This is a genomic window from Streptomyces uncialis (genome assembly GCF_001905345.1).
Lineage (GTDB): Bacteria > Actinomycetota > Actinomycetes > Streptomycetales > Streptomycetaceae > Streptomyces > Streptomyces uncialis.
This window is the reverse complement of sequence record NZ_LFBV01000003.1, coordinates 604,328-719,670: the sequence shown is the minus strand read 5'-3', so window position 1 is coordinate 719,670 and position 115,343 is coordinate 604,328. Positions and strand designations below refer to the sequence as shown.

91 protein-coding genes (2 of these 91 running past the window's edge) are annotated in these 115,343 nt (G+C 73.2%); 54 read left to right on the top strand and 37 right to left on the bottom strand.

Going from position 1 to position 115,343, the window contains the following annotated elements; genetic code table 11:
- Positions 1–1,235 carry the 5' portion of a helix-turn-helix transcriptional regulator gene (locus AB852_RS16970; RefSeq protein WP_073788967.1) on the bottom strand. Its footprint begins 1,711 nt before the window's first position, so 1,235 of the gene's 2,946 nt are visible here — the first part of the coding sequence; the start codon lies at positions 1,233–1,235; the stop codon falls past the left edge of the window.
- Positions 1,236–3,509: 2,274 nt separating this feature from the next.
- On the opposite strand from AB852_RS16970, the gene AB852_RS16965 reads away from it, so the two are divergent.
- The 3 genes from AB852_RS16965 to AB852_RS16955 are packed head-to-tail and all read left to right on the top strand — an operon-like array spanning position 3,510 to position 6,691.
- Entirely contained in the window at positions 3,510–5,417 is a 1,908-nt protein-coding gene (locus tag AB852_RS16965; protein WP_107499257.1) for a hypothetical protein, read from the top strand.
- A complete protein-coding gene (locus tag AB852_RS16960; RefSeq protein ID WP_073788965.1) occupies positions 5,398–5,784 on the top strand; it encodes a hypothetical protein in 387 nt (128 codons plus the stop codon). The genes AB852_RS16965 and AB852_RS16960 overlap by 20 nt, the downstream gene beginning before the upstream one ends.
- Before the next feature lies 1 nt (position 5,785).
- Positions 5,786–6,691: a hypothetical protein gene (locus AB852_RS16955; RefSeq protein ID WP_073788963.1), complete on the top strand. Its 906-nt coding sequence runs from the start codon at positions 5,786–5,788 to the stop codon at positions 6,689–6,691.
- 68 nt (positions 6,692–6,759) lie between these two features.
- On the opposite strand, the gene AB852_RS16950 is transcribed toward AB852_RS16955, so the two are convergent.
- Complete coding sequence (locus tag AB852_RS16950; RefSeq protein ID WP_073788962.1) at positions 6,760–7,521, bottom strand: helix-turn-helix domain-containing protein; 762 nt, start codon at positions 7,519–7,521, stop codon at positions 6,760–6,762.
- A gap of 252 nt (positions 7,522–7,773) precedes the next feature.
- On the opposite strand from AB852_RS16950, the gene AB852_RS16945 reads away from it, so the two are divergent.
- The 10 genes from AB852_RS16945 (at position 7,774) to AB852_RS16900 (ending at position 21,519) form a co-directional block, all read left to right on the top strand.
- Positions 7,774–9,354, top strand: a complete 1,581-nt coding sequence (locus AB852_RS16945) for an ABC transporter substrate-binding protein (RefSeq protein WP_073788960.1) — start codon at positions 7,774–7,776, stop codon at positions 9,352–9,354.
- 466 nt (positions 9,355–9,820) lie between these two features.
- The gene (locus AB852_RS16940; RefSeq protein ID WP_073788958.1) at positions 9,821–11,515 is read left to right on the top strand and encodes an amidohydrolase; all 1,695 of its coding nucleotides are present in this window, start codon (positions 9,821–9,823) and stop codon (positions 11,513–11,515) included.
- Positions 11,508–12,905, top strand: a complete 1,398-nt coding sequence (locus tag AB852_RS16935) for an amidohydrolase family protein (protein ID WP_073788956.1) — start codon at positions 11,508–11,510, stop codon at positions 12,903–12,905. The genes AB852_RS16940 and AB852_RS16935 overlap by 8 nt, the downstream gene beginning before the upstream one ends.
- Entirely contained in the window at positions 12,902–13,846 is a 945-nt protein-coding gene (locus AB852_RS16930) for an ABC transporter permease (RefSeq protein ID WP_073788954.1), read from the top strand. Before AB852_RS16935 ends, AB852_RS16930 begins: the two co-directional genes overlap by 4 nt.
- Positions 13,843–15,912, top strand: a complete 2,070-nt coding sequence (locus AB852_RS16925) for a dipeptide/oligopeptide/nickel ABC transporter permease/ATP-binding protein (RefSeq protein ID WP_073788952.1) — start codon at positions 13,843–13,845, stop codon at positions 15,910–15,912. The genes AB852_RS16930 and AB852_RS16925 overlap by 4 nt, the downstream gene beginning before the upstream one ends.
- Positions 15,909–16,976, top strand: a complete 1,068-nt coding sequence (locus AB852_RS16920) for an ABC transporter ATP-binding protein (protein ID WP_073788949.1) — start codon at positions 15,909–15,911, stop codon at positions 16,974–16,976. Before AB852_RS16925 ends, AB852_RS16920 begins: the two co-directional genes overlap by 4 nt.
- A gap of 154 nt (positions 16,977–17,130) precedes the next feature.
- Positions 17,131–18,399 (top strand): M24 family metallopeptidase, encoded by a 1,269-nt coding sequence (locus AB852_RS16915; protein ID WP_073788947.1) that lies wholly within the window; start codon positions 17,131–17,133, stop codon positions 18,397–18,399.
- A 69-nt stretch (positions 18,400–18,468) separates the two neighbouring features.
- Entirely contained in the window at positions 18,469–19,551 is a 1,083-nt protein-coding gene (locus tag AB852_RS16910) for a thiamine pyrophosphate-dependent dehydrogenase E1 component subunit alpha (RefSeq protein ID WP_073788945.1), read from the top strand.
- Complete coding sequence (locus AB852_RS16905) at positions 19,548–20,534, top strand: alpha-ketoacid dehydrogenase subunit beta (RefSeq protein WP_073788943.1); 987 nt, start codon at positions 19,548–19,550, stop codon at positions 20,532–20,534. The genes AB852_RS16910 and AB852_RS16905 overlap by 4 nt, the downstream gene beginning before the upstream one ends.
- 73 nt (positions 20,535–20,607) lie before the next feature.
- On the top strand, positions 20,608–21,519 hold the full coding sequence (locus AB852_RS16900; protein ID WP_073788941.1) for an NAD(P)-dependent oxidoreductase: 912 nt from the start codon (positions 20,608–20,610) through the stop codon (positions 21,517–21,519).
- Positions 21,520–21,891: 372 nt separating this feature from the next.
- Here the strand turns inward: AB852_RS16900 and AB852_RS16895 are convergent, their stop codons facing one another.
- Positions 21,892–23,346, bottom strand: a complete 1,455-nt coding sequence (locus tag AB852_RS16895; protein ID WP_073788939.1) for an NAD-dependent succinate-semialdehyde dehydrogenase — start codon at positions 23,344–23,346, stop codon at positions 21,892–21,894.
- Positions 23,347–24,163: 817 nt separating this feature from the next.
- Here AB852_RS16895 and AB852_RS39825 point away from each other — a divergent pair.
- Genes AB852_RS39825 through AB852_RS16885 form a run of 3 tightly spaced genes read left to right on the top strand, consistent with a single transcriptional unit; the run spans position 24,164 to position 25,720 of the window.
- A complete protein-coding gene (locus AB852_RS39825; protein WP_178391037.1) occupies positions 24,164–24,322 on the top strand; it encodes a hypothetical protein in 159 nt (52 codons plus the stop codon).
- Entirely contained in the window at positions 24,319–24,894 is a 576-nt protein-coding gene (locus AB852_RS16890; protein ID WP_241561863.1) for a sigma-70 family RNA polymerase sigma factor, read from the top strand. Before AB852_RS39825 ends, AB852_RS16890 begins: the two co-directional genes overlap by 4 nt.
- Positions 24,887–25,720 (top strand): hypothetical protein, encoded by an 834-nt coding sequence (locus AB852_RS16885; protein ID WP_073788937.1) that lies wholly within the window; start codon positions 24,887–24,889, stop codon positions 25,718–25,720. The genes AB852_RS16890 and AB852_RS16885 overlap by 8 nt, the downstream gene beginning before the upstream one ends.
- Before the next feature lie 199 nt (positions 25,721–25,919).
- Here the strand turns inward: AB852_RS16885 and AB852_RS16880 are convergent, their stop codons facing one another.
- Positions 25,920–26,912 carry a zinc-binding dehydrogenase gene (locus AB852_RS16880; RefSeq protein ID WP_245876804.1) on the bottom strand — a complete coding sequence of 331 codons (993 nt, stop codon included), beginning with the start codon at positions 26,910–26,912 and terminating at the stop codon, positions 25,920–25,922.
- 125 nt (positions 26,913–27,037) lie between these two features.
- A complete protein-coding gene (locus AB852_RS16875) occupies positions 27,038–27,622 on the bottom strand; it encodes a TetR/AcrR family transcriptional regulator (protein ID WP_073788932.1) in 585 nt (194 codons plus the stop codon).
- A 120-nt stretch (positions 27,623–27,742) separates the two neighbouring features.
- Between AB852_RS16875 and AB852_RS16870 the strand changes: the two genes are divergently transcribed.
- Positions 27,743–28,183, top strand: coding sequence for a VOC family protein (locus AB852_RS16870; RefSeq protein ID WP_073788929.1), 441 nt, complete (start codon positions 27,743–27,745; stop codon positions 28,181–28,183).
- Positions 28,184–28,325: 142 nt separating this feature from the next.
- On the opposite strand, the gene AB852_RS16865 is transcribed toward AB852_RS16870, so the two are convergent.
- Positions 28,326–30,251 carry an ABC transporter ATP-binding protein gene (locus AB852_RS16865; RefSeq protein WP_073788927.1) on the bottom strand — a complete coding sequence of 642 codons (1,926 nt, stop codon included), beginning with the start codon at positions 30,249–30,251 and terminating at the stop codon, positions 28,326–28,328.
- Positions 30,248–32,131 carry an ABC transporter ATP-binding protein gene (locus AB852_RS16860; protein WP_073788925.1) on the bottom strand — a complete coding sequence of 628 codons (1,884 nt, stop codon included), beginning with the start codon at positions 32,129–32,131 and terminating at the stop codon, positions 30,248–30,250. The genes AB852_RS16865 and AB852_RS16860 overlap by 4 nt, the downstream gene beginning before the upstream one ends.
- A 786-nt stretch (positions 32,132–32,917) precedes the next feature.
- Between AB852_RS16860 and AB852_RS16855 the strand changes: the two genes are divergently transcribed.
- The 13 genes from AB852_RS16855 to AB852_RS16795 all read left to right on the top strand — a co-directional run bounded on the left by AB852_RS16855 (position 32,918) and on the right by AB852_RS16795 (position 48,683).
- Positions 32,918–33,592, top strand: a complete 675-nt coding sequence (locus AB852_RS16855) for a helix-turn-helix transcriptional regulator (RefSeq protein WP_073788923.1) — start codon at positions 32,918–32,920, stop codon at positions 33,590–33,592.
- A 1,661-nt stretch (positions 33,593–35,253) separates the two neighbouring features.
- The gene (locus tag AB852_RS16850; protein ID WP_079184677.1) at positions 35,254–36,702 is read left to right on the top strand and encodes an aldehyde dehydrogenase family protein; all 1,449 of its coding nucleotides are present in this window, start codon (positions 35,254–35,256) and stop codon (positions 36,700–36,702) included.
- Entirely contained in the window at positions 36,699–37,244 is a 546-nt protein-coding gene (locus tag AB852_RS16845; RefSeq protein ID WP_073788921.1) for a nucleoside 2-deoxyribosyltransferase, read from the top strand. Before AB852_RS16850 ends, AB852_RS16845 begins: the two co-directional genes overlap by 4 nt.
- Positions 37,241–38,200 carry a tRNA-dihydrouridine synthase gene (locus AB852_RS16840; protein ID WP_073788919.1) on the top strand — a complete coding sequence of 320 codons (960 nt, stop codon included), beginning with the start codon at positions 37,241–37,243 and terminating at the stop codon, positions 38,198–38,200. Before AB852_RS16845 ends, AB852_RS16840 begins: the two co-directional genes overlap by 4 nt.
- Positions 38,163–38,945: a creatininase family protein gene (locus AB852_RS16835; RefSeq protein WP_073788917.1), complete on the top strand. Its 783-nt coding sequence runs from the start codon at positions 38,163–38,165 to the stop codon at positions 38,943–38,945. Before AB852_RS16840 ends, AB852_RS16835 begins: the two co-directional genes overlap by 38 nt.
- A gap of 55 nt (positions 38,946–39,000) precedes the next feature.
- Complete coding sequence (locus AB852_RS16830) at positions 39,001–40,305, top strand: nucleotide sugar dehydrogenase (RefSeq protein WP_073788915.1); 1,305 nt, start codon at positions 39,001–39,003, stop codon at positions 40,303–40,305.
- Positions 40,298–41,281: an NAD-dependent epimerase/dehydratase family protein gene (locus tag AB852_RS16825; protein ID WP_073788913.1), complete on the top strand. Its 984-nt coding sequence runs from the start codon at positions 40,298–40,300 to the stop codon at positions 41,279–41,281. The genes AB852_RS16830 and AB852_RS16825 overlap by 8 nt, the downstream gene beginning before the upstream one ends.
- Positions 41,278–42,360, top strand: a complete 1,083-nt coding sequence (locus tag AB852_RS16820; RefSeq protein ID WP_073788911.1) for a glycosyltransferase family 4 protein — start codon at positions 41,278–41,280, stop codon at positions 42,358–42,360. Before AB852_RS16825 ends, AB852_RS16820 begins: the two co-directional genes overlap by 4 nt.
- Complete coding sequence (locus AB852_RS16815; RefSeq protein ID WP_178391036.1) at positions 42,357–43,127, top strand: nucleotidyltransferase family protein; 771 nt, start codon at positions 42,357–42,359, stop codon at positions 43,125–43,127. The genes AB852_RS16820 and AB852_RS16815 overlap by 4 nt, the downstream gene beginning before the upstream one ends.
- Positions 43,124–44,275 carry a DegT/DnrJ/EryC1/StrS family aminotransferase gene (locus tag AB852_RS16810; RefSeq protein ID WP_073788907.1) on the top strand — a complete coding sequence of 384 codons (1,152 nt, stop codon included), beginning with the start codon at positions 43,124–43,126 and terminating at the stop codon, positions 44,273–44,275. Before AB852_RS16815 ends, AB852_RS16810 begins: the two co-directional genes overlap by 4 nt.
- Complete coding sequence (locus AB852_RS16805) at positions 44,257–46,161, top strand: beta-galactosidase trimerization domain-containing protein (RefSeq protein ID WP_073788905.1); 1,905 nt, start codon at positions 44,257–44,259, stop codon at positions 46,159–46,161. Before AB852_RS16810 ends, AB852_RS16805 begins: the two co-directional genes overlap by 19 nt.
- Positions 46,158–47,204: an alcohol dehydrogenase family protein gene (locus AB852_RS16800; protein WP_073788903.1), complete on the top strand. Its 1,047-nt coding sequence runs from the start codon at positions 46,158–46,160 to the stop codon at positions 47,202–47,204. The genes AB852_RS16805 and AB852_RS16800 overlap by 4 nt, the downstream gene beginning before the upstream one ends.
- A gap of 444 nt (positions 47,205–47,648) precedes the next feature.
- Positions 47,649–48,683: an ABC transporter substrate-binding protein gene (locus AB852_RS16795; protein WP_079184675.1), complete on the top strand. Its 1,035-nt coding sequence runs from the start codon at positions 47,649–47,651 to the stop codon at positions 48,681–48,683.
- Between the two features lie 187 nt (positions 48,684–48,870).
- On the opposite strand, the gene AB852_RS16790 is transcribed toward AB852_RS16795, so the two are convergent.
- The 4 genes from AB852_RS16790 to AB852_RS16775 all read right to left on the bottom strand — a co-directional run bounded on the left by AB852_RS16790 (position 48,871) and on the right by AB852_RS16775 (position 53,090).
- Positions 48,871–49,731, bottom strand: coding sequence for an ABC transporter ATP-binding protein (locus AB852_RS16790; RefSeq protein ID WP_073788901.1), 861 nt, complete (start codon positions 49,729–49,731; stop codon positions 48,871–48,873).
- 73 nt (positions 49,732–49,804) lie between these two features.
- Entirely contained in the window at positions 49,805–50,872 is a 1,068-nt protein-coding gene (locus AB852_RS16785) for a FecCD family ABC transporter permease (RefSeq protein ID WP_073788899.1), read from the bottom strand.
- On the bottom strand, positions 50,869–51,981 hold the full coding sequence (locus AB852_RS16780; RefSeq protein ID WP_245876803.1) for a FecCD family ABC transporter permease: 1,113 nt from the start codon (positions 51,979–51,981) through the stop codon (positions 50,869–50,871). The genes AB852_RS16785 and AB852_RS16780 overlap by 4 nt, the downstream gene beginning before the upstream one ends.
- Positions 51,982–52,343: 362 nt before the next feature.
- Positions 52,344–53,090: an IclR family transcriptional regulator gene (locus AB852_RS16775; protein WP_073788897.1), complete on the bottom strand. Its 747-nt coding sequence runs from the start codon at positions 53,088–53,090 to the stop codon at positions 52,344–52,346.
- 326 nt (positions 53,091–53,416) lie between these two features.
- On the opposite strand from AB852_RS16775, the gene AB852_RS41510 reads away from it, so the two are divergent.
- From AB852_RS41510 to AB852_RS16745, 7 genes are all read left to right on the top strand, one after another.
- On the top strand, positions 53,417–53,524 hold the full coding sequence (locus AB852_RS41510; RefSeq protein WP_323181455.1) for a putative leader peptide: 108 nt from the start codon (positions 53,417–53,419) through the stop codon (positions 53,522–53,524).
- Between the two features lie 378 nt (positions 53,525–53,902).
- On the top strand, positions 53,903–54,931 hold the full coding sequence (locus AB852_RS16770; RefSeq protein ID WP_073788895.1) for an ABC transporter substrate-binding protein: 1,029 nt from the start codon (positions 53,903–53,905) through the stop codon (positions 54,929–54,931).
- Complete coding sequence (locus AB852_RS16765; protein ID WP_073788893.1) at positions 54,916–55,947, top strand: ABC transporter substrate-binding protein; 1,032 nt, start codon at positions 54,916–54,918, stop codon at positions 55,945–55,947. Before AB852_RS16770 ends, AB852_RS16765 begins: the two co-directional genes overlap by 16 nt.
- A complete protein-coding gene (locus tag AB852_RS16760; protein ID WP_073788891.1) occupies positions 55,944–56,774 on the top strand; it encodes an ABC transporter permease in 831 nt (276 codons plus the stop codon). The genes AB852_RS16765 and AB852_RS16760 overlap by 4 nt, the downstream gene beginning before the upstream one ends.
- Positions 56,771–57,667, top strand: a complete 897-nt coding sequence (locus AB852_RS16755; RefSeq protein WP_079184672.1) for an ABC transporter ATP-binding protein — start codon at positions 56,771–56,773, stop codon at positions 57,665–57,667. Before AB852_RS16760 ends, AB852_RS16755 begins: the two co-directional genes overlap by 4 nt.
- Complete coding sequence (locus tag AB852_RS16750; protein ID WP_073788889.1) at positions 57,664–58,536, top strand: ABC transporter substrate-binding protein; 873 nt, start codon at positions 57,664–57,666, stop codon at positions 58,534–58,536. Before AB852_RS16755 ends, AB852_RS16750 begins: the two co-directional genes overlap by 4 nt.
- Positions 58,533–59,603 carry an LLM class flavin-dependent oxidoreductase gene (locus AB852_RS16745; RefSeq protein ID WP_073788886.1) on the top strand — a complete coding sequence of 357 codons (1,071 nt, stop codon included), beginning with the start codon at positions 58,533–58,535 and terminating at the stop codon, positions 59,601–59,603. The genes AB852_RS16750 and AB852_RS16745 overlap by 4 nt, the downstream gene beginning before the upstream one ends.
- A 97-nt stretch (positions 59,604–59,700) precedes the next feature.
- On the opposite strand, the gene AB852_RS16740 is transcribed toward AB852_RS16745, so the two are convergent.
- The 5 genes from AB852_RS16740 to AB852_RS16720 all read right to left on the bottom strand — a co-directional run bounded on the left by AB852_RS16740 (position 59,701) and on the right by AB852_RS16720 (position 65,518).
- Positions 59,701–60,648: a MerR family transcriptional regulator gene (locus tag AB852_RS16740; RefSeq protein ID WP_073788884.1), complete on the bottom strand. Its 948-nt coding sequence runs from the start codon at positions 60,646–60,648 to the stop codon at positions 59,701–59,703.
- Between the two features lie 125 nt (positions 60,649–60,773).
- Positions 60,774–61,286, bottom strand: coding sequence for an SMI1/KNR4 family protein (locus AB852_RS16735; protein WP_073788882.1), 513 nt, complete (start codon positions 61,284–61,286; stop codon positions 60,774–60,776).
- 257 nt (positions 61,287–61,543) lie between these two features.
- Positions 61,544–62,218 (bottom strand): formylglycine-generating enzyme family protein, encoded by a 675-nt coding sequence (locus tag AB852_RS16730; RefSeq protein WP_073788880.1) that lies wholly within the window; start codon positions 62,216–62,218, stop codon positions 61,544–61,546.
- A gap of 67 nt (positions 62,219–62,285) precedes the next feature.
- Entirely contained in the window at positions 62,286–63,776 is a 1,491-nt protein-coding gene (locus tag AB852_RS16725) for a S41 family peptidase (protein WP_245876802.1), read from the bottom strand.
- Positions 63,777–64,042: 266 nt separating this feature from the next.
- Positions 64,043–65,518 carry an MFS transporter gene (locus tag AB852_RS16720; protein WP_073788878.1) on the bottom strand — a complete coding sequence of 492 codons (1,476 nt, stop codon included), beginning with the start codon at positions 65,516–65,518 and terminating at the stop codon, positions 64,043–64,045.
- A gap of 222 nt (positions 65,519–65,740) precedes the next feature.
- On the opposite strand from AB852_RS16720, the gene AB852_RS16715 reads away from it, so the two are divergent.
- Together AB852_RS16715 and AB852_RS16710 are read left to right on the top strand one after the other, a co-directional pair.
- Positions 65,741–66,679: a hypothetical protein gene (locus AB852_RS16715; protein WP_143201244.1), complete on the top strand. Its 939-nt coding sequence runs from the start codon at positions 65,741–65,743 to the stop codon at positions 66,677–66,679.
- Complete coding sequence (locus tag AB852_RS16710) at positions 66,676–67,005, top strand: ArsR/SmtB family transcription factor (RefSeq protein ID WP_073788874.1); 330 nt, start codon at positions 66,676–66,678, stop codon at positions 67,003–67,005. The genes AB852_RS16715 and AB852_RS16710 overlap by 4 nt, the downstream gene beginning before the upstream one ends.
- Positions 67,006–67,550: 545 nt before the next feature.
- On the opposite strand, the gene AB852_RS16705 is transcribed toward AB852_RS16710, so the two are convergent.
- A complete protein-coding gene (locus AB852_RS16705; protein ID WP_073788871.1) occupies positions 67,551–68,348 on the bottom strand; it encodes a thioesterase II family protein in 798 nt (265 codons plus the stop codon).
- Positions 68,349–68,907: 559 nt separating this feature from the next.
- On the opposite strand from AB852_RS16705, the gene AB852_RS41360 reads away from it, so the two are divergent.
- The 3 genes from AB852_RS41360 to AB852_RS16690 are packed head-to-tail and all read left to right on the top strand — an operon-like array spanning position 68,908 to position 73,525.
- Entirely contained in the window at positions 68,908–70,680 is a 1,773-nt protein-coding gene (locus tag AB852_RS41360; RefSeq protein ID WP_079184670.1) for an ABC transporter ATP-binding protein, read from the top strand.
- Positions 70,677–72,419 carry an ABC transporter ATP-binding protein gene (locus AB852_RS16695; protein WP_073788867.1) on the top strand — a complete coding sequence of 581 codons (1,743 nt, stop codon included), beginning with the start codon at positions 70,677–70,679 and terminating at the stop codon, positions 72,417–72,419. The genes AB852_RS41360 and AB852_RS16695 overlap by 4 nt, the downstream gene beginning before the upstream one ends.
- Entirely contained in the window at positions 72,416–73,525 is a 1,110-nt protein-coding gene (locus AB852_RS16690; protein WP_073788864.1) for a TetR/AcrR family transcriptional regulator, read from the top strand. Before AB852_RS16695 ends, AB852_RS16690 begins: the two co-directional genes overlap by 4 nt.
- 187 nt (positions 73,526–73,712) lie before the next feature.
- Here AB852_RS16690 and AB852_RS16685 read toward each other — a convergent pair whose 3' ends face one another.
- From AB852_RS16685 to AB852_RS16620, 14 genes are all read right to left on the bottom strand, one after another.
- A complete protein-coding gene (locus AB852_RS16685; protein WP_073788862.1) occupies positions 73,713–75,344 on the bottom strand; it encodes a salicylate synthase in 1,632 nt (543 codons plus the stop codon).
- A complete protein-coding gene (locus AB852_RS16680; protein ID WP_079184669.1) occupies positions 75,341–77,032 on the bottom strand; it encodes a (2,3-dihydroxybenzoyl)adenylate synthase in 1,692 nt (563 codons plus the stop codon). The genes AB852_RS16685 and AB852_RS16680 overlap by 4 nt, the downstream gene beginning before the upstream one ends.
- A 59-nt stretch (positions 77,033–77,091) precedes the next feature.
- Positions 77,092–78,111 carry a methyltransferase gene (locus AB852_RS16675; protein ID WP_073788858.1) on the bottom strand — a complete coding sequence of 340 codons (1,020 nt, stop codon included), beginning with the start codon at positions 78,109–78,111 and terminating at the stop codon, positions 77,092–77,094.
- A complete protein-coding gene (locus AB852_RS16670; RefSeq protein WP_143201243.1) occupies positions 78,108–81,296 on the bottom strand; it encodes a type I polyketide synthase in 3,189 nt (1,062 codons plus the stop codon). Before AB852_RS16670 ends, AB852_RS16675 begins: the two co-directional genes overlap by 4 nt.
- On the bottom strand, positions 81,289–84,642 hold the full coding sequence (locus AB852_RS16665) for a non-ribosomal peptide synthetase (RefSeq protein ID WP_073788853.1): 3,354 nt from the start codon (positions 84,640–84,642) through the stop codon (positions 81,289–81,291). Before AB852_RS16665 ends, AB852_RS16670 begins: the two co-directional genes overlap by 8 nt.
- Before the next feature lie 56 nt (positions 84,643–84,698).
- A complete protein-coding gene (locus AB852_RS16660; protein WP_073788851.1) occupies positions 84,699–87,965 on the bottom strand; it encodes a non-ribosomal peptide synthetase in 3,267 nt (1,088 codons plus the stop codon).
- Positions 87,962–88,954 (bottom strand): YqcI/YcgG family protein, encoded by a 993-nt coding sequence (locus AB852_RS16655; RefSeq protein ID WP_073788848.1) that lies wholly within the window; start codon positions 88,952–88,954, stop codon positions 87,962–87,964. Before AB852_RS16655 ends, AB852_RS16660 begins: the two co-directional genes overlap by 4 nt.
- A gap of 95 nt (positions 88,955–89,049) precedes the next feature.
- Complete coding sequence (locus tag AB852_RS16650) at positions 89,050–90,489, bottom strand: cupin domain-containing protein (RefSeq protein ID WP_073788846.1); 1,440 nt, start codon at positions 90,487–90,489, stop codon at positions 89,050–89,052.
- A gap of 469 nt (positions 90,490–90,958) precedes the next feature.
- A complete protein-coding gene (locus tag AB852_RS16645; RefSeq protein ID WP_073788844.1) occupies positions 90,959–91,675 on the bottom strand; it encodes a TetR/AcrR family transcriptional regulator in 717 nt (238 codons plus the stop codon).
- A gap of 1,012 nt (positions 91,676–92,687) precedes the next feature.
- On the bottom strand, positions 92,688–93,716 hold the full coding sequence (locus AB852_RS16640) for an ABC transporter substrate-binding protein (protein WP_073788842.1): 1,029 nt from the start codon (positions 93,714–93,716) through the stop codon (positions 92,688–92,690).
- A 154-nt stretch (positions 93,717–93,870) separates the two neighbouring features.
- Complete coding sequence (locus AB852_RS16635) at positions 93,871–94,950, bottom strand: FecCD family ABC transporter permease (RefSeq protein ID WP_073788840.1); 1,080 nt, start codon at positions 94,948–94,950, stop codon at positions 93,871–93,873.
- Positions 94,947–96,008: an iron chelate uptake ABC transporter family permease subunit gene (locus AB852_RS16630; RefSeq protein ID WP_073788838.1), complete on the bottom strand. Its 1,062-nt coding sequence runs from the start codon at positions 96,006–96,008 to the stop codon at positions 94,947–94,949. The genes AB852_RS16635 and AB852_RS16630 overlap by 4 nt, the downstream gene beginning before the upstream one ends.
- A gap of 257 nt (positions 96,009–96,265) precedes the next feature.
- The gene (locus AB852_RS16625; RefSeq protein ID WP_073788836.1) at positions 96,266–96,700 is read right to left on the bottom strand and encodes a hypothetical protein; all 435 of its coding nucleotides are present in this window, start codon (positions 96,698–96,700) and stop codon (positions 96,266–96,268) included.
- Positions 96,701–96,989: 289 nt separating this feature from the next.
- A complete protein-coding gene (locus AB852_RS16620) occupies positions 96,990–98,834 on the bottom strand; it encodes an APC family permease (RefSeq protein WP_245876811.1) in 1,845 nt (614 codons plus the stop codon).
- 661 nt (positions 98,835–99,495) lie between these two features.
- Between AB852_RS16620 and AB852_RS16615 the strand changes: the two genes are divergently transcribed.
- Entirely contained in the window at positions 99,496–99,999 is a 504-nt protein-coding gene (locus AB852_RS16615; RefSeq protein ID WP_073788830.1) for an FBP domain-containing protein, read from the top strand.
- A gap of 43 nt (positions 100,000–100,042) precedes the next feature.
- Here AB852_RS16615 and AB852_RS16610 read toward each other — a convergent pair whose 3' ends face one another.
- The 5 genes from AB852_RS16610 to AB852_RS16590 all read right to left on the bottom strand — a co-directional run bounded on the left by AB852_RS16610 (position 100,043) and on the right by AB852_RS16590 (position 102,877).
- A complete protein-coding gene (locus tag AB852_RS16610) occupies positions 100,043–100,666 on the bottom strand; it encodes a flavodoxin family protein (RefSeq protein ID WP_073788828.1) in 624 nt (207 codons plus the stop codon).
- Between the two features lie 245 nt (positions 100,667–100,911).
- Positions 100,912–101,085 (bottom strand): 50S ribosomal protein L32, encoded by a 174-nt coding sequence (gene rpmF / locus AB852_RS16605; protein WP_073788826.1) that lies wholly within the window; start codon positions 101,083–101,085, stop codon positions 100,912–100,914.
- Between the two features lie 41 nt (positions 101,086–101,126).
- Entirely contained in the window at positions 101,127–101,363 is a 237-nt protein-coding gene (gene rpsR / locus AB852_RS16600; RefSeq protein WP_073788824.1) for a 30S ribosomal protein S18, read from the bottom strand.
- A gap of 102 nt (positions 101,364–101,465) precedes the next feature.
- Positions 101,466–102,620, bottom strand: coding sequence for a CobW family GTP-binding protein (locus AB852_RS16595; protein WP_073788822.1), 1,155 nt, complete (start codon positions 102,618–102,620; stop codon positions 101,466–101,468).
- Positions 102,620–102,877, bottom strand: a complete 258-nt coding sequence (locus tag AB852_RS16590) for a type B 50S ribosomal protein L31 (protein ID WP_073788820.1) — start codon at positions 102,875–102,877, stop codon at positions 102,620–102,622. The genes AB852_RS16595 and AB852_RS16590 overlap by 1 nt, the downstream gene beginning before the upstream one ends.
- Before the next feature lie 334 nt (positions 102,878–103,211).
- Here AB852_RS16590 and rpmB point away from each other — a divergent pair, with 334 nt between their 5' ends.
- Both rpmB and rpsN read left to right on the top strand, forming a co-directional pair.
- The gene (gene rpmB / locus AB852_RS16585) at positions 103,212–103,448 is read left to right on the top strand and encodes a 50S ribosomal protein L28 (RefSeq protein WP_073788818.1); all 237 of its coding nucleotides are present in this window, start codon (positions 103,212–103,214) and stop codon (positions 103,446–103,448) included.
- Complete coding sequence (gene rpsN / locus AB852_RS16580) at positions 103,448–103,753, top strand: 30S ribosomal protein S14 (RefSeq protein ID WP_073788816.1); 306 nt, start codon at positions 103,448–103,450, stop codon at positions 103,751–103,753. The genes rpmB and rpsN overlap by 1 nt, the downstream gene beginning before the upstream one ends.
- A 161-nt stretch (positions 103,754–103,914) precedes the next feature.
- Here the strand turns inward: rpsN and AB852_RS16575 are convergent, their stop codons facing one another.
- Entirely contained in the window at positions 103,915–104,622 is a 708-nt protein-coding gene (locus tag AB852_RS16575; RefSeq protein WP_073788814.1) for a TetR/AcrR family transcriptional regulator, read from the bottom strand.
- Positions 104,623–105,025: 403 nt separating this feature from the next.
- Between AB852_RS16575 and AB852_RS16570 the strand changes: the two genes are divergently transcribed.
- The 9 genes from AB852_RS16570 to AB852_RS16530 form a co-directional block, all read left to right on the top strand.
- Positions 105,026–106,849, top strand: coding sequence for an amidohydrolase (locus tag AB852_RS16570; protein WP_073788812.1), 1,824 nt, complete (start codon positions 105,026–105,028; stop codon positions 106,847–106,849).
- Complete coding sequence (locus AB852_RS16565) at positions 106,846–107,829, top strand: PDR/VanB family oxidoreductase (protein WP_079184664.1); 984 nt, start codon at positions 106,846–106,848, stop codon at positions 107,827–107,829. The genes AB852_RS16570 and AB852_RS16565 overlap by 4 nt, the downstream gene beginning before the upstream one ends.
- Positions 107,826–108,479 carry an MSMEG_1061 family FMN-dependent PPOX-type flavoprotein gene (locus AB852_RS16560; RefSeq protein WP_073788810.1) on the top strand — a complete coding sequence of 218 codons (654 nt, stop codon included), beginning with the start codon at positions 107,826–107,828 and terminating at the stop codon, positions 108,477–108,479. Before AB852_RS16565 ends, AB852_RS16560 begins: the two co-directional genes overlap by 4 nt.
- Before the next feature lie 31 nt (positions 108,480–108,510).
- Entirely contained in the window at positions 108,511–110,187 is a 1,677-nt protein-coding gene (locus AB852_RS16555) for a CocE/NonD family hydrolase (protein ID WP_073788808.1), read from the top strand.
- A gap of 89 nt (positions 110,188–110,276) precedes the next feature.
- The gene (locus AB852_RS16550) at positions 110,277–111,917 is read left to right on the top strand and encodes an ABC transporter substrate-binding protein (protein ID WP_178391034.1); all 1,641 of its coding nucleotides are present in this window, start codon (positions 110,277–110,279) and stop codon (positions 111,915–111,917) included.
- A 17-nt stretch (positions 111,918–111,934) separates the two neighbouring features.
- The gene (locus tag AB852_RS16545; protein WP_073788804.1) at positions 111,935–112,882 is read left to right on the top strand and encodes an ABC transporter permease; all 948 of its coding nucleotides are present in this window, start codon (positions 111,935–111,937) and stop codon (positions 112,880–112,882) included.
- A complete protein-coding gene (locus AB852_RS16540; protein WP_079184663.1) occupies positions 112,879–113,835 on the top strand; it encodes an ABC transporter permease in 957 nt (318 codons plus the stop codon). Before AB852_RS16545 ends, AB852_RS16540 begins: the two co-directional genes overlap by 4 nt.
- Positions 113,832–114,818, top strand: coding sequence for an ABC transporter ATP-binding protein (locus AB852_RS16535; protein WP_073788802.1), 987 nt, complete (start codon positions 113,832–113,834; stop codon positions 114,816–114,818). The genes AB852_RS16540 and AB852_RS16535 overlap by 4 nt, the downstream gene beginning before the upstream one ends.
- Positions 114,815–115,343, top strand: partial view of an ABC transporter ATP-binding protein gene (locus tag AB852_RS16530; RefSeq protein ID WP_073788800.1) — the 5' portion only. 287 nt of this gene lie beyond the right edge of the window; the window shows 529 of its 816 coding nt (coding positions 1–529); the start codon lies at positions 114,815–114,817; its stop codon lies off the right edge, out of view. Before AB852_RS16535 ends, AB852_RS16530 begins: the two co-directional genes overlap by 4 nt.

The following is a 115,343-nucleotide window of genomic DNA, read 5'->3' as shown; positions in this document are numbered from 1 at the left end:
AGCCGGTCCGCCGCCTCCCGGATGGTGGTGATGGCCTGGTCGTCGTCGGACTGGGCGCAGTGCACCAGATGCACCGCCGCGGCGGTGCCGTCCCCCAGCTGACCGAGGATCATGTTCGCCGCCTGCCGGTGCAGCAGGGACCGCATCAGCGGTGGAACGGTGCCCAGCACCGCGTACCAGATCGGTTCGCGGTGGAAGGAGAACTCCTCGGTGCCGCTGGTGAGGAGTCCCGCTGCCAGTGACTCCTGGAGCGGGCCGAGGAGTTGCACGGGTCGCTCGTCGGCCATCTCCGCCAGGTCGCGCGGCATGAAGGACGGACCGAGGACGGCCGCGACCTGGAGGAGCCGCTGGGTGCCGGGCGCGAGCCGGTCGAGCCGGTCGTGCATCAGCCGCAGGAACGCGCGCGGCAGATGCGCCCCGGGGTCGGGGGCGACGGCGGAGGTGAAGCCGGAGGCGAGCGGTTCCGCGACGAGCGACACGGTGCCCCCGGTGATCCGCAGGCACTGCTCGTCCAGCAGACCGCGCACCAGCTCCACGATCGCCTGCGGGCTGCCGCCCAGGCTCTCGCCGAGGGCCCGTACGTCGTCGCTGGGACGGGCGCCCAGGAGGTCGCCCATCAGTTCGGTGACCGCCCGGTCGTCGAGCGCGTCGAGCTGCGGGAGCCATTCCGCCCGGTGGATGGTCAGGTTGCGCAGCAGGAGGCTGTTCGCGGACCGCGCGTCCTCCGTACGCATCGTGAGCAGCCACCGCACGGGAGCGGCCAGCAGTTTGAGCGCCAGTCCGCACAGGGTCCGCAGCTGCACCGGGTCGGCCCACTGCGCGTCGTCCACGAGCACGAGCACCGGGCCGCGCCGCAGCCCCGCGTCGATCTGGGCCTGGACCTGCACGGGGCCCGCCGGACGTACCGGGCGCGGCACCCGCGGGGCGACGGCCCGGCCCGCGCCGACGGCGGGCGAAGCCGCCTCCTCGCCGCGCCAGGCGCCCCCGGCGGAGCAGTCGATCACGGTGAAGCCGAGTCCCTCGGCGAGGGCGCCCGTCTCCTGGAGGAGCCGTGTCCTGCCGCTTCCCGCGGGGGATTCCAGGAGGGTGATGCCGCCTTGGCGGCTCTCGGCGGTCGCCCGCAACGAGGCGCGTATCTGCTCCAGATGGCCGTCGCGGCCACGGAGCGGACGGCCCACGGCCGGCGGGAACTGGGGGACTGGGTCGTCAGGCTTTTCCAGGGTCTTCCCGTTCATGATCTCTCCTGCACGTGGGGGTGAGGGTTGAGTGCGTCGGGTGTTCCGTCGCCACGGGGCTCCGTCGGACGCTCCCGCCCGGCCGCCGGTACCGCGCACCACGGTCCGGGTACGGTGCCGCGCTGGTCCCGCCGGACCGGCTGCCCGGGCCGCGTCCCGGGGAGGTCGAACGCTCTGGCCGACCGCCCTCGGTGTTCGGGTGCCACGGACATCGGGCACAGGGCGGTGGGCGCCGGGGGATTCGAATCCGGCGGCGCGTTCGTTGACACGTCATTGCGGCGGGTGCTGTCGACCATGTGCGCTGGTTCTCCGTGACGTCCGGTGCTGTTACCGACAGCCGTAGCCGTAACAAGTACCGGCTGCGTGAATGCTTCCCGTGGGATTCGGTCCGGTGAACAGGTGTGGGTAAGTCGGTGCGCATTCCTTGCCGGTCGGTGCAGCTTCCTCAGCATACGCACCGGTCAGCGACTCCGGGAAGGGTGCGTCCTGCGGGGCGGCTGTCGCACAAGGCATTACGGGCGCGATCTTCCGGACGGGGTCACGACATTCCGAGCTGGCGCATTTCATGTCGTCGGCGCGCCCCCTGGTTTGGAAGTCGGTATGCGGCGATCTGGCGCCAATGAACGGCTATGTGATGTGCCGTGGGCAAGGGGGCCCGAGGGGCTGCCGGGGTGCCTGGGGGCGCGGCGTCGGCTGGGGGACGACGGGAGGAGCCGGTCGTGGGCGGCGGGCGCGGACGGCCGCAGTGGTGACCCTGGTCCGCGCGGGGGCCGGTCCGGTCCTGCCCCGCGGGCGTGGACGGGAGCCCGTGCGGCGCCCTTCGGTCCGTGGCGGATTCCCCCGGGACGTACCGGGCCGCGGTCACGGGTTCCGGATGTCACCGGGGTGCGGAAGGGGCGTGGTCGGAGGGGGTGCGGAGTGGTACGGCAGGGGGTGGCGGGAAGGTATGGGCCGCGCGGCCCGTGGTGGGCGGGATGACAGCGGGAGGGCGTCCGCCGCCGCGCCGGGCCGTCCGCCCGAGCGGTCAGAGAGGGGACACGACCGGACAGGAACGGGCGAACAGCCACCCGTAGCGGGCTTCGTGGGCGACATGTCCCCCTGCCCGGGGCGGCGTACGCCGGAGCGGCCGAGCGGGACGGAGCACGTTCCGGAGCGCCCGGCGTCACCTTCCTCCCCTCCGGTGCCGCGCACGCCCCGCCGTGGCGGTCCGGAACTCCCCGGTCGGGGCGCGATTCGCGGTTTCCGGTGCCCCGTCGCCGTGTCGCCGGGAGGGGGTGATCCGTCGGGGCGCCCGGACGGTCACGGTGGTGTCGGCGTGCGGCTCCGTCGGTCCGGTGGGCGTACCCCCGCGCGCAAGCGCCGGTGATTCGCTCTCCCCGCACATCAACGCTCCCCCGCCGGACGCCACGCGCCCCCCGTGGTGCCCCTGGCCGTCACGGCCGCGGACGCGTCTGCCCGCTGCCGCAGCCGGGACTCCGGGGGCGCAAAGGGAATGCGTCTCCATGGGGTGATGGCCGGGAATCCGTTCGTTCCGGCCATCGGGACAATCCCTCTGACCGTTTGTTCGCACGATCGTCCGGCGAAAGAAAGAACACCGTATTTCCGCTCGGTACGGAATCCCGGGAAGAACTGCTTCCCGGTCCGGGGGAGTGGGTTACGGCGCGAGCGCGGATATGGGGAACTCAAACCGCCGCGCGCGCCGGGAATTCACCCCGGGGAGCGCTGTGCCGTCCTGTCGATGTATCCGGATTGAACGAAGTTCAAGGCGTGGGCCGGTCGCCCCGAGTGAATCCTGGGGGATGAATCCGCACTCCGCAATACGGTGAGCGCGGCAGAGTACCGGAAGGCCCGGTACGCCGTGCCGCCCGGGGGGAATCAGCCTCATGTGCTTCCGATGGCGGCGCGTGGGGGCAAGGCCGAGCGCGCAGGGCGGGGAGTGTGGGGAGTGCGGGGCGGAGACGCGCCCACCCGCGACGCGCGCCCACCCGCGACGCGCCACCCGCCACGCGCGCCCACCGCGACCGCGACCCACCGCGACCGCGACCCGTCGAGCGCGGCCATCGACCGCGACCTGCCCAGCGCGACCCCGCTGACCGCGTCACCCCGACCGCGTCACCCCGACCGCGTCGCCGACGGCCGGGCACCCCCGTGGACGGCCCCGACCAGAACATCCGATCCCGGGGTTCAGTGGTACCCCACCGGGGAATGGCAGAGGAACTCCTGTGTCCCACCCGGCCGGAACGTACGGCGGCGCGTACGAGAGGAACGGGGACGATGAGCGAGAGCCCGGTACCCGGTCAGCGGGCCGACCCCGACCGCCCCGACCCGCCTGACCGCCCCGACCCGCCTGACCGGTCGGACGAGCCCGACCGCCCCGACGAGCCGGATGAGCGGTACGAGCTCGACCCGCCCGCCCCGCCCAACCGACCCGATGGGCCCGGCTGGTCCGACGAGCAGGACGAGCGGGACGAAGCAGACCGGCCCGACCGGGTCACGGTGCGGAGCCCCGTCCGGCCCGAGGCGAGCGAGGCGTGCCGCTATCTGTGCGCCGGGACCCATCTCGACAAACGGTTCCGCGACACGGTCATCAACGAGCTGTACGTACACGAAGAGCGCTTCGCCGCACCGTCGTTCGGGATCGACGCGGCCCGGGTCCTCGCCCACGCCCTGCTGGCCCGTCGGCTGGAACTGCGGTGGGCGCTCGCGATCCTGGCGGTATGGGTCGCCGCCCTGCCGCTCACCGGCGGGGAATTCCTCTGGATCATGCTGCCCTCGCTGCTGTTCACCGCCGTGTCGAGGACGCGGCGGAGACTGCGCCGGGCATCGCCCTTGCTGCGCGCCCTCGGCACCGTCCTGCGCTGGTACGTCACGCTGATGCTGGTGGCGGCGATGCTGACCATGTTCCCCTTCTGGGACGAGGCCCGGCAGCTCGGGTCCGGCCTCCTGGGGCTCCTCCTGCACCCGCCGGCGATGCTTTTCTCGTTCGTGCCGTGGAGAGAGCTCTCCGCCTGGATCGACTGGCCCGATCCTCTGGTGCCGTTGTACGTACCGTTCCTGGTGATCGCCGTTCTCGTGGGGCTCCGGCAGGGCGGCTTCGCCCGGCTGATGGACGGACCGCTGTCCGCCGCCCACTTCCCCGACCCCACCGTCGATCCGGCCGAGGCGGTACGGGACGGCCGTGCGCGTCGGCTGCTGGCGCTGGTGCGCCGGGAGCAGCACTCACCGCTCGCGATCTACGACTCGGCCGACCCCTTCCGGGGCGCGGGCGAGCCCTACGAGCCCTGGACGCTCACCGTGGAACTGCGCCCCCGCGCGGGGCATCAGCCGGAGCCCGTGGACAACCGCGCGGCGCTGGAGCGGGTCCGCCCGCTGGTGGAAGCCCTGCGCACACCCTCCCCGCACGGATCACCGCGGGCCGCCGAGGTGGTGCGGGACCGGCTGCGGGAGCTGGAGGTCGACGAGTGCGTGTTCCTGCCGCCCGACGGACTCCGGCGCCGCGAGGAGGCCCCGTACGACGCCGAGCGTTTCGCGGTGCAGCGCCGGGAGGCGATCGAGGAGGGCGGCGAGGCCCGCCGCCACTTCCTGCGGATCAGGGTCGGCGGCTGGGAGGGCGAGCTGATGGTCACCGTGTACGTCCGCGTCCACACCCAGGGCGGCATGCTGATGCTGGAGGTCGCGCCCTATGTGCTGCTGCCGGTGCTCCGCGAGTTCCGGGACGCCGACCGCACGGCACACCGCTACGTCCACAACAGCGCGTTCAGCAAGGCGGTTCGGGCGCTGACCCGCACCCCGTCGTCGCTGGCTGGGTCCGTCGCCCTGCTCGGCGGCTGGTCGGGCAGCGGCTGGAACGTGGCGGTCGAGGGCAACAGGGGCGCGCTGCCCGAGGGTCCGGCCCTCGCCGTCCGGGAACTGGGCGCGAGCGACGAGGCGTCCCTCTTCGAGTGGATGGACGTACGGCGCTATCTTCAGAGCATCCAGGAGCGGGTGGGGGAGGGCGTCAAGCACGCTCTGTACGACGCGGGCTGGCAGACGGCCGCCTTCGAGCAGAAGATCGTCAATGTCAGCGGCGGGGTCTACATCGAGTCGGCGCGCAACAGCGCCTTCGGCTTCGGCGAACGGTCCACCGCCGTCACGGACAACAACACGAACCGGGGGACGGGAAATGAGCAGCGACGGCAGTGAGCGGGACGGACCCGGCGCGGGCATACGGATCGGTTCCGTGTCCCACAGCGCACTGAACTTCGGCTCCCATGGCTCCGCGACCACCACCAACTCGCCTCCCGGGACGGCCGGTCCGGGACAGGACGAGCTGCTCGCGGCGGTCCGGGCGCTGCGTGCGGACCTGACGCGTCTTGAGGCCACCCGGGACGCCCAGATCCTCGACGCCGAACTGGTGGCCACCGAGGCGGAGATCACGGGTTCCGGCGGCGCGGGCCCCGGCAGGCTGGCGCTCCTGCGGGACTCCCTGGCCGACGCGGGGCAGGTCGCCGGCGCCCTCGTCTCCGGCGTGGCCCTCGCCGAACTGCTCGCCGCGCTGCTGGGCGGCTGACATGAGCGAGGGCGTACCCCGGTGGAATCCGGAGACCCAGCGCTGGGAGCGGGACCCGGGGCCGCAGGGGCCGCCGCCCGCCCCCGGCTGGGCGGGCGGCCCCGGGCAGGCGGGCGGCCCCGGGTGGGGCGGCGGATCGGGGTGGGGCGGCGGCCCCGCTCCCGGCGGCGGTCCCGGCTGGGGCAGGGGTCCGGTGATCGCCCTGGTGGCCGGCGGGGTCCTGGCCGTGGCGGGGGTGGTGCTGTGGCTGACCGCGGACCGGGACGGCGGCGGGGGCGACGAGTCCCGGCGGACGGACAGCACCGGCTACCACTGGTCACCGCCCGCGACGGGCGGTTCGCAGACCTCGCCGACGGGCGGCGGTGCGTCGCTGGACTCGCCGGACGGCACGGGCGGCACGAACGGTACCGATGGCACGACCCCGGGCGGGGAGGACACGGCGCCGGGTGGCGGGGAGTCCCCTTCACCGGGGTTCGTCCGGGTCACGGAGCCCACCAGAGGGTTCACGATCGCCGTCCCCGAGGGCTGGGAGCACTCGCTGGAGGACGGGTCGGTGTTCTACCGGTCGCCCGACCAGCGTGGTCTGGTGCAGGTGTTCGGGGCGTCGGGGGCGGACCCGCTGGAGGCGGTCGGCCTGGCGGAGCGGCCGCTCAAGTCCCGGGAGGACTACCGGCGGCTCGCCCTCGGCCGGGTGGACAGCGGCCCGGAGAACCCGTCCGGGGACGCGGCCGAGCTGCACTACTCGTACCGGAACGAGGATGTCGGCGAGGTCCGCGAGTGCGTGGACCGGGTCTTCACCGGGACCGACGGCAAGCAGCACGCCGTACTGGCCTGCTCACCGCCCGGGGCGGCCGGGCTCGCCGCCCGCCGGGTGCTGGACACGGCCCTGGCGGACTTCGCCCCCTGACCTGCCCCCTCCTGCCCTCCTGAGACCCACCCTGCGGGCAGCCGGCCGGACCGGCTGCCCCCAGGGCGTCACGCGGTGTGGTGGACCACCACGGAGATGACCCGGACCTCCTGGTCCGACATGTTGCGGTACTGATGCGGGGTCGCGGAGTCGAAGGCCAGTGAGTCGCCCGCCTCCAGGACGTAGGTCTCGAAGCCGACGTCCGCGTGCAGGGTGCCGTGCAGCACGAGCTGGTACTCGCGGCCGTCGTGGCGGATCGGGGCACGGCTGTCGGTCGACCGGCCGAAGGGCTGGTACACGACCTCCAGGAAGTCCACCCGCGCGTCCTGCTGGGGGGTGAGCCGCTCCCAGCGGACCCCGCTCGCCAGATCGATGGTGCGCCGCCGGCCCCGGCGCTGGACCACCGGTTCCTCGGGCAGCGCGAGGGACGGCGGGGGTACGGGATCGAGGTCCGGGAGGCCGTCGGGGTCCGGCAGACCGTCGGAGCCGGGGCCCGGACCGGACGCCGCCACCGCGCCGACCGCCATGGCCAGCCGGGGCGCGGTCCCGTTCGCCGCCATGGCCGACCGCGGCTCGTCGGCCCGGCGCGCGGAGGAGGGGGACGTACTGTCCTCGCCGACCCCGAAGAGATAGTCGAGGGAGATGCCGAGCGCGTTGGCGATCCCGTAGATCACGCCCGCGGACGGGGCGGTCTGGCCGCGTTCCACCTGTGAGATCAGGCTCGCCGAGCAGCCCGCGAGCCGGCCGAGTTCGCGAAGGGACAGGCCGCGTTCGGAACGGACCCTCCTCAGTCGCGCGCCGAGTCCGGGACTTCCCCCCGCTGGCTTCATGGCGGCTCCTGCTTCTCTTGGTGCGGTCGGTCCGGTCGCTCCCGTGTCTTCGTGCACATGCCGACTGTATAGGAGTGTGCACCGCTGTACAGCATGGCTGACATGGTGCACAGCTGTCACCCGATCGGGGGCGATATTTCAGATTGGGGTGGGGTTTGATTTAACCCTTGACAAGAATGCTGCACGGAGCGTGCACTATAGCGCACAAGCCCCTTCCAGGAGGGCGCACAACCTTGTGTGGAGGTTCTCGCTGTGACAGTCAATGAACGGTCCACTTCGCGCAGACGGGCCGGCTCGGCCCGGACAAGAACCCCCGGTGTCCGCTCCGGCGGCGCCCTGCTCGCCACCGCCCTCGCCGTCACCCTCACCGCGTGCGGCGGTACGAAGGACTCGGCAGGCGCCCCGAAGACCTCCGGGGACGGACCGAGCGGCACCCTGCGCGTCGGCACCAACCAGCAGTTCGACGACTGGGACACGGTCAACAAGCAGAACAGCACGTTCTCCTCGCTGGTCTACGAACCGCTGATGAGCGTGGCCCCCGACGGCTTCACCCTCAAGCCCCAGCTCGCCACCTCCTGGAAGGAGACGCCGGAGCGCATCGAACTCACCCTCCGCTCGGGCGTGGTCTTCCACGACGGCACCCCGTTCGACGCCGCGGCCGTGGTCAAGAACCTGGAACGCGTCAAGAGCAGCCCGAGCCAGTACCGCAGCCAGCTCGACGCCGTGAAGACGATCACCGCCGTGGACGCCACCCACGTCCGGATCGACCTCAAGCAGGCCGCGCCCAGCCTGATCAACAACCTCGCCCGGCTGGGGATGTTCATGGTCTCGCCCAAGGCGCTCGCCGACGGCACCTGGAAGACCAAGCCGGCCGGTACCGGCCCGTGGGCCTTCGACGCCGCGAAGACCACCAAGGGGCTGCGGACCGCGGTCAAGGCCTTCGACAAGTACTACGACAAGAAGTCCGTCGGACCCGCCAATGTCGAGATCACGCAGATCAACGACCCCGACAGCCTCTACAACGCGCTGCGGGCCGGACAGCTCGACGTCGTCTGGACCACACCCCCGCTCGCGTCCCGCGCGGACAAGGAAGGACTCAAGTCCACCTGGTTCCCGTCCGTGCTCTGGCACCTCCAGATGTACGACACGGAGGGCGTGTTCAAGGACAAGAAGTACCGTCAGGCCATCTGCCACGCGATGAACCCGCAGGACTACATCGACGCGGCGCTCGGCGGCAAGGGCAAGACCCACCTCCAGCGCATCCCGGAGGGCCAGCCCGGCTACGACGCGGCGCTCGGCGGATACCCCTTCGACCTCGCCAAGGCCAAGAAGCTGCTGTCCGAGGCCGGCAGCGCACCGAAGTCGTTCACCCTGATCAGCTATGACACCCAGCGCACCATCGCCGAGCTGTTCCGCAGCCAGATGGAGAAGATCGGGATCGAGGTCGAGCTCGAACTGCCGAACTTCCCGCAGTTCCTGAGCACCTACCAGAACGGCAAGTACCCGGCCTCCATCCTCTCGGACGGTTCCCGCTCGGGCGCCTACGACTACTACAACCGCAAGTTCGCGCCCACCGCACCCGGCAACCCGCTGAAGGCGCAGTACCCGGAGCTGACGGCCGCCGCCGAGGAGGGCCTTGCCGCCAAGACCCCCGACGCACGCGAGACGGCCTGGAAGAAGATGTCCAAGATAGTGAACGACGAAGCGCTGGACTGCGGTTACTTCGACTACTCCGGCTTCTGGGCGTACAACCCCAAGAAGGTCGACAACATCGTCTCCACGACGAACGACGTGGCGGTCTTCCGCTACAAGGACGCCAAGATCGTGGGCTGACCGGACGCCGCGTCCCCGGAGCGCGGGAACCTCCCCGCGCCACCCGCAGACCGCGGGCACGGACCGTGCGCCCGTACCCCGGTCCGCCCTCGCCGACCCGCCGCCCGGCCGGCTGCACCCGGCAACCCCGTACGCGGCCCTCGCCGACGCCACCCGTCGCGAGAACCAAGCGGTGACCAGGCAGTAACCAGGCGGCACAGCACCACACACGTGTCACCGGCACCACGCACCACGAACATCACCAGCACCACCAGCACCACGCATCACGTACCACCGGCACCACGCGTCACGAGAACCACACACCACAGCAGCCGATCCGCCGGGTGGACCCACCCCACCGAACCCCGGCCCGCCTCCCACGGCATCCGCAGGACGCCGCACGAGGCGCCGGAGCCCCACGCCGCCCCCCCCCGCTGTGCACCTCTCAGTACCCACCCTCCGTAAACCCCGGATGGAGAACCCACCCATGAGCAGCACACCGCCTTCCGCCGCGCACCCCGATCTGGTGCTCCTGAACGGGCGCGTGACCACCATGTCCACCGACGCCCGCAGCGCCGAGGTGGAAGCCGTCGCCGTCAGCGGCGAGCGGATCACTGCGATCGGCACCAGCCGGGAGATCGAGGACCTCGCAGGTCCCGGCACCACCGTGGTGGACCTCGCCGGGCGGCGCGTCGTCCCCGGGCTGATCGACTCGCACGTCCACATCGTCCGCGCCGGACGCACCTGGCGCGACGAGGTCCGCTGGGAGGACGAGCTCACCCTGGAGAGCGGACTCGCGGCCATCACCCGCCGCTCCGCCGAGCGCCCCGCCGGCAGCTGGATCAGGGTCATCGGCGGCTGGCACCCCGCCCAGTTCCCCGAGAACCGCGGCCCGAGCCGCGCGGAACTCGACGCCGCGGCCCCCGACAACCCGGTCTACGTACAGTTCCTCTACGACTGGGCCGTCCTCAACACCGCCGCGATGCGTGTCCTCGGCGTCGACCACGCACTGGTCCGCGAACTCGCCGAGGAGGGCTTCGACCCGGCCTCGTTCGAGACCGGCGCCGACGGCGAACTCACCGGCAAGGTCAACGGCACCCCGCTGATGGAGTGGTTCTACCGGCGGATGCCGAGCCCCACCTTCGAGGAGCAGGTCGCCTCCACCGCCGAGATGTCCCGCGAGCTCAACCGGCTCGGGATCACCGGCGCCATCGACGGCGGCGGCTTCAACAGCGGCCCCGACGCCTACCCCGCGATCCGTGAGACCTGGCGCCGCGGTCTGCTGACCGTCCGCAGCCGCCTCGCAGTCCACGCGTCCCGGGCCGGCACCGAGATGGACGAGCTCGCCGGCTACCTCCGCTTCACCCCGCTCGACGTCGGCGACAACATGCTGCGCGTCATCGGCTCCGGCGAGGTCGCCCTGTACCGCACCGTCGACAAGATCGCCCACCCCGTCGTCATCGACGACGAGGTCCGCGACCAGCTCCGGCAGATGTTCACCGACCTGGCCCGCAACCGCTGGACCGTGCACACCCACGCACACCACCACGAGACCATCGACGCGGTCCTCACCGCCTGGGAGCAGGTGCACGCCGAGCACGACATCAGCGATCTGCGCTGGTCCCTGGTGCACGCCGAGCCCCTGCGGCCCGTCGACGTCGACCGGATCGCCGCCCTCGGCGCCGGTGTCCTCGCCCAGGGCCTGTTCCGCTTCCAGGGCGACGAGGCCATCACCGCCTGGGGCGCCGAGACCGTCGCCGAGGCCCCGCCGCTGCGCACCCTCATCGAACGGGGGATCCCGCTCGGTCTCGGCTCCGACGCCATGCGGGTCGCCTCGTACAACCCCTTCGCGACCCTCGCCTGGTTCCTCAACGGCCGTACCGTCACCGGCAACGACACCCTGGACCCGCGGCATCTGCTCACCCGCGAGGAGGCGCTGCGCGGCTACACCGCCTCCGGTACGTGGTTCAGCTTCGAGGAGAACGAGCGGGGCCGCCTCGAACCCGGTCTGCTCGCCGACCTCGCCGTCCTCAGCGACGACTACCTCACCGTCGACGAAGAGGTCATCCCGCGCATCGAGTCCGTGCTGACCCTCGTGGGCGGCCGGATCGTCCACACCGCGAAGCCCTTCGCCGAGCTGCCCGTCGCCCACCCCGTCACCCAGGGAGTCAGCCGTGCCTGAGAACACCTCGACCGACGAGCGCCGCCTGCTGATCAAGGGCGCCACCGTCCTCACCATGGACCCCGGCTACGGCGACCTCACCACCGGTGACATCCTGATCACCGGGGACCGCATCACCGCCGTCGGACCGGACCTCGCGGACCAGGTGCCCGGCGACGCCGAGGTCATCGACGCCCGCGGCATGATCGCCATCCCCGGTCTCATCGACACCCATATGCACGCCTGGCAGACCCCCCTCAAGGGACTCCACGCCCGGGGCTGGACCGGCGACGACTACCAGCGCGAGGTCTTCTACCTCCGCGAGCACTTCGGCCCCGACGACATCCACGACGCCACGTTCTCCGGCTCCGTCCAGATGCTCGACGCCGGAGTCACCGGGGTCCTCGACTTCTGCCACAACGTCATGTCCCCCGAGGCCGCCGAGGCCGGACTGAGCGCCCACCGCCGTACCGGCCAGCGCGCCCTCTTCGCCTACGGCATGCTCGGCAGCTTCGGCGCCCCGCCCGAGGACCACGCCTGGCGCCTGGAGCACGTCCAGCGCCTGCACGAGGAGATCAACCTCGGCGGCGACGGACTGCTCAGGGTCGGCATGGCGCTCGGCTCCATCGAGTACGGGTCCATGGACCGCGTCACCAAGGAGATCCTGCTCGCCCGGGAACTCGGGATGCGGATGAGCGTCCACCAGAACCCGCCCGGCCAGATCCGCGCCCTGCACGAGGCCGGACTCCTCGGCTCCGACATCGTCCCCGCGCACGCCAACGCCGCCGACGACAGCGAGCTGGCGGCGCTCGCGGCCTGCGGCGGCGGTATCTCCTTCACCCCCGAGGGCGAGTTCGGCGGCGGCCGGTCCATGACCATCCTCAACCGCGCCCACCGCGCGGGCGCCCGCCCCAGCCTCGGCATCGACACCCACGCCCGGGTCTCCATCGACCTGTTCGCCGCGATGCGCCTCACCTTCCTGCTGATGCGCAACGTCGACGCCACCACCGAACGCGAGGCCGGCCGCTGGCCGCTGGAGCACAGCCCCGGCGTCCCCCTCGTCCAGCCCCGCGACATGCTGGAGTTCGCCACCGTCAACGCCGCCGCCCACCTCGGTCTCGGCGACGAACTCGGCCGCCTCACCCCCGGCCGGCTCGCGGACGTCGTCCTCGTCGACACCGAGCCCTACGGCGTCGCCCTCGGCGACCCCGCCGCGCACATCGTCCTCCAGACCACCCCGCGTGACGTCGACACCGTCATCGTCGGCGGCCGGATCCGCAAGCGGGGCAAGGTCCTCACCGACCTCGACCCCACCGCCGCGGGCGCCGCGACCCGCCGGGTCCGCGAGCGGGTCTTCGCCGACGCCGCCGCGCAGGGCGGACCGGTCCCGGACCTGGGACCGGTCCGGTGACCAAGTTCCTTGTGCGGCGGCTGCTGTCCGCACTTCCCACCCTGCTGCTGGTGTCGGTGTTCGTCTTCAGCCTGGTGCACATGACGCCCACCGACCCGGTGGCGCAGATCCTCGGCGAGGGCGCGCCGGCCGAGGACAAGGCGGCCATGACCGCCCAGCTCGGCCTCGACCGCTCGCTGTTCGAGCAGTACGTGGACTGGCTCGGCGGCGCCCTCGGCGGTGACCTCGGGGCCTCCCTCTACACCAGCGTCCCCGTCACCGAGTCCATCGGCACCGGCATCGGCATCACCCTGTCGCTCGCCATCGCCGGTATGGTCATCGCCCTGGCCGTCGGTGTCCCGCTCGGGGTGCTCGGGGCACTGCGCCCCGGCACCGTCGCCGACCGGCTGCTGACCACCGTCGTCGCCCTCGGACTCGCCGTACCGAGCTTCTGGCTCGCGATGCTGCTGGTCCTGGTCTTCGCGGTCAACCTCGGCTGGCTGCCCGTCGTCGGCTACACCCCGCTCACCGAGGACCCCGCCGCCTGGTTCCAGGGCATGATCCTGCCCGCCCTGGCCCTCGGCTCCCACACCGCGGCCGTCATCGCCCGGCAGACCCGCAGCGCGATGATCGACGCCCTGGAGTCGCCGTACGTCCAGACCCTGCTGGCCCGCGGCATCAAACGGCGGCGGATCGTCCTGCGGTACGCCACCAAGAACGCCATGGTCCCGGTCCTCGCGGTCATCGCCATCCAGATGTCCGTCCTGGTCGCCGCAAGCTTCGTCATCGAACGGATCTTCGCGGTCCCCGGCCTCGGCACCCTCCTCATCGACAGCGTCGTACGCGCCGACTACCCGGTGCTCCAGGGCTCCATCGTCCTCGTCGCCGTCATCGTCCTCCTGGTCAACCTGGGCGCCGACGTCCTGTACGGCGTGATCAACCCGAAGGTGAGGCCTCAATGAGCACCCACCAGGCACGGGCCGGCACCTTCAGCCGTCTGCTGCGGCAGCCCGTCACCGTGATCTGTCTGGCCTTCCTCGCCCTCCAGATCACCCTTGCCCTCGCGGCCCCGCTCATCGCGCCGTACGGCCCCACCGAGATCAGCGTCGCGGACAAGCTCCAGGGTCCCAGCGCCGACCACCTCCTCGGCACCGACGACCTCGGCCGCGACACCCTGACCCGGCTGATCTACGGCACCCGCACCGCGCTCCTCGCCTCCGGCGAGTCCGTCGCCATCGGACTCGTCCTCGGCGTCGGCCTCGGACTGTTCGTCGGCTACCGGGGCGGCTGGTGGGACCGGATCGGCATGCGGATCGCCGACGTCATGCAGTCCATCCCCGCCCTGCTGCTCGCCCTCGCCCTGGTCGCCGTCCTCGGCAACGGCCTCGGCAACGCGATGCTCGCCGTAGGACTCATCTTCGCCGTCAGCTTCATGCGCATCACCCGCGCCGTGGTCCTCGCCGAACGCGAGAAGCTGTACGTGGACGCCGCCCGGGTCCTCGGACTGCGCCCCCTGTCGATCATGTTCCGCCAGGTGCTGCCGAACGTGTCGCCGCCCCTCATCGTGCAGGCGTCCATCGCGCTCGGCACGGCCCTGCTCATCGAGGCGACCCTGAGCTTCCTCGGCGTCGGCGTCGACACCACCGCGGTGAGCTGGGGCGCCATGCTCGACGCGTCCCGCCAGCATGTCGCCGAGCACCCGCTGCTCGCGATCCTGCCCGGCGCCGCGATCACCCTGAGCGTCCTGGTCTTCAACCTGTTGGGGGACGGGTTGAGGGACGCCGGGTCGCCCCGGTCGGCGGGGGCGACCCGGCCCGGCAGGTCCAAGGCCCCCGCCGGGACGACCGTCCCGGCGGGGCCCGGGGACCCCACCGGCATCGGCCCGGCCGCCCTGACCGACCTCGCGCCGGCGAACACCCCGGCCGAACCGGCGGCGGACGGCCCGATGGACAGCACGGCGAAGGCCACGGCCACGGTCACCGACCGGCCCACGGCCGAAGCCGTCCCGGCCACCGCGACCGCCACGGCACTCACCACCGTCCGCGGCCCCGCACCGGCACCCGCCGACGCCCTGCTCCGCCTCGACGGGCTCACCGTCACCGACCCCGGCGGCGCCCAGCTCGTCTCCGGGGTGTCCTTCCACATCAACCGCGGCGAGACCTTCGGCCTCGTCGGCGAGTCCGGCTGCGGCAAGTCCATCACCGCCTCCGCGATCCTCGGACTGCTGCCCCGGGGCGTCACCGTCGCCTCCGGCTCCATCCGGCTCCAGGACACCGAACTCGCCGGACTGCGCGGCGAGAAACTCCGCAAGGTGCGCGGCGGACGCGTCGGCATGGTCTTCCAGGACCCGGGCTCCGCGCTCTCCCCGGTGCACACCGTGGGGCGCCAGCTCACCGACGCCATCCGCGCCCACAGCGACCTGAACCGCAACCAGGCCACCGAACGGGCCGCCGAACTCCTCAACCTCGTCGGCGTCCCCGCACCCCGGGAACGGCTCAAGGACTACCCGCACCAGTTCTCCGGAGGCATGGCCCAGCGGGTCGTCATCGCCGGCGCGCTGGCCTGCGACCCGGAGCTGCTCATCGCGGACGAGCCGACCACCGCGCTCGACGTCACCATCCAGGCCCAGGTCCTCGACCTGCTCGCCGGACTGCGGGAACGGCTGTCGATGTCGCTGCTGCTGATCACCCACGACCTCGGTGTGGTGGCCGACAGCTGCGACCGGATCGCCGTCATGTACGCCGGCCAGATCGCCGAACAGCGCACCGTACGGGACGCGTTCGCCACTCCCCGGCACCCGTACACCGAGGCCCTGCTGGCCGCGGTACCGCACCACGGGAACGGCGACGAGCCGCTCGCCACCATCCCCGGACGGGTCCCCCCGGCCTGGGACTGGCCCCAGGGCTGCCGCTTCCACCCGCGCTGCCCGTACGCCACCGACGCCTGCCGCACCACACCGGTGCCGGTCGACATCGACGGGGTGCGCTGTCTGCGGGCCTCCGAACTCGACCTGGCAGGTGCCCGATGAACGACAAGGCCACGGACCGCGCCCCGGACACCACCGGCCCCGCGCCGGACGGCACGGCCCCGCTGCTCTCCGTCGAGAACCTCTCCGTGCGCTACCAGCTCGGCCGGGGCATGACGGGCAAGCCCAAGCTGCTCACCGCCGTCCGGGACGTCAGCTTCACCATCGGCGCCGGACGCACCCTCGGCCTGGTCGGGGAGTCCGGCTCCGGCAAGAGCAGCATCGGACGGGCCATCCTGCGCCTCGCCCCGGTCTCCGAGGGACGGGTCCTCTTCGACGGCCAGGACATCGCCGCCTTCGGCCGGCGCACCCCGCCCTCGTTCAACCGGGACGTGCAGGTCGTCTTCCAGGACCCGCTGTCCTCGCTGAACCCGCGGCAGACCATCGGTGTCACCCTCGGGCAGGCCCTCACCCGGCACCGCCCGCTGTCCGGCGCCGAACGCCACCGCGAGATCGCCGACTCCCTGGACCGGGTGGGGCTCTCCGGCTTCCACGCCCAGCGCTACCCGCACGAACTGTCCGGCGGCCAGCGCCAGCGGGTGGCCATCGCCCGGGCCCTCGCCACCCGGCCCCGGCTCATCGTCTGCGACGAACCGGTCAGCGCCCTGGACGTGTCCACCCAGAGCCAGGTCATCAACCTGCTCAAGGAACTCCAGCGCGAACTCGGCGTCAGCTATCTGTTCATCGCGCACGACCTGGAGGTCGTCCGCCATATGAGCGACGACATCGGGGTCCTGTACCTGGGACAGCTCGCGGAGTCCGGACCGGCCGAACGGGTCTACCGGGAACCCGCCCATCCCTACACCCAGACCCTGCTGGCCTCGACCCTGGTCGCCGACCCGGCACTCCAGTCCGAGCGCTCGGCGCGGCGGCGGGAACTCGCCACCGACGCCGAACTGCCCAGCCCGCTCGCGCCGCCCCCGGGCTGCGCCTTCCACCCCCGATGCCCCCGGGCCGACGACCTGTGCCGCACCGAGGGACCGGTGCTGCTGCCGGTCACGGGCACGTCGTCCGGTTCGCTCGCGGCCTGCCACCACACCGGGCCCGTCCCGGTGGCGGCCCCCTGACCCGTCGCCCGGACCGCGGACGGCGCGGTCCGGGCGACGGACCCACCCCTCGTCCCTCCGCCCCCTCCGGTGCCCCCCGAGCCGCGCCCTCCGCGCGGCCGGCCCACCCCACCGCACCCGCCCACCTGTCCGCCCCCTCGTACACGGAGACCCCATGAGCCCCTCCGCTGTTCCCCCGACCCCTCCGCTGCCCGTCGCCCCCGCGCCCGGCCACGGCCTCGTCGACTTCGAGGAGCGGGTCAACTTCGACCGGCTGCGCTCCTACCGGCTGGCCCGTATCCAGCAGGCCCTGGAGGCGAGCGAGCTGGGCGCGGTGCTGGTGTTCGACAACAACAACATCCGCTACCTCACCGGTATATCCATCGGTGAGTGGACCCGCGAGAAGCTGTCGCGGTACGCGATCTACACCCGTACCGGCGAGCTGATCCTGTGGGACTTCGGCTCGGCCGCGGTGCACAACCGGATGTACGCGCCCTGGATGAAGCCCGAGAACTGTCTCTCCTCGTGGACCACCATGCGCGGCGCGGTCCCCCCGGACGCCGATCTGATGGGACGCGCCGTCACGGAGATCAAGGACCGGCTGGCCCAGGCCGGTGTCGGGGGGATGCCCGTCGGGGTCGATCTGCTCGACCTGCCGATGCACACCGAGCTGACCCGCCAGGGCCTCGACATCCGCGACGGCCAGCAGACCATGCTCGACGCCCGGCAGATCAAGAACCGCGACGAGATCACCCTGCTGTCGATGGCCGCCGCCATGGTCGACGGCGTCTACCACGACATCACCGAGGCACTGAAGCCCGGCGTCCGCGAGAACGAGATCGTGGCCCTCGCCAACAAGCGGCTCTACGAGATGGGTTCCGACGACGTCGAGTCCATCAACGCGGTGTCCGGCGAGCGCTGCAACCCGCATCCGCACAACTTCTCCGACCGCATCATCCGCCCGGGAGACCAGGCGTTCTTCGACATCATGCACTCCTACAACGGCTACCGGACGTGCTACTACCGCACGTTCAACGTCGGCCGTGCCACCACCGTCCAGCGGGACGCCTACACCCGCGCCCGGGAATGGATGGACGTCGCCATCGACGCCATCCGGCCCGGTGTGTCCACCGCCGACGTCGCACGGCTGTGGCCGACCGCCGAGGAGATCGGCGTCCAGGACGAGAAGACCGCGTTCGGGCTGCTCTTCGGGCACGGCCTCGGTCTCGCCCTGCACGAGCGGCCCATCATCAGCCGCCTCACCTCGCTGGAGAGCCCGATGCTCATCGAGGAGGGCATGGTCTTCGCCCTGGAGACCTACTGCCCCGCCACCGACGGCGTCTCCGCCGCCCGGATCGAGGAGGAGGTCGTCGTCACCGCCACCGGGGTCGAGATCCTCACCCGCTTCCCGGCCGACGAACTCTTCATCGCCAACCAGTACTGAGCCGACGCGACGGGCCGGCAGCCGCCACGAGCGGCACCGGTGACCCGCCGTCGAGAAAGGTGCGGACCCATGTCCGTCGACACCAGCGCCGCGTTTGCGCCGCTCACGGGACCCGTGAGCGGGGACGTGTCCGAGGAGACAGCGCTCTCCCTCTACCGGACCATGTCCACCGCCCGAAAGTTCGAGAAGCGGGCGTACGACCTGTTCCTCCAGAACCTGGTCAAGGGCACCACCCACCTCGGGATCGGCCAGGAGGCCGTCGCCGCCGGGGTCGCCGCCGCGATGCGGCCCGACGACTACTCCTTCATCACCTACCGGGGCCACAACCACCTCGTCGCCCGCGGCACCCCGCTCGCCCCCCTGATGGCCGAACTCCTCGGCCGGGACAACGGGCTGATGCACGGCAAGGGCGGCTCGATGCACCTCATCGACGCCGAACGCGGCATCCTCGGCTCGTACGCCATCATCGGCGCGCAGCTCGTCATCGCCAACGGCGCCGCCTGGTCGGCCCAGTACCGGGGCACCGAACAGGTCACCGTCTGCTTCTTCGGCGACGGCGCCACCAACATCGGCGCGTTCCACGAGGCGCTGAACTTCGCCGTCATCTGGAACCTGCCGGTCGTCTTCGTGTGCGAGAACAACCTGTACATGGAGTACACCCGCATCGACAGCGTCACCGCGGTCCAGAACCCGGCGGCCGACCGCGCGTCGGCCTACAACCTGGACTCCGTCGTCATCGACGGCAACGACCCGGACGAGGTGTACCTGACGGCGTCCGCGGCGATCGCCCGGGCCCGCGCGGGGGGCGGGCCCGCCCTGATCGAGGCCGTCACCTACCGGCACGGCGGCCACTCCCGGGCCGACCCGGCGAAGTACCGCGATCCCGGCGAGGTCCGCGCCTGGATGGAGAAGGACCCGATGATCACCTACCGGGAGCGGCTGATCGGCCGGGGCTTCGACCCGGCCGAGCTGGACGCGGTCGACGCCGAGATCGTGACCGAGATCGACGCGGCCACCGAGGAGGCGAAGGGCGGCGCCTGGCCGGATCTGTCCCGTCTCTACACCAATGTCTGGAGCGACGGCGGCCACGCCTGGCGCACCGAGCCGCGCGCCGACCAGGCCGCGCAGCAGAAGGAGGGGCTGGCCCCATGACCGTACTGACCTACCGCAAGGCCGTCGCGCACGGCATCGCGCAGGAGATGCGCCGCGACGAGCGGGTGGTGTTCCTCGGTGAGGATGTCGCCGCCGCCGGCGGGGTGTTCAAGACCACCGCGGGACTCCTGGAGGAGTTCGGCCCGCTGCGGGTGCGGGACACCCCCATCAGCGAGCAGGCCATCCTCGGCGCGGCGATGGGCGCGGCGATGACCGGGCTGCGGCCGATCGCCGAGATCATGTACAGCGACTTCTTCGCGGTCTGCTGGGACCTGGTCGCCAACGAGATCTCCAAGTCCCGCTACATGTCGGACGGCCAGGTGTCCTTCCCGCTGGTCATCCAGTGCGGCAACGGCGCCGGACTGCGGTTCGGGGCGCAGCACTCGCAGTCCATCGAGAACTGGGCCATGGCCATCCCCGGCCTGAAGGTGGTCGCCCCCGCCACGGCCCGTGACGTCGTCGGGCTGATGGCGGCCGCCGTCCGCGACAACGACCCGGTGATCTTCTTCAACCACAAGGCCCTGTACTCCAGCAAGGAGGAGATCCCCGACCTCGACGGGGAGATCGTCGAGGAGCTGGGCCGGGCCGTCGTCCGCCGGGAGGGCGAGGACGCCACGATCGTCGCGCTGGCCGCGATGGTCCCCAAGGCGCTGGAGGCAGCCGAGCGGCTGCACGCCGAGCGCGGGCTGGACTGCGCGGTGATCGACGTACGCAGCCTGGTCCCGCTGGACACGCCCACGATCCTCGGGCACGCCTCGCGCACCGGGCGGCTGTTCACGGTCGAGGAGAACCCCCGGCTGTGCGGCTGGGGCGCCGAGATCGTCTCACTGGCCACCGAGGAGTGCTGGGACGCGCTCACCGGCGCGCCCGTGCGCATCACCACCCCGCACATCCCGCTGCCGTCGGCGGACGCGCTGGAGGACCTCGCGATTCCCTCCGTGGAGCGGATCGTCACCACGATCGGCGCCGCCATGGGCGCCTGAGCCCCGGCGTCACCGAACATCCACCGCAGTACCTCACACCCTCGAAACACCCCCTCGAAAGGCGAGAACAACCATGAGTGCATCCCGTAACGAGCGGCTCGGCTGGCTCGGCACCGGCCGGATGGGCACGGTCATGTCGGAGAGCCTGCTCGCGGGCGGTGCCGACCTCACGGTGTGGAACCGCACCGCGGCCAAGACCAAGCCGCTGGTCGACAAGGGCGCCAAGGCGGTCCCCGCCATCACCGGACTCACGGACGCCGACATCGTGTTCGTGATGGTGTCCGCGAGCCAGGACCTCATCGACGTCGTCACCGGCGAGGGCGGGCTGCTGAGCGCCGACAGGACCCCGTCGGTCATCGTCGACTGCTCGACCGTCTCCGCGGAGGCGTCCAGCGAGGTCCGCGCGGCCTGCCGGGCGGCCGGGGTCGACTTCCTCGCCTCGCCGATCAGCGGCAACCCGCACATGGTCGCGGACGGGATGGGCGCCATCGTCGCCTCCGGCCCCCGTGAGACCTACGACCGGGTGCTGCCGTACCTCCAGCTGATCGCCCCTACCGTGGTGCACGCGGGCCCGGAGGAGCAGAGCCGGCTGGTGAAGATCTGTCACAACCTGATGCTGGGCATGATCACCCAGGCGCTGGTGGAGGTCACCACCCTCGCGGAGAAGGGCGGGGTGCCGCGCGGCGCGTTCATCGACTTCCTGAACGGCTCGGTGCTCGGCTCCACCTTCATCAAGCACAAGGGCCGCGCCCTGGTGGAGCGGGACTACACGCCCACCTTCAACAACAAGATGCTCCGCAAGGACTTCGACCTGGGTCTGGGCGCCGCCCGTCATCTGGAGGTGCCGATGCCGGTGAGCAGCATGGTCCACCAGCTGATCCAGACGGCGATCGGCCACGGCTTCGCCGAGGAGGACTACGCGGCGCTGTTCGAGGTCGAGGCGCGGGCGGCCGGGATGCGTTCCGGGGACGACTCCACCCGATGAGACGTCCGGGGGCCGCCGGACGAACCCCGGTGCGGCGGCCCCCGGCGCGGGGGTCCGGGCCGGGCCCCTGAGTCCACCCCGGTCCGGACCCCTGATTTCCGACCCCGCCGTGCGCGAGCCGACGCCCTGTCCTGCGAGGGCCCGCGCACGGCGGTTCCGTGCTGTCCGGACGCGGTCCGAAGGGCCGTACGTGTGGCGTGCCGCGGGCCGTACGCGTGTGCCTGCCGGGTGGCCGTACCCGTGTGTGCCGGGCGACCCGTGTGTGCCGGCCGACCCGTGCGTGTCGGCCGGGTCCCGGGAACGCCGAGGGCCCGTCGCCGGTGCGGCGACGGGCCCTCGGTACCGGTGGCGGACGGCTCACCGGTCAGCGGTTCACCAGTCGGTGGCGATGTACTTGGTCTCCGTGTACTCCAGGATGCCCTCGTGGCCGCCCTCCCGGCCGAGCCCGCTCTGCTTCACCCCGCCGAAGGGCGCCGCGGGGTCGGAGACGATGCCGCGGTTCAGTCCGACCATGCCGCTCTCCAGCGCGCCGCAGACGGCGAGTCCGCGCCGCAGATCGCGGGTGTAGACGTAGGAGACCAGCCCGTACTCGGTGTCGTTGGCCAGCCGGATCGCCTCGGCCTCGTCGCGGAACCGGACGATGGGGGCGACGGGGCCGAAGATCTCCTCCGTCAGCAGCGCCGACCCGGGGGCCACCTCGTCCAGCACGGTGGGCTCGTAGTAGTACCCGGTACGGTCCGGGGCGCGTCCGCCGGTGCGGACCCGGGCGCCGCGGGTGACGGCGTCCGCGACCAGTTCGGCGACCTTGTCCCTCGTCGCGGCGTTGACGAGCGGTCCGACCTCGGTGTCCTCCTCCAGGCCCGGCCCGACCCGCAGCGAGGCCATCGCGGCGGCGAAGCGGCTCGCGAACTCCTCGGCGACCGACTCATGGACGTAGAACCGGTTGGCGGCCGTGCACGCCTCGCCGCCGTTGCGCATCTTGGCGAGCATGGCGCCGCGTACCGCCGCGTCGAGGTCGGCGTCCGCGAGGACCAGGAAGGGCGCGTTGCCGCCGAGCTCCATGGAGGTGCTGAGCACCCGGTCCGCCGCGCTGTGCAGCAGCCGCCGGCCCACCTCCGTCGACCCGGTGAACGACAGCTTGCGTACGGCCGGGTGGTCGAGCATCGCGCCGACGACCCGGCCCGAGCGGTCGGCCGGCACCACGTTGACCACCCCGGCCGGGGCGCCCGCCTCGGCCAGCAGGGCGCCGACGGCGAGCGCGGTCAGCGGGGTGTCGCTCGCGGGCTTGAGGACGACGGAGCACCCGGCGGCCAGCGCGGGGCCGATCTTCCGGGTGGCCATCGCGGCGGGGTAGTTCCAGGGGGTCACCAGGACGGCCACCCCGATGGGCGCCCGGTCCACCACGATCCGGTACCCGCCCGCGGGGGCGTGCTGCACGGTCCCGGCGAGCCGGACCGCCTCCTCGGCGTACCAGCGGAAGAACTCGGCGGCGTAGGCCACTTCGGCGCGCGCGTCGGGCAGCGCCTTACCGTTCTCCGCGCTGATCAGGGTCGCGAAGTACTCGGCGCGCTCCGTCATCAGCTCGAAGGCGCGGCGCAGCACGGCGGACCGCTGCCGGGCCGGGGTCGCGGCCCAGCCGGGCAGCGCGCGGGCGGCGGCGTCGGCGGCGGCGCGGGCGTCGGACTCGTCGCCGGAGGCCACGGAGGCGATGCGCTCGGTGGTCGCCGGGTCGTGGACGTCGATCCGGCGGCCGTCGGAGGCGGGCCGCCAGACGCCGTCGACGAGCAGTTCGGTCGGGCAGAGGTCGAGGGCTTCGGCGAGTTTCATTGCGGGCTCCGGGGCTGGGTGGACGGGTGGGACGGCGGGACGGGCGGACCCGTCCACGGAGGGTGTGTCCCTTCGCTTCCATCGGTACATGGCTGAGCGGTAAGTGGCTAAGCCAATCGCCTCATAGTAGGTCCAGGGGGTCGGGGTGGTCGAGGGGTTACCGCACGTTCCGTGGGGGATTGGGGTCGGATGGTGCTGTCGGTGGTACTGGTGCGGGGGAAGTGGCTTGACCGATGGGCGGGAAGCCTCGTTCGCTGGGGCTCGGGTGCGGCCGGGTGGGGTGCCTCGGTGGGCGTGTGGAGGTCGGCGTCGGGGTGAGGTGGGCGGCGTGGCTCCCGGGGCTGGTCCGGGGCGGGTCGCGATGCGCGGGCCCGGCGCGCGGGCCGCCGCCCGAAGTTCTCGTGGCGTCCGGGTCCGCTCGCGCGGGGTCGTCGTCGCGCCGTCCCGGGGCAGCTCGCGTGGGGAGCTCCTCGCCCGCCGAGAAGCTTCCGCGCCGATGTGACCTGCGTCACCCGTCAAACCGCCACGGCTGTTTGCTCGCGTTGCGCAAACACCCCTCGATGGCCGGGGAGCCCGCCCGTCCGCTGGTGGGAACGGTGGACCGGACGGCCCGGGATGATCGAAGTTGCGGGGCAAACCCGTTGACGGGGCAACGAAGCGCCCGGAGCGCGGCATCCGGACGGCCGGGGGCACGATTGCCTTTGCACAGAACGACCGTTGAGATCAGTCCTGCATGGTGGAGCGCGCCGGGCGCACTCCCGGCGGCCACCCCGGGGCGGGCGGTAGCCGATCCGCAGCGAGAGGAACCGATCCTTTCATGAGCATGAGGCTTGCCGCAGACGTCATCATGGCGGCCGTCGCGGTCCGGGTACTCGGGCGCGACACCATCACCCTCCTCCGCAAAGCCGCGGCGGCCGGGGTGAAAGCGGGGTTCAGCGAGATCAGCCGCGACCGCGGCGGACCGGAGGGACGGTGAACCAGAACCACGGCGCCCGCACGCCCCGTCGTCTCACCCTGATGCCCCAGGCACCGCCGCTGGACTTCTCGGCGTTCCACCAGATGCACCGCCCCGCCTATCTCCGCTACGCCCGCGCCTTCCTGCGCAACCGCGCGGACGCGGAGGAGGCGGTCGACGCGGCCTTCGAGAAACTGCTGCGAAAATGGCCCCAGGTGCTGCGCAGCGACAGCCCCGACCGCTACGCCTGGGCCGTGCTGCGCAACCATGTCGCCGACCACAACCGGGGCCGCAGGCCCGAGACCCAGCCCCTCGACGAGGCCGCGTTCGACACCGTCGCGCTGCGGACCTCCAGCGACCCGATCGCCCAGCTGGAGGAGTCCCTCACCCTGATGCGGGCCGTCCGCCAGCTCCCCGACCGCCAGCAGGACGTGACCGTGCTGCGGTATCTCCTCGACCTGCCGGTCGACCGCATAGCCGACGAACTCGGGATCTCCCAGGCCGCCGTGCGCTCCACGGACCGGCACGCCCGGCGCAGGCTGCGGGAGATCCTCGGGCCGGACCGTTCCATGGAGGGACGCAACCGTGAATGACGACCTGCTGGACCGCCTCACCCGCGCCCGCCTGGTCGACGACGTGCCCTGCACCCGTGAGGACATCGCCGCCGCCGAGGCCCGGATCGCGGTACGCGGGGCCGGGCCGTGCGCACCCGCCCCCGGAGCCGAGGCCGGGTCCGGCCCGGCCCGGGACGACCGGCTGGTGGCGGCCGGTCAGCTGACCACCCTGTGCGAGACCGTGGTCACCCACGCGGCGCTGCACGGGCTGCGCAACTTCCTCACCCAGACCCTGCCGGAGCCGGACGGGGCGCTGCTGCTCGGCTGTCTGCTCCAGCTCAAGGCCGGTGACGAGGCCGCCCGTTTCTGGTGGCAGTACGCCGCGGGCGCGGGTGACCAGGCCGCCGTGTACTGCCTGTACCTCCACCATCTGTCGCTCGGCGAGGACGGTCCCGCGAGCTGGTGGTACGTCCAGCGTCCGGGCGCCCGCCTGACGGAGCCCTCGGCGGTCGGCGGGCCGAGGGGTCTGCTGACCGGCCTGCCCGAAGGCGTCCTCGACCTGGAGGCCGCCGACGCGAGTCTGACGACCACCCTGCGGGTACTGGGGGCCCTGCGCACCCGGGACGACTGGCGGGTCCCGGCGATGGTCTACGCGGTCATGGACTACATCCCGGCCGCGGTCGACTGGGTGGACGACGACGTCGAACTCCCGCTGCCCGAACCGGGGTTCACCGACCGCATCCGCAGTCTGACCGGCGAGGTGCCCAAACCCGACGCGCTGCGGGTGGCCTCGGGCCTGCCCGCCCGGCCGCTCACCCCCCGGGTGGCGATCGCGGAGGCCGCGCGGGGGCGCTGCGCGCGGTAGCCGGGGGCGGGTTCGGGGGCGTCGTCGTGACACCCGGGACCCGCCCGACAGCGCTGGGCGCGGTAGCCGCAGGTGGTTCGACGGGGAGACGGGGACGCCCGGGGGCCCGGTGCGGCGGCGCCCCGCGCGTTGACGGGACCGGCCCCCCCCCGGCCGTACGGGAGGACCTGTCCCGTCGGTCCATCACTCCGTCACTCCGTCAGTCCATGGTCAGCACCAGCTTGCCGAACTGGCTGCCCTCGGCCAGTTCGGCGAGGGCCTTCGCGCCCCCGTCCAGCGGGAAGGTCCGGTGCACCACCGGGCGCAGGCGGTGCTCGGCCACCAGCGCGAGCATCTCGCGGAACTCGGCGGCGCTGCCCATCGACGTGCCCACCACGCTGATCTGCCGGAAGAACAGCTCACGCAGCGACAGCGTGACCTCCTCGCCGGTCGTGGCGCCCAGGGTGACCAGCCGCCCGCCGGGGCGCAGTGCGGCCAGCGCGGAGCCGAAGGTCGCCGAGCCGATGCTGTCCACCACCAGGTCCACCGGCCGCTGAAGGGCGGCGGACCAGTCGGCGTCGCTGCGCAGGGTGTGGTCGGCGCCGGACTCCCGGGCGCGGCGCAGCTTGTCCTCGCTGCGGGAGGTGACGGTGACGGTGGCGCCGACCGCCTTGGCCATCGCGAGCGCGATCGTCGCCACGCCCCCGCCGATCCCGGGCAGCAGTACATGGTCCCCGGTCCGCAGCCCGCCACGGGTGAACAGCGCCCGGTAGGCCGTGACGGCGGACAGCGGCAGCGCCGCGGCCTCGGCCCAGTCCAGATGGGCGGGCTTGGGCAGGACGTTGTGCGCGGGGACGGCCACGTACTCGGCGAACGTGCCGTCGTCCGGGCCGCCGAGGATGCCGGGCACCTCGGGGACGTCCGACGGGTCCGCCCAGCCGAGCGTGGGGTCGATGATCACCTCGTCGCCCACGGTGAGCCCGTCCGGTCCGTCACCCTGGACGATCACCCCCGCGCCGTCCGCGCCGAGGACGAGCGGCGGATCGTGCGGCGACCGCCCGGCGGCCACGAACAGGTCGCGGTGGTTGAGCCCCGCCGCCCGCAGCCGGACCAGGACCTGCCCGGGGCCCGCCACCGCCATGTCGGCCTCGCCCACCCGTACCCCGGCGAGTCCGCCGGGTCCCGCGTGGACCACGGCCCTCATGCCTGCCATCCGCTCTCCCTCATCCGCTCCGGGGTGGCGCCGAAGGCGCGGACGCGCCGTACCGCCCCGGAGGGCGTCAACGCCGGTGAGGCGGGAGAACTTCCGTGATCCGGGCCACGTCCGGTGGCGGTCGCTCAGTTCCGCAGGCCCGCCAGCAGCCGGTCGAGGGCCCGTTCGGTGTCCGGGAGCGCTCCGGGTCCGTCCGTACGGGCCAGCCAGAGGGCGGCCTCGTTCATCGCGCCGGACAGCAGCCGGGCCAGGGGTTCCACCGGCTGGTCGGCGATGATCCCGGCCGTCACCAGGGACCCGAGGGCCTCGGCCAGATGACGTGCGGACGAGTCCTCGTCCATGGCCCGCCACTCGTCCCAGCCCAGCACGGTCGGCGCGTCCACCAGCACGATCCGCCGGACCGCCGGGTCGGCGCCCGCCGCCAGGAAGGCGCGGCAGCCCGCGCGCAGCTGCTCCCAGGGGTCGGGGTGCGCCATCGCCGCGTCCGCGACGCGTTCCCCGAGTTCGTGCTGGACCTCGGCGACCACCGCCCGGAACAGCCCGGCCTTGCTGGCGAAGTGGTGGTACGCGGCGCCCTTGGTGACCCCCACGGCCGCCGCCACCTCGGCGAGGACCACCGCGTGGTACCCGTCGGCCGCGAACCGCCGCCGCCCTTCCGTGAGCAGGGCCCGCCGGGTCGCCGCCCGCTGTTCCGCCCGGTTCACCGCCATCGCGGTACCGCCTTTCCCATTTTCGCGTACCCCGGGTATGTTAGCGCCGGACTTCACATACCCGAGGTATGTGAAATGGTGCGGCACGCCACGCGCACCCACGACGAAGGGACTTGAGTCATGAAGAACACGCTCGGCGGCTTCTACCCCGTCATCTGCACCCGTGACGTGGCCGCCTCCCGCGACTTCTACACCCGCCATCTGGGCTTCGCGGTGACGTTCGAGGCCGACTGGTACGTGAGCCTGCACCGCCCCGACGCCCCGCACTACGAACTCGCCCTGCTCGACCCCGACCACCCGACCGTCCCCGAGGGGTACCGCACCCCGGTCCGGGGCGGCCTCCTGCTCAACTTCGAGGTGGCCGACGTGGACGCCGAGCACCGGCGTCTGGTGGGCGGGGCGGGACTGACCGAGCTCCTGGCGCCGCGCACGGAGGAGTTCGGCCAGCGGCACTTCATCGTCGCCGCGCCCGACGGGGTGCTGATCGACGTGATCACGGTCGTCCCGGCGGAAGGCGAGTACGTCGGCCAGTACACCGAAGGCCACCTCCCGCAGGGCTGACCCGCCGGGCCGCGCGCGCCGCCCGGCCCCGCGCACACCGCCGGACCGCGTCGCACACCGCCGGACCGCGCACACCGCCGGGCAGGACGGACCAGGCCGGGCGGGACGGACTCGGCCGGGCGGGACGGACCCGGCCGGGAGCTCAGCCCTGGCGGGCGTCCACGGCCCCCTCCTCCCCGCGCGCCGCGTCCGTCGGCCCCGTGCCGTCGGCCGCCGTCGCCCGCCGTCCCCGTGGCGGAGGTCCCACCGGCACCGGCCGCAAGGGAGCCGGGAGGTCGGCGGGGTCGGTGTCGGGCCGCTGATGACGGAAGTACCGGTCGTACAGCAGGCTGTACGAGCCGTTCCGGGCGAGCAGCTCCGTATGGGTGCCCTGCTCGGTGATCCGGCCCCCGTCGACGACGGCGATCAGATCGGCCTTGCGGACCGTCGGCAGCCGGTGGGCGACGACGAGGGCGGTGCGGTCCGCCGTGAGGACGTCGAGTCCCTCCTGGATCTGTGCCTCGGTCAGCGGGTCGAGACTGGCCGTCGCCTCGTCCAGGACGAGGACGGGGGCGTCCTGGAGGAAGACCCGGGCCAGTGCGACGAGCTGCCGCTGTCCCGTCGAGAGGTTGCCCCCGCCCTCGTCGGTACGGGTGTCCAGCCCCTGGGGCAACCGGTCGACCCAGTCGCCGCCCGCCACCGCGCGGGCGGCGGCCTCGATCTCGCGCGGCCCGGCGCCGGGCCGGCCCCGCCCGATGTTCTCCGCCACGGTGCCGGAGAACAGGAACGGTGTCTGGGTGACCACCCCCAGATTGCGCCGGTATCCCGCCAGGTCCAGGGTCCGTACATCCTGCCCGTCGACGAGGAGTTCACCGCCCTGGAACTCGTAGGCGCGGGTGATCAGCCGCACCAGACTGGACTTCCCGGCGCCGGTGTGACCGACCAGCGCGACCGTCCGGCCCGCCGGGATCGTGAGATCGACCCCCTTGAGCACCGGGTGCCCGTCGGCGTAGGCGAAACGCACATCGCGCAGTTCGAACGCGCCCCGCAACCGGGTCACCGGGACCCGGCCGTGCCGGCGGACCGCCGGTTCCCGGTCGATCAGCGCGAACACCCGCTCGCCCGCAGCGAGGCCCTGCTGGAGCTGGTTCCAGAAGGCCGCGATGCTGGTGAGCGGCGACCAGAACAGCGCCAGGGCCTCCAGGAACAGCACCCACTCACCGGCCGACATCCCACCCGCCGCGACGGCCCGGCCGCCCACCAGGACCACGGCGACGGTACCGAGCCCGGTCAGCGAGAGGAGCAGCGGGAAGATCCCGCTGAACAACCGGTTCAGCCGGACGCTCGCCAGGTACCAGCGCCGGTCGACCTCCCGCAGCCCCGCCTCGGCCGATCCCTGCCGCTGGTGGTTGCGCGTCACGGCGACGCCCCGCAAGGTCTCCTGCACAAAGCCGTTCACCTCGGCCAGGGTCCGCTGCTGCCGCCGCGACGCTTCCCGAGCCGCCCGCCGGAAGCCGAGGCTCACCAGCACGATCATCCCGGCCACCAGCGCGGTCAGCAGCGCCAGCGGAACGTTGATGACGAAGAGGACCGCCATCACCAGCACGATCATCAGGACCTGGCCCAGCAGGGCCAGCACCAGGGCGGTGAGTGTCGCGAACGCCTGGGTGTCATGGGTGACCCGGCTGACCACCACCCCGGTGGGATGCGCGTCGTGGAACGCCATGTCCTGCCGCATCACCGTCCCGAACACCCGCTCCCGCAGGGCCAGCACCACATCCCCGACCAGCGTCGCGGTCCGGCGCTCCTGGAGATACGCGCACAGCCACGCCACGCTCCCCGCCGCGAGGATCGCCGCCACCAGCGCGGTCACCGGCCGCTCGCCGCCGTCGAGGGCGGAGTCCACGGTACGGGCCAGCAGCACCGGTACGGCACTGCCCGCGACCGCGGAGACGACCACGGCGCACGTCACGAACGCCACCGCCGCGCCCCGACCGTGGAAGTAGGGGGTGATCCGCCGGACCAGCTCCCGGTCGCCGTACCGGCGTTCGCGCTCCTCCGGCTGTGTGCCGTCCAGCGGATGCGTCATAGGTGGGTCCCCTTCCGCACGGACGGGCGGCGCGGGACGGCCGCCCGCCCCGGTTCGCCCGGATAGGGCGCGAAGATCCGGCGGTACAACGGGCAGCCGTCCAGCAGCTGTTCATGGCCGCCCTGGCCGACGATCCGCCCCCGGTCCATGACGAGGATGTGGTCGGCCGCCCGGACACGGGACAGCCGCGGCGTGATCAGGAACGTGGTGCGTCCCGCCGCGGCCTGCCGCATCGCGAGCTGGAGTTCGTGCTCGGTGACGCTGTCGACGGCGCTGGTCGCGTCGTCCACGGCGAGCACCCGGGGGTCGGCGACCAGCGCACGGGCGATGGCGAGCCGTTGGCGCTGCCCGCCGGACAGGGTGGCGCCGCGTTCACCGACCACCGTGTCGTAGCCGTGCTCGCTCGCCATGATGAAGTCGTGCGCCTGCGCGGTACGGGCCGCCGACTCCAGCCGGGAGCGGTCCGCGCCGGTGTCCGCCCCGGCGCTCAGGTTCTCGGCGATGGTCCGGGAGAAGAGGACCACGTCCTGCTCGACCACCGCGATCTGGGACCTGAGCGATCCGGTGTCCCACTCGGTGGTGGCGACCCCGTCCACCAGGACCCGTCCCCGGTCGGGGACGTAGGTGCGGTTCAGCAGACGCAGCACGGTGGACTTGCCGCTGCCGGTGGGCCCGACGACCGCCACGGTGGACCCGGGGGCCACCCGGAAGGAGACGTCCCGCAGTACGGGGACGCCGGGGTCGTACCCGAAGCTGACGTTCTCCATCACGATCTCACCGGCGACGGCCGCGCGGTGCGTGCCGCCGCGCTCGTCCTCGTCGTCCGGGTCGGCCACGACCTCCATGATGCGCCGGGCGCCCGCCGCGCCCAGGTGGATGAGCCCCATGCTGAACGACGCGAGCTGGGTGGGCGCGCGCAGCGTGCCCATCAGGCCGAGTACGGCGACGAGTTCACCGATGGTGAGAGCACCCGCCCGCAGCAGCGCCACCGAGTGCACCAGGGCACCCGCCGTGGCGAGGGTGAGCAACAGCGGTGGCAGGGAGAGCGCCTGGGCGCGCGCCTGGCGCACGGCGGCGTCCCGGTACTCCCGGGCGCGGGCGGCGAACCGGGCCCGCTCCTGCTCCACGCCCCCGGCCGACTCGACCACCTCGATCCCGGCGACGCTCTCGGTGACCTGGGCCGTCATCGAGCCGAAGCGCTCCCGGGTGAGATCGGAGACGGGTTCCAGCCGTCGCCCGTGCTCGAACAGGGCCACCGCGAACAGCACCACGAAGAGCACGGGGGAGAGCAGCAGCCGGGGATCGATCAGCGCGATGAAGGCGACCGGCATCAGGATGTTGAGGGTGAGGTCGACGGCCATGTCGAAGCCGGGGGAGACCATCAGGTTCAGCGACTCGGCGTCCCCCGTGGCGCGCGCGGACAGATCACCGACGCGCCGCCGGTCGAACCAGCCCTGGCTCTTGCGCAGCAGACCCGCGAACACCTGCCGACGGGCCTCGCGTTCCAGGCCGCTCGCGAACGACTCCAGGGAGTACGTGGCGACGACGCCGCTCACCCCCCGGACCACGACGAGCGCCAGCAGGACGGCGACCACGAGGTGGAAGGTGCCGAGGTCGGGGCGCTCGCCGCCGAGGACCGCGTCGAAGCCGAGACCGACGGTGAGCGGGATCGCGGCGGACAGCACCTGCCACATCAGGCTGCCCGCGAGATGGACGGCGATGACGAGCCGGAAGGGCCGCGTCTGTCCCAGCAGCCACCGGCCGACACCTTCCCGGCCGACACCCTCCCGTTCGCCGCGGCCGGGGGCCGGGCCCGCGGGCCCGGCCGGGTCCTCGCCGTCCGCGGATGTACCGGCGCTCATGGCTGTCCCGGTGCTCATCGGCACTCCTTCGCTGCCGCCGCGGCGGACGGGGGCCGCTCCTCGGCCGGATTCGTGTCCACAATATTGATGCCGTACGGAACATGTTTTTTGGTCATGGTCCATCGATTTCTGGTTCCGGTGTCCGCACGAATTTCCGGTGGCCCGAAAAGGCCCCGCCCGCCGCGTGCCGGGGTGCGGTGAGGCGGCTGCGGGGGCCGCCGCGGAGACATGGGTAAACCGCTCGCCGACCGGTCGCACAGGCGCGTCGGTCCGCGGATTCGGCGGGAATTCACACGCGGCGACGCGTGGCGAAACGATGTGTCCGGCCCTCGGCCGTCGAGGGTCGCCAAGGGTGACGGACCCGGTCAGGGGTGTGCGGATCACCTCGTGGGTAGGTACTCGGGTGCGTGTGGTCGGGGGATCGGGCGGCGACGAAATACATCGCCGGGGTGCCGCGGCAAGGAAAGTACTTGTTTTTCAAGGGAAACGAAAGCCTGTCCGGACGGGGCCGGAGTGTGGCGCTGGGTGAATATTCAACCAATATCGCGGAGGTGTTCGAAGTGCCCCATTGTTGCGGGCGTCATACGTAAGTCGTCGTGCCACCTTTGTGTGGTTGAGCGAAACGATCTGCCTGGGTACGGTGAGAGCTTGCCGTTGAACAGGTGTGGCCAATGCGCATGTTCGGCAACAAGGTGAACGGGGACGGCGGACACGCCTGAAACGCCACCCGGTCCGGCGGCAGTGCGGCCCCGCGAGAACGGCATATGTCTTTGACATATGTAGTACCAGTGAGGAGGAGTACGGGTGAGTCAGGTGCTGTGCGACACCCCCGCCCCGGGAGGGCAGCTCGTCGTGACCACCTTCGTCCGTGATGGTGTGCTGCGACTCGGCCTGCGAGCCGTGTTGTCGACGACCCCCATCGTCAGAGAGGTCAGGAACTGCGGTGACTGGAGCGAGGTGGAGAGCACGTTAGACACGACCCCTGTCGACATCCTCTTCCTGCACGAGGCCGACTACGGCCCCGGCAGGGGGGTGCCCGTCGACTGCCGGCGCCGGCGCCCGAAAGTACTGCTGCTGCTGAGCGACGCCCAGGTGCGCGAGGACCTGCTGTCCGGTCCGTCCGTCCCGGACGGCTTCCTGGTCGAGGGCGAACTGACCGCCTCCGCCGTCGAGGACGCCCTCCAGCGCACGATGGCCGGCGAGGTGCCCATGCCCACCTCCTTCACCAGGGCGCTCCTCCAGCGCGTCGCTGAGCCCGGACCGTCACGCTGGCGGCGTGAGGTGAGCCTCACCGGCCGCGAGGACGAAGTGGTGCGCTTGCTCGCCCAAGGTCTCAGCAACAAGCAGATAGCCCGTCGTCTGGGCATCTCCAGCCACGGCGTCAAGCGGATCGTGGCCAGTCTGCTCCTCAAGCTCGGCGCCCCCAACCGGACGGCCGCCGTGGTCACCGCGCTCCAGACAGGTCTCATCAGCTACTGAGGCCGCCCGGCGCGGGCGTGCCGACACGCCCGCCGCCGCCCGGCCCGCGACACCCGGCCCGGAAGCCCGCCCGCGACGCCCGGTACCCCGAACCTGGGCGGACGTCCCGGGTGGCAGCGGAACTCCTCCCGCACCGCCCGCATGATGCACCCGCCGCGCGGTCAACTCCCGTGCCGCACGGCTCCCGTCGCGGGAACACCCGGCCCGGAGCCCGTCGCCACAGCACATCGAAGCGGTCGGTCCGTCGAAGCGGTCTGCCGCCGCGGCGCGTCGAAGCGGTTCGGGAAGCCCGGGAAGTCCTCGCACGTCCATGCTCGTCCCCGCCGGGCCGGCGGGCAAGCGCCTGCCGGGCGCACGGTCGGTGTAGCCGGAGGGGCAGGCCCGTACGAGCCGGTGACGGCCGGGCGCCCGATCGCTACGTTGGAAGCGGTGCCCGCACGGAGCACCCGGGCCCGCACACCGTCACCATCTCCAGCAGCCTCCGAGCACCGAACTCCCCTGAGGTGCGTGGCGTTTCGCAGCGGCTGGCCGGAACTACCGCTCATCACGACGAAGATGGCCCGTCGGGCCGTGCGCAAGCGTGTGCGGGGTCCCCATGAGCGGGGGCCGGCGGGGGTGGTGTCCGGGTGGCATGTCCGGCAGGGGAGCCGCCAAGTGGCTCGGGCGGCACGGGTGACGCCGTACGCGAGGCCGTCCCGTGCGGCGGGCCGCGAGCGCGGCGAGCCCCGGCCGGCGCGGCCGGTCCGGGTGCCTGAGCCTCTCCTGAGATCCCTCACGGGCTGATCGCGCCGCCGCAACCGCCTTGCGGCACACCGGTGTTCCAGGAGCGGACGTCATCCAAGGGGCCACGCCTACGTGCCGCGCCTACGTGCCGCGCCTACGGTGACGCCGGGCGCGGGCGGGTCCCGTGACGAGAGGGCCGTACGGCGGACGGTGCGGCACGGCTACGACCGGGCGCGTACCGGTTCCGGCCCGACGGCCCGACGGCATACCGGCTCACCGAACCAGGATCCGCTGTCCAGCGCTCCGTCCACCGCACCCGTCAACCCGCCCACGTCACGGCATGGGTGGGGCGCGCCCACGGCCCGTGTCTCCGTGGACGCGCCCTCGTGAGTGAGGATGCCCGGCCGTGGCCGCGAGCAGCAGACACGCTTGGTCGCGCTGTCGGTGTAGCCGGATGGCCATGGTCGGAAGTGGGGGTGCCCGTCGTCCCGCCCAGCGGTCAGACTGTTCGACGGGCCGCCGGACCGGGCGGGCGCAACGGCACAGGGGTGACGGTCCCGGGAGGGTGATCCGGCAGCGCGACGCCGGACGGTACCCACCGGAATCGTTCCACTCCTGTTCCCGCTGCGAAGTCCGGCCGCACGCCCGAAGTCGTTCCACCGGTCGAGGTGTTCCCCGGGTCGGCCCCGTGCCGCGTTCCCGGCGCACCGCCCCGGATCCCGTCCTCGACGGGTCGGCGTGGCCGGTGTGCCGGCGGCCCGTACCCCCGCAGTGCCCGCTTCGCCGCACCACGCCGTTTCACGCTGCCCATGTCGTCCTACGTCGCTCTATGTCACCCCGATCAGGCGGGAGCAGATGTCCCCCTCGACCCCACCAGACAACCCCCCGTATCCCGGGCCCGGTACCGCCGGCCCGCTCGCACGGACGGAGAACGGCTGATGTGCGCCCACGCGGCCGGACCGTCCGCGACCACCGTGGCCCCGGCGCCGGGCGGTCCCCCGCCCCCGGGTACGGCGCCCGTGGAGAACCCCGCGCTCGGCGAGGTCTTCGCGCACGCCCCGGTCTGCACGGCCGGGGAACTCGACATCGTCCTGGCCGACGCGGACCGCGCCTTTCCCGGCTGGGCGGCGGCGCCCGCGGAACTGCGCAAGGAACGGCTGCTCGCCTGTCATCGCGCGTTGCGGGCCGCCGTGGAACCCGTCGCCGATCTCCTCACCAGGGAGCAGGGCAAACCCCTGCGGCACGCCCGTGCCGAGGTCGAGCTCGCCGCCGACTGGTTCGCGCAGACCGCGCGACTGGAACTGACCTCCAGGAACCTGGTCGACGACCGGGCCGCCCACGTCACCCTGGAACGGGTGCCGCACGGTGTCGTCGCCGCGATCGCGCCCTCCAACTTCCCGATCCTGCTGGCCGTGTGCAAGATCGCGCCCGCCCTGCTGGCCGGGAACACCGTGGTCCTCAAACCGTCGCCCGTCACCCCGCTGTCCAGTCTGCGGATGGGGGAGGTGCTGGCCGGGGTGCTGCCGCCCGGTGTCCTCCAGGTCGTCAACGGCGCGGCGGAACTCGGGGCCCGGCTCACCGTCCACGACACCGTGCGGCTGGTGTCCTTCACCGGTTCGGTCGGCACCGGCCGCGCCATCGCCCGGCAGGCGGCGACCGACCTCAAACGGATCGTGCTCGAACTCGGCGGCAACGACCCGGCCGTGGTGCTGCCGGGGGCCGACCCCGTCGCCACCGCCCGGGAACTGTTCCAGCGGTCCATGGCGAACACCGGCCAGTACTGCGCCGCCGTCAAACGCGTCTACGCCCCCCGGGACACGCATCTCGCGCTCGCCGAGGCCATGGCCGGACTCGCCCGCTCCGCGGTGCTCGGCGACGGACTCGACCCGGCCACCGAGTACGGTCCGCTCGTCAGCCGTGACGAGCGCGACCGGGTGGCCGCGCTCGTCGACGACGCGGTGCGCTCCGGCGGCCGGGTCCTCGCCGGCGGCCGGGTCCCCGACCGGCCGGGATGGTTCTACCCGCCCACCGTCGTCACCGGCCTCCCGCCCGGCACCCGCCTGGAGGAGGAGGAGCAGTTCGGCCCGGTCGTCCCGGTCCTCCCCTACGACGACCTGGACGAGGCACTCCACCGCGCCAACGCCTCCCCCTACGGACTGGGGTTCTCCCTGTGGGGCGACGAGACCGAGGCGAAGGCCCTGGCCTCCCGGGCCCACAGCGGAACCGTGTGGGTCAACACCCACGGCGCGCTGCGCCACGACGTGCCCTTCGGCGGTCACCGGCACTCGGGGATCGGCGTCGAGTACGGCCGCTGGGGCCTCAACGAGTACACCCAGCTCAAGGTCCACCACTTCGCGCTTAGCCAATCAGAGCAGGAGACGTCATGAGTGACACCACACGGGTCGGCGTCGACGAGACGGACGGCATCGACCTGACCGGGGTCAAGGTCTTCGTCGGCGGCCCCATCCAGCACGCCATCCGCGACGACGGGTTCCACACCCCGTTGCAGGACGCCATCAGCGGCATCATCGGCAGGGTCACCGCGGTGGGCGCCACCGTGTTCTCCGCCCATGTCGCGGAGAAGTTCGGCGAGGACACCCCCCTGTTCACCCCGGACCAGGTCAGTGTGCGCGACCTCGGCTGGATGCGCCGCTGCGATGTGTTCGTGCCCGTGCTGCCGGTCGACGGCGACGGGGACCTCATGCGCACCGACGGCACCCATGTCGAACTCGGCTGGGCCTCCGCGCTGGGCAAGCCCATCGTCGTGGTGACCCCCGCGCCGCTCGCCGCGAACGCCAGCCATCTGCTGCGCGGGCTGCCGTCGGTCGCCGACGTCACCGTCCTCGACCTGGCCGTCGCCCACCGCGACCCGGTGGAACTGCTCCGGCTGATCGACAAACTGGGACGTGAGGTCGTGATGACCAAGTGAGTGCCGCCCCGGACGGACCGGCCGCGGTGCGTGTCCTCGGGCTGCGGCTCTCCTCGCCCGTCGTCGTCGGCTCGGGTCTGCTCACCGACCAGGAGCGCAACATCCGCAGGCTGCTCGACGCCGGCGCGGGCGCCGTCGTCACCAAGACCATCCACCCGAGCCCCGGACCGTCCGGGCAGGAACGACTGCTGCGGCTGCCCACCGGAATGCTCAACAGCACCACCTACTCCCGGCGCGGGATCGACGAATGGTGCGCGATGCTCCGCAGATTCGCGGACGACGCGCTCCCCGTCATCGCCTCCGTGCACGCCGACTCACCCGAAGAACTCGCGGCCCTCGCCGCACGGGTGACCGACGCGGGCAGCCCCGCCCTGGAACTCGGCATCTCCTGCCTCAACGAAGCCGACGGACTGCACGACACCCCCGAGCGCGTCGCCGCGTACACCCGTGCGGTGCGCCGGGTCACCCCCGTACCCATCAGCGTCAAACTGGCCATCGGGGAACACTCCCGGGAACGCATCGACGCCGCCCTGGCCGCCGGCGCGGACGCCATCACCCTCAGCGACACCATCGCCGGGCTCGCGGTCGACGCGGATACCGGGGAAGTGACCCTCGGCGGGGCGTTCGGCTACTCGGGGCCGGGGATCAAACCGCTGGTCCTCGCCGAGATCTACGCACTGCGCCGCGCCGGACTCCGTGTCCCGGTGCTCGGCAGCGGCGGGGTACGGGACGCCGCCGATGTGGCGGAGTACCTCAGCGTGGGCGCCGACGCCGTCCAGGTGTACACGGCGCTGCACACCCGGATGCACACCACGTTCCTTGAGATCCGCGAGGGCTTCGACCGCTGGCTGGCCGCCCGCGGCGGCACGGTCGCGGACGTGGTGGGGCGCAGCGTCACCAGGACAGGAGAGGAGAGCGATGCGGCAACGCGCGACGAACGTACCCCGGTACGGTGATCTGACCAGCCCCGAAGTGCCCGACCGGGTCCGCGGCGCCACCCTCGTCTGGCCGGTGGGCGGTCTGGAACAGCACGGACCGCACCTTCCGCTGTCGGTCGACATGGACATCCCCGACGCGCTGGCGCGGCAGCTGGCGGCGGAGACCGGCGGACTCGCGCTGCCCGGTCAGCCGCTGTCCGCCCGGTCGCTGCCGCACAGCGGCGGCGGACTGCACTTCCCGGGCACCGTCCATATCGGCGGCGCCGCGTTCATCGACTATCTGACCGACGCGCTGCGTTCCCTCGCCCGGCTGCGGCCCGCGCGGCTCGTCGTCGTCAACGGGCACTACGAGAACGAGGGCCTGCTGTTCGAGGCGCTCGACGGCTGTGCGCCGGGCACCCTGTTCCCCGCGACCGAGGTGGTCGCGTTCAGCTGGTGGAGCCTGGTGACCGACGGCTGGCTCGGTGAGCACCTCCCCGCGTTCCCGGGGTGGCACGCGGAACACGCCGGGGTCACCGAGACCAGTCTGATGATGTACCTGCGGCCGGACGTGGTCCGCCCGGAACGCCCCGTCAACCCCAGTCCGCCCGCGGCGGGGGTGTACCGGCACCCCGTGGACGAGGCGGCGATCTCGCACCAGGGGGTCCTGTCCTCCACCACCGGCGCCTCGGCCGAACTGGGGGAGAGCCTCTTCTGGCATCTGGTGGACGGCGGCCTCCAGACCCTGGAGAAGCCGTCGGTGCCCGCGCCGGGCGGACCGTGAACGCACGGCGTCGCCGCACCCGACCATGACCGAGCCGTACCCAGGGAGATGATCCATGCAATCGCGCAGGTCGTACGAGGACTTCGACATCTGCGTCGTCGGGCTGGGCTACGTCGGCGTCACACTCGCCGCCGCCCTGCTGACCACCGGCAGGCGTGTACTCGGCTACGAGCGGAATCCGGCCGTGGCGGGCGAACTCGCCCGGGGCGAACTCCGGCTCGCGGAGCCCGGGGTCGCCGAGGCCGTCGCGGAAGGGGTCGGCGCGGGGACCTTCGCCGTCACCTCCGACATCGACGGGGCGGCCCTGCCGCCCGTCGTCATCATCTGTGTCGGCACCCCCATCGAGACGGGCGGCACCACACCCGATCTCAGCCATCTGCGGTCGGCCACCGAGTCGATCGCGGACGGCATCGACGACACCACCGTGGTCATCGTGCGCAGCACCGTACCGGTCGGCACCTCACGCGGTCTGGTGCTGCCCATCCTCGGCCGCCGCACCCCCGAACCGCTGCTCGCCTTCTGCCCGGAACGCACCATCCAGGGCCAGGCACTCGCGGAGATCCTGTCGCTGCCGCAGATCGTCGGCGGACTGACCGACGAGGCCACCAAGCGCGCGGCGGACCTCTTCGGCACCCTCACCGACGAGGTCGTGCAGGTCTCGTCGCTGGAGACCGCCGAACTGATCAAGCTGGTCTGCAACTGCCACACCGACCTCATCTACGGCTTCGGCAACGAGGTCGCCCTGATCGCCGAGAAGCTGGGCCTCGACGCGATGGAGGTCATCGGCTCCGCCAACCAGGACTATCCGAGGCCCACCATCCACAAGCCCGGCTTCGTCGGCGGCAGCTGCCTCACCAAGGACCCCTATCTGCTGCGCTACTCGGTCGCCGGGCACGACCACACCCCCGACCTGGTGACCGCGGCCCGCACCCTCAACGAGTCCATGCCGCGTCTCGTCGGGGAACGCGTCCTCGCCGCACTGCGCGACCAGGGCCAGGACCCGGCCACCGCCAGGGTGCTGCTCTCCGGGTTCGCCTACAAGGGCCGCCCCGAGACCGACGACCTGCGGGGCGCCCCGTACGAGCCGCTGCTGGAGTATCTGAGGGGCCGGGTCGGGGAGATCGTCGGCCATGACTTCGTGGTGCCCCCCGAGCGCATCGAAGCCCTCGGTGTGAAGGTCACCGGCATCACGGAGGGATTCACCGGCTCCCACGCGGTGATCCTCCTCAACGACCACGTCCGGTACGGCGACCTCGACGCCGACGGCCTCGTCGCCCGGATGGCGGCGCCCGCGGTGGTCTACGACACCTGGCGGGTCCTCCCGTCCTCGACGAAGGCGATGAGGCTCGGTCGTGCGTAAGAAGATCCTGATCACCGGCGGCGCGGGCTTCATCGGACTGCATCTGGCCCGCAGGCTCGCCGACAGCTGCGACGTCACCCTCCTCGACGACTTCAGCCGGGGCCGCTCCGACGCCCAGCTGTCCGAACTGCTCGGCCGGGTCACCCTCGTCGAGCACGACCTGACGACACCCGTACCGCCCGGACTCCTCGCCGACGACTACTCCGAGGTCTACCACCTGGCCGCGGTCGTGGGCGTCGTCCACTCCAACGACGACCCCCGCCGGGTGCTGCGCACCAATCTGCTCACCACCATCCACCTCCTCGACTGGTTCGCCGGACTGAGCGGGGCCACCCTCTGCTTCGCCTCCTCCAGCGAGGCGTACGCCGGGAGCGTGGAGGCCGGGGCCGCGCCCGTGCCCACCACCGAGGACGTACCGCTGCTGATGCCGGACCCCACGGTGTCCCGCTCCTCGTACGGCTTCAGCAAGATCACGGGCGAAGTGCTCTGCCGGACGTACGCCCGCACCCACGGCTTCGCCCTGCGGATGGTCCGCTTCCACAATGTGTACGGGCCCCGGATGGGCTACGACCATGTGATCCCGCAGTTCATCGAACGGCTCCTCAGCGGCGCCGACCCGTTCGAGATCCACGGCGCCGACCAGACCCGGGCGTTCTGCTACGTGACCGACGCGGTCGAGGCGATCGTCGCGCTGACCGCGCTGCCCACCAAGGAGACCCTGCTCGTCAACGTCGGCAACGACGAGGAGGAGGTCGTCATCGAGGACCTCGCCCGCCACACCTTCGACACCGTCGGACGCCATCCGGAACTCGACATCCGGTCCGCGCCCCCGCTGTCCCCCCAGCGGCGGCTGCCCGATCTGACCCGGCTGCGGGAACTCACCGGACACCGGCCGGCCGTGGACCTGCGCGAAGGGCTGCGCCGCACCCACGCCTGGTACGCGGAGGACCTCGCCGCGCGCGGAACGGGAGCGTGAGCCGGGTGCGCGTACGGTACGTCCACCGCGGCTACTTCCCCGGACGCGCGGGCGCCGAACTGATGACCCAGCACCTCGCCGCGTCCATGGGCGGGCGCGGCTGGGACACCGGGATCTGGACCGGCGCCGTCGGCGAGGACACCGCCCGCTTCATGAAGGAGACGGGCGTACGGGTGGAACCCCTGCCCGCCACCCCCGACGCGGCCGTGCCCCCGGACGTCGTCCACGCCGTGGACGCCTTCCACCCGAGGGACATCGCCGCCGGACTGGACCTCGCCCGCGCCTGGGGAGTGCCGTTCGCCGTCACCCCCGCGTCCGCCCCCGAGGTATGGCCCGACCGGGAGACCGTCCTGGACGGCTGCCGCGCCGCCGACGCCGTGTTCGCCCTGTCCACCGCCGAACACGACATGCTGCACGGCGCCGGGGTCGCCGCGTCCGCCCTGCACATCGTCGGCCAGGGACCCCATCTCCCGGGCACCGCCGACCCGGACGGATTCCGCGCCGCACACGGTATCGACGGACCGATGGTGCTGTTCCTCGGCCGGAAGATGCGCTCCAAGGGCTACGTCACCCTGCTGGAGGCGACCCGCCGCATCTGGGCGCAGCACCCGGACACCCGCTTCGTGTTCCTCGGCCCCCGCTGGGACAACGACTGCGCCGCCCTCTTCGCCCGCCACGCCGACCCGCGGATCGTGGAACTCGGGATGGTCGACGAGGACACCAAGCACAGCGCGCTCGCCGCCTGCGACCTGGTGTGCGTCCCGTCGACCGTCGACATCTTCCCGCTCGTCTATGTGGAGGCGTGGGCCTGCGGCAAACCCGTCGTCGCCTCCCGCTTCCTCGGCAGCGGCGAGGTGGTTCACCACGGCCGCGACGGACTGCTCGTGGACCCCGCACCCCGGCCCGTCGCCGAAGCCGTGGGACGGCTCCTCGCCCACCCCGCCGAACGGCACGCCATGGGACGCCACGCCCAGGACCGGGTGCGCCGCGAACTCGGATGGGACGCGATCGCCGACCGCGTCGACACCGTCTACCGCACGCTGATCGCCACCCGCCGCAAGACGGAGAGGCTCCGATGAGAGCAGTGGTACTGGCCGGCGGCGAGGGCCGCCGGCTACGGCCCGCCACCCTCACCGTCCCCAAACCCCTTATGCCGGTGGACGGCACACCCATCCTGCACATCATCCTGGCGCAGCTGAGGAGCGCCGGCTTCACCCATGTGACCCTGTCGCTCCGCTACCGCGCCGACACCATCAGGGCCGCCTTCGGCGGCGACCACTGGTCCGGTCTGGAACTCGACTTCCGGCACGAGGACGAACCCCTCGGCACGGCGGGCCCCCTCGCCCTGCTACCGCCGTTCGAGGACTCCACCCTGGTGATGAACGCCGACCTGCTCACCGACATCGACTTCGCCGACCTGTGGACCCGGCACAAGAAATCGCAGGCCATCGCGACCGTCGCACTCAGCCGCCAGGCCACCGACATCGCCCACGGCGTCGTCGAGATCGACGACGAGCAACGCGTCACCGACTTCCAGGAGAAACCCCGGCTGAGCTATCTCGTCAGCGGCGGCGTCTACGTCCTGGAACCCGCCCTCCTCGACTACCTCCCGCACGGCCCGTACGACATGCCCGCCCTCCTCGAACACGCCCGAGGCAAGGGCGAACGCGTCGAGGGCTATGTCCACGACGGCGAATGGCGCGACATCGGCACCCCCGAACAGCTCGCCCTCGCCTCCGAGGCGCTGCGCGCCGACCGCACCCGCTACCTGGGCGGCGCCCCGGCCGCCGAACGCCACACCGCGGCCCGCCCGGCCGCGTCCCGACCGGAGGTGCACGGCGTATGACCGGCTTCGACATCCCGCTGTACCAGCCCGTGTTCGGGGACGCCGAGATCGAGGCGGCCACCGAGGTCCTGCGCTCCGGCTGGCTCTCCTCCGGTCCCGTCACCGAGGACTTCGAGGGGAAGTACGCCGCCGCCCTCGGCGTCGAGGACGCCGTCGCAGTCAGCAGCGGCACCGCCGCCCTGCACCTCGCGGTCCTCGCCCTCGGGCTCGGCCCCGGCGACGAGGTGGTGATGCCGTCGCTCACCTTCGTCTCCACGGCCGCCGTCGTCGCGCTGACCGGCGCCACCCCCGTCTTCGCCGAGGTCCACGGCCCGCACGACCTCGGCATCGACCCCGCCGACGTGGCCCGCAGGATCACCCCCCGCACCCGGGCCGTCGTCGCGGTCCACTACGCGGGACACGCCGCCGACCTCACCGCCCTCGGCGCCCTGTGCCGCGCCCACGGACTCGCCCTGATCGAGGACGCCGCCCACGCCCCCGCCACCGCCACCGCACAGGGCATGCTCGGGACCGTCGGCGACATCGGCTGCTACAGCTTCTTCGCCACCAAGAACCTCGCCATGGGCGAAGGCGGCATGGTCGTCGCCCGGGACCCCGCCCTGCGCGCGACCGTCCGGCGGCTGCGCTCCCACGCCCTGACCGTCAGCGCCCACCGCCGCCACCACGGCGGACCCGCCCTGTACGACGTCGACGGCTTCGGACTCAACTACCGCCCGGGCGAAATCGCCTGCGCCATCGGCCGCGTCCAGCTCGACGCGTTCCCCGCCGCCCAGGCCCACCGCCGCGCCGCCGTCCGCGAGTACCGCGAACGGCTCTCCGGGCTCCCCGGCCTCGTCGTGCCGTACGCCGACCGGCCGGTCGAGGACGGCGCCCACCATCTGTTCCCCGTGGTGCTGCCCCCCGGCATCGACCGCGAGGCGCTGCGCGAACAACTCCGCGCCTCGGGCGTGCAGACCGCCGTCCACTACCCCCCGACCCACCTCTTCACCGCCTACCGCGAACGCTACGACGTGGGGCCCGGCAGTCTGCCCGTCACCGAGGACATCATGGAACGGCAACTCTCCCTGCCCATGCACGCCGGGATGGGCAGCCCGCAGGTCAGGCGGGTCGCCGAGGCGGTGAGCGCCGCATGGCGTCCGGCCGAGTGAACACCCAGGTCACCCTTGTCGACGGCGTCCCGCACCGCGACGGCCGCCCCTTCTTCAGCATCGGCGTCAACTACCATCCCTCACCCACCGGTTGCGGCTACTGGCGGGACTGGGACGGCGCCCGCGTCGACGCCGACTTCCGCCGGATGGCCGAACTCGGCATCGACACCGTACGGTTCTTCGTCTTCTGGGCCGACTTCGAACCCAAGGAGGGCGGCCACGACCCGCTGATGACCGACCGGCTGCGGGAACTGGTCCGCACCGCCGACCGGCACGGCCTGCTCTGTCTGCCCTCGCTGCTCACCGTCTGGATGAACGGCCAGCGCTTCGACCCGCCCTGGCTCGACGGCCGCGACCTGTGGCGCGACCCCGAAGTGGCCGAGCGACAGCGCGCGTTCGTCCGGCACGCCGCCACCGCGCTGCGGGACGCGCCGAACATCCTGGCGTACGACCTCGGCGACGAGATCATCCATGTCGACCCGGCCTCCGCCGCCTCCTACGACCCGGGCGAGGCCCGCGCCTGGTGGGCCGGGCTCGCGACGGAGATCCGCGACGCCCACCCCGGCGCACTCGTCCTCCAGGCCAACGAACCCTCCTCGGTGATCGGCGCGCACGCCTTCCGCCCCGAGCACGCGGACCCCCTCGACCTGGTGGGACTGCACGGCTTCCCGCTGTGGACCCCCTTCCACATCGAGTCCAACGACGCCCGCAAGGCCAGCGCGTTCGTGCCCTACCTGGTGCGGCGCGGCACCGCCCACCGGCCCGTCCTCGTGGACGAACTGGGCAGCTACGGCTGCGACGAGGCCACCGGCGCCCGGTATCTGCGGGCCGCCGCGCACAGCGCGTTCGCGGCCGGGGCCGTCGGCACCGCCGTCTGGTGCTGGCAGGACTTCACCACCGAGGCCAAACCGTACGCCCTGCGGCCGGGAGAGCGCCGGGTCGGGCTGCTCACCGCCGACGGCCGGGAGAAACCGGCGCTCACCGAGTACCGGGCCTTCGCCCGCCGGGTCCGCGGCGAACTCGCCGGATTCCGTCCCCTGCCCGCCCCCGTCGGCGTCCTGCTCCCCGAGCACACCCCACGCGGCGACGCGGGCTATCTGACCCCGGCCGGCAGCGACGCGCCCGCCGCGTTCTACGCCCATCTGCTGCTGCAACAGGCCCACCTCCCGCACGAGTTCCTCGGCGCAGGCGGCCCCGAACCCGACGGACACACCCTGCTGATCTGCCCCTCGGTCCGCCGGCTGACGCTCGCCGACCGGCAGCGGCTCGAACGGTACGTCCGCTCCGGCGGAACCCTCCTCTACACCACCGGGAGCGTGCTCGACGCCGCCGGGGACGAGGAACTCTTCGGGGTCCGCGTCCGGGACTTCACCCTGGACACCGCGTCCCACGCCGAACTCACCTGGGCCGGTGTCAGCCTTCCGCTGGACTGGGAACCCGGACCGGTCCCCGTCCTCGACGCGGCGGGCGCCGATGTGCTGGCCACCTTCGCCGACGGCTCACCCGCCCTGACCCGCCACCGCCTCGGCCGGGGCACCGCCTACTACCTCAACGCCCCGCTGGAGGCCCAGCTCAACGCGCCCCACCGGCTCGACACGGCACCGTGGCACCAGCTCTACGCCGAGATCGCGCGCGCCGCCGCGGTGGTGGCACCCCTCACCGCCGACGACCCGTGCGTGGAGACCACCGTCCTCGGACACGGCGACGAACGCTGCGCCGTGGTCGTCAACCACGCGCCCGAACCGGTCCGCACCACCCTGCGCCGCCCCGCACCGCCCACCGGCGGGACCGGTACCACGCAAGAGGTGTCGCTGGAGCCGAAGGACGTCCGGCTGCTGTTCTGGCGGGACACCCCGCCCCTCGGCCCCCGCCAGGAGGACATATGAGAGCGCTGCGCTGGCACGGGGCGTACCGGGTGGCGATCGACGACGATGTCCCCGCACCCCGCGTGGAGCAGCCGCGCGACGCGGTGGTCCGGGTCGTCCGCAGCGCGATCTGCGGCACCGATCTGCACCCCTACCGAGGTGAGATGGACACCTTCACCCCGGGCACCGTCACGGGACACGAGTTCACCGGAGTGGTCGAGGCCGTCGGACCCGAGGCCCACGGGCTGCGGCCCGGCGACCGGGTCGTCGCCTCGGACGTCATCGCCTGCGGACGCTGCCGCGCCTGCGGACTGGGCCACCACTACCAGTGCCCCCAGGTCGCGCTGTTCGGCTACGACACCGTCGTCGGCGACCACGCGGTCCCCGGAGGACACGCCGAATACGTGCGGGTCCCCTTCGCCGACACCGTGCTCCACCCCATCCCCGACGACGTGGGGGACGAACGGGCCCTGCTGATCGGGGACGTCCTCGCCACCGGCTACGCCTGTGCCGTAGGGGCCGGGGTGCGCCCCGGGGACACCGTCGCCGTGGTCGGCTGCGGACCGGTGGGCCTGATGGCGCTGGAGGCCGCCTGGATACTCGGCGCGGGCCGGGTCCTCGCCGTCGACCCGCTGGAGCGCCGCCGCAAGATCGCCGCCGGACGCGGCGCGGACACCTTCGCCCCCGGTGACGACCTGCGCGGGCTGATCGCGGACCTCACCGAGGGCCAGGGTCCCGACGCCGTCCTGGAGGCCGTCGGTACGGACACCGCGCTGCTGACCGCGCTCGACCTCGTCCGCCCCCGGGGCACCGTCTGCGCGGTCGGCGCGCACGCCTCCGACGCGATGCCCCTGCCGACCAGGACGGCGTTCGCCAAGGAACTCACCCTGCGGTTCGCCGTCGGGGACCCGATCGCCGAACGGGACACCCTGATGCGGCTCATCCGCGGCGGCCGTCTCGACCCGACCTTCGTCATCTCGCACCGGCTGTCGCTCGCCGAGGCGCCCAGGGGTTTCCGTCTCTTCGACTCCGGCGAGGCCGACAAGGTGGTGCTGATCCCCTGACCGCTCCGGTCGTCCTGGTCCCCGCGCTCCCACAGGCCCTCTCGGACCCCGGGCCGCCCGGTCACGCGGGGCCCGGGAGCCGTCAGGGCCGGTGCGGGTCACCGGCCGGCCCGCCCGCACCTTCCGCCCATGGATGCTCGGCCATGCCCAGGACTTCCGCTGAGCGGCTTGCGCCACGGGACGCCCGAACCGGCTTGCCCAGGACCGTCTCCACGTCCGCCGACGGGCCAACTCCGCCCGCCGACCGGCGGATTCCCTTTGCCAAGGTAAGCCTTGCCTGACTAAGGTGCGATCCCTGTGGGCCCGCACGTACCGGCGGGGGCCCGGCCGCACGGTCGTCCGTTCGGCGGACCGCGGTCCCTGCCCGGTACGCGCACAGCGGTACGGGCCGCTGCCGGGCGCCGCGCCGTCCGGTCACTCCACCACCGACGGACGGGGCACACCATGACCACCACGATCGACCGCGAACGGCCGCCGCACCGGATACCGTTGCGCCGCCGCCAGCTGCTCTCCGCGGGTGCCGCGCTCGGGTCGTCGCTCGTCCTCGCCGGATGCGGCGACGACGAGCCCGCCCCGGCCGGGCCGTCCCGCTCCGGCGGCAGCGCGTTCCCCCTCACCGTCGAGGACAAGTTCGGCGAGGTGCGGATCACGGAGCGGCCCGAGCGGGTGCTCTCCCTCGGGCGCACCGACCACGACGTGCTCCTCGCGCTCGGTGTCGTCCCGGTCGGCCTGTGGCAGTTCATCCCCACGATGAAGCGCGGCGTGGGCAGCTGGGCGGAGCCCTCACTCGGCGGGCGGACCCCGTCCTTCCTCAAGCCGCCCTTCGACTTCGAGCAGGTGGCCTCCCTCGACCCCGATCTGATCGTCAACGTCCAGTCGGGCGGCGACGAGACGGAGTACCGCACCCTCACCGACATCGCCCCCACCGTGGGCCTGCCCGGCGGCGCCGCGGCGAACAGTGTCCCGTGGCGTGAGTCCACCAGGCTCATCGCCCGCGCGGTGGGACGCGAGGCGAAGGGCGACGAACTGGTGGCGGGCACCGAGTCGCTGCTCAAGGCCGCCGCCGACCGCAACCCCGGCTTCGCCGGGAAGACCGTCTCCATCCTCCTCGCCTTCGGCGGCAAGGCCGGCGTCTACACCACGGGCGACACCCGGATGCAGATCGTCACCGCACTGGGCCTGAAGCCGTCCCCTTACGTGACGGAGCTGGGCGACGACAAGTACTTCGTCGAACTGTCCGCAGAGAACACCGGCGACGCGGACGCCGACGTGGTGATCCTGCTCAGCCAGCAGCAACTCCCGCTGGCGGCCACACTGAAGCAGTACCCGCAGGTCGCCGAGATGAAGGCGGCCCGCGAAGGGCGGCTGGTCTTCCCCGCCGACCCGTCCGTCGGCCTGGCCCTCTCCAGCGCCTCCGTCCTCAGCATCCCGTACGCGGTGAAGGGGCTGGAGCCGCTGCTGCGCGAGGCGCTCGGCTGAGGGTTGTCCGAGCCGCATCCCCTCGGACGCGGGGCTCCTCGCGGTCCCTGGAGTCGGCACCGTGGGCGTACTCGTTCGTGCGGGGACGCACCGGGTGGCCTCGGGCGGGCGTTGTCCCGTGGGTGCGGATGCTCGGTGGTTCCGCGCCGCCCCGTGCCTGCGGGGCGGCGCTTGCGGATCGCGGGGCTCAGTCGCCCCGGCGTACCGGCTTGGCGTGGAGCGTTCGCGCGGTGATACGGCGCGGGTCGTCGGGGCGGGCCGCGGGGACCACCAACGGGGTGCCGACCTCCGGGTCGGGGATGATCCGGCAGTCGAGTCCGAAGACGTCCCGTACCAGTTCCGGGGTGACGATCTCCATCGGATCGCCCTGGGCCTCGATCCGGCCGTCCTTCATCACGATCAGATGCGTAGCGTACCGGAACGCCTGGTTGAGGTCGTGCAGCACGAGGACCAGGGTGTGCCCCCGCCGGTGGTGCAGGTCCCAGCAGAGGTCGAGGACCTCCACCTGGTGCGCCAGGTCGAGGAACGTGGTCGGCTCGTCGAGCAGCAGGATGCCGGTCTGCTGGGCGAGCACCATCGCGAGCCAGACCCGCTGGCGCTGCCCGCCGGAGAGCTCCTCGACGAACCGGTCGGCAAGGTCCAGGACATGGGTCATCTCCATCGCCTCCACCACCGCCTCCTCGTCGGCGGGTGACCACTGCCGCAGCAGCCGCTGATGCGGGAACCGGCCCCGGGCGACCAGATCGCCGACGGTGATGCCCCCGGGCGCCGTGGACGTCTGGGGCAGCAGCCCGAGCAGCCGCGCGGCCTCCTTCGTCGAGTACGAGCCGATCGGCGCGGAATCCAGCAGGACCGTCCCGGCCCGTGGCTTGATCATCCGGGACAGGGCCTTCAGCAGTGTGGACTTGCCGCATCCGTTGGGGCCCACGATCACCGTGAAGGAGCCGTCGGGCACGGCGATGTCCAGTGCGTCGGTCACCACCCGCTCGTCGTAGGCGAGGGTGAGCCCCTCGCCGCGCAGCCGGACACCGCGCGCGGAGTCGCTCATGTCGTTCCCTCTCCGTGGTTCCCCGGCGCAGCCGGACCTGGCGCCCGGTCCGGTCCTGGTCGAGCGGCGCGTGTCATCGGCGCCGCCATTCCCGGCCCAGCAGCCAGGCCAGGTACAGCCCGCCCAGGGCCGCGGTGCCGATACCCACCGGGAGCTGCGTCGGGGCCAGCGCCCGCTGGGTGGCCAGATCGGCGGCGGTCAGCAGCAGCGCGCCCATCAGCGCGGCGGGCACCAGTCCGGCCCCCGGCGACCCGGTCAGCCTGCGGGCGAGCTGCGGGGCGGCGAGCGCCACGAAGGCGATCGGCCCGGCGGCGGCGGTCGCGACCGCCGTCAGCGCGACACTGGTCACCAGCAGCGCCAGCCGGGTCGGTTCGGCGGGCACCCCACGCGCCCGCGCGGTGTCGTCCCCCATCTCCAGCAGGGACATCCGGCGGCCGAGCGACAGCGCGACGGGCACCAGCAGCAGCAACGCCAGCGCCAGCGGCACCACATGGTCCCAGCGGCGGCCGTTCAGACTGCCGGTCAGCCAGAGCTGCGCGGTCTGCGCGTCGTTGAGGGTCGCGCGGGTCAGCAGATACGAGTTGAACGCGGCCAGCATCGCGGTGGTGCCGATCCCGGTCAGGATGAGCCGGAAGCCCTGCACACCCCGGCGGAACGCCAGCCCGTAGACCAGCCCCGCGGTCAGCAGCCCGCCGACGACCGAGCCCGCGGCGACACCGCGCAGACCACCGCCGAGCAGCAGGATCACCACCAGGGCGCCCGTCGCCGACCCGGTCGTGAAGCCGACCACGTCGGGGCTGCCCAGCGGGTTGCGCGAGATGCTCTGGAACATCGCCCCGCCGAGCCCCAGCGCCGTCCCCACCATCATGGCCACCAGCAGCCGGGGCAGGCGCAGTTCGTTGACGATGAACCCGAGGCCCGCGGGGCCGCCGCCGAACAGGGTCGCGACCACGTCGCGGGACGACGCCGAGTAGCTGCCGGTGGTCAGACAGAACAGCCCGAGCACACAGGTCACCAGCGCCAGCAGCGTCCCGACGGCCAGCGAACGCGCGTGCAGCCGCAGGGACAGCGACCCCGAACGGGTCCGCAGCACCCTCCCCGTCACCGGCCGGACACCGGACCGGCCCCGTACGGCGCTCACAGCGCCGCGATCCGGCGCCGGCGGCTGAGCGCGATGAACAGTGGCGCGCCCAGGAACGCGGTGACGATACCCGTCTCCAGCTCACCCGGTGCGGCGAGAAACCTGCCGACGACATCGGCGCCGAGGAGCAGCACGGGCGCGAGCAGAAGGGAGTAGGCCATCACCCAGCGCTGGTCGGGGCCGGTCACCATCCGTACGAGATGGGGGACCGCCAGCCCGATGAACGCGATCGGCCCGGCCGCCGCGGTGGCGCCCCCGCACAGGAGGGCGACCGCCACCGCGCCCGCCAGCCGGGTCCGTTCGGTGTGCGCGCCGAGCGCGCGGCCGGTCTCCTCGCCGAGCGCCAGCGCGTTGAGCGGACGGGCCAGGCACAGCGCGGTCACCACACCGGCGAGGATCAGCGGGCCCACCTGCCGCACCACTTCCATGTCCCGTCCGGCGAGCGATCCCACCGCCCAGAACCGGAACGCGTCGAAGGCGCGGATGTCGTGGAGGACCACGGCGGAGACGAACGCGATCAGTGTGGCGTTGATCGCCGCTCCGGCGAGGACCATCCGGTCCGGGCCGGCCGAGCGGCCCGACGAGCCGAGCAGGTACACCACCGCGTACGCGAGGGCCGCCCCCAGGAAGGCGAACCAGACGTAGCCGAGGGGCGAGCCGACGCCGAGGAACGCGATCGCGACGACCACGGCGGCCGATGCCCCGTTGTTCACCCCGAGCAGGCCCGGATCGGCCAGCGGATTGCGGGTCAGTCCCTGCATCAGCGCTCCGGCGAGCCCCAGCGCGGCACCGGCCAGCAGCCCGATCACGGTACGCGGCACCCGCAACCGGCGTACGACGAACGCCTCCTCGCCGCCACGGCCCTGGGCGAGGACCTCCCACACGGTGGAGAGCGGGATGCTCCGCGCGCCGACCGCGAGGCTGAGGGCACACACCAGGGCGAGGGCCAGCGCCGCGAGGACGAGCCCGTACCAGCGGACCGCCGCGGCCCGGCGGCGAACGGCCGTCCGCGCCGGAACGGTGACCTCACCGGCGGCCCGTGGCGTGGTCCGTGGCCCGCCGCTCGGTATGCCGCCGCCGTCGGACGCGGCTTCCTTCCGTACGTTCACACCCGGACCCGCGCCGCGTGTCCGCGGCGGCATCGCGCTCGCGCCATCCCGCCCCCTCCGTCGGATCTGCCCCGGTCGGAGGCAACTCAGGTGAGCCTAACCAGCGTTGCGCCGTCCGTTCAACTTCTCGGCGAGACGCTCGGCGATCATCGTGGCGTCCCGCTCCCGGCGACGGCGAGGACAGGTGGCCGGGAGCGGGACGCGTCGTCGTCGTTCGCGGGCGTGTCCGGCAACGCGCGCGGGTCGGCCGCGGCGTCCCACGGCACCTGCCAGGAAGCCCGTCCGCACACGATCCTGACTGCGGGAGGTGCCCCCACGGCCCTTCCGTACGATCCCCACCCTGCTGTCAGCAAACGGGTACGTCACGGCCGGATCGTGGTGCGGCGTTCGGCCGGGGGCAGCAGCAGTACCTCCAGCGCGGCGGCACAGGCCCGGGCCTGGTCGGTGAACCAGGCCAGCCGGTCGTCGGTGAGCACGGCCGGGGTCGCGCGCAACGCCAGGGCGAACCGAGCACGTTCGGTGTGGTCGAACACCGGGACGGCGAGGGTGCGGACACCGGTCGCGGACTCGCCGTCGTTGACGGCGTGGCCCCGCTCGCGCACCCGGTCGAGTTCGGCGCGAAGCGCGTCCGCGTCGACGATGGTGCGGTCCGTGAAGGCGGCCAGCCCGGGGAGCGTGCCGACGGGGTCCGGATCGTCGCCCGGCCAGGCGAGCAGGACCTTGCCGAGCGCGGTGGAGTGCAGCGGTCTGCGCAGTCCGGCACCGGTGTCGTGGCGTACCGAACCGCCGACGAGGATCAGCGCGTGGACACCGTCCCGCAGGGCCAGATCGGCGGTGGCCCCGGTACGTGTCGCGAGGTCGGCGAGTTCGGGCGCGGTGAGATGCAGCCCGCGCTGGTGGTACGAGAGCTGACCGAGTTCGGTGACGGCCGGGCCCAGCCGGTAGCGGGCGGTGTGCGCGTCCTGTTCGAGGAACCCGGCCGCGACAAGGGTCCGGGCCAGCCGGTGGGCGGTCGAGACGGACAGCGAGGTGCGGCGTGCGATGTCCGAGGCGCTCAACGGGGAGCCGCTGTCGCGGAAACAGTGCAGCACGCCGAGCGCCCGGCTCACGGCCTGCGATCCCGAGGGGGCGGCGGGTACGGCCGGACGGCCGGTCGCCGACGGCGGTGCGGCCCCGGGGCCTCGCGCCGGGCGTGGGGGAGTCGAGGCGTCATCGGAAGAGCTTCCCATGATGTGGCAGCTTCCCCCGTGGCCGTAGGTCCGGTCAACTTGCCTTCCCCTGCTACTTGATGGAGATGCGGGGGAGCGGTGGGGCTTCGCGTCGGCCCGTTCATGGACCAGGTGTCCCACGATGTGGGAAGCGACTTGTCCGTGGGGCAAGCGCCGTGGCAGAGTCGGCGCACCGACCCCGCCGACCCGTCGAGAGGAGCGCCGCCGTGACCGTCCGCCGGACCTTCACCGCCCTGGTGCCCTCGGTGACGCCTGCTCTCAGCAGCCGCCGCCACATAGACCTGGTCCGGGTCGCCAGCTCCGGCTGTCGCTGACCCGGACACCGGCCCCGCGCCGCACCCGCCCCGCCCGCTCCACCGTGTGAAGTCCCGCGCGCGGGGGCTCGCGTACGGCCGGGCCACGTCCCACTGACACGTGCCGCTCCGGCACGCCCTGTCGGGACCTGAGCGGCACCCGACCGGCGTCCTGCCTGCTCCGACCGGACCCCGGTCGGCACCCGCCCTGTCCCGGTCGGCGCCGGACCCGTGCACCCACCGCCCCGCACCGGTCGTCCCGCATCCCACCGCGTCCGCCGCACCTCCCGCACCACCTTCCGTACGCCCCGGCGCGCTTCGGCGTACGCCCGTCCACCGTCCTGTGCCGCGCTGTTCCGTGCCGCGGTCACCATCCGCACCCCTGGCCAAGAAGGGCCCATGACGCGATCCACGCCGCCCGCCACCCTGTGGTTCACCCGATGCCCCGTGCCCACCGCGACCGGCATCGCCGCCGATCTCGGCTGGCTGGCCGACGAGTTCACCCCCGACGGGATCTCCGTCCGCTCCCTCCAGGACGCGCCCGCCGCCACCGCCCGCGACCACCACTACACCCACGCGCTCGAAGGACTCTTCCGCGAGGGCGGCAACGTCCCGGCCCTGTGGGCCCGTTCACGTGGCGAACCCACCCGGCTGATCGGCCTCACCTGGATCGAGGAACGCCAGGTCGTCCTTGTCGCGGCCGACTCCGGCATCCATGAGGCGGCGGACCTCAAGGGCAGCCGGCTCGCCGTCCCCCGGCATCCGCTGCCCATCGACTTCTGGCGGGCCATGGCCCTGCGCGGCTTCGAGGGCGCGCTGTCCACCGCCGGGCTCACCCTCGCGGACACCGTCCCCGTCGACGTACCCGCCGACGCCCACGCCGCACAGTGGTCCGCCGAACTCGCCGCCCTGCGCGCCGGGACCGTCGACGCCGTCTACGCGAAGGGCGCCACCGCAGTCGAGGCCGCCGCCCGGTACGGCGCGCGGATCGCCGTCGAACTCGACGACCACCCCGACCGGCGCACCAGGGTCAACAACGGCACCCCCCGCCCGATCACCGTCCGCGAGAGCCTGCTGGACGAGCGGCCGGACCTGGTCGCCCGCTACCTCGCCGTCCTCGTCCGGGCCGCCGACTGGGCGGCCGGCCACCCGGACGACCTCGCCCGGGTACTGAGCCGGGAGACCGGCGCGGGCGCCACCGGCGTCGCCGGTGCCTACCGGGCCCGCGGCCATCGCGATCTGCGCATCGACCTCTCCGACGAACGCCTCGACCTGCTCGCCCGGCAGGAACACGCCCTGCGCGGCCACGGCTTCCTCGCCGCACCCGTCGACGTACGGGACTGGGCCGTCCCCGAACCGCTCCGCGGCGCGACCGACCGGGTCCGCCGCCCCGCCACCACCGAGGACCATCCATGGCTCACCAGCTGACCGCCCCGACGACCCTGACCCGCCGGGCCGTGCGCACGGCCGCCGCCCTCGCCGTCACCGCCGCCCTGTTCGCCGTCACCGCCTGCGGCGGGGCCGCGGAGGGCAGCGCGGGGGACAAGGGCACCGTCGTCGTCCGCATCCCCGACCCGAAGAACTCGGGTGTCCTCGCCCTCGGGAAGAAGGACGGCAGCCTCGCGAAGGCCCTCGACGCCGCCGGTGCCCGTGTCGAATGGACCGGCAGCAGCGGGCCGTTCGCCCCCGCCGCTCAGGCGCTCAACGCCGGACAGCTGGACATCGCCACCGGGTCGATCACCTCCGGGGTCACCGCCCTCACCCAGAAGCCCGGGTTCAAACTCTTCAGCGCCATCGAACCGGACGGCGCGGGGGAGGGCATCCTGGTCCGCGAGGACTCCGGGATCAGCACCGTCAAGGACCTCGCCGGACGCAAGGTCGCCGTCAACCAGGGCGGCACCGGCGAGTACCTGCTCCTCAAGGCGCTCGCCCGGCACGGCGTACCGGCAGATGACGTGGAACGCGTCTATCTGCGCCCCGACCAGACGGCCTCCGTCTACAAGACCGGCCAGGTGGACGCCTGGGCCTCCTGGGCCGCCTACTCCGTCGCGGAACTCGGCAGCGGCGACTCCCGCTTCGTCGCCGACGGGGCCGCCGTCGGCTCCGACAACTACAGCTTCCACGCCGTGCGCACCGGCTTCGCCGAGCGGCATCCGAAGGTCGTCAAGGCCCTGTACGACTACCTCCGCACCGGCAGCGCCGCCCAGCGGGCCGACCCGGAGAAGTACGTCAACGTCTTCACCGACCGCGGTCCGACCGCCGTCACCGGCGCCGCCAGGGAACTCCAGCTCCGTATCCTGCGCGAGGGCGGCACCGTCGAACCGATCACCGCCGACGACATCGCGCGCTTCGAGTCCGTCGCCCGCTTCTACCTCGACCAGAAGGTCCTCACGAAGCCCGTCGACATCAAGCCCCACATCCTCGACATCGAGGCCCTGGGATGAGCACCGCGACCCGGCCGCCCGGGAACCTCGTCACCCCCCGCCCCTACCTGCCCCGCGACCGGCCCCGGGCCGTCTCCCTCACCGTGCGCGCCCTCGGCCCGCTGCTGCTGATCGGTGCCTGGTGGACCGCCTCCGCCACCGGACTGCTCACCCCCGACATCCTCGCCGGACCCCCCGCCGTCGTCCGCGCGGTGGGGGAGCTGTGGGGCAACGGCGAACTGCCCGACGCCCTCGCCGCCTCACTCACCCGCTCCGGGACCGGACTGCTGCTGGGACTCGTCGCGGGCGTCGTCCTCGGGGTCACCACCGGCTTCAGCCGGTCCGGCGACGAACTCCTCGACTCCTCCCTCCAGGCGATGCGCACCATCCCCTTCCTCGCCCTCGTCCCGCTGTTCATGGTCTGGTTCGGGATCACCGAGACCGCCAAGATCCTGCTGATCGCCTTCGCGACGACGTTCCCCATGTACGTCAGCACCGCGGGCGGCGTACGCGGCACCGACCGCAAGCTCCTGGAGGCGATGCGTTCCTTCGGCATGGGACGGCTCGCCCTCGTCCGTGAGGTCGTCCTGCCCAGCGCGCTGCCCTCACTGCTGTCGGGACTGCGGCTGTCCATGACCCTCAGCGTGATCGCGCTGGTCGCCGCCGAGGAGATCAACGCCACCGCGGGCATCGGCTATCTGATGTCGCAGGCCCAGGCGTACGCCCGCACCGACGTCCTCGCGGTCTGCATCCTCGTCTACGCCCTGCTCGGACTCACCGCCGACGGCATCGTCCGGCTGCTGGAGCGGCTGCTGATGCCCTGGCGCACCCTGGGGGCGGTCCGATGAACGACACCGCCGTCCATGTACGGGGCCTGCGGCGGGTGTTCGCCGGTCGCGCTGTCCTCGACGGACTCGATCTGACCATCGCCCGCGGGGAGTTCGTCGCCCTGCTCGGCGCCAGCGGCAGCGGCAAGACCACCCTGCTGCGCATCCTCGGCGCACTCGACCGCACCGACGGCGGCACGGTCCTGGTGCCCGGGGTCCGCACCATCGTCTTCCAGGAACCCCGGCTCGTCCCCTCCAAGAAGGTCCTCGCCAACACCGTCGTCGCCATGCCGCGCGGCGCCGCGACCCGCGAGACCGGACTGCGGGCCCTGCGCGAGGTGGGCCTCGCCTCGCACGCCGACGCCTGGCCCGGCACCCTGTCCGGCGGCGAGGCCCAGCGGGTCGCCCTCGCCCGGGCACTGGTACGCCGCCCCGAACTCCTGCTGCTCGACGAACCGTTCGCCGCGCTCGACGCGCTGACCCGGTTGAAGATGCAGGACCTCGTGGGGGAGCTCTGCCGCCGCCACCGGCCCGCCGTACTGCTGGTCACCCATGACGTCGACGAGGCCGTCCGCCTCGCCGACCGGGTCGCGGTGCTGCGCGACGGACATCTCGTCACCGACGAGACGGTCGGCATCGCCCACCCCCGCGACCCCGCGCACCCCGCCTTCGCGGCCCTGCGCCGACGACTCCTCGGCGACCTCGGAGTCCACCAGCAACCCGAGCGGCACGTCCTCACACCCACCGAGCCCGACACCGAGCACGAGCCGGACGCCGAGCACGAGCCGGACGCCGAGCCGGACGCCGGACCCGACGTCCGCGCGAAGCCGCCGTCACCACCGCACGCTCATGAACCTGACCGTGAAGCCCGCGTACCCGAAGCCCACGAACCCACCGGAGCGACCCTGTCATGACCGTCACCATCGGCGTCCACGCCAACAACCCGACCCTGACCTACCTCTCCCGGCTCGACCACGCGCAGCGGGCCCTCGAACCCCTCGGCGAGACCGTCGCCTTCCACCACTACACCAACGGCGTCACTACCGGCACCCTGCTCAGCGAGGGGGTGTTCGACTTCGGCGGCACCGGCTCCACCCCACCCCTCAGCGCCCAGGCCGACGGGCACGACATCGTCTACACCGCCGTCTCCGCGCCCCGCCCCGACCACGGCGCGCTGCTCGTCGCCGCGGACGGACCGGTCCACGACATCACGGGACTCAAGGGCGGCACCGTCCACCTCGGCATCGGCTCCTGGCAGACCCATCTGCTCGCCAAGGCACTCCACACGGCCGGACTCTCCTACGCCACCGACCTCACCCCCGCCCCCGCCGGGCCGGACAGCGCACGGCTCCTCGCCGACGGCACCATCACCGGCTGGATCACCCAGGGCGCCGACCTCGCCGCCGCCCTGCGCACCGGATCGGCCCGCGTCCTGCTGCGCTCCGGCGACGTCATCACGGACCGCTCCGTGTTCTTCGCCCGCCGCGACTTCGCCGAGCGGCGCCCCGAGGTCGTCGCCGCCCTGGTCACCGCCCTCCAGCAGGCCGACGACTGGGCCGCCGCGCACCCCCGCGAGGCCGCCCTGATCGCCGCCGACGGCCTCGGTGGCGACACCGGTGACTGGGAGACCGCCCTGCGCGCCCTGCCCTGGCACATCGAACCCGTCACCGAGGTGTTCCTCGCCGAGCAGCAGGAGGCCGCCGACATCCTGCACGGCGCGGGCTTCCTGCCCCGCCCGGTCACCACCGCGCACGCCGTGGCGCGTACGGCGGCCGGCCGATGACCTCCGAGTTCCTCTGGTACGTCATCCCCCGCGAAGGGCCCTACCCGTGGGAACCCGAGGGCCGCCGCCCCGTGGACCTGCGCTATCTCCAGCAGCTCGCGGGGTCGGTGGAACGGCTCGGGTACAGCGGCGCGCTGCTGGCCACCGACCTGCACGACGTCTGGCCGCTGGGCAGCGCGCTCGCCGCGTCGACCGGCCCCGGCTTCAAGCCGCTGCTGGCAGTCCACCCCGGACTGATCGCCCCCACCCTGCTGGCCAAGATGGCGCTCACGTTCGACAACCTCTTCGGCGGACGGCTGCGGTTCAACGTCGTCAACGGCTCCACCGCGTCCCTGCGGGAGTACGGACTCCATGTCGAGCACGACGAGCGCTACGCGCTGAGCGCCGAGTACTGGTCGATCGTGAAACGGCTGACCGCGGGCGAGGTGTTCGACCACCGGGGCCGCTACTACGACCTGCGGGACGCGGGCGCGTCGCTGCGTGAACTCACCCCCGTCCAGGAACCGCACATCCCGCTGTGGTTCGGCGGCTCGTCCCCGGCCGGTGTCGAGATGGCGGCCGAGCACGTGGACGTCTATCTGACCTGGGCCGAGCCGCCGCATCTGCTGAAGGAGAAGCTGGACCGGGTGCGCGAGAGGGCCGCCGCCCACGGGCGCGTCCTGCGGATCGGACTGCGGGTCCATCTGATCGTCCGGGACACCGAGGACGAGGCATGGGCGGCCGCCGACCGCCTCCTTGAGGTCACCAGCGAGGCCACCTACGCCCGGCAGCTCGGGGTGAAGGCGACCGAGGACGGCGTGGGCTGGCAGCGCCAGTTCCGGCACGGCGGCCGGGTCCCGGCCCGCGCCCGTGACCTGGAGGAGCACCGCAACATCTGGCCGGGCATGAGCCTGTTCCGGCCGGGCCCCGGTACCGCGGTCGTCGGCTCCACCGCACAGGTCGTGGAACGGCTCGCGGAGTACGGGTCGCTCGGCGTCGATACGTTCATCCTGTCGGGCAACCCCCTGCTGGAGGAGGCGTACCGGGTGGCGGAAACGGTGCTCCCCGCGCTCGGCGCACGACGCTAGCCGGGTCCTGTACGGCGGATCGTCCGTACGCCGGCACCGTCGCATCCATCCGGCTCCGGCGCGGCTGTGGACACGGAGATGGCTCCGGCTCCGATGATCAGCTGTGCGGAGCCGGAGATACCGACAGGCCCGCGGCCTTGCTCCAGGCAGCGGGTGGGTCCTGGGCGGACAGTTCTTCGGCCAGTTCCATGCAGCGCACCCGGGCCGGGGAGAGGTCGTAGGGCATCTTGCCGACGGCTTCGAACGCGCTCATGGAACCGGCCTCCCGCCTGCCGGAGCCGAGATCGGCCTCGTCCTCGCCGTCCTCGGGGTGCAACACGTCCCAGGCGTCGAAGAGGGCATCGTCGTCCTCACCCAGGCCGGACTCCTCGATGACGGCGTGGAGTGCGCTTTCGAAGGCGTGCCGCTCGACGGCCACCTGGGCCACCCGTGGATCATCGACGGCGACGCTGTCGTCCAGTGCCTCCTCGGCGGCATCGACGCGGTCGGAATACTCCCGCAGAGCGGGATGCGTGGCCAGGGCGATGAAGCGGCCGGCCTGGACGGCCGCACCGAGCGGACCGAAGATCCGCTCGGTGACCAGCAGAATGTCCAGGTCCGCCTGACGCAGGGAGCCCTCGGGCAGGTGCTTGAGCCGTTCGGTGACGAAGTCGGAGAGCAGACCCATCCGGCTGCCTTCGGTGCGCATCCGCTGCACGGCGGTCCGCTGCCGCCGCAATTTCGCCTCCTGCTCGGCGAGGGTTTCCTCCAACCGCTCCAGGGTTCCCGCGAAATCTTCTCCGCTGTCCGCACCGGCGGAATCCGTACCGCCGGTAAAGGCGTCACGGATATCGTCCAGGGCGATCCCGGCGTCGGCCATCTTGCGAATCCACAGCAGGCGGATCATGTCCTCGTACTCGTAGCGGCGACGGTCGTCGCCACCCCGCGCGGGCTCGGGGAGCAGGCCGATCTCGTGGTAATGGCGAATCGCCCGTGGCGTGCTGCCGACGAAGGCCGCCGCGTCACCGATCTTGACCTGGCGGGGTGGCATGAAGGACGAACGCATGAGCAGGGACCTCTCCTCAAGGGGTCGGGACGCAGGTCCACCGGACCACATGCCGCTACGGAAGGTGCAACCCAAGCACCTCGCTCCGCGCCGATATCGTGATATGTGCCCTTCCGGTACAGCTTTCAGGTCAGAGGCTCATAGAACAGGCGGGCCGGAGGGGTGGCACCCACCAGGACGTCCTCGCCCTTGAGATAGGCCAGCAGCCAGTCGCTGAACGTCATCGGGTAGAGCTCGAACTCGAAGGAATCCAACTCCTGGATGCCTATGGCCCAAGGCGCTGACGGCTCGGGCGGTACTCGCAGGAAGATGTACTCCGCTGTCGCCCCTGTCGCGATCGGCAGCAGCTCTCCGGGGCCGGTTCCGGCCCTGCCGGGGAGGATCCCCGTCTCTTCTGCCTCAAGCCAGTACTCGATCTCCTCCTTGATGCTCCTGCCCAGGTTCCTGAACGGATGGCCAGGGTGGTCCAGGCGCAACTTGTCGTTGATGAGTACCGGGCCATAAGCGTCGGTGATGGCCCGGAAGTCGGCGGGGAAGGTGATCCCGAGTTCCTGTTCCAGCAGGTTCCAGGGCTCGGGATCGGACCAAAGGAAGCGGGGTTCTCCCAGTAGTGCCTTGATCTCCTCAAGCGTCGCCATTCCCTCTCGCCTTACGCTTGCGTGTACGTGTGTGAGAACGCATGAACGGGCTCTGCCGAGGGGGTGCCGACAAGAACGCCCCGCGGCCCGACCCGGCACGTCCGCCCGGGACCGGGCGCGACTCTTGTGCGCCAGCTCTCTCCGCATTGCCGAAGGGTAAGGGCTGCCACTGACACACGAGGCCGACGGACTCCAGGCGCCGGACGACCGCCGCCGGAGCGGGAACGGGGGCCGTACACAGTGGCGTTGCGCGGAGTTCAGCGGGGAGCGGACCGGGCCACGCGGAACCCCACGTCGTCGATCCGGAACGTCGGATGGCTGCGGCGCCGTACCGAGGCCCGGCAGCTCCAGCGCTCGTCGAACCAGCCGCCGCCGCGCAGTACACGGTACGAGCCGTAGACCTCGGCGTCGTAGACGTCCCAGCACCACTCCCACACATTGCCGAGCATGTCGTACAGGCCCCACGCGTTCGGCAGCCGACCGCCCACCTCATGGAGCCGCTCACCGGAGTTGCCCCGGTGCCAGGCGATCTCGTCCAGCGAGCCGTAGCGGGCCCCGGTGGTACCGGCGCGGCAGGCGTGCTCCCACTCGGCCTCGGTCGGCAGCCGGTATCCGTCGGCCGCGGGGTCCGGCTCCACGGCCGTGACGTCGTCGTGCGCCCCGTACACCGGCGTCAGCCCCTCGCCCACGGACAGGGCGTCGCAGAACCGGACCGCGTCCCACCAGGAGACGCCCTCGACGGGCAGCCGGTCGCCCCGGGCGGTTCCCGGCCGGCCGCCGGTGACCTCCGCGTACCACTCCTGGGTCACGGGCGTCGCGGCCAGCCGGAAGGGCGCGAGGTCCACCGGCCAGCTGCGCCGGGTCCGGCGGTCGGACAGGGTCACCCGGCCCCCGGGGACGGCGACCATCCGGGCTTCCACGCGCATGTTCATGCACGGATGATCTCAGCGATCCGCCCCCGCCGGGCCCGTCAGGGCGTCCGGCGGGGGCGGCTGCCGGTCAGGAGCGGGCGTTCAGCAGTGCCTTGGCGCGGTCGAAGGCCGAGTCACGGCCCGCGGCGAACTCCTTCTCGGTGAACACCGGCGTCCGCACATGCGGGGCGATGCCCGGACCCTCGAAGGACCGGCCGCGCGGGTTGGTGTACCTCTCGTTGGAGAGGCTGAACTTCCAGCCGTTGGGCAGCGTACGGCCCAGCACGTCCGAGAAGATGCCCTGCGTGTTCGCCCCGATCCTGACGGTCGACGGGCGCTCCGACAGTGCCTGGGTGAACGTCTCCCCGGCGCTGACCGTCGAGCCACCGGTCAGCAGCGCGATGGGTCCGGTGTAGCGGGGCACACCCGCGGCGGGCACCACACCGATCGTCTGCCGCCGGGTGAACCGGGTGTCGTCACGCGGATCGTTGCGCGCCTGCTTGGCGTACGCCTGGTACGAACGGTCCGTGAGCCGGGACGCGATCGACAGACCCAGTTGGTCCATGCCGCCGGCGTTGACCCGGATGTCCACGATCAGACCCCGCCACGCGCCGGGACCGGAGGTACGGGCCCGGGTGACGATCCGGTCCAGCACCTTGGTCAGCTCGGCGGCGTCCGTCTGGTAGACGGGGGCGTCCGGGGTGTACCAGGTGAAGCGGTTGATCCGCAGGTAGCCGATCCCGCCGGGCAGTTCGCCGTAACCGATCGCGCCGTTCGCATGGCTCTCAAGCGGCACCCCGCCGAAGTCCCGGCGCTCGATGAACTCGCGGACCCGCTCGTCGTACTCCGGGCTGGGCGCGACCGTCCCCTCACGCCCCACCCGCGCGGACCGGGTGAGCTCCGGGGTGTCCGCCTCCAGGGCGACATGCCCGTCCTGGAGCGGCGCGGTCATCTCCGCCAGGATGTCGAAGAGTTCGGCGGGCGTCGTCCGGGCGGTGACCTTCGGCCGGTACTTCGCGCGGACCGCGTCCCAGTCCACGCCCCGGGCGGCGAAGAAGGCGTAGTTCTCCTCGAACGTCTGCCAGAAGACGTCGAAGTTCGCCAGCGGCCCGGTCGCGGGGGCCCGCCCGCACAGTTCGGGCAGCGCGGGGACACGGCGCATGTCACGGGTGCCCACCCCGCCGTCGACGGCCAGGGTCGCACGGTCGGTGCCCCGTTGCCGCACGATGAGGACGGCCTCCGGTGAACCGAACCGGACCTCCCCGCCGGGGCCGGGCGCACCTTGCCGGGTCGCCGTCAGACCGGGCAGGCAGCTGAGGGCCGTGGTGTCCCAGGTGCGCAGCACCCCACCGCTGACCGTGACGAACAGCCCGTAGCCGTCCATGCGCCACACACCGTCGGCCGGCGCGGCGTTCCGCGCCGCCCGGGTGTCCGGTGCGGTGGGCACGGCCGCGGCCGTGCCCAGGGAACCGGCCAGCGCGAGGACGGTGCCCACCGCGGTGAGGACGGCGCGCCGGGTGCGGCGCGGGGCGGGGCGGGCGGGTCTGCCGGATTCCCCGGCCTCGGCCCGGGACGTCACTGATCTCACTGTGTTCTCCGATGAATCGTTCTGCTGACAGGGTCCCGTGCACGGTTCCGTCACGGTATCCAGCGGGGCCCTCCGGCCGGGTCAACCGCCAGGGCGACTACGGGGACCGGCTCCCTTAAGGGCTGTCCCGGGCGGCCGACGGGGCGCGGCGGGCGCCCTCCCTGACCGGGATGCCCGATGCCCGGGACGAAATGCCTGGTGGCGGCGGGTGCCCTGGGCCGGACGGCCGTCGGGGACATCGGACACCCGCCCCGGGGTCAGCGCACCGTGACGGCGGGCGGGCTCTCCGGCTCGGTGTCGGCGGGCGGGGCACCCGGCTCCGTACCGGCGGACGCGCTGAGTTGCGGCCGCCGCAGGGTCAGCGCGATGAGCAGACCGCCCGCCATTCCCGCCGCGGTGAGCAGCACGACCAGGAACTCCCCGTCGGCGGTGGCCGCGCGCAGGGCCTCACCGCTCTTGCCGTCCGTACCCCGGTCGGCGAGCGCCGTGAACACCGCGAGTCCGATGGCGTTGCCGATGTTGAGCCCGGTGGAGGCGGCTCCGTTGGCGACACCCTGTTCCTCCGGCGCGGTGCCGGTGGCCGCGGTGATCCACATCGCCGTCCAGACGATGCCCTGGCCGAGGCCGGAGACGATCAGACCGGGCACCAGCAGACCGTATCCGGCGTCCTTGTCGAAGCCGAGGGCGAGGACGGCCGTCCCGACGGCGCCGACGGCGAACCCGGTCACCAGTGTCGTGCGCACCCCCACGCGGCCCACCGCGCGTTCCCCGAGCTGGGTGCCGACGGCGATGGCGACCGAGGGGATCAGGAAGGCGAGTCCGGTCCCCAGCGCGGTGTAGCCGTGCACGGTCTGCATCAGGACGGTGAGGAAGTACGGGAGCACACCGAACGTCGCCATGTACAGGAACGTGATCGCCACCGCGGCGGTGAGGCTCCGGTTGCGGAACAGCCGGAACGGCAGCAGTGGATCGGCACTGCGCGTCTCGACGACGGCGAAGAACACCAGCGCGACCACGGCCAGCCCGGACGCGCCGAGCACCGCCGGGCTGCCCCAGCCCAGTTCGGGGCCCTGGACCAGCGCGAACACCAGCAGGGTGGCACCGGCGGTGACACCGAGCGCCCCCGGCAGGTCGAACGCGCGGCGCTCGCCGCGCTCGGGGTCACGGGGGATCACGAACAGGGTGGCCACCGCGATCACCACGGCGAGGGGGACATTGACGTAGAAGACGGCGGGCCAGCCGAACTGCTCGGTGAGCACTCCGCCGAGCAGCGCGCCGATGGTCAGCCCACTGGCGCCCGCGCCGCCCCAGACGGCGAGGGCCCGGTTGCGCGCCGGACCCTCCGTGAAGAGGGTGTTGATCAGCGCGAGTGTCGCGGGCAGCAGCAGCGCGCCGCCGATCCCCTGCACCGCACGGGCCGCGACGATCAACTCCGGGCTCCGCGCGAGACCGCCCGCCAGCGAGGACACGGCGTACAGGGCCAGGGCGACGACGAACACCCGGCGGCGGCCCAGCAGATCCGCCGCCCGCCCACCGAGCAGCAGGAAGCCGCCCGCGAAGACGACGTACGCGCTGACCACCAACTGCTGGGTCTGGCCAGGGAATCCCAGAGCCGAGCCGATCTCGGGGAGCGCGACGAAGACGATGTTCAGATCGAGGGCGTACATCAGCTGGGCCAGGGCCAGTAACGCGAGCGTCCAGCCGGGGCGTGGCCGGGTCGGGTTGGGAGACATGCGGGGGTGCTCCTTCAACGGGTGCGTGCCATGGATGACTGTTCGTATATTCACGTACAGTCGTACTGAAGGCAAGCGGCTGCGATGGCCGCTGCATCGAACGATGCAGAGCGATCTCCCCGGTGAGGACGACGCGGCACGTACGACGGAAAGGAAGAGTGGTCGTCCTGGCGCCGCCCGCTCGGCGCCACCCCGAGTCCCGACCCCAGCCCCGAGGGAGACATGACAGCGCGGTGTGAACCAAGGGCCTTCCCTTCACGGAGCAGGTCCCTCGGCCGGGCACTGCTCGGCGGCCTCGTCATGGCGACCGCGCTGGGAGCAGGTACCGCCGTCGGCTCGGTGCTCACCAAGGCGGCGGGCCTCGACGGAGTGCCGGCCCGGCTGGTGTCCGCGGCGCTGGTCAGCGCCATCGCCACCCCACTCGTGCTGCTCGCCGCCCGTCGTGCGCGACTCCCCGCGCGGCTGCTGGGGACCGGGGGACCGCGCGCGATGTTCCGGGCCTTCCTCGCCGGGTCGGGGGTGACGGCCGCCGCGGCGGCACTCGTCATGGGGACGGCCACCGCGGCGGGGCTGCTGCGCTGGTCGGCTCCCGACCTCGTGACCCTCGCCGGATTCCTCGTCACGAACGGCGTGGTCGCCCTGCTGCTGGAGGCGTGGCCCGAGGAAGTGACCCTGCGCGGCTATACCTGGGCCGCGCTGCGGGAACGGTTCCGCGGGCTGTGCGCGGGCCTCGCGACGACGGTGGTGTTCCTGCTGGTGCCCGGTGCCTCGACGGTTGTTCGCGCCGTGGTCGGCCGGGCCCTCGGTGAGGACGAGGTCCCGCCGCTCGGGCTCGCCCCGCCGGGGCAGTCCACCGCCGACTATCTGATCCTGCTGGCCGTCTTCGGGACGGCCCTCGTGGTGGCGCGCACCGCGGTACCGGGACCAGCGCCGCTGGGGGCGGCGATCGGGGCGCATCTGGTCTTCCTCACCGTGAACCGGGTCGTGTTCGACGGCGAGGCCCGGGGCGCGGGCTGGTCGGCGGAGCTGTCGTCGCCCGACGCCGCGCTGCTCGTCCCGGCGTATCTGCTGGTCGCCGTCGCCGGGTTCCGGCTGTACCGGCGGGTGCGGCCACCGGTGCCCGCGAGACGGTACGACTGTCCGGGTACGCTGGGACCATGACCTACCGCCATCCGGACCGTGACCAGATCAGGATCGAAGGTGTCCTGTCGGCGCTCGGCCACCCTGTGCGGCTCTCGGCGGTGCGGGTGCTCGACGCGGGGGGTGAGCACAACTGCGGCAGCGTGCTGAGGGTTCTCGGCATCACCGCGAAGTCGACGATGACGCATCACTGGCGGGTGCTGCGGGACAGCGGGGTCATCCGGCAGGAGCCTGCCGGACGGGAGAATCTGCTGACGCTGCGGCGGGTGGACCTGGACGCGCGCTATCCCGGGCTGCTGGACGCGGTGCTGGTCGGCGCGGCGACCGACGGGGTCACCACCGGCTGAGCGGCCGACCACACTTGTTCCTGTACAGGTAGTTCGTGGGTGCGCAGTTCCCCGCGGGTCGCCTTCGCTCGCGCTTTTGAGGTTTCCTGTGCTGGGCGTACTTGTTCCTGTACAGGTCGTCCGGGGGTGCGCAGTTCCCCGCGCCCCTTTGGGGGCGCCTCAGCCTCTTGCTGTTGTTCTTCGCCATCCTCCTCTCGCAGTCGCGCTGCTGCGGGAGGGGGTGGGCGGGAATCTCTGCCCGCAGACTCCGATGCTCTTCAGTCGGGTAAGGGGGACGTCGTACCGAGCGCGTTGGAGCGAGGACGGAGAATCCCGACCGGCACCGACCCGAAGAACCGACCGGATGCGCCCCAAAGGGGCGCGGGGAACTGCGCGAAACCACCGAGCGACGGCACAGGAACGAAGTACGACCAGCCGGACGGACCTGGGAAGCGCAAGCGAAGGCGACCCGCGGGGAACTGCGCAGAACCCGATGAGCGACGGCACAGGAACGAAGTACGCCCAGCACATGGGGAACCTCAAAAGCGCAAGCGAAGGCGACCCGCTCAGCCCGGCCGCGCCGCCGACACCCGTAGTCGCCGGGTCACCACGGACGCCACCGCGGGGAGCTGCGCGGCCGGGAAGAAGTGGTCCCCGGGGAGCACCTCGTGGTGGAACGACCCGGCGGTCACGTCCGCCCAGCGGGCCGCCGCCGCCGGTTCGACGGCCAGATCCGCCGTGCCGGTGAGAACGGTGAGGTCCAGCGGCAGTGGCGGGGACACCGGTGTCGGTACATGGGTCTCCGCGAGGCGGTAGTCCGCGCGGACGATCGGCAGGAACAGATCCCTCAGATCCGGCTCCGCGAGCACCTCCGCGTTGACCCCGCCGTGTCGGCGCAGCACCTCAAGGAACTCCTCCTCGGGCAGGAGATGCACCTGCCGGTCCCGGGGATGGTGGGGAGCCTGCCGGGCGGAGGCGAAGAAGTGCACGAGCGCACGGGCGTGCCCCGGGTCCGCGAGGAGCAGCCGCAGCACCTCGTAGCCGATCGTCGCCCCCATGCTGTGTCCCAGCACGGCCGTCGGCCGGTCCAGCAGCGGGGCGATCGCGTCCGCCGCGCCCCGGGCGAGCTCGTCGAGGCTCCGGGCCGGGGGCTCCTTGATCCGGCGCTCACGGCCCGGGTACTGGACGGCCCACGCCTCGATGTCGGGAGGCAGTGCCTTCGGCCAGTCCCGGAAGAATCCGGCGGAGCCACCCGCGTGCGGGAGGAGGATCAGCCGGGAGGTGGCGTCCGGCCGTGCCTCCAGGGGGCGCAGCCAGGCCGCTTCCGGCCCGGCGTGTGTCCCCTGCCCGTGTACCGCTCCCACACTGCCTCCGCCTCGCCCCGGTGAACGGGGAGTCCGCCCGCGCACCGCTCCGGGCCGTCGGTAAGTCGTACCTTAATCAATTGCGTCAAGCTGTCATCAAAACGTCCCGGCCCTCCTGGGGGTTCCCGGTCAACCGAGCGATGTCGCGAGATCGTTGACATCCCGTCAGTACGCGCGATCATCCGCGACGCTCTGACCTGCCGCGCGGCTCAACCACGGGAAGTCCGGGGCGGGATCTTCCAGACGCGCCCCACCCGGCCGTGAGGCGTGTTCGTACCGACCTCGGCGGCGCCCTCCCGCTTCATGGCTGGTTAGGCGGGCCTTGCCGATTAATGACGACCTGTTGCAAACTAACGCTGCGTCGGCCTCGGGCCATCCCCCGCGCCGGGGTCGGCGCTTTCCCTCCGTCTGCCCAGGGGTCCGCCATGACCGAAGCGCGACACCCGGCCCGCACCACCGGCCGGCCACCTCCCGCACCGTGTCCGGCGGCCCGCCCGCGCCGCCGCCCCCTACCGCGATCGCCCCGCACCGCTCGTACCCGCCCTTCTGGAGCACCCTGATGTCCGATCAGCCTGGCGGTCCACCCGCCACCCTCGGGGAGCTCCTCGCCCCGGTACGGCCGAGGATCGTCACCGCCACGGCCCTGTCCGTGCTGGCCGCGCTGGCGGGCCTGGTGCCCTTCGCGGCGGTGTATCCGCTGGCCCTGGAACTGAGCGAGGCGGCGCCCGACCGCGCCACCGTGTGGACCGTCGTCGCGGTCACCCTGGGCGCGGTGGCCGTCCAGTTCCTGTGCAACGGGGCGGCCGTCGCGATCTCGCACCGCGCCGACACCACCCTCCAGACCCTGCTGCGCCGGGCCATGGCCGAACGGCTCTCCAAGGCGCCGCTCGGCTGGATCGGCCGCCAGGGCAGCGGCAAGGTGAAGGCCACCCTCCAGGACGACGTGGAGGACATGCACTATCTGATCGCCCACGCGCTGCCCGATCTCGCGGTCGCCGTGGCCGCCCCGGTCGCGGCCGCGCTCTGCCTCGCCACGGTCGACTGGCGGCTGACCCTGGTCTGTCTGATCGGCATCCCGCTCTACTACGCCGGATACCGGGCCGCGACCCGGGCGGCCGGCTCCCGGATGGGTGCCATCGGCGCCGCGATGGGCCGGCTGAACTCCGCCGTCGTGGAGTTCGTGCAGGGCATCGCCGTGGTCAAGGCGTTCGGGCAGGCCCACCGGGCGCACGCCCGGTTCGCCACCGCCGCCGACAACTACCTGGAGACCTTCAGCTCCGCGATGCGGCCCATCCTGCGCATCCAGTCGCTCAGCGGCGCCGTCGTCTCACCGGTCACCACCCTCCTGGTCGTCGCCCTCGCCGGAACCCTCTTCGTCGGCCAGGGCTGGACCGCCCCGATCGACCTCGTGCCGTTCCTCACCCTCGGCCTCGGTCTCACCGCGCCCGTCCTCACCCTGGGCCTCGCGGGCGGCACCCTGCGCACCGCGCGCGCCGCCGCCGGACGCGTCGGCGAACTCCTCGCCGTGGAACCGCTGCCCGAGACCGCCACCCCGCTGCGGCCCGACGGCCACCAGGTCGAGTTCAGGGACGTCACCTTCGGCTACGACAGCGCCGCCCCCGTGCTGCGGGACATCAGCGCCGTCCTGCCCGAAGGCACCGTCACCGCGCTCGTCGGACCCTCCGGCGCGGGCAAGTCCACCCTCGCCGCCCTCGCCCTGCGGTTCGCGGACCCCCAGCGGGGCCAGGTCCTGATCGGCGGCACCGATGTCCGTGACATCCCGAGCGCCGACCTCTACCGCTACGTCGGCTTCGTCCTCCAGGACGCCCGTTTCCTGCGCGCCTCCGTCGCCGACAATCTGCGTCTCGCCGCACCCGACGCCACCGACACCGACCTCGCGCACGCGGCCCGCGCGGCCGGCGTCCATGAGCGCATCCAGCAACTCCCGCGCGGCTACGACTCGGTGATCGGGGAGGACGCCCGGCTCTCCGGCGGCGAGACCCAGCGGCTCGCCATCGCCCGGGTCCTGCTCGCCGACACCCCCGTCGTCGTCCTGGACGAGGCCACCGCGCACGCCGACCCCGAGTCCGAGGCCGCCGTCCAGAAGGCCCTGTCCACCATGATCGCCGGACGTACCGTCCTGGTCATCGCCCACCGGCTGGGCAGCGTCGCCACCGCCGACCGGATCGTCGCCCTGGACGAGGGCCGCATCGCCGAACAGGGCACCCATGACGAACTCCTCGCCCTCGGCGGCCTGTACGCGCGGCTGTGGGCGACCGAACGGCAGCACATCGACGCGGCCGACGCCGCACGGACCGAGGTGGCGCGATGATCCGCAAGCTCTTCCAGGTCGCCGGACCCGAGAGCCGGGGCCCGATGACCGCGCAGTTCGTGGCGCTGATCGTCTACAGCGTCCTGCAAGGCGCCGCGTTCGTCCTCGTCGTCCCCCTGCTCGGCAGTCTCCTCGGTGACGATCCCGGCGACGCCTGGCCCTGGGCCGCCGCCCTCACCGTCGTCGCCCTGGCCACCGCCGTCGCCCACTACCTCCAGCAGATGATCGGCTTCCAGGTCGCGCTGGCCGTCTCGCACCGCCTCTACCACCGCCTCGGCGACCATGTGTCCACCCTGCCGCTCGGCTGGTTCTCCGGCGAACAGGTCGGCAGGCTCGGACAGTTGGCGTCACGCGGCGTACCGCAGGTGCGCGGGCTGCTGGCCCATCTGCTGCAACCCCTGCTGTCCGCCGTCCTGACCCCGCTGACCGTGATCGTGGCGATGGTCTTCTACGACTGGCGGCTCGCCGTCGCCACCGCCGCCGGTGTCCCCGTGATGTACCTCGCCTACCGCTGGGCCGTCGGCGCCACCGCCCGCGCCGACGAGGCCGTCGACGCCGCCGCCGCGGCGGCCAACGAACGCGTCGTCGAGTACGTCCGCGCCCAGCCCGTCCTGCGGACCACCGGCGGCGGCGCCCGCGGCCGCGCGCTGCTGGAACGCTCCCTCACCGAACAGGACGCCGCCGCGCGGGCCCAGACCGCCCGGACCGCGCCCGGCCGCACCGCCTTCAGCGCGGTGGTCCTGCTCGCCGTCGCCTCGGTGATCGTGACCGGCGCCGCGCTCGGACTGCGCGGCGGCGCCGACATCGCCGAACTCGTCGCCACCCTGGTCCTCGTCGTACGGTTCGCCGAACCCGTCTCCGGCATGGCCGAACTCGGCGCCGGCCTGCGTGCCGCGAGCGGCGCGCTCGACCGGATCGACGCCGTCCTGTCCACCGCGCCCCTCCCCGAGCCCACCACCCCCGGCCCCGGCCCCGCCGACTCCTCCGTCACCCTGCGGGACGTCCGCTTCGGCTACGACGACGGTGTCCCCGTCCTCGACGGGGTGACCCTGGAACTGCCCGCCCGCACCACCACCGCCGTGGTCGGACCCTCCGGCTCCGGCAAGACCAGCCTCATCAGGCTCCTCGCCCGCTTCTGGGACACCGGCACCGGAGCCGTGCTGCTCGGCGGCGTCGACGTCCGCGACCTGACCGGTGAGCAACTGCGCACCCAGGTCTCCCTGGTCTTCCAGGACGTGTACCTCTTCGACGCGACCATCCGGGAGAACATCGCCGTCGGCCGGCCCGACGCCGACGACGCGCGGATCGCGGAGGCCGCCCGGCTGGCCGGGGTCGACGAGATCGTGGCCCGGCTGCCCCAGGGCTGGGACACCCCCGTCGGCGAGGGCGGCACCGCGCTGTCCGGCGGCGAACGCCAGCGGGTCTCCCTCGCCCGTGCCCTGCTGAAGGACGCGCCCGTGCTGCTCCTCGACGAGGCGACCTCGTCACTGGATCCCGCCAACGAGGCCGCCGTCCAGCACACCCTCGACGCCCTCACCGGACGCCGCACCCTGGTCGTCGTCGCACACCGGCTCCAGACCGTGGTCCGCGCCGACCGGATCGTCTTCCTCGACGGCGGACGGATCACGGAGAGCGGCACCCATGAGGAACTGCTGGCCCTCGGCGGGCGCTACGCCGACTTCTGGCGGGAGCGCGGCAGCGCCCAGGGCTGGCAGCTCGCCCGGCAGGTGACACGGTGACAGCGGCCCGGGGCCGCCCGGGGCGGCGCCCTCTGGTCGACCGCGACTCCGTCCTCGCGGCCGTCGTCGAACAGGGCTTCGGCACCGTCACGGTCAGCTCGGTCGCCCAGCGGCTCGGTATCCGGCCGTCCACCCTGTACCGCTACTTCGCCAACCGTGACGAGATGGTGGCCGCCGCTGTCGAAACCTGCTTCGCCCGTGTCCCGCAGCAGGCCGAAGGGCACGGCTGGCGCGCCCGGCTGGCCTCCGGGGCCTGGGGGCTGTGGGGTGTGTACGCCGCGCATCCCGGTCTCGCCGAGGCGGTCGTCGTCCAGCCCACCTCGCCCCCGGCGCTCGCCATCCGGATGGACCGGATGGCGGTGCGGCTGCTGGAGAGCGGATTCCAGCCCATCGACGCGGTCCTCGCGGTGGACGTCATCGGTGAACTGGCCCTCGACACCTTCCTGCTGGGACGTATCACCACGGGCCCCCGGGCCGACGGCACCGGCGCGCTCACCGCCCGCCGCGGCCGGATCGAGGCGGCGACCCCGCTGCTGGACCCCCGGCTGCGCGGACCCATCGAGCACGCGGTCGTCTGCTCCCCGCGCGCCTGGTTCGGACGCAAGCTCGACCTGGTGCTCGACGGCCTGACCGACCGCGCCCCCGCCCCCGCCCCCGGCACCCAGGTCTCCGACACCCCGATCTGCGCGAAACCGGTCCCCCCGACCCCGACACCCGGCACCCATGTCCCCGCGACCCCGGCCACCTACGAACCGGCCTGCGACACCCACGCCCCCGAGACCCGCGTGCCCGAGACCCAGGCACCTGGTACCCCGCCCACCGGGGAGTCCGCCTCCTCCCCGCCGGACGCCTCCGGTACCGCCACGACCGGTACCGCCACGACCGGTACCGCCACGACCGGTACCGCCACGACCGGTACCGCCACGACCGGTACCGCCACGACCGGTACCGCCACGACCGGTACCGCCACGACCGGTACCGCCACGACCGGTACGAACGCCGCCGGCAAGGCCACCCCCGCCAAGGCCACCCGGGCTACACCCACCACCGGTACGGACGCCACCGCCCCCGGCGTCCCGGACCAGGCCGCACCACCACCGAGATGACCATCACCGGGGCGGGTACGGGTGGGGCCGGCCCGACCCCGAGCGGGCTGGACACGGGAGTGGCGACTGGGCTGCGCACACTCCCGGGTCCGGCCGGTCCGATGGCCCGGCGCGATCGCCGCGCCGGGCCATCGGCACCACCTGGGCGGTTCGGCACGAGTCGGGCCGTCCGGCGCCACCTGGGCGGTCAGACCGCCGACCGTGGCGTGCCACCGTCCCGCTGCGCCCGTACCAGTTCCCCCCAGGCGGCCAGCGTGGGCTCCAGGGCCAGGTCCGCCACCTTCAGCCGTACCCCGAAGGCGCTCCACTTGCTGGCGACCGTCATCAGGCCCACCGAGTCGAGACCCTGCGCGATCAACGACCGCTCGTCATCGACCAGTTCGACGGGGCAGCGCAGCGCCTCCGCGATGTCCGCCCGCATCCGCTCGACGCTCAGCCCCGTGTCCCGGTCCGCCCGGTCCGGTGCCGCCGCGTCCGCGCCGGGTGCCTGGGCCGCCACCACGCTCAGGGACACACTGCGCAGCTTCTCGCAGGTCTCCGTGAACTCCCGCTCCGGCAGCGACTGCCCGACGATCCCGGCCCCCGCCCGCAGCCAGGTGCGCTCCCCCCGCTGATACACGGACCGCAGCACCAGCGCCACGTCGAACGAGCCGTCCTGGTCGACGGTGAGCACCGCGCCGCCGTACAGCCCCCGGGGATCGCGCTCCAGCCGCCGGATGCAGACGTTGGCCGCGGACTTGGGCACCCCGGACACCGTGACCGCGGGGAAGAGCGACGCGAGGGCGTCCCAGCCGTCGCGGCCCGGGGCGAGCGTCCCCGCCAGCTCCGAGGCGAGGTGCTGCGCCGTGCCGCGCGGCTTGACCGACATGTAGTCGTGCACCGCCACCGAGCCGGGGACACAGATGTCCGCCAGCTCGCCGAACGACGTACGGACCGTCACCGCGTGCTCGTAGAACTCCTTCGGGTCCGCGAGCAGTTCCCGGCGCAGCCGGTCGTCCTCGCCCGCCTCCCCGGTCAGCGCCCGGGTCCCGGCCAGCGGCTGGGTCCGCACCCGTCCGCCGGGGTCGACGGCCAGCACGATCTCCGGACTGAACCCGGCGGCCCGCAGTCCGTCCAGACCCAGCAGGAACGAACGGGCGGGGGTGTTGCGGGAGCGGCCCAGCAGATAGGTGCGGGCGATGTCCACCGGCTCCCGGACCGGCACCGAACGCGACAGGATCACCTTGCGGGGGCTGCCGTCCCGGCCCTCCCGGATCTCCTGCGCCGCGCTGGAGACCGCCTTGAGGTACAGCTCGGAGTCCTCGCCCGCCAGATCCACCGGCACCGTACGGCCGACCTCGATCGCGGTCGGGTCGAGGGCCGCCGCCGTGCGTTCGGCCGCCTCGGGGTCCAGGGCCCGGATCACGGCCGTGCCGTCCGTGATCCGGGTCTCCACCGCCGGGACGATCAGCCGCAACAGCACCTGGTCGCCTGGGAGTTCGGCCAGTGACGGCGTACCCGCGTAGGCCAGTTCGAAGGCGGCCGTGCCGTAGGCGCGCCAGTCCTCGAACGGCAGCCCGGCCAGCAACTGCCGTACGACCGGCCCGGGATGTCCTTCCCAGGGCGCGGTGCGCTCCCCGTCCGGCGCGCTCAGCCGCACCTCGGCCGGGGTGACCGTCAGCTCGGCCGCCGCGCCCACCGCGACGGACCAGGTCCCGTGCCGCTCGTACAGCACATGGGGGGTGTCCGCGGCCCGCATCGCGAGGCGGACGGCGACCGTCAGCGGATCACCGGGCACGGGTGTCGAGAGGGTGTGGTAAAGCCGCGGGGATGATGTCATGCGGGACTCCGTCGCTCGGCCTTCGAGGGGGGCTGGTGCGGTCGGTGCGTGGTGCGGGACCGTTCGGCGCCCCGCGCGGTCAGGGCCCGCCGGTCGACCTTGCCGACCCCGGTGACGGGCCAGCCGCCGGCGGTCTCCACCTGGTCGGGCCGTTTGAACGCGGCCAGTCCCGCGGCCCGCAGATGGTCGGCCAGGACCGGCGCGGTCAGCGCCGCCGGATCGGCGCCGGGGGCGGGCCGTACCCAGGCGCACACCCGTTCCCCGAGCACGTCGTCGGGGACCCCGACCACCACCACCGCGTCCACCGCCGGATGGCTCAGGAGATGCGTCTCCACCTCCTCCGGGGAAACCTTCTCCCCGCCGCGGTTGATCTGCTCCTTGACCCGGCCCTCGACGACGAGGTCGCCCGCCGCCGTGCGCCGCACCAGATCACCGGAGCGGTAGTGGCCGTCGGGCGTGAACGCGACGGCGTTGTGCGCCTCGGCGCGGTAGTAGCCGCGCAGCGTGTACGGGCCCCGGGTGAGCAGTTCGCCGGTGGTCCCGTCGGGCACCGGGGCGCCGTCCTCCCCGACGACGAGGATCTCGTCGTCGGGCGAGACGGGGCGCCCCTGGGTCGTGGCCACGACCTCCGGCGGGTCGTCGGCACGGGTGGCGCACAGCAGCCCCTCCGCCATGCCGAAGACCTGTTGCAGCCCGCAGCCCAGCGCGCCGGGCAGTGCACGGGCCGTCGCCTCCGGCAGCCGGGCGCCGCCGACCTGTACCAGCCGCAGACTGCCCAGATCCGCCGGGACCCAGGCGGCGGCCTTCGTCCACAGCGCCGCCAGCGGCGGCACCAGCGCGGTCACGGTCACCCGCTCCCGTTCGATCAGCGGGAAGACCTCCGGCGGACTCGCGACCTCCGTGAGCACGGTCCGGCTGCCCGCGACGACCGCGCCGAGCAGCCCCGGGCACGCCAGCGGGAAGTTGTGGCCGACCGGCAGCACCGCCAGATATGTGTCGTCGGGCGTCAGCCCGCACCACGCGGCCATGGTGCGCGCGTTGTACGCGTAGTCGTCATGGGTGCGCGGGATCAGCTTCGGCAGCCCCGTGGAACCGCCGGACAGCAGCAGCAGCGCGGGCCCCGAGGGGTCGGGGTCCGGCCCGGCCAGCGGCTCGTGCGCGGTGAGCGAGCCGAACGGCACCTCGCCGGGGCCCGCCTCCCCGACGGTCACCAGATGCCGCACCGAGGGACACGCCTCGCGCAGCCCCTCGGTGACCGGCGGACCGTCCGGGGCCCGCGCACCGCCCGTACCCACATAGGCGACGGCCCCGGACAGCTCGCTCAGATACCGGATCTCGGTCCGGCCGTGCGCGGGCAGCGCGAGGACCGGCAGCGCGCCGAGCCGGAACAGCGCGAAGCACAGCACCGCGAACTCCGTCCGGTTCGGCAGATGCACCACCACCCGGTCGCCCGGCGCGACACCGAGCGAGCGCAGTCCGGCGGCGGTCCGGTCGGCCGCGTCGTCCAGCGCGGTGAACGACCAGCGGCTGTGCTCGTCGGCCACCGCGATCCGCTCGCCGTGCGCCCCGGCCGCCTCGCGCAGCAGCCCGCCCAGCGGGACACCGCGCCAGTGGCCCGCCGCGCGGTACCGCTCGGCGAAGCCGGCCGGCCAGGGAACGAATCCTTCGGCCACGGTGCTGTTCGGCATCGCTGCTCCTTCCACCGGTGTCTGATGTGCGGGGCCTGTCATGGCGCAGGGGCCGGGGATCAGACCGGCCGGGCCTCGACCAGGGACTCGCTGTCGGGCCGCAGATCCGTGCGGGACAGCTCAAGCCCGGCCCGCGCGAAGAGTTCGCGGTACTGCTCCGGGGTACGCAGCCGTGCCTGGAGCAGGACGAACATGTACAGGTCCAGCGCCCGTACGTAGTGCGTGCGGTCCTCGCCGGTCGGCATATGGCCGACGATCACGAGACGGGACGTCGGCCGCATCACCGCGCGCACGGCCCGCAGGATGCGTACCGAGTCCTCGTCGTTCCAGTTGCCGATCACCCGGCTCAGCAGATAGACGTCGCCGCCCTCGGGAACCCCGTCGAAGAAGCTGCCGGCCGTGACGGTGGCCCGGGCGGAGACCCCCGCGTCGGCGAGCACCTTCGCCGCGCCGGTCACCGCGCCCGGCAGGTCGAACACCGTCCCGGTCAGCCCGGGACGCGCGGTCAGCAGCTGGGCGAGCATCGCGCCCCGGCCGCCGCCGACGTCCACGACATGCGCGTCGTCGGGGAACGCGTAGGCCGAGCTGACGGTGTGCGCGGCGGCGGACTCGGCCATCGCCCGGTGGAACACCCCGGAGAACTCGGCGTTCTCCCCGTCCCCCATGTGCGACCACAGGGAGCGGCCGAACGCCGCGTCGAAGGCGGGCGCGCCGGTGCGCGCGGTGTGGGACGCGTTCGCCCAGGTCCGGGCGAACTCCTCCATCCCGGTGAGGCGGCACATCTCGCGCATGCTCGTCGGATGGTCGGAGCGCAGCACGGCGCCGACCTCGGTGAGCGCGAACCGGCCGTCGGGCCGGGCGAGCACCACCCCGGCGGTGGCGGCGGCGTACAGGAAGCGCTCCAGCGCGTCGGGGTCCGTGCCGCTGCCCTCGGCCAGTTCGGCGGTGGTCCGCGGCTCGTCGAGCAGATCGGCGACGCCCAGTTCGGCGAGCGCCGACACGGCGGCGGAGACCCAGCCCGCGGAGATGATCTCGATCAGACGCAGTCGGGGCGGGAGGGCGGGGGTTTCCTGGCTCATTCTTCGTCCTGTCCGTTCGGAGGAGCTGCTGTTGCTGCTGCTGCTGAAGGGTCGGGGGAAGGCGCGGGCGAGAGGGTGGGGGAGTCGGCGGGGGACGACTGACCGGCAGCCGCTCCGGCGGGCGTCCCGGCGTCAGCGGGCCCGGTCCCGGTGGGCCCGGTCCGGTTGTGCTCGGCGGCCTCGGCGAGGAATCCGGCCACGGTGAGCCGGTCGCCCACGTACAGACGGCGTACCGACAGGTCGACGCCCAGGGCGTCCCGTACCTGCCCGGTCAGCCGCATCAGCAGCATCGAGTCGCCGCCGAGGTCGAAGAAGTTCTGGTCGGGCGCGATACCGGTGACGCCCAGCGACTCCTCCCAGAGCCGGGTCACCCGCCCCAGCGGGCTGTCGTCCGGCGGACCGGACCGGGATCGCGTGCCGACCGCCGCCGCCACCGACGGCGAGCCGTCGTCCGCCGGGGTGTACGACGGCACCGGGCCGCCGCTGACCGGGCCCCCGCCCGGCGGGTCGATCCAGAACCGGGAGCGGGCGAACGGATATCCGGGCAGCGGGACCCGGCGCGGACGGGTCCCGCGCCACAGGGCCGGCAGATCCGGCTCGGCGCCCGCGCACCACAGCGCGCCCAGCGCGCCCAGCAGGAACGACCCGTCGTCCTGCTCGGCGTAGGCGTGCCGCAGCGCGGCCACCACCGGGACCCGCGGACCCAGTACGGTCCGGGCGAGCTTGCCGAGCCCGCCGCCCGGACCGGCCTCCAGCAGCACCGGCGGCCGGGCCGCGTCGCCCAGGGTCCGCAGCGCGTCCGCGAACCGCACGGTCCGCCTGCTGTGCCGCACCCAGTACTCGGGGTCGGTGGCCTCCTCCTCGGTGATCCAGGTGCCGGTGACGTTCGACAGGTACGGGACCCGGGGCTTGCTCAGCCGGATGCCCGCCACCAGGTCCCGGAACTCGGGGAGCACCGGGTCGAGGACGGGGGAGTGCACGGCCACCGGCACCCGCAGCCGGTGATGGTCCACCCCGGCGGCGGCCAGCCGGGCCTCCAGCGCGATCACCGCGTCGGTCCGCCCGGAGACCGTGCAGGCGTCCGGGCCGTTGACCGCGGCCACCGCGAGGCCCGGCGCGAGGAACGGCGTCACCGCGTCCTCGCCCCGCCGCACGCTCAGACTGGTCCCGCCGACCGAGGCGAACAGCCGCTCCCGCTCCGCGACCAGCGGCAGTACGTCCTCCAGGGCGATCACCCCGGCCAGGCAGGCGGCCGTGTACTCGCCGAGGCTGTGCCCGAGCAGGGCCACCGGGGTCACGCCGTAACGCTGTTCCAGCACCCGGGCCAGCGCGTACTCGGTGGCCACCAGCGCCGGGAACGACGCCGCGCGGTGACCGGTGGCGGTCCCGTCGAGCAGGGCGGTGTGCTCGCCCCCGTCCCGGGAGGCGGCGGCCTCCGCCAGGAGCGCGTCCCTGATGTCCCGGCCCAGCACCGGCCGCAGGATCCCGGCGCACCGGTCGATCGTCTCCCGGTACACGGGCTCGGTCGCGTACAGACCCCGGCCCATCCCGTCGTAGTGGACACCGCCGCCCGGCAGCAGCAGCACCACCGGCCGCTGCCGCGCCGGTTCCGCGGCGGCCCCGATGGTCTCCCGCAGCCGCTCGGCGGCCTCGTCCGCGGACCGTACGACCAAGGCGCGGCGGTAGGGGTGCGCGGTGCGGCCGGCGGCGAGGGTGTGGCCGATGTCGTCGAGCCGCGGCGCCGGTCCGGCCGTCAGCCGCTCGCCCAGCAGACGGGCCGTCTCGTCCAGCGCGGCGGGGGTGCGCGCCGAGATCGTCAGCAGTGTGTGCTCCCGGCCGGGCGCGGACGGCGGCGCGGACGGCGGCTGCTCCAGGACGACATGGGCGTTGGTGCCGCCGATCCCGAAGGAACTGACACCCGCGCGCCGCGGGCCGGGCACCCGCCACGGACGGGCCGTCACCGCGGGCTCGAAGGGACTCGCCGCCCAGTCGAACAGCTCGGTCGGCTCGTCCAGGTGCAGGGTGGGCGGGATCGTGCCGTGCTCCAGCGCCAGCACCGTCTTGATCAGCCCCGCCACGCCCGCCGCCGCGTCGAGATGACCGATGTTGGTCTTCACCGACCCGATCGCGCAGCCCCCCGGATGGCCGCCCGCCCGCTCGAACGCGTCGTGCAGCGCGGTCAGTTCGATCGGGTCGCCGACCGGGGTGCCCGTACCGTGCGCCTCGACGTACCCGATGGACGCCGGGGACACCCCGGCCTCCAGCAGCGCCGACACGATCACCTCCGTCTGCCCGGTGGTGCTCGGCGCGGTGAACCCGATCTTGCGGTCGCCGTCGTTGTTCACGGCGGAACCGAGGACGACCGCCCGGACGGTGTCCCCGTCGGCCAGCGCGTCCGCGAGCCGCTTGAGCACCACGACCCCCGCGCCGTCCCCTTGCAGCATCCCGGCGGCCCGCCGGTCGAAGGCGCGGACCTTGCCGTCCGGCGAGTACGGGCCGTCCTGGACGTAGCGGTAGCCGAGCCGGGCGTGCGGATTGAGCGCCACCCCGCCCGCGAGCGCCAGATCGCAGCGCTGCGCCAGCAGGTCCTGGCAGGCGAGGTGCACCGCCACCAGCGACGTCGAACAGGCCGTCGCCACGCTGATGCTGGGGCCCGTGAGCCCCATCAGGTACGAGACGCGGGTGGGCAGGGTGCCCGCCGAGTTGGCGGACAGCGCGGCCGTGTGGTCCAGCGAACCGGGGCGGCCCGCGTACCAGGGCGCCAGGTTCGTGGTGAAGTACCGGCTCGGTCCGGAACCGGCGTAGACACCGACCGCCCCGGGATGTCCGCCCGGCGGGTAGCCGCTGTCCTCGAACGCGTGATGGGCGACCTCCAGGAACATCCGCTGCTGCGGGTCCAGCAGCGCGGCCTCGGCCGGGGAGTAGCCGAAGAACTCCGCGTCGAACCGGTCCAGTCCGGCGATCTCCGCGACGGCCCGCACATGGTAGGGGTCGTCGAGCAGCGCCGGATCACCCCCGGCGGCCAGATGCTGCGCCTCGTCGAGGACCGTGATCCCCTCGTCGCCCGCCAGCAGCGACCGCCACAGTTCGCCCGTGCCGTCCGCGCCGGGGAACCGCCCCGCCAGCCCGATGACGGCCACACTGAACCGCGGGTCGGGCCCCTCGTCGTCGTGCCGCTCAGCCATCCGGCCGTCCCTCCCTGGCGCGGGTCCGGCGTGCGGCCCCCGCTGACCGTGCCGCCCGCCGACGGCGGGCCAGCTCCTCGTCCCGTTCCCGTACCGCCCGGTCCACGCCGCCGGACCCGCTGTCACCGGAGGCCGCGGCGAGCAGCGCCGCCAGATCGGCGACCGTCGGACGGGAGAACAGGTCCACCACCCGTACCCGGTGCCCCAGCTCCGCCTCCAGCGCGGCCTGCACCCGCAGGGTCAGCAGCGAATGCCCGCCCAGATCGAAGAAGTTGTCCCGGGCGCCGACCTCCGGCACCCCGAGCACCCGTGCCCAGACCGCCGCCACCGCCTGCTCCAGCCCCTCCCGGGGGCGGACGTACGGCGCGACGACCGGGGCCGCCGCGGGCAGCGAGGCGAGCGCCGCCCGGTCCGCCTTGCCCGACGGCATCAGCGGCAACTCGGCCAGCACCTGCGCGGAGTGCGGCACCGCGTACTCCGGCAGCCGCTCCGCCGCCCACACCCGCAGCTCCTGCTCACCGGGCGCGGGCCGGTCCGGTGCCGCCAGGCAGTACGCCGCCAGGTGCTGGGTGCCCGGGGTGTCCTCCCGGACCAGGACCACCGCCTGGCGCACCGCCGGATGGCGGCCGAGCACCGACTCCACCTCTTCCAGCTCGATCCGGTAGCCGCGGATCTTCACCTGATGGTCCGCGCGGCCCAGGAACTCGATCACCCCGTCGTGCCGGAACCGGCCCAGGTCCCCGGTGGCGTACAGCCGAGCCCCGGGGACGCCGCCGAACGGATCGGGCACGAACCGGTCCGCGGTGCGCAGCGGATCACCGAGATAGCCCTCGGCGACCTGCACCCCGCCCACATGGATCTCCCCCGGGACACCGGGCGGTACGGGCCGCTGACCGGGCGCCAGCACATACATCCGCACATTCGGGTTGGGCCGCCCGATGGTGATCCCGGTCCGGGCGTCCGCCCCCCGGTACACCTCGCAGCTGACCCCGATGGTGGTCTCGGCGGGCCCGTAGCCGTGGTACATCGTGCTGTCGGGCAGCCGGGTCCGGAACCGGTCGAACAGCTCCGGGGTCAGCACCTCGCCGCCGCACCACACATGACGCAGCGTCCGCGCGGCCCGCCCGGTGTCCGGCCGGACCAGCATCGCGTCGAGCATCGTGGACGTCACATAGACGAAGCTGACGCCCTCGTCGGCGATCAGCCCGATCAGCCGGTCCGGGTCCTTGTCCGCGCCGGGCGGCGCCAGCACGAGCCGCGCCCCGCAGACGAGCGGCAGGAAGATCTCGTTGACGGAGATGTCGAAGCCCAGCGGCGCCTTGTGCAGCACCGCGTCACCCGGCCCCAGCCCCAGCAGCTCCGCCTGCCACGGCAGCCGGTTGCAGATCCCCCGGTGCCCCAGCATCGCGCCCTTCGGCGACCCGGTGGAGCCCGAGGTGTAGATGACGTACGCCAGATCGTCCGCGGTGACGGTGGCGGCCGGTCCCCGGGGGACGGAGCCGCCGGGCTCCGCCGACGGGTCCACCGCGGGCACCGGACCCCAGCCGTCGGCGTCCCGGGACAGCACGGCCACCGGCGACGCGTTCCTCACCACCTCCTCGACCCGGCGCGGCGGCCACGACGGCTCCAGCGGGACGAACGCCGCACCCGACTTGAGCACCGCGAGCAGCCCCACCACCAGATCCGCCGACCGCTCCAGATGGATACCGACCAGCCGCCCGGCCGTGGCGCCCAGCGCGCCGAGCCGGGCCGCGAGCCGGTCGGCCGCCGCGTCCAGCTCCGCGTACGACCACCGCACCCCGTCGGCCACCAGCGCCTGCGCGTCCGGTGAACGGCGCACCTGGTCCTCGACCAGACCGTGCAGGGTCGCGGGCGCCAGCAGCTCCGGACGGTCGGTGTCGTTCCACTCCACCAGGACCTTGTGCCGCTCCCCGGGGAGCAGGAACGGCAGCTCCGCGACGGGCCGCCCCGGGTCCGCCACCGCACCGGCCAGCAGGGTCTCCAGATGCGCGAGCAGCGCCCCGGCGGTGGTGCCGGTGTACAACTCGGTGCGGTACGTGGCACCGAGTACGGTGGTGCTTCCGTCGTCGACGGCCTCCACCGCCAGGTCGAAGCAGGCCGTGCCGTTGTGGACCTGCCGCTCCCGCACCTCGACACCCGGCAGCTCCAGCGCGCCCAGACCCGCCACCCGGCGCGAGAACATCGTGTCCGCCAGCGGATGGCGGCCCGCGCTGCGCTGCGGCCGGACCGCCTCCACCACCCGCTCGAACGGCACGTCCTGATGGGCGTACGCGGCCAGGCACTCCGCCTTCACCCGGCGCAGCACCGTCCGGAAGTCGTCGTCGGCGGACACCTCCGCCCGCAGCACCAGACTGTTGCCGAAGTTCCCCACGAGGTCCCGCAGCGAGGGGTCCTCCCTGTCGACGACCGGGGTGCACACCGCGAGATCGCTCTGCCCGGTGTACCGGTGCAGCAGCACCAGATATCCGGCGAACGCCACCATGAACGGGGTCGCCGCCTCGGCCCTCGCCAGCGCGCCCAGCCCCTTGTGCAGCGCGGCCGGCAGCGGACGCGTCACCCGCGCCCCGGCCGGTCCCGGCCGGGCCGGGCGCGGCAGATCCGGCATCGGCGCGGCGGGCACCGGGACGGGCGTCAGCCGCTCGCGCCAGAACGCCGTACCGCTGTGCTCGCGGCGCTGTTCATGGACCGCGTGGTCCGCGTACTGCACCGGCAGCGGCTGTGCGGGCGGCGCCTCCCCGCGCAGCGCGGACCGGTAGCCCGCGGCGGCCCCGGCGAACAGCGGGGCCCAGCTCAGATCGTCGCAGGCGATGTGATGGAGCACCACGAGCAGCACATGACGCTCCGGGGCGAGCCGGTACAGCCGCAGCCGCAGCGGTGTCGCCACCGCCAGGTCGAAGGGCCGCGCCGCGTACGCCGACGCCGCCGCGTCGAGCGCGTCCGCGGTGACGTCCACCACCGAGAACGGCGGTGGCGCCGACGCCAGGACATGCTGGAGCGGGGTGCCGTCCGGCCCCGGCCGGTACACCGTGCGCAGCACCTCGTGCCGCCGCGCGACCGCCGCGAACGAGGCCTCCAGCGCCGCCGGGTCCAGCGGCCCCGTCAGCTCGGCGGCGACCGCCAGGTTGTACGCGGGGCTGTCCGGCTGCGCGTGCTGGTGGAACCACATGCGGTACTGCGCCGACGACAGCACGGCCGGACCGTCGTCGCCGCGCCGGGGGATGCCGGACGCCGCCGGGGCGCCGCCCTCCCGCTCCAGCAGCAACCGGATCAGCCGCTGCTGCTCCGGCCCGAGACCACCGTCCCCGGCTCCGTCCTGTCCGCCCATGTCCGTCCGTCCTCCCGCTCGCCGTGCCGTCCGCCCGTCGCCGGGCCCCGATGCCGTCATGACCGCCCCAGTTCGTCGAGGGCGGCGGCCGTCTGCTCCGGGGACAGCGCGGACACCGTCCGGTGCAGCCGCGCGACCAGGTCGAGGCGGCCCGGCGCGGACTCCGCGCCGCGCAGGGCCTCGGCCATACCCGTGACCGTCAGCGTCTCGAACAGGGTCCGGGCGGTGAGCCGTTCGCCCGCGAAGATCCCGCGCAGCCGGGTGAGGATGCGGGCGCCGAGCAGCGAGTCGCCGCCCAGCGCGAAGAAGTCCTCGTCGGGCCCCACCCCGTCGACACCCAGCGCGCGCGACCACTCCTCGGCCAGCAGCAGCTCCAGCGGCCCGCCGGCCGCCCCGGCCGGTTGCGGCGGCCCGGCCGGTGGCCGCGCCGCCCGTCCGGCCGCCTCGGTCAGCGCCGCCCGGTCGACCTTGCCGTTGGCGGTCAGCGGGAACGCCGTGACGCGCAGGAACGCGGCCGGCACCATGTGCTCCGGCAGCCGCTCCCGCAGACGCGCCCGCAGCTCCCGGGGATCGGGGCCGCCACCGGAGCCCAGCACATGGGCGGCCAGCGCCTTGTACCCGCGCCGTCCGCCGTCCGCCGGTACCCCGGTGACCACCGCCCGCTCCACCCCCGGGTGCAGCGCCAGCGCCGCCTCGACCTCGGCGGGCTCGATCCGCTGCCCGCGTACCTTCAGCTGGAGATCCGCCCGGCCCACGAACTCCAGGGCCCCGTCCGGCAGATACCGGCCCAGATCCCCGGTGCGGTACAGCCGCTCACCGGTGTCGGGATGGACGAGGAACGCCGCCGCGGTGCGCTCGGTGTCCCGCCAGTAGCCGCGGGCCAGCCCCACCCCCGACACATACATCTCCCCGGTGACCCCGTCGGGTCGGTCCCGCAGCCGCTCGTCCAGCAGGTGATAGGCGGTGTTGGCGATCGGCTTGCCGTACGGCACCCCGGGCACCGCCGGGTCCAGCGCGTCCACCGGGTGCCAGATGTTCCACAGCGTCGTCTCCGACGGACCCCCGACGCCCACCAGCCGCGCGTTCGGAGCCAGTTCGGCGAGGCTCCGCACCAACTCCGGCGGAATCCAGTCCCCTCCGGTGAACGCGAGCCGCAGCGAGGCCAGCGCCCCGGCCGCACCGGGGTCGTCCAGCATCATCTCCAGCATCGCCGGGACGCTGTTCCACAAGGTGACCCGGTGCCGGCGCAGCAGCTCCGCCCAGTGCGCCGGGTCGCGCTCGGCGCCCGGATCGGGCAGTACCAGGGTGCCCCCGGCGCCCAGCACCCCGAACAGGTCGAACGCCGACATGTCGTGGTGCAGCGCGGTCAGCCCCAGCACCGTGTCGTCCGGCCCGACCCCGAAGGTCTCCTCCGTCTCCCGCAGGGCGTTGACCATCCCCGCGTGCTCGACCATCACCCCCTTGGGCGTGCCCGTCGAACCCGACGTGAACAGCACGTACAACAGATCCCCGGGCCCCTGCGGCAACTCCTCCACCACCGGCACCGGTACGTCCGGCAGCTCCCCGTCGACCGCGACCGCCCGCACCCCCTCGGGCAGCCCGCCGTGCGGTCCGCCGCCCCGGACCAGCACGGTGTCCACCCCCGCGTCCGCCAGCACGGCCCGCCGCCGTACCTCGGGCATCGCCGGGTCCAGCGGCAGATACGCGGCGCCCGCCAGCAGCGCCCCGTACACCGCGACCACCTGCTCCTGGCCCTTGTCCAGCAGCACCCCCACCACCGGCCCCGGCCCGCGGCCGCCGTCCGTGAGGAGGCTCGCGACCCCCGCCGCCCGCCGCGCCAGCCGCCCGTACCCGAGCTCCCCGGCGGACGTCACGACCGCCGTGCGTCCCGGGTCCTCGGCGGCACGCCGCAGGAACGCCGCGTGCGCCGGGACCGCGGGCAGCTCCCTCGGACGGCCCCGGACCGCCTCCCGCCGGGCACGCTGGTCCGGCGGCAGCACCTCCAGCCCGGTGGAGCGCCACCGGCTGTGCGCCAGCCGCTCCAGCAGCGCCCGGAACGCCTCGAACATGGCCTCCGGCATCCCCGCCGGGAACAGCTCGTCGACCGAGTCCCAGTTGTAGACCAGCCGCCCCTGCCGCTCGTCGAGCTGCACATCGAGGAAGACCTGAGGCGTCTGCGACACCCCGTGCACCTGGGTCCAGATCCGGTCCAGGGCGGTGCCCTCCGGGTCGGCCCAGGCCAGCGTGCTGGTCAGCACCACCGGCATCCGTGCCCGGTCCATGCTGTTGTGCAGCCGCGCCAGCTCCCGGAGCATCCACGCGCCCGACACCTGATGATGGCTCAGGTCCTCCCACAACCGCCGCTGGATACGCAGCGCCCGCTCCTCGAAGGTGTCCCGCGCCCGGTTGTCGACCTCGACCAGCGAGAACGACGCGAACTCCCCGACCAGTCGCTCCACCCGCGCCAGCAGCGGAAGCCGGTTCATCCGCGGCACATTGACCGTGAAGCGGGCCTCCTCGCTCCAGGCCGCCAGCACCTCCGCGAACACGGCGAGCAGCAGGGCCGACGGGGTCAGCCCCGCGGACCTGGCCCGCGCGGTGAGCCGCGCCCAGTCCGCCCGAGGCAGCTCCGCCTCCCGCCGCACGAAACGCGACCGCGCCAGCTGTCCCGGGTCGGCGGCCAGCGGCAGCCGGGGCGGCGGCGGCAGCTCCGCGATCCGCTTGTGCCAGTACGCCTCCGCCTCCCGGTACTCCTCCCCGTCACGCAGCGCCCGTTCCGCCAGCACGTACTCACGGAACGAACCGCTGAGCGGCTCCAGCACGGCCCCGGGGTCCGTGTACAGGCGGGACAGCTCCCCGGACAGCACATGCCAGCTCGCGAAGTCGCAGACCAGCCCGTCGAAGCCGATGAACACCCGCACCAGGTCGTCCCGCAGCCGCGCCACGGTCACCCCGAACAGCGGCCACCGGTCGGCGGGCCGCACCTCGTGCGACAGCCGCTCACGCAACGCGGCCAGCTCCGCCTCGCGCGCCGCCACGGACAGCCGCCGCAGATCCACCACATCGGGCACGAAGGGCGGCGCGTCCGGCAGCACCCGCTGCTCCATGCTGTCCGGCAGCATCACGGCCCGCAGCATGTCGTGCCGTTCGACCAGCAGCCGCCAGGCGGTCGCGAACCGCTCCGGATCCAGATCGCCGTCGAACTCGAAATACGCGTGGGTGGACACATTGCCCAGCGCGAACATGTCGCCCCGGCCCAGCAGATACGCCCGCTGCGTGTCGGTGAGCGGGAAGGGCGCGTACCGCTCGTCGTCGGTGCTCACCGCTGCTCCCCCCACAGTTCCGCGGCCCTGGCCAGGCACTGCGCGCGGGTCCCGGGCGGTCCCACGGCACTCCAGCCCGCGGGCGGACGCCGCCCGGACGGCCATACGGAGAACCGGCCGGCGTCGTTGCGCACGGCCTGATGGTCCGGGGTGTCCGGCCGCCGGGGAGCCCGCGCGGCCGGCCCGGGAAGCGTCCGCGCGGACAGGAAGGGACAGCGCTCCCACGCCCCGGGCGGGCCGTCGTCGGCATCGGGAAGGAAGTACTGCCGCCACTCGCGGTTGTCGGTGTCGCCGTAGCTGCCGAGCGCGGGGGAGGGCGGCACCGTGTCGTAGGCCCGCAGCCGGGCCCGGATCGTACGGCGGGCCGCGGCGCCCCGGGGGGAGTCGGCCTCCAGCCCCTCGAACACCCAGCGCGGCTGAAACGTGATCATGAAGTCCGCGGCATGCCGGCTGCGCCGCTCCCCGTGCGCCGGGGTGTTGCAGACGACGAAGATCGGCACCCCGCCGAAGGTGAACTCCCACAGCGGGTCGTCGGGGTCGGTCGGCAGCTCCGCGGGCCACGGACTGCTGTCCTTGTCCGCGAGATAGCCGAGCACGTCCCAGAACCGCTGCCGGAAGCCGTCCAGCGGCAGCGCGGCACCGTCGGGTTCGGGCCGGAAGAACACCACGAACGAGGTGTCCTTGCCGAGGGCCTGGTAGCCCTCCAGATAGCGGCGCAGCAGATCGGGCAGCGCCGCCCAGTCGCCGCGGTCCCCGGCGCCGTCGACGAAGCCGAACCGCAGGGTCCTCTTGCGTGCCGCGGCCACCGCGAAGGTGCAGGGGAAGGGCCGCTCCTGCGAGACCACGGTCGACAGCAGACCTTCCGCGCTCCGCGGGCCCCAGTGCGGTATTTCACCGATGGTGAGTTCGGGGAGCGTGGCGAGCAAGGAATCGCGTGCGTGCTGAAACTTGTTCTCCGGCTCGCTCTCCCGGATGTTTCCGGACGTCATTCCTGAATGGTTCGCGGGGGTGCTTGAGGGCATGGCGAATTCATACTCCGATCAAATCCCGTCACGGATGCCGAGCAGCGGAGGACGAATTCCCCTCAGTCGGTGGTGAATTTCTGGAACATGTCCTCGGGGATGATCGGCTGGTGGTAGACGCACGTACCCGACAGCACGACGGAACCGTGCAGCCGTGAGGTGGGGATGAGCAGCTTGTCGCCCTCGGACAGCGCGATCCGGTGGGTGACGTTGTGCCAGAAGTGCATCTGACCGCTCTCCACCATCACGAGCCGGTGGTCGTCGTGCACATGGGTCGTCGAGGTCTCCTCATGGCTCTCCACGAACGTGTCGAGGTCGACCTCGATGTTCTCGGTGGTGAGATGGTCCTGGATGCGCTCGGCGTACGTCTTGAAGTCGTCCACGCGGTCCGCCCAGGCGAGCTGCGCCGTCAGATCGGCGTCCCAGGCACGGGCGTAGCGGACGGCGTCGGTGAACCCCTCGTGGAACGCGACGACGAAGGGCTCGCCGAACAGTCCGGGCAGCGGCCCCAGCAGCCGGTCCACCAGGTCGTCCGGCTCCAGGGCCGTACCCGCGGCGGGCGGGCGGGGGTACGGGACAGCGTGGCCCAGGGTGTCGCGCAGCGTCGCGGCCAGCGGGGCCGCGGTCGTCTCCCGCTCGATCAAAAACTGCGCGAGGGCGCCCAGCAGCCGGCCCGGCCTGCCGCCGTCGAGCCCCAGCCCCAGCAGATGGTTGCCCCGCGCCAGCGAGGAGCCCAGCAGGAACTGCCAGTGCGCGGTGGCGGACGGGCTCAGCCCCGCCCCGGTCCACAGCGCCCGGTAGTCGTCGGCGGCCTCGGTCCAGCGCTGCCACACCGACAGCAGGAAGGGGCGCAGCCCCGGATGCGCCGCCCCGGTCTCGGCCAGGGCGCCCCGGGCCACTGCGGTGTACGCGGCGGGCAGGAAGGCGCCCAGCTGCAACAGGAGATACACGCCCGCGCCGTGTGCGTCCTTGACGCTCGTGGCGGTGGCGAACGCCGTCGGCGGCTCGTCGCGCAGCCCGTCGCGGTACGCCCGCACCCCGGCCTTGACGGCGTCCACCGTGGGCGCGGCGAGCGGCTCCCGGCCCTCCTCCAGGAAGCCGAAGAGATGGTGTTCGAGCACGGGCCGGGCGAGCGCCGCGAGCAGCCGGGTGTCCGGCGCGTGGAAGACCGCCCCGTCCGCCCGCGCGGCCGCGTTCCCGTCGGGAGGCAGCAGACCGTGCTCCGCGTCGTACGCGTTGCGCAGCATCCGGTGCCCCAGCAGCCCGCTGAGCAGCTGTTGCTCATCGGCCGGGAGCACCTTGGAGTAGTCCAGCCAGCCGAGGTCGTCCGGCCGGACCGGGCGGCGGTACGGGTTGTCCGGGGTCGTCAGTTCCTCGGCGGTCGCGGCCCGGAAGGGGGCAGCGGCCGCGTACGCCTTGAGGATCGCGTTCGGGTCGCCGTTCAGTTCCGCGAGCGACCGGGCGACGGTACGGGGCGCGGGCGTGTCGTTCTTTTCGGGCATGGCTGTACCTTTCGCCGGCGTTCGGTCAGGGCTCTGGGCTGGAAGCAGCGTCGAAGGACGGCACGAAGCGCGCCGGGCCATGGGTGGGAGCCAGGCGGACGCGCGGGGGAGAGGGCGGACGGTGACGGGAGAACGACGACGTCGCACCTAGGGAAATCGCCGGTCGAACGGCCCCGGGGAAGGCGGCCGGAAAACGCCTGACCGTCACACCTGCCGTGCACGGTGTGCCACCGGCCCGCGGCTTTCGGGAAAAGCGTGTGGACCCGGGCAATTCATGGCGTGCTGAGTTCGGCCACGGATTCCCGCACGGTCTTCCATACCGCGCTGAACCCGATAGCGGACGCCAGCCTAGGCGCAGGTCGCCTTTTCACGCAAGACCGCATTTCCGTGCCCCGTACGCGATTTGACGGAAGCGGGATCCGGCACCCGGTGCGCGCACCGGATCGGACGGCCGCCGCGCGGAACCGGATCAGACAGCCGGTGCCGAGGCGGGGGCGGAGGCGGCAATTCCGTCGAGGAGCACCTCGATTTTGCGGCCGAACCAGTCCGCCGACGATCCGTTGAGGATGCGGGTGAATGCCGCCTCGATCGACGGATCGGTCACTTCCCGAATGTCGTCGAGCATCGCGCGGCGCAGTTCCGCCACCCCTTCGGGGTCGGTCGCGGGCCGGCCGGTCCGCTGCCCCGTGAGGAAGTGCAGCAGCACCTGTTCGTTGACGAGGTCCTGGGCCAGGGCCGCGGCCTCGGGGTCGAAGCCGAGGTCGACCAGGACCGCCGTGGTCCGCGCGCCCTGCCGGGCGAACTCCCGGACCCCCACCCGCAGCGCGGCGATATGCGTCGCCAGCCCCGGGTGCTCCTCGAACAGCCGGAAGGCGGCCCGTGCCACGGCCCGCAGATACGGCCGCCAGCCGGCGCAGGGCGACGGCCAGTCGGCCCCGGCGACCACCTGGTCCGCCGCGGCGGCGATCAGCTCCTCCTTGTTGGAGAAGTACCGGTACAGGGTGGAGTGCTTCACCCCGAGGCGCCGCGCGACGGCGCTCACGCTCAGCTCGTCGAAGCCGACCTCGACGGCGGCGTCCACGATGGAACGCCGGCCGACCTGGGACGGGCGTCCGAGCTTGGGCACCCTCAGCCGGGCGTTCAGCTCCGGGCGCCGGTGCGGGGGATCAGGGGGCGTGTCAGCCATGCCCCCCATTGTCCCCGACCGCGCGGAGGCGCCCAGGACCCGCCCCCGGGAGCGCCCGGGCCCTGCCCTTCGGGGGGCGCTCGCGGGGGCGCGCGACTCACGGAGGGGCCGGTCCGGGGGCCTCCGGGCACTTAATGACAGCGAGTTGAAAAGAGGTTAGGCTTACCATACTATTCCGGCGTCGAGGGTGGTCACACCTGCCGTGACGGCCCTTCGACGCGACGCGGCCCACGCGACGGCGCACTTCCAGCGCCGGTACGACCGCGCGGCCGGCCTGGAAGGGGCCGTCGCGCGCAGACCAGCCGTTCGTGCCCGGAGTTCCGGTACCTCCCCCAGGATCAGCGCCCCGCCCCGGCGGCGGTCCCGCCCATGACCGCCCGCCGGTCGCGCCCCGTTCGTCGCCGTCCCCCGCGCCCCAACCCTCCGCGGACGGATCGCGACAGCGCCCCGCCCTTCCGGCACGGCCCGCCGGAAGACCCGTACCCGGCTCCGCCGACGGCGCCGGGCAGTACGCGCGCAGTCGTCGGCGACGGCCGACGGCCGCGGAGATGTCTCCTCGGCATGTCCGGTCCTCGCGCGGTACGTCCCGACGGGCGCGGTCCGTCAGAGGTGCGTCCGCTCTGTGCGCGCGACGCTCACCCGGCCGTGCGCTGCCTCGGTCCGCGTGCCGTACCTGTACCCGGGGTGCTGCTGTGTGCCTGACGCCTGGTCGGTGGTCCGGGTGTTGTGCGTGCCGGGGCCGGTACCCGGGGCGGGTGGCTCGTGATCCGTGCGGGGTCGTGGCGCGCTCACCTCGGGGCCCGGACAGCGAACAGGACCCGGTTCCGGTGCTGGGGGAACCAGGTCCTGTCCATCGATCGCCGTGTCACCGGGGCCATACGGCATGCGTGTGGTCCGGGTGAACGGCTGTCATGGGCCCGTGTGCGGGATCGTCCCGCACACGGGGTCGGTCCGCGGACGGGTCAGGGCCGTGCCGTGCTCCCGGGTGCGCGTACGTGTGCCGCGGTGCGGGTCACTTGGCCGCCTTCGCCAGCGCGGGGTCCAGCTCCTTCAGCAGCCAGGGGATGCCGAGGATCGACGGATTGCGCAGCAGGGTGATGGTCTCGCTGTTCACCGCCTGGTAGGTGCCGGACTTCTTCACCTCGGTGAACGCGGGGTTGGCCTCCAGGGCCTTGCGTACCTGCGGGGAGTTGAAGCCGATCACCACCAGATCGGCCGACAGCTTCTCGGCCTGCTCCGGGCTCAGGATGCCCGGCTGCACCTTGGTCGCGGTCTTCTCGGTGCCCGCGAGCGACGGTGTCACCTTGGGGCCGAGCGCTTCGAGGAACTTCACGGCGAAGTCCTTCGGGGAGGCCAGGGTGGCGATCTGGGTCGGGGAGTACCCGAACGAGGCCGAGAACGTCTTGCCCTTGAGTCCGGAATGCCTGGTCGCGGAGGCCGAGATCGCGGCCTCCGTCACACCGATCTGCCGCTCGGCGTCCTCGCTCCTGCCGAGGGCGGAACCGATCTGCTTCTCCCGGGTCTGCCAGCTGTCCTCGGCGGCGGACTTCTGCGGGGCCACCGTCGGGGCGATCTTGCTCAACTGCGTGTAGTGGTCGCCGATCGCGTAGTCCCCGGTCGCCAGGATCAGATCGGGGTCCAGAGCCGCGACCTTCTCGTAGGAGACGTCCGGGGTCGTGCTGAACAACTCGGTCGCGGCCGGGTCGAGTTCGTCCGTCAGCCAGGGGCTGATGCCCTTGGGGGCGAACGGGTCCTTGCCCGCGCCGACCGGGGTCACGCCCAGGGAGAGCGCGGCGTCCAGGTCCATCGTGGTGAGCGCCACGACACGCTTGGGGGCGGAGGAGACCTCGGTGGTGCCCCGGGAGTGCTTCACCTGGACCGGGAAGGCGTCGCCGCCGTCCACCCCGGTGGACGCCTTCGCCGTCGACTTCGTCTCGCCGTCGCCGCTGTCGTCCGACGCACCGCAGGCCGTCGCCGTCGTGCACAGCAGTCCGACGGTCAGTAAGGCCGCCGTCGTTCTGGTGCCGTTCGCGCGCCTCATGTCGTTCTCCCCATCCCCGTGCCCACAGCCCCGGATCGTCGTGACACGGCCGCCCTCGCACTGCGGGCCGCCGGGGGCGACTTTACGACAGACAGTCATTAATAGGCAAGGCTTACCTAATATCCGTCAAGTGGTCTACCGCGCAGGGGGGATATCAGTCACGCGGTCCACCGCGCCGGGTCAGCAGCCAGGCCAGATACGCCCCGCCGAAAAGACCCGTCGCGATACCGGCCGGCACCTCGACCGACGGCAGCGCCCATTGCGTCGCCACATCCGCGCCCGTCAGCAGGAGCGCGCCTGTCAGCGCGGACGTGGCGATCCCGGGACCGGGCGCGCGGGTCAGCCTGCGGGCGATCTGCGGAGCGACGAGCGCGACGAACGTGATGGGGCCCGCCGCCGCCGTCGAGGCGCCGATCAGGGCCACCCCGGTCACGATGGCGGTGACCCGGGTCGGCCGCGGCGGGGTGCCGAGTGCCTCGGCCGTGTCGTCGCCGAGGCTCAGCATCCCCAGCCCCCGGCTCTGCGCCACCGCGAGCGGCAGCAGCGCCGCCAGCACGACCGCCAGCGGGGCCACCTGGTCCCACGTACGGCCGTTGAGCGTGCCCGTCAGCCACAGCTGCGCCACCTCGGCCTCCTGGACACGGGAGCGGCTGAGCAGCCACGCGTTGACCGCCGTCGCCATCGCCGCGATCCCGATGCCGACGATGATCAGCCGCTGGCTGTGCAGCCCGTCGCGCCAGGTGATGAGCAGCACCACCGCCGCCGTCACGGCCCCGCCCGCCACCGCGGCGACGGAGGTCCCGAGGGCGCTCGTGTGCCACATCAGGAGGGCGATCAGCGCCCCGGTCGCCGCGCCGCTGCCGAAGCCGATGACGTCCGGGCTGCCGAGCGGGTTGCGGGTCACGGACTGGAACAGCGCGCCCGAGGCCCCGAGAGCCGTGCCCACCAGGAGCCCCGCCACGGCACGCGGCAGCCGGAACTCCACCACGATGAACCGGGCCCCGGGCTCGCCGCCGCCCGCGAGCACCCGCAGCACCTCGGGCACCGGGAGCCCGAAGTCGCCGGTGACGCACGCCAGGACGAAGGCCACGGCCGTCACCACGAGCAGGGCGGCGCCCACGACCAGGACGCGTGGCCGGACCCGTACCGAGAACCTGCGGGTCCGCAGGGTCCGGGTCCGCAGGGGACGTTGCTTCGGAGTGCGGGTGCGCGTACGCGAGGCGGTGGCGGTCATCGCCCGGACCTCCGGTTCCGTCGGGACAGCACGATCAGCGCGGGCGCCCCGAGGAACGCCGTCACCACCGCGACCTCCAGTTCGCCCGGCCGGGTCAGCACCCGGCCCAGCACGTCCGCGGCCAGCAGCAGCACCGCTCCCAGCACCGCCGAGTACGCCAGGATCCAGCGGTGGTCCTGGCCCGACTGCCGCCGGGCCAGATGCGGGACCGCGAGGCCGACGAAGGCGATCGGGCCGACCGCCGCCGTCGCGCCCCCGCACAGCAGGGTGACCGCCAGCACCCCGGCCACCCGGGTCCGGGCGGGCCGTCCCCCGAGGGAGGTCGCGACATCGTCGCCGAGGGTCAGGGCGTCCAGCGGCCGGGCGAGCGCCAGGGCGAGCAGCATTCCGGCCAGCAGCAGCGGCAGGACCTGCCACAGGGTGTCCGCCTGCCGCCCGGCGAGCGATCCCACCGTCCAGAACCGGAAGGCGTCGAACACCTCCGGCCGCATCAGCAGCACCGCCGTCACCAGGGCCGTGAGCGCCGCCGACAGCGCGGCCCCGGCCAGCACCAGCCGGATCGGGGTCGCGCCGCCCGGCCCCGCCGAGCCGATGAGATGCACCATCACCGACACGAGCCCGGCCCCGGCCAGCGCGAACCACACATACCCGCTGAAGTGCTGGAACCCCGCGAAACCGATGGCGAGCACCGCGCCCGCCGAGGCACCGGAGTTGACCCCGAGGATGCCCGGATCGGCCAGCGGGTTGCGGGTCAGTGCCTGCATCAGCGCCCCGGCGAGACCCAGGGCCGCTCCGGTGACGAGGCCCAACCCGGTGCGCGGCAAACGCAGTTCACGGACGAGGGCCTGGTCCGGGCTGCTGCCGTCGTGGTCGACGAGGGCGTCGAGGACCGTCGCCAGGGGGATGTCCTTGGTGCCGATCGCCACGGAGGCGAGGAGGACGACGAAGAGGACGGCGAGCCAGCCGGCCAGCCCCGACGCCCGCGCGGGTAACCGCCGTCCGGGCGGCCGTGGCGCTGCCTTCGGTGGTCCCGCGACCCGCTCGGTGACCGTGCCCATGCGTCTCCCGCCCTCCCGCCGCCTTCAGGCCGAGTAAGGACAGGCTAATCCAAAAATGACAGGGTGTTGCGTGCCGGTCCCGGGCACTTCGTACGGCCCCTACGCCTCGGACGTGCCGTCAGGAGCGCGTCGCACGGCGGGAGTTCTACGGTCCCCGACCTCGTAGCGGGTACTGACCTCGGACCGGGTACCGACCGGGACCGGATACCGACCCGCACCGCGGACCGGTGTGCGTACGGCTCGTACCCGGTCAGTGGTCAGTGCCGGTTCCGCCGGAGCCAGTGACCGCGGCGCTGGTACCGGGCGACCGGGGGAGCGGCGGGCGGTGGGGCGCCGGGGGAGGGGGTACCGGTGTTCCGGCCGGGAGCCGGAGGGTGACCGGAAGCGGAGGTGCCGTCCGCGGGCGGGGACAGGCCCTCCGGGTCGTAGACCGTCGTCGCGATGGTGTCCACGAGCCGCTCCTCGGAGAAGTCCTCCGAACCGGGCACATGGGGGACGAACCCGACGAGGACCCCTTCGCTGACGATCTCCGCGTCCAGTCCCGCCGCCCCGTCGACGTCCCAGAGCGCCTCCATGTCCGTGTCGAGGACGACCCGGATTCCGAATTCGTAGACACCGGCCTCCACGAGATGGGCCATCACCCCCCGCTCACGCAGCGCCGCCACCATCCGGCGGGCACGTTCCGCATCCATACCGGGCGGACCTCCTTCGTGCGGGAACCCGGGCCGACGCGGGGAGCGGGTCCCTGGGCCTGTCCGGGGGCGCGTCAGGGCTTCGTACGGGCGATCACTCACACCGCCGGACGGCCGACCGCCCGACCACGGTCACCCGCACCGGGCGAACCGCACGGACCGGGCCGCCTTGCCTTGGCGTCCACCGGAGTCCGGCACCCGCCGGAAACGTCCGCCGGCCGCCTCGGATCCACCGTACTCCGGCTCGTCCCGGACGGCGCGCGGCGCGCGACCGGGCGCCACCACCGGCCTATACGGGCAGGTGGAAGGGCACGGTGGTGATGACGATCTTGGGGAGGGGGCGCAGCGCGCGGCGCAGCCGGGTGGCGGTACGGCTGTGCAGGAACCGGTGTCTGCGGCGGCGGGTGACGATCTCCGGCACGATCACGGTGAGGGTCAGTTCGGGATGCTGCCGGTGCAGCGCTTCGAGATAGTGGACGAGCGGGGCGACGACCGCGCGGTAGGGCGAGATGACGATCTCCAGCGGCAGATGGTCGCCCCACAGGGACCAGTAGCCGCGAAAGCGCCTGGCCTCGTCCTCGGTGAGACTGATGTGGACCACGAGGACGGGCTGCTGGAGCGAGGCGGCGTAGGCGAGGGCCCGCATCCCCGCGAGGTCGAGGGTCGCGATGGCGACGACCGACAGATGACGGATCTCCTCGGGGATCTCCTCGTCCTCACCGCCGCCGTCCGCGCCGCTGCCCTCGGTGAGTGCCGAGCCCCGCGCGGGCAGGGGGCCCCGCGCCGTACGGGCGGGCAGTTCCACGGTGTGCGGATGCAGCCGCAGGGCGTCGCGGGCGGCCCGGTAGTGCCGTCTGATCCGGGTGGTGACCAGCAGGAACAGTCCGACGGCGACGATGGCGACCCAGGCACCCGAGGTGAACTTGCTGATCCCCGCGGTGAGGAACACCAGCGCCGACAGCGCCCCGCCCACCGCGTTGAACGCCAGGCTCTTGCGCCAGTGCCGGTTCCGCAGCCGCCACCAATGGACGACCATCCCGGCCTGCGAGAGCGTGAAGGCGAGGAAGACCCCGACGGCGTACAGCGGGATCAGGGACGCGGTCAGCCCGTCGAACGCCACGAACACCAGGGCCGCGGCGAGCGACAGGAGCAGGATGCCGTTGCTGTATGCGAGCCGGTCGCCGAGCCGCATGAACACCCGCGGCGCGCAGTCGTCACGGGCGAGCAGTGACAGCACCCGGGGGAAGTCGTTGTACGAGGTGTTGGCGGCCAGCAGCAGCACGGCCGCCGTCGCCGTCTGGACGAAGACGTACATCCATCCGTCGCCGAACTCCAGATGCGCGAGCCGGGAGAGCACGGTCTCCCCGGAGCCGGGCACCACCCCGGTGAGATGGATCAGCAGGCTGATCCCGGTGAACATCACGATCAGCAGGCCCACCATCCAGGTCAGGGTGGTGCGGGCGTTGCGCCATTCGACGGGCTTGAACGCGGGGACGGCGTTGGAGATCGCCTCGATCCCGGTCATCGCCGTGGCACCGGAGGAGAAGGCCCGCATCACCAGCAGCACCCCGACGGACTCGGTGACGCCCAGCGGCGGAGCCGGACGCGCCTCGAAGCCCCGGCCGGCCGCGTCCACGAGACCGTAGGCGATCAGGGTGAGCATCGCGGCGACGAAGGCGTAGGTGGGGGCGGCGAAGAGGGCCCCGGCCTGCCGGATACCGCGCAGGTTCCCCGCCAGCAGCAGGACGATCACCCCGACGCCGATGGGTACCGTCTGCCCGGCGAGGGAGGGGACCGCCGAGGTGATGGCCGCGACCCCGGAGGCGATGGACACGGCGACGGTGAGCACGTAGTCCGTCATCAGACCGGCGGCGGCGACGAGACCGGGCACCCGTCCCAGATTGTCGCTCGCCACGATGTACGAGCCGCCGCCGTGCGGATAGGCCCGGATCGTCTGGCGGTACGACAGCCCGACCGCGAGCATCAGGAACACGATCGCCCCGGAGACCGGCAGCGAGTAGGCCAGCCCGGCCGTCCCCGCCAGCACCAGTACGGCGAGCAGGGCCTCCGGACCGTAGGCCACCGACGACAGGGCGTCCGCGGACAGCACCGGCAGCGCCAGCAGCTTGCGCATGCGCTCGGTCACCACGGCGGAGCTCCGCAGCGCCGCCCCCAGCACCAGCCGCCGGACGAGGGCCCCGGCCCGCGCGGACCGGCCCGTCGGCGGTTCCTCCGTGTCGACCCGCTCCCCGGCGGAGCGCGGTCCGAGCGGCGAGATCGGCACCAGCCGCCCGAACCGGGGCGGCTTGATCTCGGCGGGCGGCGGAAACCTCCCCAGGTCCGGATCGACCGGCAGCGCGGCGCGCCACACCTCCGGGGCCGCCGACACCCGCCCCCATTCCCGGCCCACCCGGCGCAGCGCCCGCACCTGCTCGTCGCCCAGCCCCGGCAGCTGGGCGGCGGGGCCCGGCGGACCCGTCCCCGCCCCCCGGTCATCCCGCGTATCCGACACATCGCGCAGTGTCGCCGATCACGGAACCCGGTGGCGGCACCGACATGGCCGGGGGCGCGGGGCGGTGAGGTGTCCGGGGTCGTCCGGTGCGGGGCGGTGGCCGACCCGCCCAGGGCGTCCGGCGCGGGGCGGCGGTGAGAGCCCGTGGCCGTACGTCCTGGTCGGCGGGCCGGGCGTGGGCGGGCCGGGCGTGGGCGGGCTGGACGTGGGTGGGCCGGGCGTGGGTGGGCCGGGCGGAAATGCGGGTGCGGGCCGCGGGGCCCGGGGCGTAGGGTCGGCGCCCGTGGAACCGCTCACCGAGAAACAGATCCGCTCGTCCTTCGTGAACTGCACCAAGGGGGAGGCCGCGCGGCTGAAGCTGCCGCTCGACTTCGCCGACCTCCCCTGGGCGGAACTGGACTTCCTGGGATGGGTCGATCCCGGGGCCCCGCTGCGGGCCCACCTCGTACTGCCGCGTCCCGGCGGGCCGCTCGGCATCTCGTTGCGGGTGCCCTCCGTGCGCCGCACCAGCGCGGTGCGGTCCAGCCTGTGCCAGATCTGCCTCACCGCCCACGCCTCGTCGGGGGTCGCCCTGCTCGCGGCCCCGCTGGCGGGCGCCCGGGGCCGTGAGGGCAACACGGCGGGTGTGTATCTCTGCGCGGACCTCGCGTGCTCCCTGTATCTGCGCGGCAAGCGGCAGCCCAAGCTGCGGTCCGGCTTCTACGAGGAGTCGCTGACCCTGGAGGAGCGCGTCGCGCGGATGTCGGGCAACCTGGATGCCTTCCTGGCCAAGGTCACCGCGAGCTGAACACCCTTTGCGCGGCCCCTCCCGGGCCCGGCGGGGGAGTGCGTCATGACTCCTCGGCGGCCGTCCCCTCCTCGTAGGGGAAGAGGGCGGGCGGTGTCGCGCTCTGGAAGAACGTCTTGGCGCGCAGCATGGCCCGCTCGTCGTCCCGTATCTGTCCGGGCCGGGAGCCGTTGCCGAGCAGCACCCCGCCGAACCCCATCCGCATGTACGCGGCGGTGTGGTGAAGGGTCGTCACCAGCCCGTCCGCGACGACCTCCTCGTCATCGGCCATGACCGTGACACCCCACAGGGTGCGCCCCGCCATCCGTTCCTTGAACCGCGCCCCGGGCAGTGACAGCCAGCCCGACCAGTAGTCCAGATACCGCTTGGTCTGCGCGGACACGTTGTACCAGTACAGGGGGGAGACGATGACGATGTCGGTCGCCTCCGTGGTGACCCGGCGCAGCTCCTCCTCGTTCTCCCCGCTCGGCCAGGTGCCGGTGTCGTGCCGGTCGTCCTCGAAGTCGGGCAGCGGGGTCCGGTTCAGGTCCACCCAGTGCTGCGGGATGTCGGCGGGCAACTGCGCGGCGGCGGTTCTGGCGAGGATCTCGGAGTTGCCGTCGGCGCGGGAACTGCCGAGGACGAAGAGGAACGAGCGGGTCGTGCCACGGTCCGTTTCGGTGGTCATGTCTGCTCCGGTCTCGGACCCCGGCCAGGGCCGCCGGGGGGACCGCGGCGCCCGATCCCGGACCAGGGTGGTCGGTGGGTTCGCCGCTCCAACTCCCTTGTCCTGGAGGTTATTCCGACCGTTGTCCGTATGCCGGGCAGGTGCTCCAGCGTCGTTCCCCCAGGTGGGGGGCCGGGCCGGACGGTGCCGTGGCTGCGACCACCGTCCGGCCCGGGGTCCTCACCGGCGGGCGTGCAGGGCGGCTCTCACACGTCCCCGGGACGCAACAGGCCGCGCTCGTACGCCTTCACCAGCCGCTGCGGCACTTGATGCACGGCCCCCTCGACGGTGACCGGGACCAGTTGAGGAGTCGTGGCCTTCCACTGGGCGCGGCGGTGGCGGGTGTTGCTGCGGGACATCTTCCGCTTCGGAACTGCCATGGGGTCCTCCTGGACTGCCGTCACAAGTCTTTCGGTGGGGACTACTTGCCGGAGTAGGGTAGGAGCGCCATCTCCCGTGCGTTCTTGATCGCCGCGGCGAGCTGCCGCTGCTGCTGGGCGGTCACCCGGGTGACCCGCCGGCTGCGGATCTTGCCCCGGTCGGAGATGAACCTCCGCAGCAGATCGGTGTCCTTGTAGTCGATGTACGTGATCCCCGCCGCGTCGAGCGGGTTGGGTCGCGGCGCGCGCGGTGCGCGGGGGTCCTGGCGACGGGCCATGGGTGCCTTCCTTCTGCCTGCCTGCCGACCGGCTGGTCCGGCGGGTCGTTCCTACGGGAGCTGCGAACTGCGGGTCAGGGGGGCGCGATCAACGGACCGCGGTCAGGGGACGGGGTCGAGGAGGGTGTCGAACGCGGGCGGCAGGTGCTTCCACGAGTCGGGACCCGCCGCGTACTCGTCGTCCGTGAGCAGGCATGAGTCCAGCAGCCGCTCCAGACCGTCCCGGTCGAGGCCGGGCGAGGTGAAGACCAGGTGCTGGCAGCAGTCGCCGTGCTCGGGGTGCCAGTCGAGCGCCGCGGCGGCGCGCCGGGTCGGGGACACCATCTCCCAGGCGGCGTCCGGCAGGGAGGCCAGCCACGGACCGGCGTTCTCCACGCACAGGGCGCCCCCGGCGGCGTCCCAGGCCAGCAGGGTGTCGGGCCGGTCGGCGAGCCAGAATCGGCCGCGGCTGCGCGCCGCCGCGCAGCACAGGTCCTCCAGCGCCAGGTACAGCCGCTCCGGGTGGAAGGGACGGCGCCGGTGCCAGACGAAGGTGGCGACACCCGCCTCGTCCGCCTCCTGGGGGAGCAGGGCGCAGGCGGGATGCTGGGCCGCGGCGGCGCTCTCCACGTCGAAACCGGCGAAGGCCAGCCGGACGAGTTCCTCCGACCCGGCGGGCACCCGCCGCGCGGTGGGGTGGAGCTGGGCGAGCAGCGCGTGGTCCTCGTCGTCGGCGCTCTCACCGCCGACGAGCGCGAGGACGGGCGCGTACTCCAGCTGCCGGGCCCAGGTGTCCCCGACGGTGCGCTGGTCGGTGGGGGCGGAGGCGCGGCCGACATCCGCGAGATCGTCCCCGTCGGCGAGGTACGCGAGGACGAGCGCGGGGTCGACCGCGGTCACCACATTGGTGAGCCGCAGCTCGTCGCCACCGTGCGCGACGACGACCTCGGCCATCGCCCGGGGCTCGACCGAGTCCCAGAGCTCGACGATCGCGAGCCGGGTCGTACCGCCGGTGGCCAGTGCGCGGAGCTCGGGGACGAGATCCTCGCGCAGCGCGCAGCACGCGCAGTCGTTGACGAGCGGGGCCTCGCCCCGGGACAGCTCGCCGGAGGCGTCCCGGACGCTGCGCCGCACGGTGCCGTCGTACGCCGTGGCCATGTCGTGGTGGAGAGCGACGCTGCCCGGGACTCGCCGCAGGAGACCGTCGACGACCTCCTTGCGGGCATCCGTGTGGAGTCCGCCGATGATGACGACGGGCAGCCTGTTCCTGTCCTCCATCAGTTCGCCGTCCCGCGCCGGGCGTAGCGGCGCTCGAACCGCTCGACGCGTCCCGCGGTGTCCAGGACGCGGGCGGTGCCTGTGTAGAAGGGGTGGCTCGCGGCGGAGATCTCGACGTCGACGACGGGGTAGGTGGCGCCGTCCTCCCAAGTCACGGTCTTGTCGCTGGTCATGGTGGAGCGGGTGAGGAAGGCGTACCCCGCCGCCTTGTCGCGGAAGACGACGGGGCCGTACGCGGGATGGATTCCTTGCTGCATCGCGGGGTCCTTCGGAGGGGTCGGGGGTCTGGGGTCGGGGAGGGGATCGGGAGGAGCGGGCGGGGTGTCCGCTCCGGGCCTGACGGGTCTGGCCGGGCTGCCAGGCGCGCGCCCGGCGGCGGGGTGGTCCCGACACGGGCGGTGGCCTGACCGCCATGCCGGGGCCGGTGTCTTCCGGGCGCGTCCGACGGCGCCTTCGACGGTGCTTCGTGGTGCCCGGTCGTGCTCGGTCGTGCTCGGTGGTGCTCGGGCGGGCCGTGAGCCCCTACTATATGGGAATGGTTTCCATTTTCAAAAGGGAGCTGTCCCCGTCCCCCGAGAGGCAGGAGCATCTGTGTCCGCCCATTGCCAACTGACCGGCGCCCGGCCCGGCTTCGGCAACCGCATCTCCCACTCGCACCGGCGTACCTCGCGCCGCTTCGACCCCAACATCCAGCGCAAGCGGTACTGGCTGGCGAGCGAGGGCCGTCATGTGCGGCTCGTCCTCAGTGCCAAGGGGGTCAAGACCGTCGACCTCATCGGCGTCGAGGCCGCCGTCGTCCGTATCCGGGCCCGGGGGGTGAAGCTCTGATGGCGAAGAAGAGCAAGATCGCGCAGAACGAGAAGCGCAAGCGGGTCGTCGAGCGGTTCGCCCTGCGCCGGGCCGAGCTCAAGGAGATCGTGCGCCGCCCGTCGTCCACGGCCGCCGAGCGCCGGGCCGCCCTCGGGGAGTTGCGGCGCCAGCCCCGTGACGCCAGCGCCACCCGCGTCCGCAACCGCGACAGCGTGGACGGCCGGCCCCGGGGTCATCTGCGCAAGTTCGGACTCTCCCGGGTCCGGATGCGTGAGCAGGCGCACGCCGGATTCCTCCCGGGGGTCACCAAGTCGTCCTGGTGACCACCCGGACAGCGCGACGGGCCGCCGTTCCTTCGGGAACGGCGGCCCGTCGTATGCGGTGCGGGTGGGTGGACGTGCCCGTACGGGGGCGGGTCCGCGGGGTCCGGTCTGTGCGGGTCGGGCCCCCGGGCCTGGGCTGGGCGGGGCCCGGACCGGGCGGGTCAGGTCTGCGGGGGTCGGGGGGCCCGTTGCTCGATGGAGTCGAGGAGCAGCCGCAGTGCCGTCTCGAAGACATCTGCCGAGTCGACCTCGAACAGCGGGTCGCGGACCCGGTGGATGTGCGGGTACTCGCGCGGGTCCGCCGCGCGGTACGCGCGGGCCCAGCCGTCCGCCTCATGGGCCTTCGTCTCGGCGTCCAGGCTGTGGAACGCGGCCTCCCCGCCGGACCACAGCAGGGCGAAGTCCGCCACGACCCGGTACAGCAGCGCCGCCTCGGCCGCCCCGAACCCGGCGTCGCCGAGCGCTCCGATCACCGTGTCGGCCGCACGCATCTCGGCGGGCCGCCGGGTGGTGCGCGGACCGGAGAGCGCCGCCGCCGCAGGATGCGCCAGATAGGCGCCGCGCACCCGGCGGCACACATCGGCGAGGGTGTCCGACCAGTGCGGGTGCGCCTCGAACCCGGTCAGCGCCTCCTCCAGCAGCCGGTCGGCGACGGCGAGCAGGATCTCGTCCTTGCCCGCGAAATGGCGGTAGACCGCGGTCTGGTCGGCGCCCAGCGCCTTGCCCAGTCGCGGCATGGTGAAGCCGTCGGTGCCGTGCTCGTCCAGGAGCCGCAGACTCACGTCCACGATGCGTTCGGGGGTGAGCGCGCCCCGGCGCAGCCGGGGACGCCGTGCGGTGGGGGCGGTGCGGCCGGGTGGTGTGGTCACCGGTTCATCATCTCGTTTCGCCGCGTCACGGGGGGTGGTTGCCTCGCAAAGACAGGGAGCCGCCATGCTAGCGCACCCTGGACAAAGGCTTAGTCCAAGGCATTGACAGAGGGTGGCGCGAGGTGTTTCCTCGGAGCCATCGCCCCACCGGACAATCCGGCCGGTGACCCGGTGACCCGGTGACCCGGTGACCCGGTGACCCCGCCGTGGGCGTCGGTGTCGGCGCCCACCCCGTGCCCACCCCAGCGCCCACCCCGCGCCTGGCGCCCGCACCGAACCCCGGCCTCCCCGCCCCCCCGGGACACCGCTCCACCTCACCTCACCTCACCTCACCCCACCCGGACCCCCGGACACAGCTCCCCCCGACCCGTCACCCGCCTCCGCACGGAACAGGCCGATCCGAATGACCGACACCCGCACCCAGCCGCCCGCCGCCCGCGGCACCCGGTCCGCGGCGGATCGGGCCGACCTCGTCCTTCTCGGCGGCCCCGTGTTCACCGCCGACGCGGCCCGCTCCTGGACCGACGGCCTGGCCGTGCGCGCCGGACGGATCGTCGCCCTCGGCGCTCCCGCGGCCCGCGCCCTCACCGGCCCCCGTACCGAGATCGTCGATCTGGCCGGACGCATGGTCGTGCCCGGCTTCGTGGACGGGCACGCCCACCCCGTCTTCGGCGGCCTGGAACGCGCCCGCTGCGATCTGCCCGGCGCCGTCGGCCCCGCCGAGTCCGCCCGGCTGGTCGCGGAGTACGCCGCCCGGCACCCCGGGCGGCCCTGGGTGGTGGGCGGCGGCTGGTCCATGGACCACTTCCCGTCCGGCACCCCCGACCGGGCGACGCTGGACGCGGTCGTCCCCGACCGGCCCGTCTTCCTGCTCAACCGGGACCGGCACGGTGCCTGGGTGAACACCCGCGCCCTCGAACTCGCGGGGATCGACCGCCGCACCCCCGACCCCGCCGACGGCCGGATCGAGCGCGCCTCCGACGGCACCCCCACCGGCACCCTCCACGAAGGCGCGGCGGACCTCGTCGCCCGGCATCTGCCGCCGATCACCGCCCAGGAGTACGAACAGGCCCTCCTGGAAGGGCAGCGGCATCTGCATTCGCTCGGGGTCACCGGCTGGCAGGACGCCCTGATCGGGGCCTACCTCAGCTACCCCGACCCGCTCGCCGCCTATCTCTCGCTCGCCGGATCGGGCCGGCTCACCGGGCGGGTGACCGGTGCCCTGTGGTGGGACCGCGAACGCGGCGTCGAGCAGCTCGCCGAACTCGTCGAACGCCGTGAACGCGGCCATGTCGGGCGCTTCCGCGCGACCACCGTCAAGGTGATGCAGGACGGCGTCTGCGAGAACTTCACCGCCGCGCTGCTCACCCCCTATCTGCCCGCACCGGACGCGGCCCACGGCCCCGGCAGCGGCCACAGCTACCTCGCGCCCGCCGAACTGGACCGGGCCGTCACCGCCCTGGACGGCGCCGGGTTCCAGGTCCACTTCCACACCATCGGCGACCGTGCCGTGCGGGAGGCGCTGAACGCGGTCGAGGCCGCCATGACCGCCCGCCACCAAGGCACCCCGGCCATCGCGACCGGTCCGCACACCCCCGGTCCGCACGGCCCCCGCACCCACGGCGCCGACCCGCACAGCGTCGGCACCCACGACTCCCGCACCCACAACGCCGGCCACCACGGCGACAACCGGCATCACCTGGCGCACGTCCAGCTCGTCCACCCCGACGACGTACCCCGCTTCCGGCGGCTGGGGACCGCCGCCAACATGCAGCCCCTGTGGGCCGTCCACGACGAGCAGATGGCCGAACTCACCGTCCCCTTCCTCGGCGCCGAACGCGCCGCCCGGCAGTATGTCTTCGGCGCGCTGCGCGCCGCCGGGACCACCCTCGTCGCGGGCAGCGACTGGCCCGTCTCCAGCGCCGACCCGCTCGCCGGGATACATGTCGCCGTCAACCGCACCACCCCCGGTACCGACATCGAGCGGCCCTTCCTGCCCGAACAGCGGCTGGACCTCGCCGACGCCCTGTGCGCCTACACCGCCGCCGGAGCCTGGATCAACCACCGCGACCGGACGACGGGCACCCTCGCCCCCGGGATGTACGCCGACCTCGCCGTCCTCGACCGCGACCCGTTCGAGGGGCCGGTGAACCGGATCGCGGACACCCGGGTCGACCTGACCCTGATCGAGGGTGTCCCCGTCCACCAGCGGGACGGCGCCCCATGACCGCCGACGGAGCCCCGGAAGCGGGCGGCGACCTGCGGCTGCGGCTGACCCGACTGTGCTGGGAGGCCGACGGTGTCCTGTCGCTGACCCTCACCGATCCGCACGGCCGGCCGCTGCCCGACTGGCGGCCCGGCGCGCATCTGCGGCTCACCCTGCCCACCGGCGTCGAACGCCACTACTCGCTGTGCGGCGACCCCGCCGACACCGGCGCCTACCGGATCGCCGTCCTCCATGAACCACGCGGACGCGGCGGCTCCGAGTACATCCACCGCTTTCTGCGCCCCGGCGCGCTCGTCGCGGCGGGCCGCCCCCGCAACAACTTCCCCCTGCTGCCCGCCGCCCGCTACCTCTTCGTCGCCGGAGGCATCGGCATCACCCCGATCCTGCCGATGCTCCGCGAGGCCCACCACCGGGGCACCCCCTGGCAGCTGCTGTACGGCGGACGCAGCCGCGCGTCCATGGCGTTCCTCGCCGAACTGGCCCCGCACGGAGAGCGCGTGCGGATCTCCGCCCGCGACGAGCACGGCGCACTGCCGCTCACGGACACCCTCGACGCCGCGTGTCCGGCACCCGGCGCCGAGCCGCTCGCCGTCTACTGCTGCGGACCCGAGGGCCTGCTCGACGCGCTCACCGGGCACTGCGCCGGACGCGACGGCCTGCGCGCCCACGTCGAACGCTTCAAACCGCCCGCCGCCCCCGCCCGCACCGACGACAAACCGGTCGAGGTGCGCTGCGTGCGCTCCGGGACCACCGTGAAGGTGCCCGCCGACGAAAGCGTCCTCGACGCGCTCCTCACCGCCGGGGCCAAGGTCCACGGCTCCTGCCGCGAGGGCGTCTGCGGCAGCTGCGAGGTCACCGTCCGCGCCGGCACCCCCGACCACCGCGACCACATCCTCGACGCCGCCGAACGGGACACGGCCCAGGTGATGTACCCCTGCGTCTCCCGCTCCCTGACCCCCGTACTGGAGCTGGACCTATGACCACGACCCCCGTACGGACGCGCCCCGCGCCCAGCCGCCCCCGCCGGATCGGTCTGGACCGGGTCCGCGAGATCGTCGGCACGCCCGACCCGGTGATGCGGCAGAAGGTCCTCGACCGGCTCGACGACCACTGCCGGCTGTTCCTCGCCCACTCGCCGTTCTGCGTCGTCGCCTCGGCCGATCTCACGGGGGCGACCGACTGCTCACCGCGCGGCGACCACCCCGGCTTCGTCCGGGTCCTCGACGACCGCACCCTGCTGATCCCCGACCGGCCCGGCAACCAACTCGCCGACACCTTCACCAACATCACCGAGAACCCCGGAGTGGGACTGCTGTTCCTGGTGCCCGGCTACGCGGAGACCCTGCGGGTCAACGGGCGCGCCTATCCCACCGACGACCCCGCGCTGCTGCCCATGCTGGAGTCCCGGGGCCGCCCGGCGAAGCTGGCGACCGTCGTCGAGGTCGAACAGGCGTATCTGCACTGCGCCAAGGCGGTCATCCGCTCCGGCCTGTGGGACGACGAACCGCGCGCCCTCGCCGGTCTGCTGCCCTCCGGCGGAACCATCGCCGCCGCCCACTTCGGAATCGCCGGACTCACCGCGGCACTCCTCGACGACGACCTCGCCGACGACTACCGCCGCAATCTCTAGCCCTCCCGAACGCCGTCCAGAGAGATATCCCATGACCTTCCAGTTCCTGCGGGTCGGCCCGTCCCCGCTGCACGCGGGCGCCGAACAGCACATGGTCCCCATGCGCGACGGCGTCCGCCTCGCGACGGACGTGTACCTCCCGGCGTCCCCGCGCAAGCACACCGCCGTCGTCAGCCGGATGCCCTACGACAAGGCGAGCGCCTATATGGCGGTCCACAAGCTCGCCCCGCTCTACCTGGAACGCGGCTATGTCCTCGTCGCCCAGGACGTCCGCGGCAAGTTCCGCTCCGAGGGCGACACCGTCCCCTTCGTCCACGAGATCGAGGACACCTACGACACCCTCGACTGGATCGCCGCACAGCCCTGGTCCGACGGTTCCGTCGCCATGGTCGGCGACTCCTACCACGGCTACACCCAGTGGGCGGGCGCCGCGAGCGGCCACCCCGCGCTGCGCGCGATCGTCCCGCGCGTCACCAGCCTGGAGATCTCCGACCTCCGCGGCCTCACCGGCACCACCCCCGACGCGGCCCTGTCCCTCTACCACGCCAACTACTTCGCCCATATGTGGGTCGACCAGGGCCTGTACGCCTACGAGGTCGACTGGTCGGTACGGCCGCTGCGCGACCTCTTCGAGGAAGCCTTCACCGCGATCGGCCACCGCTCCGCCGCCGTCGACGGAGTCATCGCCGGACGGCCACCCGTCGACCCCTTCCGTACCCGGCCGCCGTTCGCCGCCCGGCCCGTGCCCGTGCTCCACCGCGTCGGCTGGTTCGACAACCTGATCGACGCCTCCATGCGCGACCACACCGCGCAGCTCGCCGACCCGCGCTGGGCTCCGCACACCTACCTCGACGCGGACGCCTGCGACCACCACACCTACCACCTCGACCAGGCACCGGTCCGCCCCGAGCACGACCACGCCCTCGACGAACGCGTCCTGGACGCCGTCCTGCCCCGCTATCTGGGCCGCACCCTCGACTTCCTCGACACCTTCGTCGCGGGACGCGGGGACACCGCCGCCTTCCCCCGCGCGACCTGGTACCAGGGCCACGACGGCACCCGCACCGCCACCTCCTGGCCGCCGCCCGCCGCCCGCGAACTGCGGCTCTACCCCACGGACGCGGCACTCGCCACCACCGGCGCCGACGGCGGCACCCTCACCGAGGCCCGGGAACGCGAACCCGCCGCCGTCCGCTGGACCCACGATCCGCTCGACCCCGTGCCCTCCCCGGTCCGCGACCCCTGGGTCCATCTCCAGGAGTACCCCGAGGAGCAGTCCGTCCACGACCGGCCCGACGTCCTCACCTTCACCGGCGCGCCCGTCACCGCGCCCCTGGACCTCGTCGGCCCCGTCACCGCCACCGTCGACATCGGGACCAGTGCCGCGGCCGGCCATCTCTTCGTCAAGCTCCACGACGTCGCACCCGACGGTACCGCCCGGATGATCGTGCGCGGTCAGCGTCGTATCCCCGGCGGCGGACCCCTCGCCGCCCGGGTCGACCTCGGCCACACCGGCTACCGGCTGCGCGCCGGCCACCGGCTGCGACTCCAGCTCTGCGGCAGCGACTTCCCGCTCTACGCCCCCCACCCCGGCACCGACGGCGACCTCTGGCAGGCCACCGCGTTCAGCCCCGCCGAACAGACCCTCCGTACCGGCGGCGACCGCACCCACCTCACCCTCACCGTCTGCGACGGCCCCGCCCAGTAGAGCCGGCCGACGGCCCGCAGCGGCCACCGAAGGGGACCACCCTCATGACCCTCACCACCGCGAGACCCCGCCCCACCACACCAAGACCCGTGCGCACCGCGGTACTCGCCGCCGTCGTCACCGCCGCCCTCACCCTCGCCGCGTGCGGCGGCGGGGGCGGCGGGAAGGCCGCCGCGCCCACCGCCTTCGCCAAGGACCGCTCCGACACCCCCGCCGCCCAGGGCGACCTCGACTCCTACACCTGGTACGGCGACTACCGCGCCCCCTACAGCCTCGACCCGGTGAAGAACGCCGACTACCCCGAACAGACCGTCCTGCCGAACATCTGCGAGTCGCTGCTGCGGGTCAAGAGCGACTACACCCTCGAACCCGGCCTCGCCACCAAGTGGGAACAGCCCGACCCCCGGACCCTGCTCCTCACCGTCCGCGACGGCGTCAAGTTCGCCGACGGCACCCCGATGACCGTCGCCGACGTGGTGTACAGCCTCGAACGCAACAGGGACACCAGGACCGTCTCCTCGTACGCCTCGCTGTACGCCAACGTCGCCTCCATCACCGCGGGCACCGGCGCCGGCGCCGCCACCGTGAAGATCGCCTTCCGCACCGACGACGCCGTCTTCGTCAAGGTCCTCGCCACCCTCGGCGGCTCCGTCGTCAGCCGCGCCCACGCCAAGGCCAAGGGCGCCGACCTCGGCACCCCCAAGGCCGGTGTGCTGTGCACCGGCCCCTACCGGGTCACCTCCTTCGACGGCGCGGGCGACCTCACCATGGAACGCAACGACCACTACTGGGACGCCGGCGCGGTGCGCTCCAAGAAGGTCACCTTCGTCTTCCCCGCGAGCGCCAAGGCCCTCGGCAACGCCATCGCGGGCAAGGCCGTCGACGGCGGCTTCAACATCCCCTCCCCGCTGGTGCCCACCCTCGCCAAGGCGAACGGCGGCACACTCTGGACCGGCGCCGAAGGCAGCTCACCGCAGAACCTCGACCTCGTCGTCAGCGACCTCAGGAAAGGCCCCCTCGCCGACCCCCGCACCCGCCAGGCCCTCTCCCGCGCCCTCGACCGGGAAGGCATCGCCCGCAGCATCTTCTCCGCCGCCGCCGACCCGCTGTACGCCGTCGCCGGACCGGGCACCTGGGGCTACGCCCGCGACCGGTTCCAGCGGGCCTACGACGAGCTCACCGTGAAGGCCGACCCCGCCGCCGCCAAGGAACTCATCACCCGGGCGGGCGCCGAGGGCCGCAAGGTGAAACTCGCCTACCCCACCGGCATCGAGCTGTACGCCGAGGTCGCCACCACCCTCCAGCAGACCGCCGAACGCATCGGCCTCGACATGGAGATCGTCGGTCTCCCCCTCGCCCAGTACGGGGAGATGTTCATCGACCCCGCCGCCCGCGAACCCTACGACGCCTTCCTCACCATGAACTACATCCAGATCACCGAACCGGCGTTCCTGTACGGCTTCATCGCCACCCCCGACGGCCCCCAGAACTACGGAGGCTACGACAACCCCGAGGTCGCCGACCGGATCACCCGCGCCTTCGGCACCACCGACGACCGGGCCCGCGCCGACCTCCTCATCGAGGCCCAGGAGCGACTCGCCCAGGACCTGCCCTGGATACCGATCGTCGCGCCCCGCGCCACCGTCTACCTGAGCGACAAGGTCGCCGGAGTGCCCCTGACCTTCGGGTACATGGGCCGCCCCTGGGCCGCCGCCGTCGGCGCCCCCTGAGACCCGGAGCGCGCACCATGACACGATTCCTCGCCGGACGGCTCGCGGGGCTGCTCGTCACCCTCACGGTGTCCAGCTTCGTCGTCTTCGCCGGGCTCTACCTCGCCCCCGGCAGCCCCGAGTCGGTGCTGCTCGGCAACAGCACGCCCACCCCCGAACGCCGCGCCGCGGTCCGGGAACAGTACGGGCTCGACGACCCGTTCATGGTGCGCTACCTCCACTGGCTCGGTGACGTCCTCCAAGGCGACCTGGGCACCTCCTTCGTGGGCAACCAGCCGGTGGCCGCCCGGATCGACGCCGTCTACGGGACGACCCTGTCCCTCGTCGCCGTCACCGCCGTGCTGATCGCCGTCCTCGGCCTCGGCCTCGGGCTGCTCGCGGCCCTGCGGCCGGGCCGCACCGACGACCTGGTCTCCGCCGCCACCGCGACGGCCGCCGGCGTCCCGGCGTTCGTCGCCGCCTCCCTCGGGATCTCCGTCCTCGCGGTCCGCCTCGGCTGGTTCCCCGCGTACGGAGCGGGCGGCCCCGGACTCCCCGGCACCCTCCACGCGCTCGTCCTGCCCGCCCTGTCCCTCGCGCTGATCTCGTCCGCGCTGCTCGCCCGGGTCACCCGGGCGGCGGTCCGCGCCGAACTCGGCAAGGAGTACGTGGAGACCGCCCGCGCCCGCGGCGTCCCCACCCGGCGGGTGATCCGCGCCCATGTGCTGCCCAACGCGGCGCCACCGCTCATCACCGTCGGCGGACTGCTCGTCGCCGCCCTGCTCGCGGGGACCGTCGTGGTCGAGAACGCGTTCGGACTGCCCGGCATGGGGTCCCTGCTCATCGGCTCCGTCAACCAGAAGGACTTCCCCACCGTGCAGGCCGTGACCCTGCTGATGGTGACCGGCTTCGTCCTCGTCAACCTCCTCGTGGACGTCGCCCAGCAACTCCTCGACCCCCGGCTGCGCCAGGGAGGAACCCCATGACGACGGCACCGACCGCACCGACGGCACCCGCGTCACCGAAGGCCGCCGCGCAACGGCCCGGCCCCGCGCGCCGGACGGCCACCACCGTCACCACCACCGTCCGGCGGCTGCGCGCCCGACTCGGCGTCACCGGGCTCGTCGCCCTCGCCTGGATCGTCCTCGTCGTGGCGGGCGCCGCCCTCGCACCACTCGTCGCACCCCACGACCCCGACGCCCAGAACCTGCTCGACGTGTACGCCCCGCCCGGCGGGGAACACCTCCTCGGCACCGACGGCACCGGCCGCGACATCCTCTCCCGGCTGCTGTGGGGAGCCCGCACCAGCCTCGCGGGACCCGCCCTCGTCGTCCTGCTCAGCCTTGTCGTCGGACTGCCGCTCGCGCTGGCCGCGGCCTGGCGCGGCGGCTGGGCCGACGCCCTCGCCGGACGCTTCCTCGACATCGTCTTCTCGCTGCCCGCCATCCTCCTCGCGGTCCTCGCCGTCGCCGTCTTCCGGCCCGGCCAGACCCCCGCCGTCCTCGCCCTGGCCGTCGCCTACCTCCCGTACGTCGCCCGGGTCGCCCGCAGCGCCGCCCTGCGCCAGCGCGCCATGCCCTACATCGCCGCACTCACCGTCCAGGGCCACTCCGCCACCGCGATCTGCGTACGGCATCTGCTGCCCAACATCGCGCCCGTGGTCGGCGCACAGCTCCCCATCGCCTTCGCGGGCGCCCTCATGGACCTCGCGGCGCTCTCCTTCCTCGGACTCGCCGTCCAGAGCCCCCAGGCCGACTGGGGTGTCCTCGTCAACGACGCCCAGGCCGTCCTCCAGGGCCACTCGTCCCAGGTCGTGTACGCCGGAGCGCTCATCGTCGCCACCGTCGTCGCCCTGACCCTCCTCGGCGACCGGCTCGCGGACGGCACCCGCCCCCGACGCGCCCGCCGTTCCCGTATCCGCGCCCGGAGGACCCGATGAACCCACTGCTCCGCCTCGACGGAATGTCGGTGCGCGTCCCGGTCGCCGGAACCCTCCGGGAGGTCGTCACCGACATCACCCTCGACCTCGCACCCGGCGAGGCCCTCGGTATCGTCGGTGAGTCCGGCTCCGGCAAGTCCATGACCGCCCGCACCGTCATGGGACTGCTGCCCCGGGGCAGCGCCGTCGGCGGCACCGTCCTCCTCGACGGCACCGACCTGTACGCCCCGGGCCGCGCGGGCCGGGCCGCCGCCGCCACCGCCCGCCGGGGCACCGGCATGGTCTTCCAGGACGCCCGCGCCCATCTCGACCCCCGGCAGCGGATCGGGGACTTCCTCACGGAGACCGGCCCCGCCGGACGCGCCGGCCGTACCGCCGCCGCCGCGATCCTGGACCGGGTGGGCATCGACGACGCCACCCGGCGCCTGCGCCAGTACCCGCACGAGATGTCCGGCGGCATGCTCCAACGCGTCATGATCGCCTCCGTCCTGCTGGCCGCACCCCGGCTGGTCCTCGCCGACGAACCCACCACCGCCCTCGACGTCACCACCCAGGCCGAGGTGGTCGCCCTGCTGGACGAACTGCGCCGCGAGAACGGCACCGCGCTCGTCTTCATCACCCACGACATCGACCTCGCCGCCGCCTGCTGCGACCGGATCGCCGTCATGTACGCGGGCTCCCTGCACGAGGTCCACCGCGCCGACCTCCTCACCACCGCCCCCCTCCACCCCTACACCCGGGGCCTGCTCGCCTCCCGGCCCGGCACCCGCACCCGCGCGGCCCGGCTGCCCGTCATCCCCGGCCGCCCCCTCTCCGCCTTCGAGGCGCCACCCGGCTGCGCCTTCGCGACCCGCTGCACCCACGCGGCCGACCCCTGCCGGGAGACCCGCCCGCCCCTGGCACCGCACGACGGCGGACTCGTCCGCTGCGACCGCGTCACCGAGATCGGGGCCGCACCCGCCCCCGGGGAGGCCACCCGATGAGCACCGGCCCCGAGACCGTCGTCGAGGTCACCGGTCTGCGCAAGGTCTACCCGACCGGCGGGCCCCGGCTCCCCGGCCGCCCCCGGGACGGCTTCGTCGCCCTCGCCGGCGCCGACTTCCACCTCGCGGCGGGGGAGTGCCTCGCCGTCGTCGGCGAGTCCGGATCGGGCAAGAGCACCGCCGCCCGGATACTCGCCGGCCTCGAACACCCCACCGCCGGAACCGTCTCCGTCCTCGGCACCGACCGCAGCCGCCCCGCCCGGGGCTCCGCCGAACGCCACCGGCGCGGCGCCCAGCTCCAAATGGTGTTCCAGGACCCCTACACCTCCCTCGACCCCCGCCAGAGCGCCCGCGCCGCCATCGCGGAGACCCTGCGGCTGCACACCTCCCTCGACCGCGCCGGACGCGCCGACCGCGCCACCAGGATCGCCGCCTCCGTGGGCCTGGACGCACGACAGGCCGACGCGCTGCCCGCCGCGCTCTCCGGCGGCCAGCGCCAACGCGTCGCCCTCGCCCGCGCCCTGG

Excerpts from the sequence above, each read along its gene's own strand:
- AB852_RS16635 (WP_073788840.1), bottom strand. The coding sequence starts at position 94,950 with ATGACCGCCACCGCCTCGCGTACGCGCACCCGCACTCCGAAGCAACGT.
- AB852_RS16875 (WP_073788932.1), bottom strand. The coding sequence starts at position 27,622 with ATGGCGGTGAACCGGGCGGAACAGCGGGCGGCGACCCGGCGGGCCCTG.
- rpsN (WP_073788816.1), top strand. The coding sequence starts at position 103,448 with ATGGCGAAGAAGAGCAAGATCGCGCAGAACGAGAAGCGCAAGCGGGTC.
- AB852_RS16715 (WP_143201244.1), top strand. The coding sequence starts at position 65,741 with ATGACAGCGCGGTGTGAACCAAGGGCCTTCCCTTCACGGAGCAGGTCC.
- AB852_RS16950 (WP_073788962.1), bottom strand. The coding sequence starts at position 7,521 with ATGAAGCCAGCGGGGGGAAGTCCCGGACTCGGCGCGCGACTGAGGAGG.
- AB852_RS16850 (WP_079184677.1), top strand. The coding sequence starts at position 35,254 with ATGTGCGCCCACGCGGCCGGACCGTCCGCGACCACCGTGGCCCCGGCG.
- AB852_RS16915 (WP_073788947.1), top strand. The coding sequence starts at position 17,131 with ATGAGCCCCTCCGCTGTTCCCCCGACCCCTCCGCTGCCCGTCGCCCCC.
- AB852_RS16565 (WP_079184664.1), top strand. The coding sequence starts at position 106,846 with ATGACCGCCGACGGAGCCCCGGAAGCGGGCGGCGACCTGCGGCTGCGG.
- AB852_RS16630 (WP_073788838.1), bottom strand. The coding sequence starts at position 96,008 with ATGGGCACGGTCACCGAGCGGGTCGCGGGACCACCGAAGGCAGCGCCA.
- AB852_RS16965 (WP_107499257.1), top strand. The coding sequence starts at position 3,510 with ATGAGCGAGAGCCCGGTACCCGGTCAGCGGGCCGACCCCGACCGCCCC.
- AB852_RS16675 (WP_073788858.1), bottom strand. The coding sequence starts at position 78,111 with ATGAGCCAGGAAACCCCCGCCCTCCCGCCCCGACTGCGTCTGATCGAG.
- rpmF (WP_073788826.1), bottom strand. The coding sequence starts at position 101,085 with ATGGCAGTTCCGAAGCGGAAGATGTCCCGCAGCAACACCCGCCACCGC.
- AB852_RS16905 (WP_073788943.1), top strand. The coding sequence starts at position 19,548 with ATGACCGTACTGACCTACCGCAAGGCCGTCGCGCACGGCATCGCGCAG.
- AB852_RS16870 (WP_073788929.1), top strand. The coding sequence starts at position 27,743 with ATGAAGAACACGCTCGGCGGCTTCTACCCCGTCATCTGCACCCGTGAC.
- AB852_RS16670 (WP_143201243.1), bottom strand. The coding sequence starts at position 81,296 with ATGGCTGAGCGGCACGACGACGAGGGGCCCGACCCGCGGTTCAGTGTG.
- AB852_RS16955 (WP_073788963.1), top strand. The coding sequence starts at position 5,786 with ATGAGCGAGGGCGTACCCCGGTGGAATCCGGAGACCCAGCGCTGGGAG.
- AB852_RS16750 (WP_073788889.1), top strand. The coding sequence starts at position 57,664 with ATGACCGTCACCATCGGCGTCCACGCCAACAACCCGACCCTGACCTAC.
- AB852_RS16540 (WP_079184663.1), top strand. The coding sequence starts at position 112,879 with ATGACGACGGCACCGACCGCACCGACGGCACCCGCGTCACCGAAGGCC.
- AB852_RS16740 (WP_073788884.1), bottom strand. The coding sequence starts at position 60,648 with ATGCGTTCGTCCTTCATGCCACCCCGCCAGGTCAAGATCGGTGACGCG.
- AB852_RS16865 (WP_073788927.1), bottom strand. The coding sequence starts at position 30,251 with ATGACGCATCCGCTGGACGGCACACAGCCGGAGGAGCGCGAACGCCGG.
- AB852_RS16920 (WP_073788949.1), top strand. The coding sequence starts at position 15,909 with ATGAACGACAAGGCCACGGACCGCGCCCCGGACACCACCGGCCCCGCG.
- AB852_RS16555 (WP_073788808.1), top strand. The coding sequence starts at position 108,511 with ATGACCTTCCAGTTCCTGCGGGTCGGCCCGTCCCCGCTGCACGCGGGC.
- AB852_RS16685 (WP_073788862.1), bottom strand. The coding sequence starts at position 75,344 with ATGACATCATCCCCGCGGCTTTACCACACCCTCTCGACACCCGTGCCC.
- AB852_RS39825 (WP_178391037.1), top strand. The coding sequence starts at position 24,164 with ATGAGCATGAGGCTTGCCGCAGACGTCATCATGGCGGCCGTCGCGGTC.
- AB852_RS16900 (WP_073788941.1), top strand. The coding sequence starts at position 20,608 with ATGAGTGCATCCCGTAACGAGCGGCTCGGCTGGCTCGGCACCGGCCGG.
- AB852_RS16960 (WP_073788965.1), top strand. The coding sequence starts at position 5,398 with ATGAGCAGCGACGGCAGTGAGCGGGACGGACCCGGCGCGGGCATACGG.
- AB852_RS41360 (WP_079184670.1), top strand. The coding sequence starts at position 68,908 with ATGTCCGATCAGCCTGGCGGTCCACCCGCCACCCTCGGGGAGCTCCTC.
- AB852_RS16645 (WP_073788844.1), bottom strand. The coding sequence starts at position 91,675 with ATGGCTGACACGCCCCCTGATCCCCCGCACCGGCGCCCGGAGCTGAAC.
- AB852_RS16845 (WP_073788921.1), top strand. The coding sequence starts at position 36,699 with ATGAGTGACACCACACGGGTCGGCGTCGACGAGACGGACGGCATCGAC.
- AB852_RS16770 (WP_073788895.1), top strand. The coding sequence starts at position 53,903 with ATGACGCGATCCACGCCGCCCGCCACCCTGTGGTTCACCCGATGCCCC.
- AB852_RS16790 (WP_073788901.1), bottom strand. The coding sequence starts at position 49,731 with ATGAGCGACTCCGCGCGCGGTGTCCGGCTGCGCGGCGAGGGGCTCACC.
- AB852_RS16570 (WP_073788812.1), top strand. The coding sequence starts at position 105,026 with ATGACCGACACCCGCACCCAGCCGCCCGCCGCCCGCGGCACCCGGTCC.
- AB852_RS16560 (WP_073788810.1), top strand. The coding sequence starts at position 107,826 with ATGACCACGACCCCCGTACGGACGCGCCCCGCGCCCAGCCGCCCCCGC.
- AB852_RS16805 (WP_073788905.1), top strand. The coding sequence starts at position 44,257 with ATGGCGTCCGGCCGAGTGAACACCCAGGTCACCCTTGTCGACGGCGTC.
- AB852_RS16795 (WP_079184675.1), top strand. The coding sequence starts at position 47,649 with ATGACCACCACGATCGACCGCGAACGGCCGCCGCACCGGATACCGTTG.
- AB852_RS16810 (WP_073788907.1), top strand. The coding sequence starts at position 43,124 with ATGACCGGCTTCGACATCCCGCTGTACCAGCCCGTGTTCGGGGACGCC.
- AB852_RS16595 (WP_073788822.1), bottom strand. The coding sequence starts at position 102,620 with ATGGAGGACAGGAACAGGCTGCCCGTCGTCATCATCGGCGGACTCCAC.
- AB852_RS16940 (WP_073788958.1), top strand. The coding sequence starts at position 9,821 with ATGAGCAGCACACCGCCTTCCGCCGCGCACCCCGATCTGGTGCTCCTG.
- AB852_RS16925 (WP_073788952.1), top strand. The coding sequence starts at position 13,843 with ATGAGCACCCACCAGGCACGGGCCGGCACCTTCAGCCGTCTGCTGCGG.
- AB852_RS16765 (WP_073788893.1), top strand. The coding sequence starts at position 54,916 with ATGGCTCACCAGCTGACCGCCCCGACGACCCTGACCCGCCGGGCCGTG.
- AB852_RS16910 (WP_073788945.1), top strand. The coding sequence starts at position 18,469 with ATGTCCGTCGACACCAGCGCCGCGTTTGCGCCGCTCACGGGACCCGTG.
- AB852_RS16610 (WP_073788828.1), bottom strand. The coding sequence starts at position 100,666 with ATGACCACCGAAACGGACCGTGGCACGACCCGCTCGTTCCTCTTCGTC.
- AB852_RS16545 (WP_073788804.1), top strand. The coding sequence starts at position 111,935 with ATGACACGATTCCTCGCCGGACGGCTCGCGGGGCTGCTCGTCACCCTC.
- AB852_RS16760 (WP_073788891.1), top strand. The coding sequence starts at position 55,944 with ATGAGCACCGCGACCCGGCCGCCCGGGAACCTCGTCACCCCCCGCCCC.
- AB852_RS16745 (WP_073788886.1), top strand. The coding sequence starts at position 58,533 with ATGACCTCCGAGTTCCTCTGGTACGTCATCCCCCGCGAAGGGCCCTAC.
- AB852_RS16880 (WP_245876804.1), bottom strand. The coding sequence starts at position 26,912 with ATGGCAGGCATGAGGGCCGTGGTCCACGCGGGACCCGGCGGACTCGCC.
- AB852_RS16755 (WP_079184672.1), top strand. The coding sequence starts at position 56,771 with ATGAACGACACCGCCGTCCATGTACGGGGCCTGCGGCGGGTGTTCGCC.
- AB852_RS16710 (WP_073788874.1), top strand. The coding sequence starts at position 66,676 with ATGACCTACCGCCATCCGGACCGTGACCAGATCAGGATCGAAGGTGTC.
- rpsR (WP_073788824.1), bottom strand. The coding sequence starts at position 101,363 with ATGGCCCGTCGCCAGGACCCCCGCGCACCGCGCGCGCCGCGACCCAAC.
- AB852_RS16720 (WP_073788878.1), bottom strand. The coding sequence starts at position 65,518 with ATGTCTCCCAACCCGACCCGGCCACGCCCCGGCTGGACGCTCGCGTTA.
- AB852_RS16665 (WP_073788853.1), bottom strand. The coding sequence starts at position 84,642 with ATGGGCGGACAGGACGGAGCCGGGGACGGTGGTCTCGGGCCGGAGCAG.
- AB852_RS16735 (WP_073788882.1), bottom strand. The coding sequence starts at position 61,286 with ATGGCGACGCTTGAGGAGATCAAGGCACTACTGGGAGAACCCCGCTTC.
- AB852_RS16680 (WP_079184669.1), bottom strand. The coding sequence starts at position 77,032 with ATGCCGAACAGCACCGTGGCCGAAGGATTCGTTCCCTGGCCGGCCGGC.
- AB852_RS16625 (WP_073788836.1), bottom strand. The coding sequence starts at position 96,700 with ATGGATGCGGAACGTGCCCGCCGGATGGTGGCGGCGCTGCGTGAGCGG.
- AB852_RS16815 (WP_178391036.1), top strand. The coding sequence starts at position 42,357 with ATGAGAGCAGTGGTACTGGCCGGCGGCGAGGGCCGCCGGCTACGGCCC.
- AB852_RS16640 (WP_073788842.1), bottom strand. The coding sequence starts at position 93,716 with ATGAGGCGCGCGAACGGCACCAGAACGACGGCGGCCTTACTGACCGTC.
- AB852_RS16655 (WP_073788848.1), bottom strand. The coding sequence starts at position 88,954 with ATGACGTCCGGAAACATCCGGGAGAGCGAGCCGGAGAACAAGTTTCAG.
- AB852_RS16650 (WP_073788846.1), bottom strand. The coding sequence starts at position 90,489 with ATGCCCGAAAAGAACGACACGCCCGCGCCCCGTACCGTCGCCCGGTCG.
- AB852_RS16590 (WP_073788820.1), bottom strand. The coding sequence starts at position 102,877 with ATGCAGCAAGGAATCCATCCCGCGTACGGCCCCGTCGTCTTCCGCGAC.
- AB852_RS16835 (WP_073788917.1), top strand. The coding sequence starts at position 38,163 with ATGCGGCAACGCGCGACGAACGTACCCCGGTACGGTGATCTGACCAGC.
- AB852_RS16620 (WP_245876811.1), bottom strand. The coding sequence starts at position 98,834 with ATGCGCAAGCTGCTGGCGCTGCCGGTGCTGTCCGCGGACGCCCTGTCG.
- AB852_RS16830 (WP_073788915.1), top strand. The coding sequence starts at position 39,001 with ATGCAATCGCGCAGGTCGTACGAGGACTTCGACATCTGCGTCGTCGGG.
- AB852_RS16695 (WP_073788867.1), top strand. The coding sequence starts at position 70,677 with ATGATCCGCAAGCTCTTCCAGGTCGCCGGACCCGAGAGCCGGGGCCCG.
- AB852_RS16730 (WP_073788880.1), bottom strand. The coding sequence starts at position 62,218 with ATGAACATGCGCGTGGAAGCCCGGATGGTCGCCGTCCCCGGGGGCCGG.
- AB852_RS16800 (WP_073788903.1), top strand. The coding sequence starts at position 46,158 with ATGAGAGCGCTGCGCTGGCACGGGGCGTACCGGGTGGCGATCGACGAC.
- AB852_RS16860 (WP_073788925.1), bottom strand. The coding sequence starts at position 32,131 with ATGAGCACCGGGACAGCCATGAGCGCCGGTACATCCGCGGACGGCGAG.
- AB852_RS16895 (WP_073788939.1), bottom strand. The coding sequence starts at position 23,346 with ATGAAACTCGCCGAAGCCCTCGACCTCTGCCCGACCGAACTGCTCGTC.
- AB852_RS16535 (WP_073788802.1), top strand. The coding sequence starts at position 113,832 with ATGAACCCACTGCTCCGCCTCGACGGAATGTCGGTGCGCGTCCCGGTC.